The organism is Pseudoalteromonas shioyasakiensis (assembly GCF_024518675.1).
Lineage (GTDB): Bacteria > Pseudomonadota > Gammaproteobacteria > Enterobacterales > Alteromonadaceae > Pseudoalteromonas > Pseudoalteromonas shioyasakiensis_B.
Genome location: NZ_JANIGL010000009.1, coordinates 1 through 115,343, shown reverse-complemented (window position 1 = coordinate 115,343; position 115,343 = coordinate 1). Strand labels below are relative to the sequence as shown.

106 protein-coding genes, 1 rRNA gene and 1 other RNA gene (1 of these 108 running past the window's edge) are annotated in these 115,343 nt (G+C 41.0%); 37 read left to right on the top strand and 71 right to left on the bottom strand.

The features are described from left to right. On the bottom strand, window positions 1-842 hold the 5' portion of the coding sequence (gene recA, locus NQT69_RS18630) for a recombinase RecA (RefSeq protein WP_256829158.1). Its footprint begins 205 nt before the window's first position; the window shows 842 of its 1,047 coding nt (coding positions 1-842); its start codon is at window positions 840-842; its stop codon lies beyond the left edge, outside the window. 68 nt (window positions 843-910) lie between these two features. Next, window positions 911-1,399 carry a CinA family protein gene (locus NQT69_RS18625; protein WP_256829157.1) on the bottom strand — a complete coding sequence of 163 codons (489 nt, stop codon included), beginning with the start codon at window positions 1,397-1,399 and terminating at the stop codon, window positions 911-913. 21 nt (window positions 1,400-1,420) lie between these two features. Between NQT69_RS18625 and mutS the strand changes: the two genes are divergently transcribed. After that, window positions 1,421-3,991 carry a DNA mismatch repair protein MutS gene (mutS, locus tag NQT69_RS18620; protein ID WP_256829156.1) on the top strand — a complete coding sequence of 857 codons (2,571 nt, stop codon included), beginning with the start codon at window positions 1,421-1,423 and terminating at the stop codon, window positions 3,989-3,991. Between the two features lie 77 nt (window positions 3,992-4,068). On the opposite strand, the gene rpoS is transcribed toward mutS, so the two are convergent. The 11 genes from rpoS to NQT69_RS18565 form a co-directional block, all read right to left on the bottom strand. Further along, window positions 4,069-5,049 (bottom strand): RNA polymerase sigma factor RpoS, encoded by a 981-nt coding sequence (rpoS, locus tag NQT69_RS18615; protein WP_256829155.1) that lies wholly within the window; start codon window positions 5,047-5,049, stop codon window positions 4,069-4,071. A 56-nt stretch (window positions 5,050-5,105) separates the two neighbouring features. Next, entirely contained in the window at window positions 5,106-5,930 is an 825-nt protein-coding gene (locus NQT69_RS18610) for a peptidoglycan DD-metalloendopeptidase family protein (RefSeq protein ID WP_256829154.1), read from the bottom strand. Window positions 5,931-5,971: 41 nt separating this feature from the next. Next, the gene (locus NQT69_RS18605; protein WP_256829153.1) at window positions 5,972-6,550 is read right to left on the bottom strand and encodes a YqaA family protein; all 579 of its coding nucleotides are present in this window, start codon (window positions 6,548-6,550) and stop codon (window positions 5,972-5,974) included. A gap of 9 nt (window positions 6,551-6,559) precedes the next feature. Beyond that, window positions 6,560-7,198 carry a protein-L-isoaspartate(D-aspartate) O-methyltransferase gene (locus tag NQT69_RS18600; RefSeq protein ID WP_256829171.1) on the bottom strand — a complete coding sequence of 213 codons (639 nt, stop codon included), beginning with the start codon at window positions 7,196-7,198 and terminating at the stop codon, window positions 6,560-6,562. Next, window positions 7,188-7,952 (bottom strand): 5'/3'-nucleotidase SurE, encoded by a 765-nt coding sequence (surE, locus tag NQT69_RS18595; RefSeq protein WP_256829152.1) that lies wholly within the window; start codon window positions 7,950-7,952, stop codon window positions 7,188-7,190. Before surE ends, NQT69_RS18600 begins: the two co-directional genes overlap by 11 nt. Next, entirely contained in the window at window positions 7,953-8,981 is a 1,029-nt protein-coding gene (truD, locus tag NQT69_RS18590; protein ID WP_256829151.1) for a tRNA pseudouridine(13) synthase TruD, read from the bottom strand. Beyond that, window positions 8,978-9,460, bottom strand: coding sequence for a 2-C-methyl-D-erythritol 2,4-cyclodiphosphate synthase (gene ispF / locus NQT69_RS18585; RefSeq protein ID WP_256829150.1), 483 nt, complete (start codon window positions 9,458-9,460; stop codon window positions 8,978-8,980). The genes truD and ispF overlap by 4 nt, the downstream gene beginning before the upstream one ends. Then, window positions 9,457-10,158, bottom strand: coding sequence for a 2-C-methyl-D-erythritol 4-phosphate cytidylyltransferase (gene ispD, locus NQT69_RS18580; protein WP_256829149.1), 702 nt, complete (start codon window positions 10,156-10,158; stop codon window positions 9,457-9,459). The genes ispF and ispD overlap by 4 nt, the downstream gene beginning before the upstream one ends. Continuing rightward, a complete protein-coding gene (gene ftsB / locus NQT69_RS18575; protein ID WP_256829148.1) occupies window positions 10,148-10,438 on the bottom strand; it encodes a cell division protein FtsB in 291 nt (96 codons plus the stop codon). The genes ispD and ftsB overlap by 11 nt, the downstream gene beginning before the upstream one ends. Window positions 10,439-10,509: 71 nt before the next feature. After that, window positions 10,510-11,127 carry a hypothetical protein gene (locus tag NQT69_RS18570; RefSeq protein WP_256829147.1) on the bottom strand — a complete coding sequence of 206 codons (618 nt, stop codon included), beginning with the start codon at window positions 11,125-11,127 and terminating at the stop codon, window positions 10,510-10,512. A 63-nt stretch (window positions 11,128-11,190) separates the two neighbouring features. After that, a complete protein-coding gene (locus tag NQT69_RS18565; RefSeq protein ID WP_256829146.1) occupies window positions 11,191-11,667 on the bottom strand; it encodes a DUF2947 domain-containing protein in 477 nt (158 codons plus the stop codon). A gap of 59 nt (window positions 11,668-11,726) precedes the next feature. Between NQT69_RS18565 and NQT69_RS18560 the strand changes: the two genes are divergently transcribed. The 3 genes from NQT69_RS18560 to NQT69_RS18550 are packed head-to-tail and all read left to right on the top strand — an operon-like array spanning window position 11,727 to window position 14,056. After that, window positions 11,727-11,966, top strand: coding sequence for a DUF1653 domain-containing protein (locus NQT69_RS18560; protein WP_256829145.1), 240 nt, complete (start codon window positions 11,727-11,729; stop codon window positions 11,964-11,966). Between the two features lie 52 nt (window positions 11,967-12,018). Next, window positions 12,019-12,867 carry an AAA family ATPase gene (locus NQT69_RS18555; RefSeq protein WP_256829144.1) on the top strand — a complete coding sequence of 283 codons (849 nt, stop codon included), beginning with the start codon at window positions 12,019-12,021 and terminating at the stop codon, window positions 12,865-12,867. Between the two features lies 1 nt (window position 12,868). Then, complete coding sequence (locus NQT69_RS18550) at window positions 12,869-14,056, top strand: vWA domain-containing protein (RefSeq protein WP_256829143.1); 1,188 nt, start codon at window positions 12,869-12,871, stop codon at window positions 14,054-14,056. Between the two features lie 125 nt (window positions 14,057-14,181). On the opposite strand, the gene NQT69_RS18545 is transcribed toward NQT69_RS18550, so the two are convergent. From NQT69_RS18545 to ppnP, 3 genes are all read right to left on the bottom strand, one after another. Continuing rightward, on the bottom strand, window positions 14,182-15,429 hold the full coding sequence (locus NQT69_RS18545) for an NRAMP family divalent metal transporter (RefSeq protein ID WP_256829142.1): 1,248 nt from the start codon (window positions 15,427-15,429) through the stop codon (window positions 14,182-14,184). A gap of 133 nt (window positions 15,430-15,562) precedes the next feature. Then, window positions 15,563-15,919, bottom strand: coding sequence for a ribosome hibernation-promoting factor, HPF/YfiA family (hpf, locus tag NQT69_RS18540; RefSeq protein ID WP_256829141.1), 357 nt, complete (start codon window positions 15,917-15,919; stop codon window positions 15,563-15,565). 183 nt (window positions 15,920-16,102) lie between these two features. Continuing rightward, window positions 16,103-16,414, bottom strand: coding sequence for a pyrimidine/purine nucleoside phosphorylase (gene ppnP, locus NQT69_RS18535; protein WP_256829140.1), 312 nt, complete (start codon window positions 16,412-16,414; stop codon window positions 16,103-16,105). Between the two features lie 549 nt (window positions 16,415-16,963). On the opposite strand from ppnP, the gene NQT69_RS18530 reads away from it, so the two are divergent. The 3 genes from NQT69_RS18530 to NQT69_RS18520 all read left to right on the top strand — a co-directional run bounded on the left by NQT69_RS18530 (window position 16,964) and on the right by NQT69_RS18520 (window position 20,744). Next, on the top strand, window positions 16,964-17,314 hold the full coding sequence (locus NQT69_RS18530) for a DUF2750 domain-containing protein (RefSeq protein WP_256829139.1): 351 nt from the start codon (window positions 16,964-16,966) through the stop codon (window positions 17,312-17,314). A gap of 85 nt (window positions 17,315-17,399) precedes the next feature. Continuing rightward, the gene (locus NQT69_RS18525) at window positions 17,400-18,080 is read left to right on the top strand and encodes a hypothetical protein (protein WP_256829138.1); all 681 of its coding nucleotides are present in this window, start codon (window positions 17,400-17,402) and stop codon (window positions 18,078-18,080) included. A 93-nt stretch (window positions 18,081-18,173) separates the two neighbouring features. Continuing rightward, window positions 18,174-20,744, top strand: a complete 2,571-nt coding sequence (locus NQT69_RS18520) for a M1 family metallopeptidase (RefSeq protein ID WP_256829137.1) — start codon at window positions 18,174-18,176, stop codon at window positions 20,742-20,744. Window positions 20,745-20,812: 68 nt separating this feature from the next. On the opposite strand, the gene NQT69_RS18515 is transcribed toward NQT69_RS18520, so the two are convergent. The 3 genes from NQT69_RS18515 to NQT69_RS18505 all read right to left on the bottom strand — a co-directional run bounded on the left by NQT69_RS18515 (window position 20,813) and on the right by NQT69_RS18505 (window position 22,545). Beyond that, window positions 20,813-21,229, bottom strand: a complete 417-nt coding sequence (locus NQT69_RS18515; RefSeq protein ID WP_256829136.1) for a hypothetical protein — start codon at window positions 21,227-21,229, stop codon at window positions 20,813-20,815. A 67-nt stretch (window positions 21,230-21,296) separates the two neighbouring features. Continuing rightward, window positions 21,297-21,662 (bottom strand): hypothetical protein, encoded by a 366-nt coding sequence (locus tag NQT69_RS18510; protein WP_256829135.1) that lies wholly within the window; start codon window positions 21,660-21,662, stop codon window positions 21,297-21,299. Window positions 21,663-21,723: 61 nt separating this feature from the next. Further along, on the bottom strand, window positions 21,724-22,545 hold the full coding sequence (locus tag NQT69_RS18505; RefSeq protein WP_256829170.1) for a hypothetical protein: 822 nt from the start codon (window positions 22,543-22,545) through the stop codon (window positions 21,724-21,726). 221 nt (window positions 22,546-22,766) lie between these two features. Here NQT69_RS18505 and NQT69_RS18500 point away from each other — a divergent pair, with 221 nt between their 5' ends. From NQT69_RS18500 to yjjG, 3 genes are read left to right on the top strand one after another with little or no spacing between them, the layout of a single operon-like run. Continuing rightward, window positions 22,767-23,666: a phosphoribulokinase gene (locus tag NQT69_RS18500; RefSeq protein ID WP_256829134.1), complete on the top strand. Its 900-nt coding sequence runs from the start codon at window positions 22,767-22,769 to the stop codon at window positions 23,664-23,666. A gap of 59 nt (window positions 23,667-23,725) precedes the next feature. Next, window positions 23,726-24,280 carry an inosine/xanthosine triphosphatase gene (gene yjjX, locus NQT69_RS18495; protein ID WP_256829133.1) on the top strand — a complete coding sequence of 185 codons (555 nt, stop codon included), beginning with the start codon at window positions 23,726-23,728 and terminating at the stop codon, window positions 24,278-24,280. Then, a complete protein-coding gene (yjjG, locus tag NQT69_RS18490; protein WP_256829132.1) occupies window positions 24,281-24,955 on the top strand; it encodes a pyrimidine 5'-nucleotidase in 675 nt (224 codons plus the stop codon). Between the two features lie 172 nt (window positions 24,956-25,127). Here the strand turns inward: yjjG and lpxC are convergent, their stop codons facing one another. The 16 genes from lpxC to mraZ all read right to left on the bottom strand — a co-directional run bounded on the left by lpxC (window position 25,128) and on the right by mraZ (window position 42,867). Beyond that, window positions 25,128-26,039, bottom strand: coding sequence for a UDP-3-O-acyl-N-acetylglucosamine deacetylase (gene lpxC, locus NQT69_RS18485; protein WP_256829131.1), 912 nt, complete (start codon window positions 26,037-26,039; stop codon window positions 25,128-25,130). Between the two features lie 105 nt (window positions 26,040-26,144). After that, a complete protein-coding gene (gene ftsZ / locus NQT69_RS18480) occupies window positions 26,145-27,383 on the bottom strand; it encodes a cell division protein FtsZ (protein WP_256829130.1) in 1,239 nt (412 codons plus the stop codon). A 21-nt stretch (window positions 27,384-27,404) separates the two neighbouring features. Further along, complete coding sequence (gene ftsA / locus NQT69_RS18475; RefSeq protein ID WP_256829129.1) at window positions 27,405-28,637, bottom strand: cell division protein FtsA; 1,233 nt, start codon at window positions 28,635-28,637, stop codon at window positions 27,405-27,407. Continuing rightward, window positions 28,634-29,413: a cell division protein FtsQ/DivIB gene (locus tag NQT69_RS18470; RefSeq protein ID WP_256829128.1), complete on the bottom strand. Its 780-nt coding sequence runs from the start codon at window positions 29,411-29,413 to the stop codon at window positions 28,634-28,636. Before NQT69_RS18470 ends, ftsA begins: the two co-directional genes overlap by 4 nt. A gap of 1 nt (window position 29,414) precedes the next feature. Beyond that, complete coding sequence (locus tag NQT69_RS18465) at window positions 29,415-30,335, bottom strand: D-alanine--D-alanine ligase (protein WP_256829127.1); 921 nt, start codon at window positions 30,333-30,335, stop codon at window positions 29,415-29,417. Beyond that, on the bottom strand, window positions 30,332-31,741 hold the full coding sequence (gene murC, locus NQT69_RS18460; RefSeq protein WP_256829169.1) for a UDP-N-acetylmuramate--L-alanine ligase: 1,410 nt from the start codon (window positions 31,739-31,741) through the stop codon (window positions 30,332-30,334). The genes NQT69_RS18465 and murC overlap by 4 nt, the downstream gene beginning before the upstream one ends. 53 nt (window positions 31,742-31,794) lie before the next feature. Next, a complete protein-coding gene (gene murG / locus NQT69_RS18455; RefSeq protein WP_256829126.1) occupies window positions 31,795-32,877 on the bottom strand; it encodes an undecaprenyldiphospho-muramoylpentapeptide beta-N-acetylglucosaminyltransferase in 1,083 nt (360 codons plus the stop codon). Beyond that, on the bottom strand, window positions 32,874-34,049 hold the full coding sequence (ftsW, locus tag NQT69_RS18450) for a cell division protein FtsW (RefSeq protein WP_256829125.1): 1,176 nt from the start codon (window positions 34,047-34,049) through the stop codon (window positions 32,874-32,876). Before ftsW ends, murG begins: the two co-directional genes overlap by 4 nt. After that, window positions 34,049-35,371 (bottom strand): UDP-N-acetylmuramoyl-L-alanine--D-glutamate ligase, encoded by a 1,323-nt coding sequence (murD, locus tag NQT69_RS18445; protein WP_256829124.1) that lies wholly within the window; start codon window positions 35,369-35,371, stop codon window positions 34,049-34,051. The genes ftsW and murD overlap by 1 nt, the downstream gene beginning before the upstream one ends. Further along, window positions 35,372-36,454: a phospho-N-acetylmuramoyl-pentapeptide-transferase gene (gene mraY, locus NQT69_RS18440; RefSeq protein WP_256829123.1), complete on the bottom strand. Its 1,083-nt coding sequence runs from the start codon at window positions 36,452-36,454 to the stop codon at window positions 35,372-35,374. Then, window positions 36,448-37,836: a UDP-N-acetylmuramoyl-tripeptide--D-alanyl-D-alanine ligase gene (locus NQT69_RS18435; RefSeq protein WP_256829122.1), complete on the bottom strand. Its 1,389-nt coding sequence runs from the start codon at window positions 37,834-37,836 to the stop codon at window positions 36,448-36,450. Before NQT69_RS18435 ends, mraY begins: the two co-directional genes overlap by 7 nt. Beyond that, window positions 37,833-39,311, bottom strand: coding sequence for a UDP-N-acetylmuramoyl-L-alanyl-D-glutamate--2,6-diaminopimelate ligase (murE, locus tag NQT69_RS18430; RefSeq protein ID WP_256829168.1), 1,479 nt, complete (start codon window positions 39,309-39,311; stop codon window positions 37,833-37,835). The genes NQT69_RS18435 and murE overlap by 4 nt, the downstream gene beginning before the upstream one ends. Further along, window positions 39,304-41,121: a penicillin-binding transpeptidase domain-containing protein gene (locus NQT69_RS18425; RefSeq protein WP_256829121.1), complete on the bottom strand. Its 1,818-nt coding sequence runs from the start codon at window positions 41,119-41,121 to the stop codon at window positions 39,304-39,306. Before NQT69_RS18425 ends, murE begins: the two co-directional genes overlap by 8 nt. Beyond that, a complete protein-coding gene (gene ftsL / locus NQT69_RS18420; RefSeq protein ID WP_256829120.1) occupies window positions 41,118-41,444 on the bottom strand; it encodes a cell division protein FtsL in 327 nt (108 codons plus the stop codon). Before ftsL ends, NQT69_RS18425 begins: the two co-directional genes overlap by 4 nt. Beyond that, window positions 41,441-42,379 carry a 16S rRNA (cytosine(1402)-N(4))-methyltransferase RsmH gene (rsmH, locus tag NQT69_RS18415; RefSeq protein WP_256829119.1) on the bottom strand — a complete coding sequence of 313 codons (939 nt, stop codon included), beginning with the start codon at window positions 42,377-42,379 and terminating at the stop codon, window positions 41,441-41,443. Before rsmH ends, ftsL begins: the two co-directional genes overlap by 4 nt. A gap of 29 nt (window positions 42,380-42,408) precedes the next feature. Next, on the bottom strand, window positions 42,409-42,867 hold the full coding sequence (gene mraZ / locus NQT69_RS18410; protein ID WP_256829118.1) for a division/cell wall cluster transcriptional repressor MraZ: 459 nt from the start codon (window positions 42,865-42,867) through the stop codon (window positions 42,409-42,411). A 493-nt stretch (window positions 42,868-43,360) separates the two neighbouring features. Here mraZ and NQT69_RS18405 point away from each other — a divergent pair, with 493 nt between their 5' ends. The 4 genes from NQT69_RS18405 (at window position 43,361) to NQT69_RS18390 (ending at window position 47,812) form a co-directional block, all read left to right on the top strand. After that, window positions 43,361-43,696, top strand: coding sequence for a DUF883 domain-containing protein (locus NQT69_RS18405; protein WP_256829117.1), 336 nt, complete (start codon window positions 43,361-43,363; stop codon window positions 43,694-43,696). 5 nt (window positions 43,697-43,701) lie between these two features. Beyond that, the gene (locus tag NQT69_RS18400; RefSeq protein ID WP_256829116.1) at window positions 43,702-44,151 is read left to right on the top strand and encodes a hypothetical protein; all 450 of its coding nucleotides are present in this window, start codon (window positions 43,702-43,704) and stop codon (window positions 44,149-44,151) included. Between the two features lie 22 nt (window positions 44,152-44,173). Further along, window positions 44,174-44,431, top strand: a complete 258-nt coding sequence (locus NQT69_RS18395) for a hypothetical protein (protein WP_256829115.1) — start codon at window positions 44,174-44,176, stop codon at window positions 44,429-44,431. Between the two features lie 438 nt (window positions 44,432-44,869). After that, window positions 44,870-47,812 carry a bifunctional diguanylate cyclase/phosphodiesterase gene (locus tag NQT69_RS18390; protein ID WP_256829114.1) on the top strand — a complete coding sequence of 981 codons (2,943 nt, stop codon included), beginning with the start codon at window positions 44,870-44,872 and terminating at the stop codon, window positions 47,810-47,812. 4 nt (window positions 47,813-47,816) lie between these two features. Here NQT69_RS18390 and NQT69_RS18385 read toward each other — a convergent pair whose 3' ends face one another. After that, window positions 47,817-48,797 (bottom strand): YihY/virulence factor BrkB family protein, encoded by a 981-nt coding sequence (locus tag NQT69_RS18385; protein WP_256829113.1) that lies wholly within the window; start codon window positions 48,795-48,797, stop codon window positions 47,817-47,819. Between the two features lie 123 nt (window positions 48,798-48,920). Between NQT69_RS18385 and NQT69_RS18380 the strand changes: the two genes are divergently transcribed. Continuing rightward, complete coding sequence (locus NQT69_RS18380) at window positions 48,921-50,027, top strand: mechanosensitive ion channel family protein (RefSeq protein WP_256829112.1); 1,107 nt, start codon at window positions 48,921-48,923, stop codon at window positions 50,025-50,027. A 55-nt stretch (window positions 50,028-50,082) separates the two neighbouring features. Here NQT69_RS18380 and NQT69_RS18375 read toward each other — a convergent pair whose 3' ends face one another. Then, window positions 50,083-52,512: a zinc-dependent metalloprotease gene (locus NQT69_RS18375; protein ID WP_256829111.1), complete on the bottom strand. Its 2,430-nt coding sequence runs from the start codon at window positions 52,510-52,512 to the stop codon at window positions 50,083-50,085. Between the two features lie 162 nt (window positions 52,513-52,674). On the opposite strand from NQT69_RS18375, the gene NQT69_RS18370 reads away from it, so the two are divergent. Further along, entirely contained in the window at window positions 52,675-53,643 is a 969-nt protein-coding gene (locus tag NQT69_RS18370; protein ID WP_256829110.1) for a class 1 fructose-bisphosphatase, read from the top strand. 216 nt (window positions 53,644-53,859) lie between these two features. On the opposite strand, the gene NQT69_RS18365 is transcribed toward NQT69_RS18370, so the two are convergent. After that, complete coding sequence (locus NQT69_RS18365) at window positions 53,860-54,186, bottom strand: hypothetical protein (protein WP_256829109.1); 327 nt, start codon at window positions 54,184-54,186, stop codon at window positions 53,860-53,862. Between the two features lie 50 nt (window positions 54,187-54,236). Here NQT69_RS18365 and NQT69_RS18360 point away from each other — a divergent pair, with 50 nt between their 5' ends. The 3 genes from NQT69_RS18360 (at window position 54,237) to NQT69_RS18350 (ending at window position 58,784) form a co-directional block, all read left to right on the top strand. Further along, entirely contained in the window at window positions 54,237-54,584 is a 348-nt protein-coding gene (locus NQT69_RS18360; protein WP_256829108.1) for a DUF5522 domain-containing protein, read from the top strand. Between the two features lie 180 nt (window positions 54,585-54,764). After that, on the top strand, window positions 54,765-57,197 hold the full coding sequence (locus tag NQT69_RS18355) for a TonB-dependent receptor (RefSeq protein WP_256829107.1): 2,433 nt from the start codon (window positions 54,765-54,767) through the stop codon (window positions 57,195-57,197). A gap of 57 nt (window positions 57,198-57,254) precedes the next feature. Then, a complete protein-coding gene (locus NQT69_RS18350; protein ID WP_256829106.1) occupies window positions 57,255-58,784 on the top strand; it encodes a tetratricopeptide repeat-containing sulfotransferase family protein in 1,530 nt (509 codons plus the stop codon). Here NQT69_RS18350 and NQT69_RS18345 read toward each other — a convergent pair whose 3' ends face one another. Both NQT69_RS18345 and NQT69_RS18340 read right to left on the bottom strand, forming a co-directional pair. Then, the gene (locus NQT69_RS18345) at window positions 58,785-59,630 is read right to left on the bottom strand and encodes a sulfurtransferase (protein ID WP_256829105.1); all 846 of its coding nucleotides are present in this window, start codon (window positions 59,628-59,630) and stop codon (window positions 58,785-58,787) included. Next, the gene (locus NQT69_RS18340) at window positions 59,584-60,549 is read right to left on the bottom strand and encodes a capsular polysaccharide export protein, LipB/KpsS family (protein WP_256829104.1); all 966 of its coding nucleotides are present in this window, start codon (window positions 60,547-60,549) and stop codon (window positions 59,584-59,586) included. The genes NQT69_RS18345 and NQT69_RS18340 overlap by 47 nt, the downstream gene beginning before the upstream one ends. A gap of 491 nt (window positions 60,550-61,040) precedes the next feature. On the opposite strand from NQT69_RS18340, the gene NQT69_RS18335 reads away from it, so the two are divergent. Further along, window positions 61,041-62,045 (top strand): glycosyltransferase family 9 protein, encoded by a 1,005-nt coding sequence (locus tag NQT69_RS18335; RefSeq protein ID WP_256829103.1) that lies wholly within the window; start codon window positions 61,041-61,043, stop codon window positions 62,043-62,045. On the opposite strand, the gene NQT69_RS18330 is transcribed toward NQT69_RS18335, so the two are convergent. From NQT69_RS18330 to NQT69_RS18310, 5 genes are all read right to left on the bottom strand, one after another. Continuing rightward, complete coding sequence (locus NQT69_RS18330) at window positions 62,046-62,462, bottom strand: group I truncated hemoglobin (RefSeq protein ID WP_256829102.1); 417 nt, start codon at window positions 62,460-62,462, stop codon at window positions 62,046-62,048. Beyond that, the gene (locus NQT69_RS18325) at window positions 62,462-63,295 is read right to left on the bottom strand and encodes a DUF3034 family protein (protein ID WP_256829101.1); all 834 of its coding nucleotides are present in this window, start codon (window positions 63,293-63,295) and stop codon (window positions 62,462-62,464) included. The genes NQT69_RS18330 and NQT69_RS18325 overlap by 1 nt, the downstream gene beginning before the upstream one ends. After that, window positions 63,282-65,597 carry a bifunctional diguanylate cyclase/phosphodiesterase gene (locus NQT69_RS18320; RefSeq protein WP_256829100.1) on the bottom strand — a complete coding sequence of 772 codons (2,316 nt, stop codon included), beginning with the start codon at window positions 65,595-65,597 and terminating at the stop codon, window positions 63,282-63,284. The genes NQT69_RS18325 and NQT69_RS18320 overlap by 14 nt, the downstream gene beginning before the upstream one ends. Next, on the bottom strand, window positions 65,587-66,249 hold the full coding sequence (locus tag NQT69_RS18315) for a methylamine utilization protein (protein ID WP_256829099.1): 663 nt from the start codon (window positions 66,247-66,249) through the stop codon (window positions 65,587-65,589). The genes NQT69_RS18320 and NQT69_RS18315 overlap by 11 nt, the downstream gene beginning before the upstream one ends. A gap of 159 nt (window positions 66,250-66,408) precedes the next feature. Next, window positions 66,409-67,515, bottom strand: coding sequence for a phosphoribosylaminoimidazolesuccinocarboxamide synthase (locus NQT69_RS18310; RefSeq protein ID WP_256829098.1), 1,107 nt, complete (start codon window positions 67,513-67,515; stop codon window positions 66,409-66,411). A gap of 249 nt (window positions 67,516-67,764) precedes the next feature. On the opposite strand from NQT69_RS18310, the gene NQT69_RS18305 reads away from it, so the two are divergent. The 4 genes from NQT69_RS18305 to NQT69_RS18290 are packed head-to-tail and all read left to right on the top strand — an operon-like array spanning window position 67,765 to window position 71,312. After that, window positions 67,765-68,799, top strand: a complete 1,035-nt coding sequence (locus NQT69_RS18305) for a CDP-glycerol glycerophosphotransferase family protein (RefSeq protein WP_256829097.1) — start codon at window positions 67,765-67,767, stop codon at window positions 68,797-68,799. Window positions 68,800-68,819: 20 nt separating this feature from the next. Beyond that, window positions 68,820-69,509, top strand: coding sequence for an ABC transporter ATP-binding protein (locus NQT69_RS18300; RefSeq protein ID WP_256829096.1), 690 nt, complete (start codon window positions 68,820-68,822; stop codon window positions 69,507-69,509). Beyond that, window positions 69,506-70,801, top strand: a complete 1,296-nt coding sequence (locus NQT69_RS18295; protein WP_256829095.1) for an ABC transporter permease — start codon at window positions 69,506-69,508, stop codon at window positions 70,799-70,801. The genes NQT69_RS18300 and NQT69_RS18295 overlap by 4 nt, the downstream gene beginning before the upstream one ends. Before the next feature lie 10 nt (window positions 70,802-70,811). Next, window positions 70,812-71,312 (top strand): DUF3299 domain-containing protein, encoded by a 501-nt coding sequence (locus tag NQT69_RS18290; RefSeq protein WP_256829094.1) that lies wholly within the window; start codon window positions 70,812-70,814, stop codon window positions 71,310-71,312. Between the two features lie 54 nt (window positions 71,313-71,366). Here the strand turns inward: NQT69_RS18290 and rnpB are convergent. Both rnpB and rsmI read right to left on the bottom strand, forming a co-directional pair. Continuing rightward, window positions 71,367-71,744, bottom strand: an RNA gene (gene rnpB / locus NQT69_RS18285) — RNase P RNA component class A. 42 nt (window positions 71,745-71,786) lie between these two features. After that, complete coding sequence (gene rsmI, locus NQT69_RS18280; RefSeq protein WP_256829093.1) at window positions 71,787-72,644, bottom strand: 16S rRNA (cytidine(1402)-2'-O)-methyltransferase; 858 nt, start codon at window positions 72,642-72,644, stop codon at window positions 71,787-71,789. Between the two features lie 61 nt (window positions 72,645-72,705). Here rsmI and NQT69_RS18275 point away from each other — a divergent pair, with 61 nt between their 5' ends. From NQT69_RS18275 to dolP, 4 genes are read left to right on the top strand one after another with little or no spacing between them, the layout of a single operon-like run. Next, the gene (locus tag NQT69_RS18275; protein WP_256829092.1) at window positions 72,706-74,571 is read left to right on the top strand and encodes a penicillin-binding protein activator; all 1,866 of its coding nucleotides are present in this window, start codon (window positions 72,706-72,708) and stop codon (window positions 74,569-74,571) included. 24 nt (window positions 74,572-74,595) lie between these two features. Further along, window positions 74,596-74,967 (top strand): YraN family protein, encoded by a 372-nt coding sequence (locus NQT69_RS18270; RefSeq protein ID WP_256829091.1) that lies wholly within the window; start codon window positions 74,596-74,598, stop codon window positions 74,965-74,967. Window position 74,968: 1 nt separating this feature from the next. After that, on the top strand, window positions 74,969-75,556 hold the full coding sequence (locus NQT69_RS18265; RefSeq protein ID WP_256829090.1) for an SIS domain-containing protein: 588 nt from the start codon (window positions 74,969-74,971) through the stop codon (window positions 75,554-75,556). Beyond that, window positions 75,556-76,122 carry a division/outer membrane stress-associated lipid-binding lipoprotein gene (gene dolP, locus NQT69_RS18260; RefSeq protein ID WP_256829089.1) on the top strand — a complete coding sequence of 189 codons (567 nt, stop codon included), beginning with the start codon at window positions 75,556-75,558 and terminating at the stop codon, window positions 76,120-76,122. The genes NQT69_RS18265 and dolP overlap by 1 nt, the downstream gene beginning before the upstream one ends. 75 nt (window positions 76,123-76,197) lie before the next feature. Here the strand turns inward: dolP and NQT69_RS18255 are convergent, their stop codons facing one another. The 10 genes from NQT69_RS18255 to NQT69_RS18210 form a co-directional block, all read right to left on the bottom strand. Next, a complete protein-coding gene (locus NQT69_RS18255) occupies window positions 76,198-79,242 on the bottom strand; it encodes a TonB-dependent receptor (RefSeq protein WP_256829088.1) in 3,045 nt (1,014 codons plus the stop codon). A 71-nt stretch (window positions 79,243-79,313) separates the two neighbouring features. Next, complete coding sequence (locus NQT69_RS18250; protein WP_256829087.1) at window positions 79,314-82,052, bottom strand: poly(beta-D-mannuronate) lyase; 2,739 nt, start codon at window positions 82,050-82,052, stop codon at window positions 79,314-79,316. 500 nt (window positions 82,053-82,552) lie between these two features. Beyond that, on the bottom strand, window positions 82,553-83,485 hold the full coding sequence (locus NQT69_RS18245) for a sugar kinase (protein ID WP_256829086.1): 933 nt from the start codon (window positions 83,483-83,485) through the stop codon (window positions 82,553-82,555). A gap of 69 nt (window positions 83,486-83,554) precedes the next feature. Beyond that, complete coding sequence (locus NQT69_RS18240) at window positions 83,555-84,862, bottom strand: MFS transporter (protein ID WP_256829085.1); 1,308 nt, start codon at window positions 84,860-84,862, stop codon at window positions 83,555-83,557. Between the two features lie 267 nt (window positions 84,863-85,129). Further along, complete coding sequence (locus tag NQT69_RS18235; protein WP_256829084.1) at window positions 85,130-86,008, bottom strand: NAD(P)-dependent oxidoreductase; 879 nt, start codon at window positions 86,006-86,008, stop codon at window positions 85,130-85,132. Window positions 86,009-86,685: 677 nt separating this feature from the next. After that, entirely contained in the window at window positions 86,686-88,083 is a 1,398-nt protein-coding gene (locus NQT69_RS18230; protein ID WP_256829083.1) for an efflux transporter outer membrane subunit, read from the bottom strand. Beyond that, window positions 88,076-91,216 carry an efflux RND transporter permease subunit gene (locus NQT69_RS18225; RefSeq protein ID WP_256829082.1) on the bottom strand — a complete coding sequence of 1,047 codons (3,141 nt, stop codon included), beginning with the start codon at window positions 91,214-91,216 and terminating at the stop codon, window positions 88,076-88,078. The genes NQT69_RS18230 and NQT69_RS18225 overlap by 8 nt, the downstream gene beginning before the upstream one ends. Window position 91,217: 1 nt before the next feature. After that, the gene (locus NQT69_RS18220; RefSeq protein WP_256829081.1) at window positions 91,218-92,417 is read right to left on the bottom strand and encodes an efflux RND transporter periplasmic adaptor subunit; all 1,200 of its coding nucleotides are present in this window, start codon (window positions 92,415-92,417) and stop codon (window positions 91,218-91,220) included. 36 nt (window positions 92,418-92,453) lie between these two features. Next, window positions 92,454-93,263, bottom strand: coding sequence for a bifunctional DNA-formamidopyrimidine glycosylase/DNA-(apurinic or apyrimidinic site) lyase (gene mutM / locus NQT69_RS18215; protein WP_256829080.1), 810 nt, complete (start codon window positions 93,261-93,263; stop codon window positions 92,454-92,456). Then, window positions 93,264-93,776: a hypothetical protein gene (locus NQT69_RS18210; RefSeq protein WP_256829079.1), complete on the bottom strand. Its 513-nt coding sequence runs from the start codon at window positions 93,774-93,776 to the stop codon at window positions 93,264-93,266. Window positions 93,777-93,974: 198 nt separating this feature from the next. On the opposite strand from NQT69_RS18210, the gene NQT69_RS18205 reads away from it, so the two are divergent. After that, a complete protein-coding gene (locus NQT69_RS18205; RefSeq protein WP_256829078.1) occupies window positions 93,975-94,901 on the top strand; it encodes a manganese-dependent inorganic pyrophosphatase in 927 nt (308 codons plus the stop codon). 195 nt (window positions 94,902-95,096) lie between these two features. Here the strand turns inward: NQT69_RS18205 and rpmG are convergent, their stop codons facing one another. The 3 genes from rpmG to radC all read right to left on the bottom strand — a co-directional run bounded on the left by rpmG (window position 95,097) and on the right by radC (window position 96,448). Further along, window positions 95,097-95,252 carry a 50S ribosomal protein L33 gene (rpmG, locus tag NQT69_RS18200; RefSeq protein ID WP_004587947.1) on the bottom strand — a complete coding sequence of 52 codons (156 nt, stop codon included), beginning with the start codon at window positions 95,250-95,252 and terminating at the stop codon, window positions 95,097-95,099. Between the two features lie 11 nt (window positions 95,253-95,263). Then, the gene (gene rpmB, locus NQT69_RS18195; protein ID WP_006793236.1) at window positions 95,264-95,500 is read right to left on the bottom strand and encodes a 50S ribosomal protein L28; all 237 of its coding nucleotides are present in this window, start codon (window positions 95,498-95,500) and stop codon (window positions 95,264-95,266) included. A gap of 273 nt (window positions 95,501-95,773) precedes the next feature. Next, the gene (radC, locus tag NQT69_RS18190) at window positions 95,774-96,448 is read right to left on the bottom strand and encodes a RadC family protein (protein WP_256829077.1); all 675 of its coding nucleotides are present in this window, start codon (window positions 96,446-96,448) and stop codon (window positions 95,774-95,776) included. 164 nt (window positions 96,449-96,612) lie between these two features. Here radC and coaBC point away from each other — a divergent pair, with 164 nt between their 5' ends. The 3 genes from coaBC to NQT69_RS18175 all read left to right on the top strand — a co-directional run bounded on the left by coaBC (window position 96,613) and on the right by NQT69_RS18175 (window position 101,444). Then, window positions 96,613-97,806, top strand: coding sequence for a bifunctional phosphopantothenoylcysteine decarboxylase/phosphopantothenate--cysteine ligase CoaBC (coaBC, locus tag NQT69_RS18185; RefSeq protein ID WP_256829076.1), 1,194 nt, complete (start codon window positions 96,613-96,615; stop codon window positions 97,804-97,806). Window positions 97,807-97,918: 112 nt separating this feature from the next. Beyond that, entirely contained in the window at window positions 97,919-98,506 is a 588-nt protein-coding gene (gene slmA, locus NQT69_RS18180; protein WP_016708420.1) for a nucleoid occlusion factor SlmA, read from the top strand. Window positions 98,507-98,684: 178 nt separating this feature from the next. Next, the gene (locus NQT69_RS18175) at window positions 98,685-101,444 is read left to right on the top strand and encodes an alpha/beta hydrolase family protein (RefSeq protein ID WP_256829075.1); all 2,760 of its coding nucleotides are present in this window, start codon (window positions 98,685-98,687) and stop codon (window positions 101,442-101,444) included. 62 nt (window positions 101,445-101,506) lie between these two features. Here NQT69_RS18175 and NQT69_RS18170 read toward each other — a convergent pair whose 3' ends face one another. Next, window positions 101,507-103,681, bottom strand: a complete 2,175-nt coding sequence (locus tag NQT69_RS18170) for a YgiQ family radical SAM protein (RefSeq protein ID WP_256829074.1) — start codon at window positions 103,679-103,681, stop codon at window positions 101,507-101,509. A 103-nt stretch (window positions 103,682-103,784) separates the two neighbouring features. Then, window positions 103,785-105,980 (bottom strand): bifunctional diguanylate cyclase/phosphodiesterase, encoded by a 2,196-nt coding sequence (locus NQT69_RS18165; RefSeq protein WP_256829073.1) that lies wholly within the window; start codon window positions 105,978-105,980, stop codon window positions 103,785-103,787. A 181-nt stretch (window positions 105,981-106,161) separates the two neighbouring features. Between NQT69_RS18165 and NQT69_RS18160 the strand changes: the two genes are divergently transcribed. Together NQT69_RS18160 and NQT69_RS18155 are read left to right on the top strand one after the other, a co-directional pair. Continuing rightward, a complete protein-coding gene (locus NQT69_RS18160) occupies window positions 106,162-106,740 on the top strand; it encodes an SRPBCC family protein (RefSeq protein ID WP_256829072.1) in 579 nt (192 codons plus the stop codon). Beyond that, window positions 106,709-107,596, top strand: a complete 888-nt coding sequence (locus NQT69_RS18155) for a TIGR03899 family protein (RefSeq protein WP_256829071.1) — start codon at window positions 106,709-106,711, stop codon at window positions 107,594-107,596. The genes NQT69_RS18160 and NQT69_RS18155 overlap by 32 nt, the downstream gene beginning before the upstream one ends. 25 nt (window positions 107,597-107,621) lie before the next feature. On the opposite strand, the gene NQT69_RS18150 is transcribed toward NQT69_RS18155, so the two are convergent. The 8 genes from NQT69_RS18150 to NQT69_RS18115 form a co-directional block, all read right to left on the bottom strand. Continuing rightward, on the bottom strand, window positions 107,622-108,380 hold the full coding sequence (locus tag NQT69_RS18150; RefSeq protein ID WP_256829070.1) for a TIGR04219 family outer membrane beta-barrel protein: 759 nt from the start codon (window positions 108,378-108,380) through the stop codon (window positions 107,622-107,624). Window positions 108,381-108,383: 3 nt separating this feature from the next. Next, window positions 108,384-109,370, bottom strand: coding sequence for a DUF2333 family protein (locus NQT69_RS18145; RefSeq protein WP_256829069.1), 987 nt, complete (start codon window positions 109,368-109,370; stop codon window positions 108,384-108,386). An 8-nt stretch (window positions 109,371-109,378) separates the two neighbouring features. Continuing rightward, window positions 109,379-109,897 carry a copper chaperone PCu(A)C gene (locus NQT69_RS18140; RefSeq protein ID WP_256829068.1) on the bottom strand — a complete coding sequence of 173 codons (519 nt, stop codon included), beginning with the start codon at window positions 109,895-109,897 and terminating at the stop codon, window positions 109,379-109,381. 97 nt (window positions 109,898-109,994) lie between these two features. Further along, window positions 109,995-110,318 (bottom strand): hypothetical protein, encoded by a 324-nt coding sequence (locus NQT69_RS18135; protein ID WP_256829067.1) that lies wholly within the window; start codon window positions 110,316-110,318, stop codon window positions 109,995-109,997. Window positions 110,319-110,330: 12 nt separating this feature from the next. Then, the gene (locus NQT69_RS18130; RefSeq protein ID WP_256829066.1) at window positions 110,331-110,534 is read right to left on the bottom strand and encodes a PspC domain-containing protein; all 204 of its coding nucleotides are present in this window, start codon (window positions 110,532-110,534) and stop codon (window positions 110,331-110,333) included. A gap of 10 nt (window positions 110,535-110,544) precedes the next feature. Continuing rightward, window positions 110,545-111,213, bottom strand: coding sequence for a PspA/IM30 family protein (locus tag NQT69_RS18125; protein ID WP_256829065.1), 669 nt, complete (start codon window positions 111,211-111,213; stop codon window positions 110,545-110,547). Window positions 111,214-111,453: 240 nt separating this feature from the next. After that, window positions 111,454-112,386, bottom strand: coding sequence for a tRNA dihydrouridine(20/20a) synthase DusA (dusA, locus tag NQT69_RS18120; protein WP_256829167.1), 933 nt, complete (start codon window positions 112,384-112,386; stop codon window positions 111,454-111,456). A 146-nt stretch (window positions 112,387-112,532) separates the two neighbouring features. After that, window positions 112,533-113,006, bottom strand: coding sequence for a hypothetical protein (locus NQT69_RS18115; RefSeq protein ID WP_256829064.1), 474 nt, complete (start codon window positions 113,004-113,006; stop codon window positions 112,533-112,535). Between the two features lie 389 nt (window positions 113,007-113,395). Between NQT69_RS18115 and NQT69_RS18110 the strand changes: the two genes are divergently transcribed. The 3 genes from NQT69_RS18110 (at window position 113,396) to NQT69_RS18100 (ending at window position 114,800) form a co-directional block, all read left to right on the top strand. Further along, window positions 113,396-113,830, top strand: a complete 435-nt coding sequence (locus NQT69_RS18110; RefSeq protein ID WP_256829063.1) for a transcriptional repressor — start codon at window positions 113,396-113,398, stop codon at window positions 113,828-113,830. A gap of 80 nt (window positions 113,831-113,910) precedes the next feature. Continuing rightward, window positions 113,911-114,378 (top strand): chemotaxis protein CheX, encoded by a 468-nt coding sequence (locus NQT69_RS18105; RefSeq protein WP_256829062.1) that lies wholly within the window; start codon window positions 113,911-113,913, stop codon window positions 114,376-114,378. Continuing rightward, entirely contained in the window at window positions 114,375-114,800 is a 426-nt protein-coding gene (locus NQT69_RS18100) for a secondary thiamine-phosphate synthase enzyme YjbQ (RefSeq protein WP_256829061.1), read from the top strand. The genes NQT69_RS18105 and NQT69_RS18100 overlap by 4 nt, the downstream gene beginning before the upstream one ends. Window positions 114,801-115,224: 424 nt before the next feature. Here NQT69_RS18100 and rrf read toward each other — a convergent pair. Continuing rightward, window positions 115,225-115,339 (bottom strand): 5S ribosomal RNA (rrf, locus tag NQT69_RS18095). Between the last annotated feature and the right edge of the window lie 4 nt (window positions 115,340-115,343).

The window sequence follows — 115,343 nt, the reverse complement described above, 5'->3', positions numbered from 1 at the left end:
TTGTGTTTAACACCTAAATCAATAAGCTCGCCATGTTTAGAAATACCTTCACCATACATGATGATAAACTCAGCTTGCTTAAATGGTGGCGCTACTTTGTTTTTAACCACTTTTACGCGAGTTTCATTACCAACAACTTCATCGCCTTCTTTTACAGAGCCGATACGACGAATATCTAAGCGTACAGAAGCGTAAAACTTAAGAGCATTACCACCCGTTGTTGTTTCAGGGTTACCAAACATAACACCAATTTTCATACGTATTTGGTTAATGAAAATACATAATGTGTTTGAGCGCTTAATGTTACCCGTTAGCTTACGTAATGCTTGCGACATTAAGCGAGCTTGCAAGCCCATGTGTGAGTCACCCATGTCGCCTTCAATTTCAGCTTTTGGTGTTAGGGCCGCAACTGAATCGACAATCACAACATCAACAGCACTTGAACGTACTAACATGTCACAAATTTCTAACGCTTGCTCACCGGTATCTGGTTGAGATACAAGTAAATCATCAATGTTAACGCCTAGCTTTTGTGCGTAAACAGGGTCAAGTGCGTGCTCAGCATCTACGAATGCACAGGTTTTGCCTTCTTTTTGTGCTTGAGCGATAACTTGTAGTGTTAAAGTTGTTTTACCTGATGATTCAGGGCCATACACTTCAACAATACGCCCCATAGGTAAGCCACCTATGCCTAAAGCAATATCGATACCTAGTGAACCTGTAGATACAGCTTCAATGTCTAGTGCTTTATTGTCACCCAATTTCATGATTGAGCCTTTACCAAATTGACGCTCAATTTGTGATAAAGCGGCATCTAATGCTTTTTGTTTGTTATCGTTCATTTTGTTCTCCAAATCCGGCTAATGCAGACAAGTATACTGTATGAAATCACAGTATCAAGTTAATTTTTTTAATTTATCTTATCGATTACTTGTTTTAAAGCATAAACAATAGCTTGCGAACGTATTTCTGCTCTATTACCGGTAAATACTTGTTTGCTTGCATAGTGTTTATCTGCAATTTTTATACAAAACCATACTAAACCAACCGGCTTTTCACTACTTCCGCCACCAGGGCCGGCAATACCTGAGACCGCAATGGCAACATCTGCATTGGTCACGGTACACACCCCTTTCGTCATCTCTAAAACGGTTTGTTCACTCACTGCGCCATGTTCAATTAATGTTTGCTCATTAACACCCAACAAATCTTGCTTTGCTTGATTGCTATAAGTGACGAATGCACGGTCAATATAAGCAGAGCTTCCAGGGGTATCGGTGAGGGCATAACTCACACCGCCACCAGTACATGACTCAGCGGTAGTGATCCATAAGCATTTATCCGTTAAAATAGCGCCTAATTGCGCAGCAAGTGTTTTAATCTCTTGATGTAACTCCATATTCAGCCTTTGGGTAAATACATGTCGTTTGATCTTTATGCACCACACACAATAAGTCAACAAACTCCGATGATGCAGCAGTATCTAAAAATAAAATCTGAGCATCGTGATATTTTATTGTTCTATCGAATGGGTGATTTTTACGAGCTATTTTTTGATGACGCAAAACGTGCTGCGCAGCTATTAGATATTTCACAAACTCATCGCGGTAAAGCTGGCGGCGACCCAATACCCATGGCAGGCGTACCTTATCATGCTGTTGAAAACTATTTAGCGCGTTTAGTACAAATGGGGGAGTCTGTTGCGATTTGTGAGCAAGTGGGCGACCCCGCTACTAGTAAAGGGCCTGTAGAGCGCAAAGTTGTTCGTATTGTTACGCCAGGTACTATTTCTGATGAAGCCTTGCTACAAGAGCGCCAAGATAATTTACTTACCAGTGTGTGGCAAAGTAAAAAAGGACTGTATGGTATCGCCTACCTAGATATCAACTCAGGTCGGTTTAATGTTGTTGAAGTCAATACTGACGAGGCATTTAGCTCTACATTACAACGTTTAGCACCTGCTGAGTTACTTTACAGTGAAGACTTTGCAAATTTACACTTGATCGAGCATATTAAAGGTATTCGTCGCCGTCCTGAATGGGAATTTGATTTAGATACAGCTCAACACCTATTATGCGATCAATTTGGCACAAAAGATTTAATTGGCTTCGGTGTTGATAAAGCAAAAGCTGCATTAGTTGCTGCAGGTTGTTTGATGCAATACGTTAAAGACACTCAGCGTATTGCCCTACCTCATATTCGTGCGATCACTCTTGAACATAACGAACATGCCGTTATTCTTGATGCTGCGACTCGTAAAAATTTAGAGTTAACGGTTAATCTCGCTGGCGGATACGAAAATACCCTTGCACAAGTGCTAGATAAAACAGCAACAGCGATGGGGTCGCGGTTACTAAAACGTCGTATCCACACCCCTATTCGCTCAAAGCCCGAACTTAATGCCCGTCTTAATGCAATTAGTGCCATAATCGATGCGCAATTATGTGGTGAACTCCATGAATCATTAAAACAAATTGGCGATATAGAACGTGTTATAGCTCGCTTAGCACTTTGCACAGCAAGACCCCGTGATTTAACCCGCTTGCGCTGTGCATTACAAGCGTTGAGCCCATTACATGCGCTATTAAATGATGCCAATGATGCTCGCATCACACAAATTATTGCCGACTCACCCGTGTTACCTGAACTACAAGCGCTACTAGAGCGTGCCGTCATTGATAATCCACCCATACTTATTCGTGATGGTGGTGTTATTGCTCCTGGCTACAATAGTGAATTAGACGAATGGCGCGCACTTAGTCAAGGTGCCACAGATGTGCTAGAGCAGTTAGAGCAGCGCGAGCGTGAACGCACTGGTATTAGCACACTTAAAATTGGCTACAATAAAGTGCATGGCTTTTTTATCGAAGTAAGCCGTGCTAACTCACACTTGGTTCCCGCTGATTATATCCGCCGCCAAACACTTAAAAATAACGAACGCTATATCATTCCTGAGTTAAAAGAACACGAAGATAAAGTACTGGGTAGTCAGTCAAAAGCTCTAGCACTTGAAAAACAATTGTATGAGCAGCTTTTTGAGTTTATTGCGCCGCACATAGAACAGCTGCAAACAATGGCTGCTGCCCTTGCTGATTTAGACGTACTTAATAACCTTGCAGAGCGTGCAATCGCACTTAACTACGCCAAACCACAGCTGTGTGATAACGACGATATTAGTATCAAACAAGGGCGCCATCCTGTGGTTGAACAAGTAATGAAAGACCCATTCATTGCCAACCCCGTTGAGCTTAATAAGCAACGTAAAATGTTGATTATTACCGGGCCAAATATGGGCGGTAAATCAACCTATATGCGTCAAACGGCCTTGATTGTATTAATGGCGCATATTGGCAGCTATGTACCAGCTGATAGTGCAAAGATTGGTAATATTGACCGAATATTCACTCGCATCGGTGCCAGCGATGATTTAGCCTCTGGCCGCTCAACTTTTATGGTTGAGATGACCGAAACCGCAACAATTCTAAACAATGCAACCACGCAATCACTGGTATTAATGGATGAAATAGGCCGTGGTACGAGTACCTATGATGGCCTATCACTCGCCTATGCAACGGCAGATCATCTAGCATCAAAAATCTCAGCTAAAACACTGTTTGCTACCCATTACTTTGAACTAACAGAACTAGCAGAGCAACAAGCTGGGCTGGTGAATGTACATTTAGATGCGATAGAACACAATGACACCATTGCCTTTATGCATACCGTACTAGATGGCGCAGCAAGTAAAAGTTTCGGCTTGCAAGTCGCCGCGTTAGCAGGTGTACCAAAAGCCGTCATAAAACAAGCGAAGCAAAAGTTAAAAATGCTTGAAAACCACCAACCCGTTACAGCTGATCTTACTGTGCAACAAGCCTCATTATTTGAAGCTGAGCCAAGTGAAGTAGAAACCCAATTAACTGAGATTGATTTAGACAATTTAAGCCCGCGCCAAGCACAAGACTTACTGTATAAACTTAAAGCATTACTTTAATACTTATCCTAAAATCAAAAGAGCTGAAGAGATTACCTCTTCAGCTCATAGAGTTTTATATATCACTGTTTTTTGGTTTACGAAAACTGATCAAATAAGCTATCAGTACTTAATCCTTCATGTTGTAAAATATCTTTTAAGCGGCGTAGTGCTTCCACTTGAATTTGACGCACTCGCTCACGAGTTAAACCAATTTCACGACCTACATCTTCCAGCGTTGATGGCTCATAGCCAAGTAAGCCAAAGCGACGAGCTAATACTTCACGTTGTTTAGGGTTAAGCTCACCTAACCAATCTACAATGTGCTTATTGATATCATTGTTTTGTACTTCACCTTCAGGGCTAAAGCCTTTTTCATCAGCAATAATATCCAGTAGTGCTTTGTCGTTTTCACCACCAATCGGTGTATCGACTGACGTTATCTTTTCATTTAGGCGAAGCATTTTTGTGACGTCTTCAACCGGTCTATCTAAGCATTCGGCAATTTCTTCAGCGGTTGGTTCATGGTCAAGTTTTTGCGTGAGTTCTCTTGCGGTACGTAGGTATACATTTAACTCTTTCACAACATGAATTGGTAGGCGAATGGTTCGCGTTTGATTCATAATCGCACGCTCAATTGTTTGTCGTATCCACCAAGTTGCATAGGTTGAGAACCTAAAGCCTCGTTCTGGATCAAACTTCTCAACTGCACGAATAAGACCCAAGTTACCTTCTTCAATTAAGTCAAGGAGGGCAAGTCCACGGTTATTATAGCGACGGGCAATTTTTACAACTAAACGTAGGTTACTTTCAATCATGCGCTTGCGGGAGGCTTCACAGCCTTTCAACGCTTTACGAGCAAAAAACACTTCTTCTTCAGCACTCAATAGTGGAGAAAAGCCAATTTCACCTAAATATAATTGAGTGGCATCTAAATTTTTAGTTACTTCCTCTTTAGCGAATATTTCATCTTCTTTATCGACTTCTTCCAATAACGCTTCTGTTGGTTCATCAACAACATCATCAAATTTATCATCAATCGCGGACTTCGTTTTTTCTACTTTTGCTGTGTTACCCATTAGCGTACCCTCAAGCAAATAAGCGGTAATCAACCACCATTATCAATACCCGATAGCTAAGGCAAATATTTTTGCGGATTCACAGCCTTTCCTCTATAACGGATTTCAAAACGCAATGCCGTAACATCAGAATCTGTACTACCAATCTCTGCTATTTTTTGCCCTGCTTTCACATTCTGTTTTTCTTTAACTAACAGCTTCGAATTGTGTGCATAGGCACTAAGATAATCATCATTATGTTTCAAAATGATTAAATTGCCGTAACCCCGAAGTGCATTTCCCGCATAAACTACAGTCCCTTGTGCCGCAGCTAAAACAGACGAGCCTTTTTTGTTGGTAATTTGTATCCCTTTATACCCATTCTCCCTAGTCGAAAAGCGTTGTGTCACTTTACCTTTAGCAGGCCAAGACCAACGTACCTTTTTTGGGCTCAATTGGCTAGAATTACTAACTTTTTTACTGGCTTGTTTTTGAACATACTCTCGTTGTTTTGGCTGATCAAGCTCTTTTTTTAATTTTTTGTTATTTTTTTGTTTCGATTCTGTAGACTCTTTACTCGAATTCGTATATTTTTTCTGCTTTTTCTTTTTTGCTGTTACATCTGTAAAAGAAATCACTTGTCCTGGATGAATCACGTAAGGGGCTGGAATACCATTCTTTTTTGCTAATGTTCTAAAATCTTGGCGGGCACTAAAGGCTATTGAATATAGCGTATCGCCTTTTTTAACAGTGTATTTATCTCCATTTATATTTATTCTGCTGGTATAAGGTTTTACCGTTGTATTTAAACTACTAACAGGCGCAGGGCCTTGGCGAGAAGAGCAAGCACAGAGCAAAACACTCATAAATAAAGTAACATAGAACACATATTGTTTATTCATGGCGCTTTACCCTCAATTTCAAAAGCTGTCACTTTTAGCGGTTATCGTAATAAAAAATAAGCAACCACAACTAAAATAACTAACCCCCAGCCAAGTACTTCAACGTATTGACGTAATTTTTGCTCCATTTTCACACCACCCCACTTCATAAGTGAGGCAACTAAAAAGAACCGTGCACCGCGACCAACAGCAGACGCTAATAAAAATGGTAGAAATGCCATGTGTAATAACCCAGCACCGATAGTGAATACTTTATAGGGAATGGGTGAGAAACCTGCCAAAAATACCACCCATACGCCGTAGTTTTTAAACCACTCAAGGGCGATATTAAACTTGTCTTGCCAACCCATTTGACTGATAAGCGGTTCGACAACGGGCTCAAATAACCAAAAACCTAATAAATAACCTAAAACCCCGCCAATCACAGATGCAATAGTGGTAAAGCTAGCAAAGCGCCATGCTTTACTTGGCTGCGCTAACGACATTGGTGCTAACATTACATCTGGTGGAACCGGGAAAATAACAGACTCAGCAAAACTCATTGCAGCTAAATAACGTTCTGCATGGCGATGTTTTGCCCACACTAACGCCATATCGTATAACTTAGTAAACAATTTCAAAGTGACTTCCTATTCAATATCACCAGGGACAAGTGGAACAAATCTCACTGGTGCAATTACATGTTGGGTAAATTTATTATCTTTTCTAACAACCATTACCAGTTGTTGTTCTTCGTTGCCAATGGGTGCAATCATTACGCCACCGTCGGCGAGTTGGTCAAGTAATGCTTGTGGAACTTGTGATGCTGCAGCTGTAACAATAATTCCCTCAAATGGAGCTTGTGACTGCCAGCCTTGCCAGCCATCACCATGCTTCATTGCGACATTGTACAAATCTAGATTTTGCAAACGTCGCTTAGCTTGCCATTGCAGTGCCTTTATACGCTCTACCGAAAATACTTTGGTAAAGGTTTTAGCCAATATTGCAGTTTGGTAGCCTGAACCTGTACCAATTTCAAGAACTTTATCACGAACCCCAGCTAAACGCAGTAGCTCAGTCATACGAGCAACAATATAGGGCTGTGAAATTGTTTGCCCTTGCCCTATCGGTAATGCCGTATTTTGATAAGCTTTATGTTTAAGTACGTCATCTATAAAAACGTGCCTAGGAATTGTGCCGATAGCGCTCAGTACTTGTTTATCCTCAACCCCTTCGCGTGCTAATAAATCAGCTAATGCCTGAGCACTGCGAGTATAATTAGACAGCACCATTGATCTCCATTGTTTTTAACCAATCTCCAACTGCTTGGATGCTCTCTTTAGCCGTCATATCAACACTTAATGGAGTAACTGAGGCGTAACCATTATTGATGGCATAAAAGTCAGTTCCTGTTCCGGCATCGCTTTCAGCACCCAGCGTGCCATACCAGTATATATCTCTGCCCCAAGGATCTTGTTGCTTGGTCATGGTTTCAGCCTTGTGCCGCGCGCCTAAACGCGTCACTTGAACACCTTTGAGCTCAGTTAAAGGAATATCCGGTACATTGATATTGATGATCTGATCTTTTGGTAAAGGGTGCGAAGCAAGCTCTTTGATAATACTAACAGCCACCGCAGCCGCAGTTTCAAAATAATTGCCTTCCTTTGAACATAATGACACAGCTACTGCCGGTAAGCCTAAATGACGTCCTTCGGTGGCTGCGGCAACTGTGCCTGAATATAGCGTATCATCGCCTAAATTAGCGCCGTGGTTAATACCTGCAACGACGAGGTCTGGCTTTTCATCTAATAGTTCATTGACACCTAAATGCACGCAATCTGTAGGCGTGCCATTAACTGAAATGAAACCATTTTCCAGCTTGGTAGCGCGCAATGGGTTCATTAAGGTTAAAGAGTTACTTGCGCCACTACAGTTGCGATCAGGTGCAACCAAGGTCACATCTGCAATCTGAGTGAGTGCTTGATAAAGCACTGCTATTCCCTTCGCATTTACACCATCATCATTACTCAATAAAATTTTCATTTATGCGTCCTTTTCTTTGTGTACTTTTGGGCTCGCATCGGTGTAATCCACCAGCTCACGTAACAGCGCGGTTGCAAAAGTTCCTTTGGGCAAACCAAAGCTTAATTTTATGGTTTTATCATCAATCGTTTCTACGGCTAAATCTTGTGGTATTAAGCGTAGCATTCTGCGTTCATTTTTAAGACCAAGCTCACCCAGTCCTTCACACCATTGTTGATAAGGCACTAGCCATATTTTCTCTTGCTCTGTTAAGCCTTTTTCGCTCTTACCTACCATAGGTGCCGACATCATAATGTCGCCAGAGGCAAGTCGAGCAATGTTTTCGTCGCTGATTGCATCTTCAAAAAATGCGTTACTGCCGCTGAGCATAAACACTTCACGGTGCATGGTTTTAGCCAGGCCGTGCTCTGCCACTCGTAAGTTAACGATTTGATTAAATACATAAGAGCGCGCAGCGGAAATCACCAAGCCTCGTAATTTTTTATCACGAATGCGCTCACCAGCAAACATTCGTTTAGCCATTTCTAGATTATGCCCGCCATGACCAAAGCGCTGTTCACCAAAATAGTTAGGAACGCCTGCCCGCACAGCATTAATTCTACAAAGAATATCTAACGGCTGTGTGACATTGCGCAGGGTAATTGTAAATTTATTGCCCTTGTGGCAACCCGTTCGTAATTTACGGTTATGGCGTTGCTGAGCAATGATAAACACTGATTCGCTATTAAGCTCAGTAAAATCAATCTCTTTTTTTATTGGCACTGGCACGCTAAACCATTGGCTACATACGCCGTGGCGATCTTTCATACCAGCATAACTGACATCCCGAGGTGAAATCCCCGCTTTTTGCGCTAGTAACTTAACAACGTACTGAGTGTTTTCGCCTTTTTTTACCACCTGCAAACAAACATGTTCGCCACTGCCGGTAAACTCAATACCTAAGTCTTCATCAACCATAAAATCTTCGGCAAAGGTTTTAAAATCAGCTTGAGATAGTGGCTTTCCATACAAATAATTTAATTCACTCATGCTGTGAGCTTACTCATGATCACAACCGCATGGCTCGAAATGCCTTCTTTACGCCCCTCAAATCCTAACTTTTCAGTCGTAGTGGCTTTAACATTGACCTGACTGAGTTCGGCATTTAAATCGGCGGCTAAATTTTCTCGCATAGCTTGGATATGAGGCAACATTTTTGGCGCTTGAGCTACTATGGTCACGTCAGCGTTACCAAGTACGTACCCTTGCTGCTTGGCTAAATCAACCACATGGCGAAGTAAAATACGGCTGTCTATATTTTCATATTCGCTGGCTGTATCAGGAAAGTGTTTACCAATATCACCCATCGCAAGCGAACCTAAAATCGCATCACATAATGCATGAATTGCAACATCACCGTCCGAATGCGCTAAAAACCCTTGTGGGTAAGCTATTTTTTCACCACAAATAGTAAGTGGACCTTCGCCACCAAATTTATGAACATCAAAGCCATGGCCAATTCTAATCATGATGCATTCTCGCTGTGTTGTTTTTGGAGTAAAAAGTGGGCTAAATCTAAATCTTCTGGTGTGGTTATTTTTATATTATCGCTGCGCCCCGGCACCAACTTTACTGGTTTTTTCGCCCACTCAATGGCAGACGCTTCATCGGTGATTGCTACTTGCTGTGCCAATGCACCTTGTAGTGCGTTCGTTAAGTCCGTGTATTTAAAAAACTGCGGTGTTAACGCCTGCCATAAGTCATCTCTTGGCACCGTTTGTTCACTGTGGGTATTACCACGTTTTATTGTGTCTTTGACCTTAGTCGCTAAAATGCCACCTTCATCAGCGCTTAGGCATTGCTGTATTAAGTGCTCGATATCAGTTGTATTAACTAACGGTCTAGCAGCATCATGCACTAACACCCAATCAGGTGGATCAGCATGCAAGGTTAATAACCCATTTAGTACTGAATCAGCACGCTCTTTACCACCACTGGCTCGAACGATTCGCTTGTCTACTTGGGGTAGCTGTTCGTAAAAGGGGTCATCATCACTGACCACCACAATTATTTTATCGAGCTGTGAAAGCTTAGCCAACTTAGCTAATGTATGATCTAAAATAGTTTTCCCGGCCAGAGTTATGTATTGTTTTGGCGCGCTATGTTTCATCCGACTACCTACACCAGCGGCAGGGACAATAGCAGCAATTGTATGTTTATTTTTCATTGAGTTGTTGTCCAGGTAACACACGTATAAATGTCTCACCGGGTTTGATCATTCCTAATTCGTTGCGCGCACGTTCTTCAACCCCTTCTTGACCTAATTTTAAGTCTTCTATATCGGCTTTGAGCACTTTGTTACGCTTAATTAAATTGGCATTGGTTTCTTGATGGGAAATAACCGCTGATTTTAATCGACTATAATCTTGTACACCATTGTGACCAAACCACAATCGGTATTGTACAAACAGCGCTAAACACAGTAGCGCAAATTGAAACAGTCGCATTAAACACTCCTTGATTGTTGCTTTACCAGTTAAAATGACAATACATAGTAGAAGGCAACTGGCATTAAATTTTACTGAACATGAGGGCGCTTTAAGTTACGCCAGTTAATACTACTGGCTAGCAGCATTTCTCTTAGTGATAAAATACGCGGAGCGCATCGCTTATTAAAACGCCACTGGTGGCCACAACAAGCAGCGGTCATCGTTGCTTTTGTTGGTTTTAATAGTAACGCAGTGTGCCCTTCAAGCGACTTACCTTGGTAATCAAACCAACCATGTTCATTACAATGGAGTTTATTGTCGCTTACTTGGTCTATGCTGTCTATTGCAACCCGAGTTTGATTAGCATTATTAAGTAATAACGGCACAATTAAACCTGATTTTTTATAGCGGGAATAAAAATCGGCAACATCATCTTGGCTAGGTGGTTTGGCTTTTTGCTTATCTAACCAACTACCATTTTGAGGATCAAGAACAAAAGGAACCTGACCATTCACCACACGAGTCGCTGCACGTTCAATATAGTAAGGTAAACTTTTTAATATCGCGCGCAGGCGCTGTTCACTAGGTTCGCTAACTAATCGAGTTATTTCACGAGCATAAAACGCATTGCATAGTTGAGCATACAACACACGTTGTGCATCAGATTGCCAAATATCAACTTGTTGATCAGGGTTACTCGCAGTCAACGCTTCTACTCAATACTCCTAGGTGTCTATTTTATAGCATAGTATTGACTGCTTTTTAAGCGTCTAAGCAGGCTTATTACCCAGCTTTGCATCACCGTTTTCTAAAAACTGCACAACAGCATCACGTTTTTTACCAAGTAATAAACTGCCGTCTGCTAAAAACATAAAGTTCTGCCAGTTACGTTTAAATACCGCAAAGCTGGTTTCAATAATGTTATCTCGTGCCATACAAAAGTACACGGTGGTGTTAGCTTGCCAATCTAAGTGCGCTAAAATTTCTTCAGGTGGTAGCTCAGCCCCCTCTTCCCAGGCTGCTTCCCAGTGCACAGTTTGTGTAAAGCTTTCGTCTTTACCACACCAATCTGTTTTATCAAAAAAGTCTGGGTGGTCGTGCTCTCGGCTCACCATAGTGCTCCAAAGTACAGCGGCACGTTCATGGCTCATAGGCTTAATTAAAGCAAGATCTTGCTCTGAAACAGGCGCATCTTGGTGGCGAAAAACCCACGCTTTTTTGTAATCATCTAACGGTATATAGTTCATAATAGTGGCAAATTAGTTAGCATTAAAAGTGCAGCGCAAATTATACAAGAGATCAAAACATGACTACAGCAATAAAACCACTTTCCCTAAAATCAGGCTTATACCAACACTACAAAGGTCCGCAATATAAAGTGCTCCATGTTGCCACCCACAGCGAGACACAAGAGCAATTGGTTATTTACCAAGCCCTCTATGGCGAATTTGGCATCTGGGCACGCCCATTGAGTATGTTTTTAGAAACCGTAGAAAAAGACGGTAAAACTATCCCCCGCTTTGCTTACCTTGGCGATGCCGAATAGTTATGGCATCATGTTTAAAATCATTACTGCTCAGACCAGATAAGGTATTACCGTGCAATTTAATTCTACAGATAACTACATCGCAAGTAATTCGTTAAAACAAGCGGTTAATGCGGCAATTTTGCTTGAAAAGCCATTGCTAATAAAAGGCGAACCTGGCACAGGTAAAACCATGTTGGCCGAAGAGCTGGCGAAAAGTTTAGATACCACACTGATACAGTGGCATATCAAATCGACCACCAAAGCACAGCAAGGCTTATACGAGTACGATGCGGTGTCCCGCCTACGTGATAGCCAACTCGGTGATGAGCGTGTGCACGACATCGGCAATTACATTGTTAAAGGTAAGCTTTGGCAAGCCTTTACCTACGGCGAAGATAATAATAAACGCCCGGTATTGTTGATTGATGAAATCGACAAAGCCGACATCGAGTTCCCGAACGATTTATTACTTGAACTTGATAAAATGGAGTTTCATGTATATGAAACTGGCGAGCGCGTCATCGCAAAACAGCGCCCTATTGTGATCATCACCTCAAACAACGAAAAAGAACTGCCAGATGCATTTTTACGCCGCTGCTTTTTCCATTACATTGACTTTCCATCAAGTGACGAAATGCAGCAAATTGTCGACGTACATCACCCCGATGTAAAGCAAGATTTAGTGCGCCAAGCACTGGAAGTATTTTTTGGCCTACGCGAAGTTAACGGCATTAAGAAAAAACCTTCCACCAGCGAACTACTCGATTGGCTTAAACTATTAATGGCTGAAGACATCGACGCAAAAACGCTGCACGATAAAACGCAAAGAGGCGGCCTAATGCCGATGTTTGGTGCGCTTTTAAAAAATGAGCAAGACATCAGCCTAATTGAAAAACTAGCCTTTATGAGCCGCCGTTAACATGTTGATTGCGTTTTTCTTCAAATTACGTGAATACCGCTTACCTGTGAGCATGCGCGAGCTGCTTGATTTAATCAACGCACTAAAAAAAGGCGCGGTATTTGCCGATGTTGACGGCTTTTATTATTTAGCCCGTACCATTATGGTTAAAGACGAAACCCACTTCGACCGTTTTGATAAAGCCTTTGCTGATTACTTTAGCGGCATTGCCGATCTCGACTTACTTGAGAGCTTAAAACAGCAACATGACTTACCCAATGAGTGGCTACGCAAAGAGTTTGAAAAACACCTAAGCGATGAAGAAAAAGCCCAGCTTAAAGCCATGGGCGGCCTTGATGAACTAATGAAAACCCTGAAAGAGCGCCTAGAAGAACAACAAAAACGCCATGCTGGCGGCAATAAATGGGTTGGCACGGGTGGTACATCTCCTTTTGGTGCTTATGGCTACAACCCTGAGGGCGTGCGCATCGGTCAAGACGGTAACCGCAACCGCCGTGCGGTAAAAGTATGGGATAAACGTGAATACCGTAATTTAGATTCAGATCGTGAAATAGGCTCGCGTACCATAAAGCTTGCGCTTAAAAAGCTACGTAAATTTGCCCGCACTGGCGCAAGTGATACCCTTGATTTAAACGAGACCATTCGCGCGACCGCTAAACAAGGCGGCATGCTGGATGTAAAAATGGCTCCTGAGCGTCACAACGCGGTAAAAGTGTTAATGCTGTTTGATATTGGCGGCTCAATGGATGACTACATTCACACCTGCGAAGAGCTGTTTAGCGCCGCCCATAGCGAGTTTAAGCACTTAGAGTTTTACTACTTTCATAACTGCTTATACGAACATGTTTGGCAAGACAACCTACGCCGCCATTCAAACGTTATCGACACTATGACACTAATCAACAAATTCACCAGTGACTACAAAGTGATCTTTGTTGGCGACGCCACCATGGGCCCCTATGAAATCGCCTACCCCGGCGGCTCAGTAGAGCACTACAACGAAGAGCCCGGCAGTGCCTGGTTAAACCGCATCACCAATCACTTTGATAAAGTCGCGTGGCTCAACCCACAGCCGGTTGAACACTGGCGTTACTACCAATCAATTGATTTTATCAAACAGCTAATGAATAACCGCATGTACCCATTGAGCTTGGATGGGATTAGTAATGCGATAAAAGAATTGAGTTAAAGGAATTGGCGAGTTGGCGAGTTGGCGAGTTGGCGAGTTTTTCAGAAAATAATATCCAAGCATCAGTGTCAAATATTGACACTAGACTACTCGCTAACTTTACTCTCTCAAGCTCGCTAACTTAATTAAACCAACTTCCATCCCAAAAACACCAATGCAAAACCAACCAAATAAACCAAGCCAACCCAACTCAATGTTCGCACCAATTTAGAATGCTGAATACTGGGCTCTGAGCGCACTAGGCTGAAGTTTAGCCACGCAAATACCGGAGTGGTAATAAAGGCAAGTGTCATGGCAAAAGTAAGCATGGGGCCGAGGGCTGATTTAAAAAACAAGATCACTGCCATGCCAGCGAGTGATTGCAGTATTAACCAGATATTTAAGCTGTGTTTACTTTGCTTAAAGCCAAGCAGTTTGTGCGATTCATTAAGCGTTCGGGCGTAGCCGTCGAGCACAGTTAAAGTAGTACCAAACATACATGAAAAGGCGATAACTGATACTAATGGCCGTGCCCATTCGCCAATTGTGAGGGCGTACATATCAATTAATTGCTTAGCAAACGCCACGCCACCTAACGCAATTTCATTGCTTTGGCCGTATTGCACTAGCACACCCAAGGAGAAGAATACTAATGCTAATGCTGCGGTTAGCCAGTAGCCAACATTAAAGTCAAACAAGCCCTGCGCTCGTGTTACCGTTTGCTGGCTTTGTTTTTCTTTAAGCCACAGGGAGCTTAATGCTGAAATTTCAATAGGCGCTGGCATCCAGCCCATAAGTGCGACCATAAAACCTAGCATGGCAAGTTCATACGGTGACGGGCCAATATAATCAGCAGGTGCCATTGTTCCATGGTTCATAGCGCCGTTACTAAATGCAATCGCGAGGGCAATTACGGTTGCTAGTGTAAGTAGCCCCATAATAGCCTTTGCGACGTTATCGAGCGCTTTAAAGTGACCTAGCAATAAAATAACTAAACACACCGCTAATATTAACCAACATAATAAGGTCACGGAAATATTCACTGGCAACGCGTAATGCAGTAAGCTCGCCGTTAACAATAAAACCCCCGCGGTATTCACCACCGCAGCAATTATATTCAAACCAATAAAACTGTAAAAGAACCACAGCCCTTTACTTTGATACCCCTCTACTAAACTTTTTTTAGTAGCTAGCGTGTACTCAATACCAAAACGAAAAAATGGATATTTAAGAACATTTACCACCACAATTAGCCAAAATAACTGCCAGCCAAATATTGCCCCAGCTTGAGTTGATGCCACTAAATGAGAGCCGCCAATTGCCGCTGTAGCCATTAAAATACCAGGGCCAAGTGCGTTTAAACGGGTTTGCCAAGTTGATACTGCTGATTGCATGTGTGTGCTTATTATATTGCTTTTATTAATAAGCAAGTTACAGCGTTTTACTGAGGATTGAAAGTGAGAAAATTAGTGGAAGATTAAACGGTTCGCTAGATCCTAGTTACCTAGAACCTAGCGCCTTTATTTTTTAACGCAAGTCCATTTCTTGAACTTTTTCGTGAGCAATTTCAGGTGTGGTGCTCACTGGTTTTTCGTGTAGATTCGCTTTTATTTGTCCTTTTCGATGCTTTAGTGCCGCATCGAGCTTTTTAGCTGCGTTTGCAATTGCTGGGTAAAGAACTTCGTTCTCACCTTTTACTGATAAACGCGCGCCTTCATAAATGGTGCTAATTTCTGCTTGGAGCTTATGGTGCTCTTTTGAAAGAATAATATCGAGTGCGATCAGAGATGGAAAATGGCTCGCAATTTTTGAAAACTTTTCGTTGATGTGTTCTCTAATAGAGTCAGTAACGTCAACATGGTGACCAGAAAGATTAATTTTCATAGGGTATCCTTTTTTTTGTTACCTCATAACTAGTATTGGGGGCTATTTAGATTTACACAAGCAGAAAACTCAGAAATATGACATTTATTTGTTATTAAAGGTGACTCAGATCAATCTGAGGGCATTAAATATGCAAAACCCCGCATGATGCGGGGCTTTCAACATGACTCTTAATTTTGTATGTTAAGTGTACGAACAACAATAATCGGCAAAGTCAGTCACTTTTACTTGGAAAGTGACGTTAGCATCAACGTTAAATGACTCACCCGCTGACATCGTTTTCCACTCGCTCTCGCCTGGTAATAAAACTTGCCACTGACCACCATTGAGTTCCATTAATTCTTTTTTACTGGTTGCGAATTCAAATTCACCTGGCTGCATAAAGCCTAATGTTTTCGTGCTGCCATCTGCAAAAATTACCGTACGGCTTGAAACTTTACCGTCAAAGTACACGTTTGCTGTTTTAACAACACTTATATTATCAAACTGAGACATCCTCACTCCTGTTTATAGTATTTATAATTTAACTACAGCCACAGTGCCTTAACTACACAGAGCTTGCAAGTAATCAAGTGTGAAAAACGATCATGTTAATTTATATTTCTATAATTTAGCAAAATATTGTAAGTAGTAAATTCTTTTACAAAAATAACCAAACTTGAGTAAACCTACTTAGCGCTATAATACTTAGAATAAAAATCATAAAATTATTTTTAATCTACAAAACGAACGCATTGTTGAAACATTAAGCTATTTAAATAGTCATTTAACTGATGAGCGATTTATACTGCGTGATTGATTTTAACAATAGAACTACTATTTCTTGCAATCAATGTCTTGCCTAAATCGCGTTTAATACCAACGATCGCATCTTGAGGTGGTTTGGCTATGCACATCAGTTTATACTGTTTACTTGATTGGACACGCTTTCGCGAACTAACAGAGCTTACGCCTTTTACGGCTTTACTTGATTTTTATCAAAATTTTGCTCAACAAGAATGCTAAAGCACTCCGATCCTCGAACTTAACATAAAGGGTAAAACCATGAGCGAAATAGAAATTGAATCAGAACTTGTTAGCTTTGTTGAAAAAGCACGTCAAAGTGAACAAGTGTGGGCGCTAGGCGCGCAAGACGGTGGTTTTGTTGTTTGTGAATCAAACCAATTCGAAAACACTGATGTGTTGTTATTATGGGAAAGTGAAGCTGCAGCTAAAGCCCAATGTAAAGAAGAATGGGCAGAGTATAGCCCTACAGAAATAAACCTCGATGAATTTTTAGATGAGTGGATTGAAGACCTTAAAGAAGACGATGCACTGATTGGGCTAAATTGGAACGACGATCAAGTATGTGTTGAAATCGAACCAGTGGGACTTGCTCGTGCTTTAAGTGAATAAATTTAAGCACATAGTAAACACGCTAGTTTATTTCCCACAGGCTTGGGTATAAACTAGCGTAAATCTTTAGTTTCAAGGTAGCAGGTTGAAATCTCACCTAGGTCGACGCTCATTTTCAGCGATGGAATTGCATACACTCTTCCACGGTTATATTTATAGCGATCAACGTCTCCCCCGTGAACAAGCTAAACATTGGCATTTTTGGTTGCCATTAATAGCGTATTACACTGGCGCATACAGTGATGAAATTGGTCACTTACAATTAACTGACATAATTAACCGTGATGGCATAGCATGCTTTAATTTTCACACCCACGGTAAAATAAAACCGCGTATTATCCCCATTCACCAAGCTTTATTTGCTGCTGGACTGCGTGAATACCTTGATTTAGTAAAGCAGCAGAACCACTCCCGCCTACTGTTTGATTTACCTTCAAAGTCAGGTCGTTACAGTGAAAAAGTACGAATTTGGTTTTCCGGTGAAGGTGAACGTGCGGGGTATTTACAAAAATGTGATATACCCAATGTTGATCAGCTTGGTATGAAAACAGCCATCAGCAGCCTGAGGCTCAATTTTGAGCAGCAAGTGCGTATTTTTGCCATCCAAGCAAATAGCAAAGATGCCTTTAATTACTTAATGGGCTTTATTGACTACCCTGAGCAAGCCTTTGCAGACATTGCACTACTTAATCAGGTTATTCAACAGATACGCAATATAAACTCTCACATTCATTGGCACAGATTTACAGCTCGCCATAGCCCCTGACAAACTTTGTTACCAACAGGTTCATTACTCTGCTCTTAAAAACTGCTAGGATATAGTTGTATAAATTCTAACAAGAACAGTTCAGGGACTCTTATGTTTATAAAAAGCTTACTCACACTTAGTGTGGCTATTGCTGTGAATTCAGCTCATGCCAATGAATATGTCATTGAAAAACTAGCCAAACCAAGCTCTCAACAGGTTTCTCTCACCCTAGATCCTGCTCAGGATACCTTCAGTGGTGAAACAGAAATCGCACTAGAAGTACTTAAACCAACTAAGTACATTGAACTCAATGGCGTTGATTATGCAACGCAAATGGCACAACTTTTAGGCGCAGAAAATTGTGACTTAAGTACTGAAATGCTAAAAACAGGCAAGGTGAAGTTCGCCTGTGCAGAGCAAATTCAACCGGGTAAATATACGCTAAAAATTGATTTTACCGCACCATATAACCGCAACAGCGTAGGCTTGTACAAAACCATAGATCAAGGCACTCCCTATTTATTTACTCAATTTGAAATGAGTGATGCCCGCCGTGCGTTTCCAGTATTTGATGAGCCAAGTTATAAAATTCCGTTTCAGTTGACCATTACGGCACCAAGTTCACAAAAAGTGTATGCCAATACACCTGAACTAAAAACCACTATCAATGGCTATATGACGACTCACTTTTTTGATAAAACACCACCAATTCCATCGTACTTAGTGGCTATGGCTGTTGGCCCATTTGAAGAGCGTGAAGTCAAAGGCATGCCAATCCCTGGCCGTATCATTACCCCACAAGGTAAAATTCACCTAGGCGAGTATGCTGAACAAAATATGCCACGCGTGCTTGCAGCGCTAGAAGACTACTTTGGTAGCCCCTACGTTTATAAAAAACTGGATTCGGTTGCCGTTCCTGAGTTCCCGTTTGGTGCGATGGAAAATGCAGGTCTCGTTACTTACCGTGAAGATATTTTATTACTCGACCCTGCAACCGCAACACGCAGTAAAAAACAGCGTAATATATCTATTATTGCCCACGAACTTGCGCACCAATGGTATGGTAACCTAGTGACCATGAAGTGGTGGAATGATTTATGGCTAAATGAAGCATTTGCAAGTTGGATGGCGGCAAAGATCACCGCACAGTTAAACCCTGAATTTGAATCCCACTTAGATTTACCACAAAACCGAGTAATGGCCCTAGATGCTCGTTTAAGCACTAAACCAATTCGTAAACCAATCAAAACCGAAGCCGACATAATGGATGGCTTAGGCCTCGCTTACAGTAAAGGCAGCTCTGTACTTGCTATGGTTGAAAACTGGATTGGCGAGAAAGCTTTTCAACAAGGTATTCAGGCTTACTTAAAAAAATTCTCTTATAAAAATGCTGAAGCAGCCGATTTATGGCAAGCCTTAGGTGATGCATCTAACAAAGATGTTGCCGGTGTATTGAAATCATTTATTGAGCAATCATCCTTTCCACTTATTAAAGTAAATCAGCAGGGTAAAACAATTACCATCCACCAAAGCCGATTCAGCAATGCCGGCGTTGACGCACCAGCACAGTTATGGAATGTACCCGTTGCAATCAAATACGGCGCCGGTGATAAAGTAAGAACAGCCAATGTGTTATTGAATAAAGAAACACAAAAAATCCAGTTAGACTTTACGCCTGAATGGATTTACCCAGATCAAGGTGCGCTGGGCTATTATCGCTGGGTGATGGATGACAAACAATTTGCAGCCCTAATTGATAATGCAGCTGAAAAACTGACCGTGCGTGAGCGCTTAGCTCTCTTATCTGCGGCTGATGCATTACTAGATGCCGGTGTTATTTCAGCAGGCCACTTAATGCAAACCTTAGAAACATTTGTCAGCGATAAACACCCACGCGTTGCAAGTACCGCTCTGGGCTATTTAGCTGCTCAAAAACGTACTTTCGAAGATGAAAGCAACGAAGGTTTATGGCCTGCGTTTATTCGTAAGAGTATAACGCCCGCTGCTAAGCAATATGGGCTAACAGCACAAATGAATGAAGATGCTGCAATTGCTCAACTGCGCTCTCAAGTTGTTTCGCGCTTAGGTTTTGATGGCGAAGATCAAAGTGTGATCAACACGGCAAAAGCACAAGCCCAGTTATATTTAAATAATCCTGAAAAAGTAGACCCTTATTTAGCTTCGACCTATTTAAATTTAGCTGCATTTCATGGCGATAAACACCTTTTAGATGCGTATATTAATACCTTTAAAACAACCAAAGATCCACAAGTACGCACTAAAATGCTCGCTGGTATGAGCTACTTTGGCAAACCCGCATTGCAAACTAAGGTGCTTAATTACAGTTTAACTGATGATGTAACAGCTTCAGACATGCGCACTATTATGTCGGGTCAAATGTACACGAAGGCGCGGGAGGCATTATTCATCAACTGGGTTTATGCAAATTACGACCAAGTAGCAGCTAATTTGCCGCCATTTTTTGTACCAAACCTACCTTACTTTACAACCTCAGGCTGTAGTGCAAGTAGTTTAGCTAAGACCCAAGCTTTCTTTAACGATAAGATTGCAGAGGTACCTGGTTATGCACGAACATTGAGTAAGTTAGAAGAAAGTGTGAATAACTGTATTTCACTTAAACAACGTGAACTTGAATCAGTTAATAGCTTTTTAAAGCGTTAATTTACTAAGTTTAGGTTAACTAAAACGGCAAGCTCTTAGCTTGCCGTTTTTTATCAAAATTAAACTTTCTACCCTTGTCCACGTTTCACCACTGTTAATAATCGCTTTGTTTGACCATTTAATTGATAGTCAAAACTAGTAAACGCGACGACGATTTGCTCACATTTCTGCGCCTTGCAGACGTGTAAATTGTAATTATGATCAGGCAAAATCTTCGCAATACTGTAACTTGTATTATCTGTGATTGCTGACTGATTCATACAACTGGCAAGGTAGTTATCGTCAATAAAAACAGCCGCAGTACTATTGGGGCTCGCATCGCTCATCATCAATTTAGTAAAGCACTGCGCAGGGATTAGGCTCTGTTGATAAATAAACTTATCATTTTCTATTGCATAATTAGGTGCGTATTTATCAGCTTTCGCTTGCAAGCCACAGCCGGCTAAGCTCAAAGTAGCAATAAGTGTGAATATAGCGCCTTGCATTATTCAATTCCATTGTCTTAGTTGCCCCTATAATACTCCCTAAAGCTTAAAATAAAGTGAATGAAATTCAGCCGTTTATAATTTTTATGAGCTGACTAATAAACTCTTTTGCTGCTTTTTCTGTCGTTATTTTAAAACCAATGCCGTAATGGATTGGGTTAGCACTTTTAAAGATACGCGTTGGAAAACGTGTCATTTCACTGCTATGAAAAAAGCCTGAAATCCTACTCACACCATCAATAGCATTAAAGTCATCACTAAATACCTCTAATGCTGGGCGCAATACAAGTTTTGCTTGCCCACCTTCAATATGTAAATAGATCGCCTCCTTTGATTTAGGCAGCATATACTCTGAAATATTCTTTATTTTAAAATTACTGCGGCATGCAAATGCGACAAGTTGTTCGTTAATTTGCTCTGAGGTAGCTGTCATAAGATTACTTTTGCTCTTAGTAGGTTGTTAGCTGTAGTCTAATTACAGCTAAATAAATGGTCTATTTGCGACAAACAAATGCGAGTTGTTCATTGTTATAACTTAATCTTGTGATAGCCGTGCTACAGTAAGGAGTCAAATCAAGCCATTGTGACACTCGCTGTGGCTCAGATAAACTACGTTGGTAAATCCGATTATCCAATGCATAAATCACTGTGTTGTCATTCTTAAAGGCATAATCTTGAACAGTATCAGGTAAACGAAACAAATCCGTTACCATTTGTGAATTAGGGGCGAAACTAGCCAACCAATTTTGTTCGTTTTTCGTATAGGTAAATGTAAATGCAGCGAGTGTAGGATTAAACGTTAAGGTACGACCGATGTGTTTTGCCACGACCTGCCCTTTTGCTGCGACAACAGTAGTGTATTGCAAAGTATGCGGCTCACCTAAAATAAACATGACTAGGTCATTATCACGACCCCAAGCATGATAGCCAACAGGTTCAATCCACTCAAATATACGACTCGGTGATAACTCTGCGTTTAACGGGTACTGCCACAATTTTTGTTTACCATCGGCCTCTACCACAATCGCAGATAGTGCATCACCTGCTGGTTTTAATGTTGCTGAGTACTCGCTAACAGGGCTGTTTGTAAGATTATAAGTTTGCTGTTCATCAAAGCTATAAAAGGCTAAATCTGTTTGGCTTTGCCCTAACTCATTCACTTCTTGAGTAAAATAAATACCATTATCAGTCAATAAAGGTTGGTTATTATAACTATTCCCTTCTGTAATTCGGCTCACTTGTAAACCGTATTCCGTATTTGTTTTCGCTAATAATATTTCACTCTTAGGCATAGCAGCATGTGCTATAAGTGGCATTAATAAAACTGTACAGGCGAGTCCTTGTCGTAATAAAGTCACTGTAACTATCTCTTTGGTTATTATTATCTCTACATAATAGCGCTATTTTAAGAGGATTCACAAACATGTTAACCTTATGTCTGTATGAAACATTGATTTCACCATATTGAAGTAACTTCTCTTGACCTACCCCCACACTTCCCCTTATAAATAGTGTGCTACTTAAAACGAGAGTAACTATGTCAGCTAAACATCCAATTATTGCAATAACAGGTTCATCTGGTGCCGGCACAACCACGACTACAAACGCGGTAAAACATATTTTTCGCAGTTTAAATATTGAAGCTGCTTTTATCGAAGGCGATAGCTTTCACCGCTATACGCGTCCAGAAATGGATAAAAAAGTCCGCGAAGCCCAGCAAGAAGGTAAGCACATTAGCTACTTTGGTCGTGAAGCAAATGACTTTGGTGCACTAGAAGAGTTATTTAGTACTTATGGCGAGACCGGCACAGGCAAGTTACGCCGTTACTTACATACCTTCGATGAGGCTGTACCTTATAACCAATTACCTGGTACCTTTACGCCTTGGCAAGAGCTACAAAGCAGTACCGACATTCTCTTCTATGAAGGCCTTCATGGCGGCGCGGTTGATCAAGATCACGATGTAGCTAAACATGTTGATTTACTGATTGGCATGGTACCTATCATTAACCTGGAATGGATCCAAAAGCTCATTCGTGATACCTCTGAGCGTGGACACTCTCGTGAAGCGGTTATGGGCTCTATTGTACGCAGTATGGATGACTATATAAATCACATTACTCCGCAATTTTCCCGTACCCATATTAACTTTCAGCGCGTACCAACCGTTGATACTTCAAACCCGTTCAGCGCTAAAGACATTCCATCACTTGATGAAAGCTTTGTGGTTATTCGCTTTCGTGGAATTGACGATGTAGATTTCCCATATTATTTGCAAATGATTGAGGGCAGCTTTATGTCGCGGATCAATACCCTAGTTGTACCTGGAGGCAAGATGGGCTTAGCGATGGAGTTGGTTTTAACACCACTGATCAAAGATATTATTTTAAAGAAACGCGCCCTTGCAAACCTGTCTCCAGTTGACATTCCAATTTAGAATATACTTTTAATCTAATTACAGTACACTACCGATTTGCAGTCATTAAGGAGTAGTGTATGAAACCTCATACTCAAATACTAAACATTGTTGTTGGCTCAAAGAACCCCGTAAAAGTAAACGCAGCACAACAAGTCTTCACTGAGTTTTTCCTCCAACACGAAATAAAATGTGTTGGTATTGATGCTCCGTCTCAAGTGCCTGACCAACCGATTGGTGAAGAGCAAACCCGTATTGGTGCGCAAAACCGGGTTACGTATGCAAAACAACTGCAACAGGCTGATTTTTATGTAGCGATGGAAGGTGGGGCAGCTCAATTTAGTTATGGTCCAGCGACTTTTGCTTACGTTGTTATTGCCAATAGGAACCAACAAAGCGTTGGCCGCAGTAGTAATTTACCGTTACCACAGGTTCTATATAATGCACTTTTAAACGGTGAAGAACTTGGCGATGTAATGGACAATGCATTTAATACTCACAATATTAAGCAGCAAGGTGGCGCTATTGGCTTATTAACCAATGACCATGCCACACGTCAAAGTACATACACTCAAGCCCTCACCCTCGCTATGGCACCTTTCTTACACCCAGAACTTTATGCAAAGGAAGTTTGAATGAAGTATACCCACATCTTATTTGATGCTGATGAAACGTTATTTAGCTTTAATGCTTACGCAGGCTTACAACGTATGTTTGCCACTTATAATATTGATTTTACGCAGGCTGATTACGATCATTATCAGCTAACGAATAAATCATTATGGCTTGCCTACCAAGATAACAAAATTACCCCAAGTTACCTTCAAATAACCCGCTTCAGTGAGTGGGCAAATAAGCTTAATGTACCCGCGCAGCAGCTCAACGACGACTTTTTAACTGCCATGACAGAGATTTGTGTGCCCTTACCTGGTGCGATTGAGCTACTCACAAAGCTAAAAGCTCACGCTAAACTAGGTATTATCACTAATGGCTTTACTCAGCTGCAAGCCCGACGTTTAGAGCGTACTGGTTTACAAGAGATGTTTGACTGGTTGGTTATTTCAGAGCAAGTGGGGATTGCAAAACCTGCAGTAGAAATCTTTGAGCATACTTTTAAGTTAATGGGTTACCCCGAGAAAGAACACGTTTTGATGGTAGGCGACACTGCTAATAGTGATATTCTAGGTGGCATGAATGCAGGAATAGACACCTGTTGGTTACAACACCCAGGGTTTGAGCTACCGCAAGGTATTACGCCAACGTATAAAATTAATGAGTTAGTGCAATTACAACATTTATTGGGGTTATAGTATAGAAAGGTTCAAGGTTCAAGGTTCAAGGTTCAAGGTTCAAGGTTCAAGGTTCAAGGTTCAAGGTTCAAGGTTCAAGGTTCAAGGTTCACAATTAAAAACAAAACCGTAATATTTAAGCAAAAAAAATGACGCTAAAAGCGTCATTTTTTATAACTGTTTGGTGTTGCTATTAAGCAGTTGCCACTTCAAGCCCTGGTGCTGGCATCGTAACAGGGGTATCAAATGTAGCCCATTCCCATGCTGACTCAGTCGCCATAATTTTACGAAGTAACTTATTGTTTAAGTCATGGCCTGATTTGTAGGCAGTAATTTTACCTAAAATATTGTGGCCAGTCATAAACATATCACCAACACAATCTAGTATTTTATGCTTTACAAATTCATCGCTGTAACGTAAACCGTTTGGATTAAGTACTTTAAACTCATCCAATACAACTGCGTTATCCATGCTGCCACCGAGTGCTAGGTTATTCGCATGCATGTATTCAATGTCTTTCATAAAACCAAACGTACGTGCACGGCTGATCTCTTCAGTGAAGCTTTGCGCCGTAATATCTAAACCGATACGTTGGCGGCTTTCATTGATTGCCGGATGATCGAAAGCAATTTCAAAGTCGATATGAAAACCATCATATGGTTCAATCTCAGCCCATTTATCGCCTTCTTCAATACGTACTTTTTCTTTAATACGAATAAAGCGTTTAGCAACTTTTTGCTCTTCAATTCCGCCTTTTTGCAACAGGTAAATGAATGGTAATGCACTACCATCCATAATAGGCACTTCTGAGCTATCTAATTCAACGATTAGATTATCGATACCCATTGCTGCAACAGCAGCAATAAGGTGCTCAGTTGTAGATAAGCGAACGCCATCTTTATTTGTTAAACAGGTACACAATTGCGTATCACCAACGGCTTCAGGTGTTGTTTCAAAATCAACAACCGGATCAAGGTCGACACGACGAAATACAATCCCAGTATTTGCGCTCGCAGGTCGGAGAGTTATTGTGACCTTCTCACCTTTATGAAGTCCAATTCCTATGGCTTTGACTACTTCTGCAATCGTACGCTGTTTAATCATAGGTTCGCTCACTTATAGTTACAATCAGACGGCGGAGTATATCATAAATACTATCAGCTGCCAAATTTGTTTAATTTTCACACAAAAATATAATTATTTCGGTGATTAATCAGCCTGCTTTCTTAAAAATGCAGGAATGTCGAAATAATCGCCACCTTCCGATTTATCAGGTGTATTACTATTTTGCTCTGTTTTCGCACTATTACTTTGTGAATTCACAGTTGGCTCTTGCTTTTCAGTTGCCGGAGCTGTATCCACTTCTTGGCTACTACCTTGGCTGGCAAAGCTAGGTACGTACATGCTACTTGTTTGGTTCGACGTGCTTGTCACATCAGAGCCAGATGCTTTTTTAAAGCCGTTATCAACAATCCCAAATTGTGGACGACGATCACCACCAAGACCTGTAGCAACAACAGTAACACGTAACTCATCACTCATTTCTGGGTCAATTACGGCACCAACAACAACAGTTGCGTTTTCAGATGCCAGCGCTTTAACGTGGTTACCAACAATTTCAAATTCTTCAATCGCGATGTCCATACCCGCAGTGATATTAACTAAAATACCTTTCGCGCCAGTCAAATCAACATCTTCTAATAACGGGCTTGAGATAGCCGCTTCGGCTGCTTCTTGCGCACGATCTGGGCCTGATGCAGAGGCTGTGCCCATCATTGCCGTGCCCATTGCTGACATAACCGTTCGAACGTCGGCGAAATCCACGTTGATTAGACCTGAGCGGGTAATCAATTCAGCTATGCCTTGTACAGCGCCGAATAAAACATCGTTCGCTTTAGCGAAGGCATCTAACAGTGTAGTCCCTTTCCCTAAAACTTTAAGCAATTTATTGTTAGGAATTGTAATAAGTGAATCTACAATTTCTGACAATTCATTAATACCTTGCTCAGCTGCAGCTGCACGCTTTTTGCCTTCAAAGTCAAACGGGCGTGTTACTACAGCAACTGTTAAGATACCTAAATCTTTAGCAATCTTAGCAACTACAGGGGCTGCACCTGTTCCTGTACCACCCCCCATGCCAGCAGCGATAAAGACCATATCTGCGCCTTCTAGGCTATTGCGTATAGTCTCAGCATCTTCTTCAGCAGAATTACGGCCCACTTCAGGGTTTGCACCTGCACCTAGACCAGAGGTGATCTGAGTACCAAGCTGTACGGTGATATCCGCAGATGAATTACGCAATGCTTGTGCATCGGTATTCGCAGCGATAAAACGTACGCCTTCAATTTGTTGCTTCACCATGTGCTCAACAGCGTTACCGCCGCCACCGCCCACGCCGATTACTTTTATGACAGCTTCTTCGCTGTGTTGTTCCATCATATCAAACATTTTTACTCTCCGACTTGAGTATTAAAACTCGCCTTGGAACCACTTCGTAATACGGTTCCACCAATTGTTATCACCTTCAGGTTTCGACTTTTGTGCATTCATCGATTGCATTGTACGACCGTACTGTAATAAGCCCACCGCCGTTGCATATGAAGGATCATCTACATAATCCGTCAAACCAACCATCCCGATTGGTTTGCCTACTCTTACTGGCATTTGGAAGATATCTTCTGCTACTTCCATAGCACCAGCCATTTTAGCACTGCCGCCTGTTATGACGAGCCCTGCTGCAATTTGGTCTTCTAATCCTGAGCGACGAATCTCTTCCATCGCTAATTCAAATAGTTCTCTAAAACGTGGTTCAACCACTTCTGATAATGTATGGCGCGACATCAGTCTCGCTGGGCGTCCACCTACACTTGGCACCTCAATGGTATCTTCACTACTAGCCATCTGACTACTTGCACATGCGTATTGTACCTTGAGAGATTCAGCATGTGATATCGGTGTACGAAATATTTTTGCTATATCGCCAGTTACTTGGTTACCAGCTACAGGGATCACCGCTGAATGACGTAACGCACCATTGATATAAATAGTGATATCCATAGTACCACCACCGATATCAAGTACGGCAACACCGAGCTCTTTTTCGTCATCGGTTAATACTGAATAGCACGAAGCAAGTGCGGTGAATATAAGTTGGTCAACTTCTAAGCCGCAACGTTCAACGCATTTTTCAATATTTTTTGCCATGTCATTTGAGCAAGTAATGATATGTGCACGCGCTTCCATTCGCACACCACTCATACCTAATGGGTTTTTAATCCCCTCTTGCATGTCTATGCTGTACTCTTGTGGTAAAGCATGCAACATTTTGCGTTCAGCAGAAATTGGCACCGAGCGAGCTATATGAATAACATTTTCAATATCTTCGTCAGTGACTTCGGTATTATTAATCGCCACCACACCATTTTCGTTTTGACATTGGATGTGCTTACCCGAAATTCCCAGATAAACAGAGCTAATGCGACAATCCGCCATTAACTCGGCTTCATCAATCGCACGACGTATTGACTCTGATACTAAATTAAGGTCGTTTACACCACCTTTATCCATACCATAGGATACTTGGCTACCAACCCCAACAATGCTGAGTTTATTATCTGCGGTGATTTCACCAACCGTGGCCACCACTTTTGAGGTACCAACGTCCAATCCAATCACTAGGTTTCTTTCTGCTGACTTAGTCATGCCTTACTCTTATTTTGTAATTGCGCTTCTTCCAGGAGCTTCCAGCTCACCGCAAGGCCGGTATCATACCGTAAATCCACTACATCTACTTGTGCATCTGCACGTTTTTCCATTCGCGGGTAAACATCTATAAATCGCTGTACCCGTTTAGCTTTTTCTTTTCGGCCTAAATTTAGACGGATGCCATTATCAAGCCACAACTGCCAAGAAAATCGCTCAGATAAAGCTAAGCTAGTTAACTTTAAATCGTTCAAACCAAGCATTTCATCAAACTGTTTAAATGCGCTCCAAGCTTCCAATTCGCTGCCTTCAGGACCATATAACTGAGGTAGCATATCAATTAACTGCTGACTACTGGCTTGAAACACTTCACCATTTTGATTCAACAACAAATCGCTATTCCAAATAGCAACAGCTTGATGTTCAACAACATACACTTGTAATGTATCAGGCCATTGTTTACGCACTGATGCTGTGGCTACCCAAGGTAAATCTTGCACCACATTTTGTACATGTGTGACATCTAAATCAAAGAAGCTCGATAAATCTGCTTTTTTGATTGCATTAATTATTGCCTTTTCATCAGTATATTTGGGTTCGCCCAACACTGATAGGTGTTTTATTTGTGCATCTTTATTTTCTACCAGCCATTGTCTAACACCGCTAGTTATTTGCACTAAACTAAACACCACTAAAAGAAAAAAGCTCACACCAAAAATTAGCGACCAATTAAGTTGCTGCTTTAACTGCTGCGCTTTTTCCAAAAGGGGGTGCATATTAAAGTGTTTGCTCCAAAATGCGAACAACTAATTGCTCAAAGCTTGCACCATTGGCTTTTGCTGCCATTGGCACTAACGATTTTTCAGTCATACCGGGTACAGTGTTCACTTCTAATAAGTAAAAATTACCATGCTCATCTTGCATTGCATCTACTCTTCCCCAACCACTGGCACCAACTAAGTCAAATGCTTGCAGGGCCATATCTTGTAATTTTTTAGTGTCGTCCTGCGTTAAATCTGCAGGGCAATGATATTGGGTCGTGGTTGATTGATATTTAGCTTGATAATCATAAAAACCATTTGGTGTAGTCATTTCAATCACAGGCTGAACATCTTCTCCAAGCACTGTAATGGTAAACTCACGACCTGAAATCCACTGCTCAACTAACACTTGGCTATCAAATTTAAATGCAGCATTAAGTGCTTCACTTAATTCATCTGCATTATTTGCCTGCGCCATACCAATACTTGAACCTTCATGTGATGGTTTAACCATCACTTTTTTCAACTCACTCATAATTGCAGTTGCATCAAAACCACGTTTACTATCAACAACCGCGTAGGGTGCAGTACTCAAATCTGCTGATTTAAATAAATGCTTACAGCGAATTTTATCCATCGCCAATGCTGAGCCTAATACGTTACTCCCAGTATAAGGCAAGCCCATATATTCCAATGCGCCTTGAATTGTTCCATCTTCACCACCACGGCCATGTAGGGCAATAAACACACGCTCTACAGCAAGCTCTTTCAGCTGCCATAAAGGCTGTTCTTTTGGGTCAAAAGCAATGGCATCAACACCCGCATTTTGTAATGCATTTAGCACTGCCCGACCTGATTTTAGCGACACCTCACGCTCAGCTGAGTGACCACCCAATAACACGGCGACTTTACCAAATTGTGGAGTTAATTGAGTCATACTTCTACCTGCTTAAGTTGTTCAATTGACAACTCAGTTGCTGCTAATTTTTTAACTAATTGGCCTATATTACCAGCCCCTTGCGTTAAAACTAAGTCATTGTCTTGTAATATATTTGCCAATACCCCTGCGAGCTCTGAATTACTTGCAATATGCAATGGCTCTTTACCGCGTTGACGTAAACTACGGCATAAACTTTTGCTGTCAGCACCAATAATAGGGTCTTCACCTGCGCTGTAAACATCCAGCAATAATAGCTGGTCTACATCAGCAAGTACTTTAACAAAATCTTCGTATAAGTCCCGGGTACGAGTAAACCTGTGTGGCTGATAAATCATCACCAAACGCTTATCAGGCCAACCTTCTCGCACAGCTGCGATAGTGGCCGCGACTTCTGACGGGTGATGGCCATAATCATCAACTAACATCACGTCACCGCACTCATTTGCAAAATTACCATAATGTTGAAAACGACGACCTACGCCTTCAAACTTTTGTAATGCCTGTAAAATTGCCTGATCGGAAATATTCTGGTCTTTTGCAACAGCGATCGCGGCCGTTGCGTTAAGTGCATTATGTATCCCTGGCATATTCAGTTGAATATTTAACTCACTGCCTTGCTTAGTACATACTGTAAAGTCACAGGTATTGCCTTGCTGAGTAAAGTTCAACATACGGTAGTCGGCTTCAACAGACTGGCCATAGGTTATCACTGGACGGCCAAAACGTGGTATCAGTTCAGCGGCTACCTCTGAGTCGATACATACTACGGCTAAACCATAAAATGGTAAGTTGTGAATGAAGTCCACATAGGTGTCTTTCATTTTCTCTAAGCTGCCACCATAGGTTTCCATGTGATCTTCTTCGATATTAGTGATCACTGACACCATAGGCTGTAAATGCAAAAATGATGCATCGCTTTCATCGGCTTCAGCAATTAAAAAATCGCTTTTGCCTACTTTTGCATTGCTGCCGGCACTATTAAGTAAACCACCAATAATAAAGGTCGGATCAAGGCCAGCTTGAGCATAAATACTGGCAATTAAGCTGGTTGTTGTGGTTTTGCCATGAGTGCCCGCTATCGCAATACCGTGGCGAAAACGCATTAGCTCAGCCAGCATTTCAGCACGGCGTACAACAGGTATACGCGCCGCCTTTGCTGCAATAATCTCTGGATTTGTTTCATCAATCGCACTTGACACCACCACCACATTGGCATCTTTTACATTGCTTTGATGATGACCAATAAATACTTCTGCACCCGCTTGAATTAAACGTTCTGTCATCGCGCTATGAGCAATATCAGAACCGGTGATTCGATAACCCTCAAAGGCAAGTACTTCTGCAATACCGCCCATGCCTGCACCACCAATACCTATAAAGTGAATGGTGTCGATTCGTCTCATTGCTGGGCGTGTTGATCTTTGCTGACCAGCATTTACTTGTTTATTTAATTCGTTCACACGGCTCTCTTTTTATCTATTACTTGCTCACAGTGCTGTGCAACATGCGCTGTGGCATCCAGTATGGCGAGTGTTTTTGCACGCTTCGCCATCTGATCAATTAATTCAGGTTTTGCTAAAAATGGGCGCAACATATCTACAATCGCGTGTTGTTTAAATTGCCCTTGTGACATTAATAAAGCGGCTTCAGCGCTTACTAAGAATTGGGCATTGGCTGTTTGATGGTCGTCAACAGCATGAGGAAACGGCACAAATAATGCCATTTTTCCTGCAGCTGCAATTTCACTGACGGTTAATGCTCCAGCACGACAAATTACAATATCAGCCCAGCTATAAGCGGCATCCATATCATCAATAAATTCAGCTGCTTTTGCTTGCTCAGAATTAAAGTTTTGCTCTTGATAAGCCTGAGTAACCGCCCCTAAATGCCCTTTACCTGTTTGATGCCAAATATTTAATTCACATATTTGCGATAATTGCTTAAAGGTTGTAGGTAGTGTGTTATTTAGCACTTGAGCGCCCAAAGAGCCACCGACCACTAATATGTTAATTGGACTTTTTGCACTGCGTGCTACCACCTGCGTTACACTTTGACGTACAGGATTGCCGACGACTTCACTATTGCCAGCCGAAAATGCACTAGGAAATGCTGCCAGTACTTTATTTGCAAACTTTGCCAGCCATTTATTACTCATTCCAGCGACCGCATTCTGCTCATGGATAACCAAAGGAATGCCTAAACTTTTTGCTGCAATACCTGTTGGCCCAGTGACATAGCCGCCCATAGCAAGTACGACATCGGGGCGCTGTTGTTTAAGTACTTTACGCGCTTGTAAAATGGCATTAATAACCATTAAAGGCGCTTTAATTAAGCGCTTTAAGCCATTACCACGCACGCCTTTAACATTGATAAAGTCAATTTCAATATTGTGCTTAGGTACAACCTGCGCTTCCATTCTATCAGCGGTACCAATCCAGCTGACCTGCCAGCCTTGCTGTAATAAATACTGTGCTACAGCAATGCCTGGAAAAATATGTCCACCCGTACCACCGGCAACGACGACTAATTTTTTGCTCATCGCTTACCTCCTCGGGATGTTGCTTGTTTGGTTGCCATTTTGGTTTCAAAATCAACGCGAAATAATATTCCAGCAGCAATGGTCATGATCAATAAGCTGGAGCCGCCATAAGATACAAACGGTAAAGTTAACCCTTTAGTGGGTAAAATACCGGCACTGGCGCCAACATTTACCATGGTTTGAAAAGCAAACCAAATACCTATCGCTAGTGAAAAATAACCTTCATATTCTTTGCCACATTTAAGTGCCTGTTGCCCTATTAAAAGAGCACGAAAAACTAAAACGCAGAACACGGTTAAAATGCTCAAAACCCCCACAAAGCCGAGCTCTTCGCCTACAACGGCAAAAATAAAGTCATTATGAGCCTCTGGTAAATATTGTAATTTTTGTACGCTATTACCAAGTCCTTGGCCAAACCAGCCACCTTGGCCATAGGCCATAAGCGACTGCACTAATTGGTAGCCCTTACCAAATGGGTCATCCCATGGCTCTAAAAAGCCAACCACTCGCGCCATACGATATGGCTCAACAATAATGAGCAATACCACTAAACCAATACCCGTTAGAATCAATGCAAAGAACTGCCACAGTTTAGCGCCCGCTAAAAATAACAAACCAACGGTCGTGACAAACATAACCACCACAGTCCCTAAATCAGGCTGTAGCAAAATTAATAGCGCGTACACAGCAAATACCGCAATAGGCTTAGCAAAGCCTTTAATATTCTCTTGTACTTCAGCACGCTTACGTACAAGGTAACCGGCTATATAACTAAAAAAGAACAGTTTTGCAGCTTCAGCTACTTGAAAGCCAATAGGGCCTATGGGTATCCAACGCTTTGCACCGTTTACTTCGCGGCCAACGATTAATACGATAACTAACAGCACCATACCTAATAATAATAAATAGGGGTTTGAGCGCTTCCACCAGTCCATCGGCATACTGCAGGCTATCCAAAATAGTGCAAAGCTCATGGCTAAAAACATACTATGACGAATAGTGATATGGTACGGGTTATCAAACAGTCGCTCAGCGGTAGGCATCGAGGCGCTGGTTACCATGACAAAACCAACACCAATAAGCATGATCACGCAATAAAGCAAAGGCACATCATAAAGCTGAGCCGACTGCTTAGGTGTTAACGCTTCTCGAATGTCGCTCAGTGCCATCATTACACACCTGCCTTAACGCATTCGCTAAAATGATCGCCACGTTGCATGTAATTGTTATACATATCAATACTGGCACATGCGGGCGCTAACAACACATAATCACCGTCTTCAGCCAATTGCTTTGCAAGACTAACAGCCTGTGGCATATTTTCAGTTAAACGGCCTTTGTCAGTTAATGCTACAAGGGCTTGAGCATCTTTACCAAAGCAGATAAGTGCTTTCACTTTATCTTGCAAATAGGGTTTGAGCGCATCTAAATCAGCACCTTTGGCATCACCGCCTGCAATGACAATTAGCTGTTTGGCTTGATCTGCTAAGCTGTCGATAGCTGCGATTGTTGCACCTACATTCGTCGCTTTTGAGTCATTAAAATATTTAACGCCAGCTTGCTCAGCCACAAACTGACAACGATGAGCAAGGCCTTTAAACGCTGAAAACGCCTGAGATAATTGCTCAACAGCTATATCAAATGGCTGTAATAACGCCATAACCGATAATGCATTTAGTTGATTATGACTCCCCACAACGCCTAGACTACTAACCGGTAAGACTGCTTTACCGTGAGCAGTAAAGTAAGGCTCACCATTGTATGTAGATAAACAATAGTCCGCGTTAGATAAAGCAAAATTCACTTGCGGGTTAATATCACAATGAGTCGCTAGATCATTTTTGTTAACTACGGCTAGCGCCGCATGGGTATAAATAGTTTGTTTTGAGTCGATATAAGCTTGGTAATTAACATAACGGTCAAGGTGATCTTCTGATACGTTCAATACCGTGGCGCTTACAGGTTTTAAGCTTTTTGTGGTATCTAATTGAAAGCTCGAAAGCTCCAGTACAAACACATCAAAATCACCGGCAAGTAAATCTAGCACTGCGGTGCCAATATTGCCGCCTAAACCTACTTTAAATCCAGCCGTTTTGAGCACCTCAAAGGCAAGCGTCACCACGGTTGATTTACCATTTGAGCCTGTAACAGCAATCACTGGTTTATCATTAAGGCGGGCAAATAATTCAATATCACCTATTACTTCAACACCTGCTGCAATTGCTTCGACTACCGCAGGTGTAGATAAGCTAAGCCCAGGACTAATAATGATAATGTCCTCAGCGCTTAATGCTGCGCTATCCAAATCACCAAAATGCGTGCTTAGCTTTGGCGCATGCTCATTCAACCAATCAATACCCGGTGGGGTAACGCGGCTATCAGCAATTGTTGGCGCAATATTATGAGACAATAGAAAACGCACAATGCCCAGACCGGTTACACCGAGTCCGAGCACTGTTATACGTTTATTTTGTATCTCGTTTAAATAGCTCATTTACCTGATCTTTAATGTTACTAAGCCCGCAAGTACAAGGACGATTGAAATAATCCAAAAACGTACAATGACTCTGGGCTCTGGCCAACCTTTTAATTCGTAATGATGGTGAATAGGCGCCATTCGAAAAATTCGCTGGCCACGTAATTTGTATGAACCAACTTGTAAAATAACTGACAGAGCTTCCATAACAAACACGCCCCCCATAATCACAAGCACTAATTCTTGGCGCACCAATACAGCGATTATGCCCAATGCACCACCTAGCGCGAGCGAGCCCACATCCCCCATAAATACTTGCGCTGGATAGGTGTTAAACCATAAAAAACCAAGTCCAGCACCAACAATAGCGGTACAAACAACAACCAACTCACTGGCCAGTGGTAAATGTGGAATATGTAAGTATGCTGAGAAGTTAATGTTACCGGTTAAATAAGCAATAATTGCTAAGGCTGCTGCCACTAAAATAGTCGGCACGATTGCCAAACCATCGAGGCCATCTGTTAAGTTCACCGCGTTCGAAGTACCCACAATCACAAAGTAAGTCATTACAATGTAGAACAGACCTAACTGTGGTAATACATCTTTAAAAAATGGCACCACAAGTGAGGTTTCATCGGCATGATTTGCAGTAAAAAACAATGCACAAGCTACAATTAGCGCTATTACTGATTGCCAAAAGTACTTCCATTTAGCTATTAAACCTTTGGGATCTTTACGAATCACTTTGCGGTAATCATCCACAAAGCCAACAAGGCCTAATGAACCAATAACAAACAAAGTTGCCCATACATATTTATTTGCTAAATCAGCCCATAATAATGTGCTAGTAAAAATAGAAGCCAAAATAAGTAAGCCACCCATAGTCGGGGTGCCTTTTTTCGAGAGGTGAGATTCTGGTCCGTCATTACGTACCACTTGACCAATTTGCATTCTTTGCAGGCCACGTATTAGCTTAGGGCCGAAATACAAAGAGATTAATAGCGCCGTTAAAATACCAAACACGGCGCGAACTGTCAGATACGAAAATATATTAAATGCACTATAATATTGGGTTAAATATTCTGCCAACCAAACTAACATATAGGTACTCCATTACTGCCAACTTGCTGGCTGTTAACTAAATCTTGTACGAGTAATTCCATTCGAGAACTGCGCGATCCTTTCACGACTATGGTGGTTTTTTGTGAGTGTGCAGTTAACCCAGCAGCTAATTGCTGTAGCAATTGATCTCGACTAGAGAAGTGTCGATTTGGTTTTTCAAATTCATCACTGGCATACTTGCTAAGTACACCCAAGGTATAAAGTTCATCGATACCCTTTTGCTTGGCATATTCCCCCACTTGTTGGTGGTACATGCGAGCTTCTTCACCAAGCTCTCCCATATCACCAAACGCTAAAATACGCTGACCTTCAATATCACTGAGTAAGTCTATAGCTGCTTTAACAGATTCCACGTTGGCATTATACGTATCATCTATGACGGTAAGCTTGTCGTTTACCTTAATCATATTTACACGCCCTTGCACTTCCGCCATTGTTGCAAGTGCTTGTGCAGCACTTTCAATGCTTACACCAAACTCTGTCGTTAATGCCGTTGCAATGAGTGCATTCATAACATTATGCCGCCCTGGCAAAGCAAGTGTTACTTGCACGCGCTCGCTATTAGTACACATATAAAATGAAGCATGAGCTTGTTCGTCTAAGGTAATTTCCTCAGCCCATAGGTCTAGCTGTTGAGAACTTGATAAACACTTGACCTTACTGGTAGGAAGCTGCTTTAACCAACCTGAGCTAAATTCACTGTCGCAGTTAACAATAGCGACACCGTCTGGTTTTAAACCGTCGTATATTTCGCCTTTGGCAGTAGCTACGCCTTCGAGTGAACCAAAGCCTTCAATATGTGCAGCTGCAACGTTACATACCACTGCAACATCTGGTTTCGTCATCGCTGCAGTATAAGCGATTTCACCAATGTGGTTAGCACCCAGCTCAATCACCGCATATTGATGTTGTGGCTCTAATCTAAGCAATGTAAGTGGCACACCAATATCATTGTTAAAATTGCCTTTGGTAGCCAGTACCTCACCATGTGAGGAAAGTATAGCTGCGCACATTTCTTTAACTGTGGTTTTGCCTACACTGCCGGTAATAGCAATAGTTTTTGGTGCAACACTAGCTTTCACTGCGGCGCCAATTTCACCTAGCGCTAAACGAGTATCTGACACTAAAAACTGAGGAATATCTACATCAACTTTACGATGTACAATCGCCGCAATCGCACCTTTACTTTTTGCTTGTTCTACAAATTTATGGCCATCAAAGTTAGGCCCTTGTAGCGCTAAAAACACTTCACCATCGCATAAAGTGCGGGTATCCGTGTTGATATTTTTTATTGCTTGATTGCCATCAGGGCAATCGGTTGCTAACACAGCTGCTAACCAATCAAAATCCATAGGGATCATAACTGCGATCCTCTTATTTGTTCTTTTAAGTATTGCTGTACAAATTTACGGTCACAAAAGTCTACTTTTTCAGTGCCGATAATTTGATAGTCTTCATGGCCTTTTCCGGCAATTAAAACGACTTCATTTTCTTTTGCATTATCAATCGCATATGCAATTGCTTCAGCACGATCAGCCTGCAAATACGCAGCCTGAGGGTTATCTAGCCCTGCCGCTACATCAGCAATAATCTGGTGCGGATCTTCACTGCGTGGGTTATCGCTGGTTACTATGACTTTATCTGCATATTTTTCCGCGGCTTTGGCCATCATTGGGCGTTTGCCTTTATCACGGTCCCCACCACATCCGAAAACACAACTAACCCCGCCAGGCACATGCTGCTGCAGGGCTTGCAACGCTAATGCTAATGCATCAGGTGTATGAGCATAATCTACGATACAAGTTGCTTTGTTTGCAGCGCTAAAAGCCTGCATTCGACCAGCTACGGGTTGTAAACTAGTACATCCCGCCGCTAAGCTTTCTAGTGGATAACCTAAACCTAGCAAAGTTGCCATTGCAGCGGTTAAATTATATAAGTTAAATTCACCGAACAATGGGCTTTCTATTACGATATCACCCCAACTTGTGGTTAATTTCGCCGAAATACCTGACTTGTGATAGTTTACATCGGTAAAATAAACAAACCTAGCACCTTTTGGTACTAAATCTTTGCGACCATAACATATCAGGTTATTGAAGTCGTATTGTTCTAACCACTTTTGCGCTTGGTTATCATCTTGGTTCAAGACAACTAACTCGGGGTCAAAGTCGCGCATAAGCATCAGCTTAGCATCAGCATAACTTGCCATATCGCCATGGTAATCAAGGTGATCACGAGATAAATTTGTAAAAACCGCCGCTTTAAAATGACTGCCTGTGACTCTGTGCTGCACTAAGCCGTGGGATGATACTTCCATTGCCACTAGTTGCTTTTGCTGTGCGACTAATTCAGATAAAATGCGCTGTAAATCAACACATGAAGGCGTGGTATTTATCAGCGGGGTTAAGCTCTCTGGCGCCCCATAACCAAGTGTGCCAATAATTGCAGCAGGCTTTGCACAGTAACTTGCAAAATGAGCAATCATCGCCGTAGTTGTCGACTTTCCGTTAGTCCCAGTAACACCGATTAAATCAAGCTGTTTACTTGGTTTTTGGTAAAAGTGATTCGCTAAAGCAGGCAGCTTCTTATCTAAATTAGAAGCTAAGTATAACTGTTCAAAATCAGTATCGAATTCACATAAACGATCTGCCACAACCGCCACTGCGCCATTGCTAATGGCTTGTTCAATAAAGTGACCACCATCAAGTTGATGACCTTTAATAGCCACAAACACATCACCAGGCTTGACGTCTCGACTATCTAAACGCAACTCATTAACCACTAGGCTAGTCGCATCAATCTCAATATGTTTTAGTATTGTTTGTAAATCACGCACCATCATCTTCGCCCTTCACGTATGCCATTGCGTCTTTATCTGGCGCTACGTTTAAAATTCTTAGTGAATTAGAGATTATCTCAGCGAATGCAGGTCCTGCCGTCGCACCGCCATAATAAACATCTCCACCGGGCTCATTGATTAATACCACAACAGCTAAACGCGGATTACTCGCTGGTGCTAAGCCTGCAAAGTAGCCAACATACTCATCACCATAACCACCTACAGCGGCCTTTTTAGAAGTACCTGTTTTTCCTGCTGCACGATAGCCATCAACTTTTACACGTCTTGCAGTTCCGCCTTCTTCAAATACACTTTCCATCATATGTACAACGGCTTCAACGTCTTGCTGTTGAAATATTCGTTCACCTTCAGGAATGCCATCTTGTTTTAAGATAGTCAATGGACGATTCACACCACCGGCCCCCAGCATGGCATAAAAGCGGGCCATTTGAGCAGTACTGACGGCAAGGTTATAGCCAAACGATAAGGCGGCTATTTCATGATCAGACCAGCGACGGTTTGGGTAAAACAAGCCGCTACTTTCACCGACCATGCCGGTACCACTGTCACTACCGAAGCCAACTTTTTGGTACAAACCAACAAAGTAATCTTTTGGTACGGTTTGGCTGATTTTTGTAACCCCCATATTGCTTGAGTATTTTAAAATATCACGCAAGGTCATTTCGCCATGGTTACGTGTATCTTGTACTAAGCTGCCTCCTAAGCGCATCCAGCCGGGGTAGGTATCAACATTGTCATCCGGTTGGATTGTGCCGTAGTCTAAACCAGCTAAAATGGCTAGAGGCTTAACGGTTGAGCCCGGTTCAAACAAATCGGTAATCGCCCGATTACGACGTTTATGTGGCGCGGCATCGTTTAAGTTATTTGGATTAAATGAGGGGCTATTAACCATAGCTAATACTTCGCCAGTTTTAACATCAACGACCATCGCTGAGCCCGACGTAGCCTTATACGTTAATACTGCTGATTTAACGGCTTTATAAGCAATCGCTTGAATACGCTGATCGATACTTAATTGAATATTTTCAGGCTCTATTCGGTCACGCTCATCAAGTACTTCAACTTCACGCCCTTGCGCATCTTTACGAATTGTTCTGCGCCCTTCTTCACCAGTTAGCGCATTTTCATAAAGCTTTTCAATCCCTTCAATGCCTTTACCATCAATATTAGTAAATCCTAACACATGAGCTGTTACCTCACCTGCCGGGTAATAACGTTTTGATTCATCGAGTAAATGAATACCTGGCAGGCGTAAATCACCAATATAATTAGCGACCGCAGGTGTCACTTGACGTTTTAAATACACAAAACGTCGGCTAGCATCATCACGTAAGCGGCCGTCTATTTTTTTAGGATCAATACGTAAAACATCGGCAAGTTCACGCCAACGCAGATCATTTTGATAATATTGTGCCACACGCTGCTCAAGTAAGGGTGTGTTCTCTGCTAAAGATTTATAATCTTCACCATTCTTGCGAGCTTGCCTAATAACTTTAGCAACCAGAGATTTATGCAATGCTTTTGGATCAGCGTACACACTTACAACAGGAACACTCACCGCTAGCTCTTTGCCATGGCGGTCAAAAATCATTCCTCGCTGTACATGAAGCTTCTCTACCCTGACGGTACGTTTATTACTTTCGGAGCGCGCTTTATCTGGCTCAATAACTTGTAAGTATGCCGCCCGTGCTACCAGAGTCACAAAGACAAGCAGCACAACAGAGCACACCAGCATAAAGCGCCATGTGATCAAACTATTGACTGGTTTCTTCCCTTTACTTCTCATCGCAGTAATATTACCTGTTCGTCTTGGCTTGTCGGCCGTTTCATCTCTAGTTGCATGGTGGCTATTTCTTCAATGCGCGCATGCTGCGAATAAAACTCTTCTTCTACGAGTAAGTAGCGCCATTCAAGGTCTAGCTCATCTCGCTCTTGTAATAGTTGATCTTGCTCAATTAGCTCTTGGCGTGCCAAATGAGTTACTTGTACTACGCTCAAACTTGAGGCGAATATCACAACCAACAAGGCCGAGGTTAGCTTATTTGCTCCTAGGCCTTTGATAATCTCTAAAAATAAGTTGGGTTGTCGATGATTCGCTTTTGCTTTCATTCCAACCTCTGTGCAACCCTAAGTACTGAACTGCGCGAGCGCGGGTTGCGTTCAATTTCATCTTTACTTGGCTTGATAGCTTTACCCACTGCTTTTAACGTCAGATCTTTATTTATTTGTGCATCAGTTAAAGGCAGACCTCTGGGTAATGCCGCTCCCTTACTCTGTTTTTTAATAAACTGTTTAACAATACGGTCTTCAAGCGAGTGAAATGAAATGACAACCAAACGCCCACCGGGCTTTAACACATTAATCGCCGCTTGCAACGCGGTTTGAATCTCTTCTAGCTCACTATTGATATAAATTCGAATAGCTTGAAATGTGCGCGTGGCTGGATGCTTAAATTTATCCTTAACAGGCACTGCCTCATCAACTAAATCAGCTAGCTGCTTCGTTGTAGTAATTGGCGTATGCTCACGTACTTCTAAAACTTTATGGGCAATACGACGACCAAACTTTTCTTCGCCGTAGGTTTTAATAACATGGGTGATATCTTCCAGCTCAGCTTCTGCGAGCCACTGCGCCGCACTTCGCCCACTTGTAGGATCCATACGCATATCTAACGGGCCATCTTTCATAAAGCTAAAACCCCGTTCAGCATCATCAAGTTGCGGAGAAGACACACCTATATCTAATAAAATACCATCGACTTTACCAAGTAGATCGTTTTGCTGCGCTACCTCGTATATATTTGAAAAGCGAGTATGAGCAATAGCAAAACGGTTATCATCGGCAAATTTTTCTGCGGCCTTAATAGCCTGAGGATCTTGATCAATTGCTTGCAATCGACCTTGATCACCTAAGCGCGCTAGAATTTGTCCTGAGTGTCCGCCGCGGCCAAATGTTCCATCAATATAAATACCGTCAGGCTTAATAGCTAAGGCATCGATGGTTTCGTCCATTAACACGGAGATATGTTCAAATTGCGCAGTCATTAGTTAATATTTGCCTTTTATTTTGCTGATTAGAGTGAAAAGTTATCTAAATCTGGACTGGATTCAAATTCACCGAGTCGTTCTATCTCGGTATCTTGACGCATTTGTTCGTGCCAGCGCTCTTCATCCCAGATCTCAAATTTATTCATTAATCCGACCAACATTATTTTTTTGCCTAAATCTGCGTGTGCACGTAGTGAGGGTGCAAGTAAGATCCGGCCATTTTTGTCGAGTTGATATTCTGTCGCGTTACCTAACAACATACGCTGCATGCGTCTGGCACGTGGATTCATATTTGAAACTTTCGCTAAACGCTCTTCAATGTCTTGCCATTGCGCTAATGGATATAGCCACAGGCAAGGCTCATTCAAAGCAATAGTGCAAATCACTGTGCCCATATCTTCAGACAATAGAGTCTCCCGGTACTTGGTTGGTACCGCAAAGCGTCCTTTGTCATCCATACTGAGCGAACTCGCACCGCGAAACATAAAAACCTATTGTTAAGTTAGTTAAATAATCCTTTCAGATTATTTTTGATCCAATTTGATCCACTAAACACCACTTTTTACCACAGTGCTCCAGTTTAGGGCTTGACAAGCGGTTTTGTCAAGTCGGTAAAATCCTATAATTCGCTGTTCAAGCCAGAAAAAATAAGGGCTCGCGCAAAGCTACTGAATTACGTGGGAAAAAGTGGAAAACCTAGAAAAATATTTTTTAAAAAGGATTTTAACGATCGACGGAAGAAAAATTGCTTAATGAATAAACAATGAATAGTAACAAAATATAAGCGACCAATACGTTATCAATTCTAAAGGTGTAAAATTTACCTGATAAACCTGAAATAGTTACTTCAAATTACCTTACTGCATAGCCAAACCGGTCAGTAAAAACATTAACTATATGTTTTATTGCAACTTTTAATGTTGGTATAGAGGATGCAACAGTAACAACACATCTAGTAATTATTAAGGAAGGAATACTATGGCTACTGCAACAACGAATACCAACCCATCAACTAACAGTAAAGTTGATCCAAAAGCGCCAAATAGCGAGGCGCCATTAACAGATAAAGCGACTTCAGCTGCACACAATGCTGTTGATGCTTTATCTACACGCGCTGCAACAGCAGAACAAAGCATTCGTGAAGGTGCTAGCAGCTCTGCAGAAACGCTGTCAGAAAAACAGCAAGTTGCCCGTGAGAAGTTAAATCAATACAGTGGTAAAACTCGAAAATTTGCCGCAGAAAATCCATTGGCAACAGCGGGGATTGCGTTTGCTGCTGGTATGTTAGTTTCAGCACTTGTTCGCAATAAGTAATAGCAATGATGAAACAGCCTACCAACTCGGGCAATAATGATCATTCAGCCACTGAGACTGCATCGCAAGGTGCAGAACAGTGGCAAGATCACCTAGCAAAACTTGCTCAATATGGCGAACAAATCTATCAAGATTATCGCCAACAAGCAGGTATATGTAAGCAGGTTGCCGCTGCCGAATGGCGCTTATCTACCCGTTCACTTGCTCTTACGATCATATTACTGGTTAGTTTTGCCGGCGGACTCGTTTTACTATGGGCCGGTCTATTAGCAACAATTGGCCTTGCTATTTTTTCTGTAAGCCATTCTATTTGGCTAGCCGCAGTGTCACTGATAGTGATGCAACTGCTATGTTTAGCTTGGTTATGGAAAAATATTGGTCATATAAGTAGTAAAATCGGTTTTGATAAAACTTCGCGTAGCATCAAGCAACTACTCAATATTAACGACGAGTAAATCTCTGTATTTAGGATAAGTCATGTTAATTGATTATTTTATACATAAGCCTCAAAGCAAGGTTGATCATCTCAGTCATGAAATGGATACCTTAGATGAATTAAAACGCCAACATCACCAAGCGTTTAAATACAGGTTAAAACGCTTTGCCATTTCTAAAGCAGGTTTAGCCAGTGCTTTCACGGCAGGCGCAGGTTACCAAGCCTTAAAATCGAATAATGAATCAACGGGTGTGATTAATACTGTCGGTAAATTCACATGGCTGTTGCGCTTATTATGACTGTTTAAGATTAGCTAGCACAAAACTAATTACAGCTTATGAAATTAAGGCGCTCTGAGCTATCACTCCTAGCACGAGTTCAATTTTCCTCACCATAATTTAAAAATCCCAACGAGTAAAATTTTTACTAATATTCTCTTATACTTAAATAAAAATGTTCTATAATTTAAGCTCACCGCTAGAAAAGCCTAGTGCATAACAAAGTTTATAACATTCGGTTACATCAAAAGCGCTATAACCTTATTATAAACATGGTTTTTTAGTGCTTTTTTGACTACAATTTTGGTCCAAATATAGAGATTAAAGAGTTTCGTTATTTTATCATCGTCATTACAAAAACGTCTTTATCGTTTATTTATCTTATTAAGCCTACCGGGTATTGTCGTCATACTATTTAGCCTTTGGTATGCAAAAGAAAATGTGCTCAAAGAAAGCCGCATGCAAGCACTGGCACTTGCTGAGCAACTGGCTGCGCAACAAACTAATTTACTCGATGAAATTGAACATTTTACTATTGAGCTTGCTAAGTTAGATGCATTTTCTTCACCACTACAACTTGGCTGTCCAGACTATTTATCTGAAATTAGCTCGCTGAACCCAGAAATTGCAAATATTGGCATAATCAATTTACAGGGCGAACCTCAATGTTTATTAAGTGGAATGAACAAAGATATCAATATTTCAGACCGTCAATACTATATAAATGCTCTTAAAACCCACAGCTTTGCAATCGGTTTTTTTCAAAAAGACCGAAGTTTAGGCACACACACTGTTAATTTTGCCTACCCATTACTCGATGCGCAACAAGTACCTTATGGCGCTGTCGTAACCGTCATCACATTAGACTGGTGGAGTCAAAAGCTTGCCAACTTTCCCTTACCTGCAGGGGCAATAGCAATTATCACAGATAACCATAATCGTATTGTTGCCAACTCAACTCATGATATTGACATGTTTGGCAAAAATATTACTCAATTTGGTTTTAGTGATACTGCAGCTACAGTGAGTAATATTATTGATTTTGATAATAAAAGTTATGTAATTCACACACAGCAAATAGTTCAAGATAACATCAACAATACGCTTAATGTATATGTCGCTATCCCTTTTAATGTCCCCATAAGTAAAGCAAACCAACTGTTCATCAATACCTTAATTGCGTTTATTCTGATGATTGTGATTCTATGCATATTTGCTCGAATCCAATTAAAGCATGTGGTACTAACTCCTCTGGCACGCCTGACGACAGCAATACAAGAGCTTACTAAAGGTGATTTACCAAAACAGTTCAGCCTCAATAGTGATGAGCTAAACCACCTGTATAAACATTTTGCCCAAATGGCTCAAACGCGCCTAGCTGCTGAGGCTCATGTAAAACGTCAGCACGATGAATTAAATGGCTTGTTAAGTGCTTTACCTGATATTTATATCCGTATCAATATCCACGGTGACGTGCTTAATTTAGGGGGGCAAACCTCAGCACTAACTCTACCTTTAGATGGAAAATCAACGTTACATTTACGTGATCTACTCGGGGAGGAAAAAAGCAAGCAACTCTTAACGAACTTGCCAACAAAAAATGAAACAACTCAGTTTGAGCTAGTCGAAGGTAGTCCAAGTACTGAACATATATATGAAGCGAGGATTAGCGCTAAGCAAACAAGTAGCGAATATACGGTTGTACTGCAAGATATAAGCCAGAGAAAAAAAGCGGAACATGCTTCAAATTTGGCATCGCTTGTTTATGCTAATAGCAGCGAAGGCATGGTTATTACTGATCCTAACGCAGTTATACTCGATGTAAATCCTGCATTTTGTGATCTCACCTTGTATCGTAAAGATGAAGTATTAGGACAGCCTATCTCAATATTGAGCTCAGGAAATCATAAAAAAGCCTTTTACCGCACAATGTGGCAAGCAATTGAAGAAACAGGCCGCTGGCAGGGAGAAGTGCTTAACCGACGTAAAGACGGTGAGCTATTTACTGAGTGGCTAACCATAGATACTGTCTATGATGAGCACTATCAACCCTATCGTCGAGTCGCCATATTTACGGATATTACCGAGAAAAAAGCCGCTGATGAATTAATTTGGCATCAAACTCACTTTGACCATTTAACAAACCTCCCTAATAGGGTCGAGCTGAAAGAACGTCTGAATCAACGTTTAGATAACAAAGTAAATATCCATGAACCATTAGTTATAATGCTACTCGATCTTGATCATTTTAAAGATATTAATGACACGTTAGGTCACTTCTATGGTGACAAGCTATTAAAACTCATCTCTCAAAGATTACTGGAAAACATTACCGACATTGAGTTTATTGCCCGTATTGGTGGTGATGAATTTGTAATTGTCCATTCAAAATTAATCAGCGAAGAGCACATTAAAAAAGTCGCCCAAGATATACTCGATACCATGGCAGCCTCTTTTGAATTAGAAGGTGAAGAAGTCTATATTGCTGCCAGTATCGGCATTGCCATTGCGCCAAATGATGGCGATAATTGTGAGCAATTACTTAAAGCTGCGGATCAAGCTATGTTTCAAGCAAAACAAAGTGGCCGTAACTGCTATAAGTTTTTCAATGTAAATCTTCGCAAACAAGCGCAAGCAAGAATGGAGCTGTTAAAAGATATCCGTAACGGTATTGAGCAGCAAGAGTTCGCACTGTACTACCAACCGATTGTTAACCTTAATACCGGTAAAACACATAAAGCGGAAGCCCTTATACGCTGGCAACATCCGGTTAAAGGCCTAATAAGCCCGGTGCAATTCATTCCTCTTGCAGAAGAATCCCGATATATAAACCCATTAGGTCAATTTGTTTTTACTACCGCAATAGATACACTAAAAACATTAAGATCACACGTGGATGAGAATTTTCAATTAAGTATCAACGTATCCCCCGTACAATTTAGTTGCTTAGATAGTGGTATTGATCAATGGCCTGAACTATTAAAAGCTGCAAATTTACCGCTTAGCGCAATCGTTGCAGAAATTACAGAGGGATTAATGATCACCCCTGAGCCATTAACTCAAAAGCGGCTTAAAACATTAGAGCATTCAGGTATGGAGTTAGCCCTTGATGACTTTGGCACGGGCTATTCTTCTCTTGCTTACTTACAACAGATGGATGCAGACTACTTAAAAATAGATAAATGTTTTGTCGATAATATAAAAACTGGCAATCAAGAGCTCGCACTATGTAGGGCCATTATTACAATGGCTCACCAATTTAATTTAAAAGTTATTGCCGAAGGCATAGAAACTCAGGAGCAATATCAGTTATTGCTTGAGCTTGGCTGCGATTATGGTCAAGGCTATTTATTTTCTAAACCGTTACCAAAATCGGAGTTTATTTCCTTTTTACATAAGTAACTGATTACTCTTGCTTATGCTCTGCGTATTGTTGCCGTTGCTTACTTGTTAGTTCATCGGCAACGAATGCGCCCCGCTGTCCGCGTTTTTTTGCTTTACCCTTAGTGCTATCTTGCATTGTTTGTTGCTCAATGCCTGCGTTTAAAGCAGCACCAAAAATAATGATGTATGCACTCAGGTATAACCACATCAACATAATAACCACCCCACCTAATGAACCATAAGTTTCATTGTAAGAGGCAAACTGCGCAACATAGAATGAGAAGCCTAATGAAGCAACAATCCACAATACAGTAGCCAACAATGAACCCGGTGTTACCCAGCGCCATTTAGCTGCTCTTCGATGAGGGGCGTAACGGTATAGGCAAGCCAAAGCAAAGTTAAAAATAAACGCAAGCATTGGCCAAGATAATAATTGAATAATCAAATCAATGCTGTCGGTAAAACCCACTAAATTTAAAACAATCGGTAAAATACCAATAATAAGTAACGCTGCAACAGCAACAGTAATGGCACCAACTGAGAAGACAAAACGAAAAAGTAACGCAATAAAAAACTGCCGTTTATTATCTTCATGGTAGGTAATATTACATGCTGTAATGAGTGCTTGGCTGCCTTTACTACTACTCCAAATTGCTAATAATAAGGTACTTAATGCACTAAAACTTAAAGATGCTTGTGACCTTTGACTCACCTGCGTCACTTGCTCTAACACAATTTCACTGGTACTCGGTGGTAATAGCGTAATGAATTTACTCAATAAGTCAGAAATATCGGCCGGTGATGCAAAATATGCATAAACAGAAACTAACGCTGCAATTGCAGGAAAAATAGCAAGTAGCGCATAAAATGCAACTCCCGCGGCAACGAAGGATAAATTGTCTTGTGCAAGGCTGGTATAAACACGCTTACAAATACTCCACCAGCCCGATAAAGGTATTTCACTTGGCTTATCAGATTGAAATCCATATTTATTCTGCTGCATTTGAGTTCTCGAATTTATCGTTCTAATGCTTTAAATAAAGCAATACGCTTGCCATGTCAGTATGGCCTTCTACTTGCATTATATTATTGCTAAATAGAGCGTAGAACGCATCAGGAAGAAGCCATGTACACAATATTTAATAATATAAATCATACGATTAATGCTTTAACAAATAGCGAAAGCCTACCAACACAAGAGCAAACATGGCAATTTACCATTGCAAACATCAACACTCAGGTAATGCAGTTTTTACATGCCGCTGGGCAAATGCTACCCGCATTAATATTAGGTGTACTGGCGATAATTGGTTGCTACTTTCTTGCACGCCCACTTTCTTATTTACTTTTAAAGCCACTGGGCTATGTCAGCGAAAGTCGTTTATTACATGTCGTAACTAGGCGCTTTATCAGCATTTTAATTATCTTGTTTGGCATTTATTTATTTCTTCGTTTAGCTGGACTAACTCAGTTTGCTGTTGCAGTGATGAGCGGCACCGGTTTATTGGGTTTAATACTTGGCTTTGCATTTAGAGACATCGCCGAGAATTTTATTTCGAGCATGCTTTTAAGTGTACAAAGACCATTCAAAATAGATGATGTCATAGAAGTTAATGGGCATTTAGGTGTCGTGAAAAAAGTCACAGCACGTGCAACTACCTTGGTTGACTTTGATGGTAATCACATTCAAATACCTAATGCAAATGTATATAAAAATGTTATTAAAAACTTAACTGCCAACCCAAAAATGCGAGGCCATTTTACATTAGGTATTGGTTACGATAACGATATTAAATCAGCGCAGCGCCTCGCTTTAACACTATTGAACAAACAAGCACCAGTATTAAGCGAGCCTGCTCCGCAAGTATTGATAAACGATTTAGGCTCAGCGACTGTCAATTTCACTATATATTTTTGGGTTAACAGCGAACAGCACAGTGTCTTAAAAGTTGCATCACAGCTTATGCGAGAGCTAGTCAATAACTTTACTAAACAAGGTATTAGTATGCCAGATGATGCGCGAGAGCGCGTGCTCGTAAATAGCCAAGGCGACGATATTTACCCTATGATAGATGAAAAGTCAGCTCTCAAAATGCAACCAGAGAAAAGAGTCGACGCTGCAACTCATCAAGATGACGACACTAGTATTGATGATATCAGCAGTGATACGGATGAAATTAGAGAGCAGGCAGAGGAATCTCGCGATCCAGAACAGGGAAGCAACATTATTTAATATAAAAATAAGGGAGCATTTATTCGCTCCCTTTATATGAGTTTAATACCCCACTTTAAATCGGCGAACCTGGTGGTATTGGCAACGCTTTAAAGTTATCTGGCCACTGGCCGGTTGCTAAAAATAGCTTAACCTGCTCCGCTAAGTATTGCTTAAAGGCACTTTCACCAATGCTGACGCTACTAAGCAACGAGCCTTGCTGGAAGTCTTTACTAAGCTTAACTAGATAATAACGCAGCTGTGCTTGCACTTCTGGAGCAACACTATCGCTGGCTACTAAGTCAGCAAACTGTTTAGCCGTTAATAGTTGTACGCGCTGGTTAATTTTATCAGCCATTGGCGTTTCACTACTCGTTGTAAATACTTGCTGATAAACTTGTGCGAGCATTTCATCAAGACTGAAAAACGCATTACTGCGTGCTTGCTGTTGCGCTAATCGGTTTAACCTTTGACTGTTCAGCAGAAGAGATAAACTATGCTGAGCTGCGACTTCAGGTAATGCCATAGCATCGAGTGTTAACCCAGTGCGCCCAACGATGCTTTCACGGCTTTTCGACTCGCCATACGCCTTAGGAGGGATCAAGGCTAAAATACTTTCGGGTAGCTTCAGGTTGCTGGCTTTTAAAGTAGCTAACATTGCCGTAAGCGCTGCTTGCTGCACTTCTTTACTAACAACTTGCGCGCCTTTTACTGCTTTATCACTGCGTACTTCATAGTCATAATCCACGCCTGCAATTAACTTAACGGCTGATTCAACTTGGTAGCGGTGAAATAGATACAAAGGTACCAGCATTTCTTCTAGTTGAGATAATGCAGTGCCGGTTTTAATATTATTAATACCAAAGTTTGCCAATGCATGTTTACGCACTTCAAGCACCCGCACCAATTCATCGCTTGGAGAAGTGCCGTTATCCCATAAATGCGCAGTGGGATGTGCTCCGCCTTTTGCTCGAGCGTCGCTGTCTGAAATAAACTCCAGCCCTGTTGCTTTGTTCTCAGCTAAAATAGTTGCAAGCTCTTCACTTTCATCAAAACCTGTAAAGTCACTATAACCATACTTGATAACTTGCGTATCCCACTGCCCCATGCCATGAGCATAACCACGACTCACATCAAGCTCCCCCTTATCGTTAAAGCTGAGCAGTGGATGCGGATAATCCATCACCGAAGCTCTATCAGCCACCGATGCAGAGAAGTTATGCGCAATACCTAAAGTATGACCTATCTCATGTGCACTTAACTGACGAATGCGATCAAGCGCCATTGCTTGCAGCGTTTTAGCAACTTCATTGCCCTTTAAATAAGGAGCTGCAAGTGCCTCAGCGATTAAAATATCTTGGCGTACACGTAGTGATCCCAAGGTAACATGGCCTTTCAAAATTTCACCTGTACGAGGATCGATTACTGAGCTGCCATACGACCAACCACGCGTAGCACGATGCACCCACTGAATGACGTTATAACGGATATCCATAGGATCTGCGTTATCTGGTAATACTTTCACGATAAAGGCATTTTTATAGCCAGCCGCTGCAAAAGCATCATTCCACCACTTACCACCTTCTAATAAAGCCGTTTTAACGGGCTCTGGTACACCGGGATCTAAGTAATAAATAATTGGCTCAACCGGCTCACTAATAGGTAAAGAAGGATCTTTTTTCGCAAGACGATGGCGTGGAATATAACGCACTAACATAGATTCATTTAACGGCGCAGCATAATCTTTGTGCTCGATGCTCCAATAGCCTGATTGTGGATGAAACACACGTGGTGTGTAATTATCATCGGGTAATTCAATTAACGAGTGGTGCATATGTACCGTTAGCGCATATGGGTCGGCACTGACTTGGCGAATATATTGCCCCGGCTTGCTACCTTTGAAGGTAAGCACCGCTTCAAGCTCAGTATTTTTCATAAATGCTTTTGAGCGTGGCATAAATACAGCACTGCGGTTTTCATCCAAACTAAAACTGCCTTGCTTACGAGCGGCTAGCTTACGGCTAACACCATGCACATCACTTAATAAATATGGCGTGTAATCAATTAATACTGCCGATGAACTTTGCGCTACCACCTTAAAGCCAGCCAAAATACTAGAAGCAAAAGCTTCTTTAATACTTTTTTGTTCCGCTTTGTTGGTGGTATTTGCACGATAATAGGTATTAATAGCTCGCAACATCACTTTGTCACCAAAGCGTTCAAACTGAACTAAATGCGTGTTACCTAATTGACCACGATCAAGGCCTATATCATTAGAGCCGACACCATAAGGTAAGCTTTGTTGCAGTAAAAATTGCTGCTCTAATTTATCTACTTCTAAATACACTTTGCCGCTTTGTGTATCGTAAAAGAATGAAAAATAGCCAGGAAAATGATTCATTTGTGCAGTAAAATCATTTATAGACTTAATTGCTGCGTGCGCTTGGGTTATCATAGTTAGCAACACAGTAAAGAGTATGTAACGTATCAGTGGTTTTTTTTGCATAATCTTATCTTTGTTATTCGCGTTTTAAATAAGTTTAAAGGTGATTCCAGTATAATGTATCCACTTTAAAATACAGCTATTTAAGACGAAATTCAGCGCTAGCTTTGATGATCCCTCTCACCCTATGATTATCATGGCCCTTAACGTTATCAGGAAAATAGAATGCGTAGACTACCCCCTGTATTACTTGAAGACGGTTGCCCAAGAGATTTAATTTCGTTGATCAGAACAGTTTTAGCGGCATGTAAAGAAATTTCATTCCGTGTCGGTCAAGGTGCACTCTCAGGTGCACTTGGTTCAACTCTTGACGAAAACATTCAAGGTGAAACACAAAAGAAACTTGATGTATTAACCAACCAGCTACTAAAAGACATATTACTGGAATCAGGTTACGTTAAAGCCATAGCCTCAGAAGAAGAAGACTACACGGTGGCTGGTAACCCGGATGCAAACTACATCGTTGCCTTTGATCCACTCGATGGTTCATCCAATACCGATATCAATTCGTTAGTGGGCACTATTTTTTCGATAATGAAAGCGCCTGAAGGTTCAGACCCAGCAGATCAAAGCATCTTTATGCAACCAGGTAAAAACCAAGTTGCAGCGGGCTATGTACTTTACGGTCCGTCAACGGTTCTCGCTTTAACCACAGGTAAAGGCACTCGCTTTTTCACTTTAGATAAAACTCACGGCACCTTTTTATTAACTGAAGATTTTGCCAAAGTGCCTGAAGATACCAATGAATACGCTATAAATGCATCAAACCAACGCCATTGGCAACCTGCTATGCAAAATTATATTAACGATTTAATTGCAGGTGAAACAGGCCCTCGAGCGCGTAATTTCAACATGCGCTGGATTGCTGCCATGGTGGGTGATGTACATCGCGTCTTATGTCGTGGTGGTATATTTACCTACCCTACCGACACAAAAGATCCAAACAAACCAAACAAACTGCGCTTACTTTACGAAGCAAACCCAATGGCAATGCTAATCGAACAAGCCGGCGGTATCGCATCAACTGGCACTGAGCGTATTATGGATATTCAACCAGACGCCATTCACCAGCGTGTAGCAGTGATTTTAGGTTCGAAAAACGAAGTTGAAACCTGTTTAAACTACCACAAGTAAAAGCTGTAAGCGGTAAGTTTTAAGCTGTAAAGTTTAATTCGCGCTTGTTAAATCAAGCGCGTTTTTTGTAGGTAGATAGCTCTTTTCTAGCTAACAAAGTAGCTTTAAGTGGAATACTCTAAAATGGCGTTATTCTACTTAGATAAAAAACCTAGTAATGAATAAAGCTGTATTTAAGTACAGAGCCGCTTATGACTTAGCACTTAAAGCTGACAGCTAAAACTTCAATAACTCAACTAATCTCTCAACTTTACTAATATCTAGCTCGCCCATTTGTTCGCTGTTACTTAAGGCATAAATTGCACCTTCCACCGCGCTATGATCGATGTCGGTTCTTGATTCTATAACATTGGCCCACAGCTCTAGGTCGTCTAAATCTATTTCGCCTGCCAAGCAGCGAGTGAACACATCAAGTGCCGTTGCGAGCGTTAATGTGTAAGCAGGACTTTGCTCATCACTCGTTGCTGAAACAATAATACTGATGGCTTCGTCTTTTTGTTTACCAAAACTGGTAAATTCTGCTAACGCTTCTGCTCTGTTCATCGCTGCTTATCTGTTATTCTATGGATTATTGAAAATTAAACGTATCTCAAATGACTATTTTAGCCTGCTCACAATGCCAAACAACGCTTATCTGTAATGTTGATAATATCAACGCCTGTTGGTGCAATGAGCTGCCAGCTATTTTACCCGTAGATAACACAACCACCAGCTGTTTATGTCGAAGTTGCACCTTGGCAAAAATTAATCAATTTCTAAATACCCTCTATCTACGCCCCCTCAAAGAGCAACTTGCTTTTGCAAAACCCTTCTACACTAACGCCAATTTAGTCGAAAAGCTCGATTACGAAATGCAAAATGGTTACATGGTATTCACCCGCTGGTTTTTCTTAAAGCGCGGAAGCTGCTGTAAAAACAATTGTAAAAACTGCCCTTATTGAAACCGCTAGAGTATTTATTCAAAAAAATTACATAATGTTGCAAATAGTGCATGACTGAAAGAATAAAAATACACTATAATTAGATATAAATTCACTAAATAACTCGTGCATTCAGCTTAAAGAATCACTTTATATTGATTTATAAGCATAAAATCACTGTAACTTACTCGGAATATAAACATGAATACCTTAAAGCCTGCACTTATTGCATCAGCGGTTTCTGCTATTTTATTTAATAGCCAACACCTTGCAGCAGCAGAATCAACAACCCAAGCTGACAAAGCAATTGAAACTATTCAAATTACCGCTACTCGTCGCGCCGGTTCTGTGCAGGAAGCACCGCTTAACATTACAGCACTTGATAACGATGTTATTAGCGATCAAAACATCGGTGATCTCGAAGATGTAGCGCGCTGGGTGCCAGGCCTAACTATTTCTGATCAAGGTGGTCGTGAAGGCTCTCCTATTATTGTTCGTGGTTTGAATACCAATACTTCTGATCGTATTTCTGATGGTGGTACTGTTGCGACTTATGTCGGGGAGATCCCACTAAATATTAATTTACGTTTGACAGATATCGATCGTATGGAAGTTTTAATTGGTCCACAAGGTACACTATATGGAGCAGGAACACTTGGCGGCGCTATTCGTTATTTGCTAAAGCAACCTCAGCTTGATATTACCGAGGGCAGTGTTTCTGGCGATATATTCGCAATGAATGAAAGTGATGACACCGGCGGTGAATTTGGCGTGGTATTTAATACCCCGTTAATTGAAGACGTATTAGCGGTTCGCGCCAGCCTTAATTATTACAATAAACCAGGATATATAGATTACAGTTATGTCGTGCAAGAGCCCGGTGTATCAAATCCAAATCCTGACTTTACGAATCCAAGCGATGTAGATGCAAATTTACGCAGCGTGAATGATGTAAATGATGAGCAAATTACTACGGGCCGCTTGTCTGTACGCTGGCAAGCCAATGACGCAGTAGATGCAACACTTAACTACTTTTACCAAAAACAAGAAAATGGCGGTAATTCAACATCGCAGTATAATTCACTAAGCGATAGCAGCGCTTTACAAGGCATGGTTGGGCAATATGAGAATGCCGCCCGAGTACTTGAGCCGGGTGAAGAAGAAAACGATTTATTAAGCTTAGAAATTAAGGCTGACCTAGGCTTTGCTGAGCTTGTTTCTGCTTCTGGTTGGTCAAGCTACGAGCAATCTGGGCAACGTGACCAAACCGATTTACTTTACGATATTTGGAGTGGTTATGCGGATTTTCCTGCATTTGTAGGACAAACTCTAGATACATCTGAACGTGATAGCTTTACTCAAGAACTTCGTTTAGTGTCAAATTCAGACAGCGCATTTAACTGGATTGTCGGTGGTTACTACAACAAGCTTGAAAGCCACTCAGACGATAGAGAGTACACACCTGGTTTAACTGAGTTTTGGGGTGGTGGTATTCCAAATGTGCAAGACGACCTAGAGTATATTTTAATTAGTGACTCTGAAACCACTGAAAAAGCCCTCTTTGGTGAAGTCGGCTATGCCTTTACCGATCAATTCAACGTAACGCTAGGGGCGCGTTTTTATGAGTACGATGTATCAACTACATCAGGCTCTGCTACCCCGTTATACTCCGGCGACTTTTCATCTCTTGATGATTTAGCTATGGAGAATGTCAGCGCTAGCGACAACGGTAATTTATTTAAATTTAATGCAAATTACACCTTTGATTCTGGTGTACTCGCTTATTTTACAGTCAGTGAAGGCTTTAGAATCGGTGGTGGTAACGGAATTGCACCTTGCCCAGATGTACTACCTGAGCAGCAGATTGTATGCGCTTTACCAAGTGAAGAAGACTATAAACCAGATACTACAGTAAACTATGAACTTGGCTTTAAATCCAGTTGGTTTAGAAACCGTCTTCATTTTAACGCGGCATTATTTAATGTTGACTGGAAAGATGCACAAGTCGGTACAGCCACTGTGAATGGCCAAGAACTTATCACCTCAAATGCAGGTGCCGCAAACTCTAAAGGCGTTGAGATCTCATCTCGTGCAATGATTGCTGATAACTGGACTGCCTACGCCACTTATGCCTATGCAAAAGCACAGCTGACTGAAGATGCACCGGGCTTACTGGGTATTTTAGGAGATGATTATGCCGAGTATCAAGCATACTACGATGGCGCTGATGGCGATCGCTTACCGGGTGCTCCTGAGCATCAATTTTCATTCGGCCTTCGTTACGAGCAAGATGTACTCGATGATAAATTGCTGAGCATTAACTACGGTATGACCGCACAAAGTGATGTGATCACTAAAGTTGGCTTAAAAGCCGATGGCGAGACACTTTCAGGTTATGCACTAAGTAACTTATCAGCCAAGTTAACCGGTGATATATGGTCAGCTACTCTCTATGTTGATAACTTATTCGATAAGTATGCGTTTACTTCGGTACGCCGTGATAAATCATGGGCAGGCATGGCAAAATACTCAGAGCTGAATAAGGAGCTTCCTGAACTACAACGTGTCTATGGTCACTACACTACCACACCACGTGTTATTGGGATGAAGTTTACTTACAACTTTGAATTATAATACTTAAATAGATTAAAAGCCTTGGTGTTTTACACCAAGGCTTTTATGATTATCGTTATGCAACTAACTTCAGCGCAAATCCAGCTACAACAACAAATCAATCAAGCGATTAGTCATGGCAAATTAAATGATGCCCACCATTTGCTTGTCAGAAATATTAAAAACGTACCTAATGATCACTTTAGCTACTTTCTATTAGCGCAAGTAAACCTAGCTGCGGGTGATAAAGTCAAAGCACAAAAGCTACTAGAAAAATCACTCAGTATTTCAAAACACCCTTTATATATTGCTCACTTAGCAAAGCTTGCGACATTAACCGGTCAGCTAATTAGCGCGCAAACCTATATTAACCAAATTTTAAATAACGAATTTAAAGATGCTGCTTTCTTCGACCTTATAGCCAATGTACTTACCCGACTAGGCCACTTCCAAACAGCGCTAAACTGGCAACAAAAAGCCTTTGCACTTGAGCCGTATAATCCGCAAATAACATATAATTTAGCTGTGGGTTATAAAGTAATGGGAGAGTTTGAAAAAGCCCGTGACTTATTAGAGCATTTAATTATTAAGCAACCTACGTACTTTCAAGCCCATTACTCTTTAGCAGAGCTAAACAATGTAACCTCAGCGAAAGTACACTTGACGCAACTTCTTGAATTAGTAAAAAGCAACTTATCAACGCAAGATAATCACTACGCGCAACACGCTATCGCACTTAACTATGAACACTTAAACGAGTTTAAAAAGGCATATAAGGCTTTTTATGCCAGCAAAAAAACGATAAACCAAGTTGTCAAATACAGTCCTCAACAACATAGTCAATTTTGCCAGCATCTTATAAACCTCAGTCAGCAATTCATTCGTCCAGCAAATAATAATAACTTTGCTCCAATTTTTATTGTCGGCATGCCACGTTCAGGTACTACCTTGATGGAAAAAATCATCAACCAGTCGGCAACGGTACAAGGGATCGGTGAACTTAACGATATAGCGCAACTGTGCCAAGGGAATAACAAACAGGTTTTAAACAATGATGTACTAAACATCGCCTATCAGACAAAACAAAGCATCGAGCAATTAAATCATTACCAACAAAGAGTTGAGCAACTTGTTCCAAAAAAACTACGAAGCTGCGATAAGCAACCCTTTAATTTTTACTATATTGATTTCATTTTAGCGACATATCCAAATGCCAAAATAGTCTGCATGCAGCGAGAACAGCATGCGTCATGTATTGCAAATTTCCGTCAGCTGTATAACCCTGCCAGCGCTTTTCACCACTACAGTTACGACTTAGCTAATATTAATCGCTTTTATCAAGATTACTGCTTACTGATCAATCACTTTGCTAGAAAATATAAAAACAATGTCATGATCATGCAGTATGAAGAATTAGTATCAGAACCTATTAACAGCACACAAAAAGTATATGACTTTTGCCACTTAGATTGGCAAGTTGATTGTCTCGACTTTTATAAACAGCAAACTCCTTCAGCTACCGCTAGTAAAGTGCAAGTGCGCCAACCGCTTAACTGTAAAACAATTAATTATTGGCGTCACTATGAGTTTGCACTAAGCGCACTATAGTTATACGCGCTTAGGACAATGGCCAGTTTCTATAGGGAGTTCATCACGCGCTCCCCACTCACTCCAAGAGCCATCGTAAACATGTAGATTTTGATAACCGCATTCAAAGGCAAATAACGCTAAAATACACGCTGTAACACCTGATCCACAGCTAAATTGTAAGGTGGTTTCTCTATCTATAACTTGCTCAAAAGCGGCTTTGATTTGCTCTAGAGGTTTAGCTTCACCATCATTAAGCAGTTCACTATATGGCATGGCACAGCTATTAGGGATATGCCCGCTACGCATACCTTCTCGCGGTTCAGGCATTTCCCCGGTAAAGCGTTGATAGCTGCGTGCATCCAGTAATAATACATCATCGTTATCGATACCATTAAATACAGCGGCAGCATCTATAAAGTAGTCAGCACGAGCTCTTGCTGTAAAGTTGCCTTTATGCTGATTATGACTGTATTCAATTTGAGTGAGATAGCCTAAAGATTGCCATTTAGCTAATCCGCCACTGAGTACTTTAACATTATCAAAGCCCATTGATTTGAACATCCACCATGCTCGTGCAGAGCTAAATAACCCTTTATCTTCATAAATCACGATTAAAGAGTCACTATCAACTCCTAGCAACTGCATTTGCTCAGTAAATTGGGTAGGGCTGCACATAGTATGAGATAAGCCACTTGATAAATCGGCTAACTGCTTTTTAAAATCAAAGCGCAGGGCATTGGGTAACTTAGCTTGTGGTTGGTACTTTCCAGACGCACCAGGGCGTACCATTCCCGCATCAAAGATTACGAGCTTTGAATCATTTATGCGCTCGTGCAGCCATTGGCAAGTTACTATATTGTCCATTATTTTCCTTCTGACTTTGAGAAAAAGCATCCACTTCTAGCAGACGATCTTCAACAGATTTTGCATGCACTTTTGAACAATCTTGCCACCTTCCTTCAATACTGTAAACATGCTTTAAGTAACTAAAAAATTTATCTCTGAGATGTAAATCTAACTCCCATCCCTGTTGAATATCAACTAAGCACTGTAAAAGTTCTGCTTGTTCTGAGGCATGAAGCACTAACTTATCTAGGTTATAGCAAGACTGTCCTACAGTGATGACTTTTTTTGATAACAATAAAGACTCCAAGCCAACGGTTGAGTTGACCGTTACCACAGCTTTAGCATTCTGAATCAACTCTTGCGTTTCATTACAATTTGCAAAAACCCCCAAGTTATTCTTATTATACAGAGATGTATAGTGCACATGCCATGATGGATGTTCTTTAAAAACTACTTTTAAATCTGGATCTCCCAATGCCTCAACGGCTTGTATGACACTGTCATAAAGCATTTCCATTGACTTTATCCAAGGTGAAAAACTAGCCATCTGGGTATCATGAGGGACTTGAAATGGTACAAAGATATAATGTTCAGGTAATTTTACTGCGCCAAATTCAGCGCGCTTTTTATGCTGCTCTCTTGGTATTAATTCTGGTGTAACAAAGGAGTGTTTGTCCAGTGGGTCAAAATTTAGATAAAAATTAGGCTCTCTAGTGAAAGAAGCTGCATAATTAATCCCCTGAGGGTCTAAACTTGTCGTACCAGGAAGCAAGCCATTTTCAAAATAAAAGACCTTTATTTTTAAGCTTTTAGCAGCAATAACGACGGTTTTGTTTGGCAACTTATTTCCATTCCAAATCACCACTGCATCAGGAGTTTTTACTGTAAATAAATCAACATATTTCGCGTATCGACAACGCTCTACTATATGAAGCAAACAAGTGTACAAAAAAACAACAAATGGGTTATACCATAATCTACTTCTCGCCTGCTTTCGTCTTAATTGACACTCAATTAGATCTTTAAGGTCTAGCTTAAAAGATCTAAACACGTACCTAAGAGCCCTAAACCTAGGCGCTCCCATTATATGTATTTTACTCTCGATTCCCATAAGTGAAGTAAGGGTCTTGTAGTAACGAAGATGCACATTTTTGCGGGAAATGAATAAATATAACATTGAACAAGCAGTAAAACTTAAAGTACTATAAAGGATAAATTGCAATTACTCATTTCGCAACAGGTTAAGTACAGCCGCTTTTACTAACAATGATAAAAACGCCTAGTTTAGTTTACAGTACCTTTATTCATAGAGCGCTTTCATATTTAAAACTGATTATTAATTTAAATGAAGCAATATCTCTAAATAGACTTAACAAACAGGCATTGCTACAATCAAACTTTGTTTTACGAAAACATCTTGCCTAAGTAATGAAAACTAACCAACCAAAAATTAGAAAACCAATTACTGGCAATATCCTTGTAGTACTTCCCAAATTTATTGGAGATGCAGTTAACTGTACTCCCGCCCTTCAGTTAATTCAAAAACAGTACCCAAATTATAAAATATTATTACTTGTTCGCCCATATTTAGCAGAGCTATTTGGAAGAGAAACACGCTACTCAATCATAATTGATGAGCGCTTTCATGAGTCACAGCCCATTTCAATGTTAAGCCAAGCAAAAAAGCTAAAATCTGAACATATTGAGTTAGCCATTATTATGCGTAGCTCTTTATCTGAGGCTGTTTTATGCTTTTTAGCACGTATAAAGTACCGTATAGGTTATGCTAAAAATGGCCGAACACCACTGTTAACACACAGCTTAAAACTTAACCCTAATCATCACTATATATACCGCTATTGTAGACTAATAAATGAACCTCATGGCGACCCTTTTTCAACTATACCGAAAACCCATCTAGTCAAAAAACATAGTGATTTAATCAAGCAAAAAAATAACAAGGCTATCGGAGTATATTTTGGCGGTAAAAATAAAAAGCTACGCCATTACCCTCATGATTTTGCCCTTGAAAGCCTTAAGATAATCATTAAAAATACTAACTGCTGTTTTTATCTGTTTGGTGATCCTACGGAAGTTGAAGATGTAAAACAACTACATGAACAGCTTATGAAGCAAAATATAGATTCTATAATGCTGGCTGGAAAAACATCAATTGCAACAATGGTAGATGCTATTGGCGCTTTAGATTTAATGATAAGTATTGATTCAGGTCCCATGCATATTGCTGCAGCACTCAATATACCTATAATACCAATCGTTGGTCTAGGTACGTCACCATGGAGTATAGTGGCACCCAAGACCTTGAATCAATTAGCATTAGTAGCAAATGGTTCTCAGCTAATTGAAGATGAAATAATTAAGGCGATAAAACCGATAGACATAGCAAACTCCGTGCAAAAGCTTTTACGTTAATTAGATCTTAATAATCTGAGCTCTTAATGGTGCCATCTTCGCTAAAATTTGATTTTGTACCGAATGACTTATCTGCTGTTCATTCATAGCATTAATAAGTAAATCGACCACGCGGTTAAAATCAGCTTCTGTGATATGCATCCCAGTATGAATATCCACCATGCTATCGCCTTTATATTCACATGAGCCATTGGTCAAAGCACACAGATGAGAGATAAATCCCGCTCGAAAGTGCGCAACATTAGCATGACTAAAGTAAGGTAAGATAATTTCATCGTTACCTATTTGATTAATGAAACTATCAACTAGACGTGTAATTCCCGCTTTACCATCTAACTGTTGGTATAAGGTTAATTTTGATGCAGAAGTGCATGCCGCTAATGTGCATATAAATAGTAAAACTAGAACGGCTTTCATTACCAATAACCTGTGACAGATAAATACCAACCGGCTTGATCTTTTGCACCTGCAATACTACCTAACCCCAGCCAAGCCGCAGTAACACTAACATGCTTGTTAGGCATCCACGCAACAAATAAGTCTTGCCAATCTTGTTCTCCTAAACCAAGGTTATTAGACTTTTGCCGGTATTCAATACCCACTGCAATATCACGACTTAAAAAAACGGCGGTGCTGCCTTCAAATAAAAGCTCTTTATTTGCATCTTTACCACCAAAACCTAACAGACCCAGCTGATTGGCATCACTGTAACGCGTAGTTATATTCCAAAACCAGTTGTAACCGGCAATAGCGCCTAAGTGTAGCTTACTTGCAGCAAGGTAAATATCTGTTCCTGAAGTCTCTTGAGCGCCCACAAGGGTTGCAACAGTGCCGTCATCAAGTGATTTATATTGTACACCCAAACTTAGCTGCGGCCATTGGCTGTAAACAATGTCACCATATAGCCGAACTTTGGCTGCAGTTATTGATTGCTCTATTTGCGTATCAAGAGCGGGCACATCAAAGTTTTGCTGTGCATAACTGAGTTCAACACGGTTAAATAAATTTACTTGCGCGCCGCACACGTCTAACTGGTAATCGGTCACATCGGCACGACTACAAAAACCGTTTATTGCAAATTCTTCATCACTGGCATAACCTGCCAATTGTGCCCAAGGCACTATACCTCCCCCGGCGCTTCCTTCAATCTGAGAGACTCCCGGCGTGGCAAGTAACTTTCCCTGTGCAGCAACAAGGTTAAATGAGTATACGCAAAAGAGTAAACCCACTACCGTTTTAAGCCAATTCATTGTATTGCTCCAACCAGTGCTCGAATAACTCAGCCTTAAGTGGACGGCTCAAGTAATAGCCCTGAACATGGTCACATTGCATGTCCGTTAATAACGCTAATGAGCCTTGAGTTTCAACCCCTTCCGCCACAACGGAAAAGCCTAATTGATGGCCCAGAGTGATCGTTGATTTTACAATGAACTGATCTTTTTCTGATTCATCTAGTTTTAAGATAAAACACTTATCGAGTTTTAGCTCATCAATTGGCAACATTTTTAATCGCCCTAAAGATGTTTGCCCAACCCCGTAATCATCTAACGAGATTTTTACTCCAATAGCTTTTAGGCTCTCTAATGCTTGAATGCCTTTTTCTTCGTTTTCAATCATATCGCGCTCGGTCAGTTCGATTGTGATCAATGCTGGTGCCACTGAGTAACTCTTTAATGTTTTAACTAAATTTGCATGAAAACCTGGATAAGCAATATCTTGAGCCGAAACATTAATAGCAGCTTGCATTAAAATACCCTTTTGTTTCCACAAACCCACTTGCTTTACAACAGTACTTATAACCCACTCAGTCAGCTCAACGATCAGTCCAGATTGCTCAGCAAGATCGATAAATAGCTCAGGTGAAACCCAACTGCCGTCTTTTCGCTGCCAACGGATCAAGGATTCCACTTTATCAATTTGTTGAGTGGTAATATTTAACTTAGGTTGATAGGTCATAAATAATTGACCGTCATCATCACTGATAGCCTGTTTCAGTTCATCTATCATGCGTAAACTTTCAAGATGCTCTTCATCTTCACCATCTTGATAGTAATGAATACTTTCGTGATCATTCGAGGCACTATCAACCGCGATAAGAACCCGACGTATCAAATCATCTGCTTGCAGCCCCTGCTCTGGGTAATTAACCACCCCGGCACTAAAGCGTAAATTGATATTTAATTTTTGAATGGTATAGCAAGCTTGTAACTGCTCCATTAAGCCAGGTATCCCCGACTTTATATTTTGGCTGGTCAAGGTCGGAAATACGGTTAAAAACTCATCCCCACCAATTCGTGCATGAAAACCGCCTAACTCATCCGAGAACTCAGCAATGCGACAGGCCACCGCTTTTAAACAATCATCCCCTACTCGTGGCCCAAGTTTATCATTAATATGGCGTAGCCCCCGAATATCAATAGCCACTAAGGTGTATGCTTGCGCCTCATAGAGAGAGTCACTGAGCACTTCGAGCATCGCCGAACGGTTATAAAAGCCAGTTAATGAATCATGTTTTGCCGCAAAACTAATTTGCTGCTCACGTTCGTTGATGTCGTTACCCATGTTTTTAAACGCATCAATCAAGGTTTTTATTTCGCTACTTTGTTTGATACTCATTGCCTCAACACTGTAATTACCGCGCGCAAACTGGCGTGCTAAACTGGCTAATTGCGACAATGGCATTGTTAAGTTTTTTGCTAACAAACTACTGGTGATGATGCCTATCACTATCGTTAATGCAGCTAACGAGATCAGCGTAAAAAATAGCTTTTCAAACTCGGTATAACTTTGTGATAGGTCAGCACTGAGTAAAACGCTGACGGGGTGTTCTTTTAATGAGGCTAAATGCAAATCACGATTGCGATAAATCGGTTGTTCACCAAAAATACGTGAGGTCGTTGCTTGGTGAAAATAACTATTTGGCACAAAAGGCGTTGGCCGTGATACCAGCGAACTGCGAACAACACCATCATTTTGCGCGATAAAGCTAACGTCCATTCCTGTTAGGTTTTTCAGTTCACCAGCAACTTCATCACTGATTTTAAACCCGACTAAACTATAAGCCACCGTTCTCGGCGCTCGCACAGGCAATAATATAACTTGATATAATTGGCCATCGAGTACCACAAAGCTTGATTGCTCTGAGTTAGTTAATAACTCATTCATTAATTGCTTAAGGTCATTGCCAAAGTTTTGATCTGGCTTATTTGATGAAATTAATTTACCTGACAAATCTAGTAACAGCATTATATCTGCATTTATACGCTGACTATGATTATATAAAACACTACTGATCGTATCTGCGTCTCGAGTAGCCACAGCGCCTTTGAAACCAAAATCCGATGTCAAAACTTTTGCAGCCGTTAATAACAAACTCTCTTTTGCTGTTAAGTACTGCTTGTAGACCCCTTCGGCCACATCAATATCTCGGGTAACCTTTTTCTCATTGAACTGACTTGTAGACCACCAAAAACTAGCCAAACTCACTATGGTAGTTAATAAAACCAACCCCACACAGAGAATAATAATGCGGTTTTTTAAACTATTGGTCATTATTGGCCTTAAACTTATTACCAAATGTATTTCGTGGCGCTGGAGGGTCTATATTAATGATAATAGCTAAACTACCAACTGTATTTTCTGTTATCGCTAATGATGCCTTCTCTTCTAGAGACATTGACTGGAGTGGATGCCAAAAGCTCAGTTCAACAGGTAACGAAACATTATTTAAGCGCACTAGGCCAGTGTCATCACTTTGATATGTTTGCGCGCTATTTGTGACATAGATATAACCCACCATAGAATCATGAATGTTACAACCAAGGACCACAACGCCTTCATTATCAAACAATACAGGTTGCTCAGGCTGCCCTGAGTAAAGCTTTAATTGAAATGGTTTTGCTTTAGAGAATGAATATACATGATGACGTATATTATCACTATTTGGAAAGTTAACCTGTTGCCCCTGCTGGGCTATCAGTAAAGTGGGCGAAAAATGTTTATCCACCTGATCCATAGTTAAAACGGGTAAATCAGCCACTATAGGCGGCTTTACAGATCCGGTTACTTCAACCACAGAATTGGCAAGCGGCGCACCAAACTGATCCGTTATCTTTAGCGTTAATTCAGCAGCAAGCGTAACGGCTGAGAATAATAAGATACTCAACATCGCTATGCCTTGAGTTACCACTCCTTGCCAGATCATTTTTACTACCTTTGTCAGTGAGTAATCACATAAACATTATTATTAGAATATGTTTACGTTAATTGAAGAGTGGCTTTGATTGCAAGAATAAAAGCCCTGTTACACTAAATAATAGTAAAACATTGGGCTTTTGGAAGTCGCTTGATAAGTAGCTAATAATTAAGACTGAGTGATAAGGCCGTATTGCTCATCAAGAATCGCAATAACTTCACCACGAGGGTCAACGGGTATCATGATATCTTGGCCAACTATTTTACTCGCTATGCCCACATAAGTGTCAGACACTGCAAGCATTACAGACTCAGGTAGTACGTATTCTTGTGCTAACTGCTCACGTTCATCCATGCGATCTTTATTTAACAATATATCGCTATCTGGCACATTATTAATTAATAACTGACGGAAGCCCTCTTTTGAGTTTTCAACGATTTTGCCATCGCGATAAGCTGTTCCATCCCAAATACGTGATGAATCAGGTGTACCCACTTCATCGATATAAATCAGTTTGTTTGTTCCATCTACATCTTCTACATAACCAAACTCAAATTTGGTATCGACAAAAATTTGGTCAAGCTTCGCAAGCTCTGCGCTTATTAAGCCAAAGCCTTCTGTTAATAGTTTTTCGTACTGAGCAACATCATCTTCAGACTTGAAGTTAAACACGGCCAAATTATTCGTGATGTTTTCACGTGTGATATTTACATCATCCACTTCTGGGATTTCAGCAACACCGGTAATAATCCCTTTTGTAGAAGGAGTGATTAACACGTTATCTAACTTTTGGTTAGCCGTTAACCCTTCTGGTAGCTCTAAGCCACAAAAATTACGTACACCCTTACTGTAATCACGCCACATGCTGCCTGTAATGTATTGACGCGCTATCGCTTCAACTTTGACAGTACTTGCTTTGCGCACAATCCACACATATGGGTGAGGAATATCAACAATGTGATTACCCGCCAGACCAGCTTGATCAAATAATTTAAACCAATGTGATGCCACTGTGTTTAATGCAATACCTTTTCCTGGCACACCATTTAATCCATTTTCACCTTGCCAAATGCAATCAAACGCAGAGATACGATCAGAAATTACCATAATGGCAAGTTCTGTTCCTTCAGGTACTTTGTAGCCTTTTTCACTAATTAAACGAGCACTGTCTTCGTCAGTTAACCAATAAACTGAACGTACTTTACCACTGTGAACAGGGCCTTTTGTACGAATGGGTAAGTCATCGTTTACGTCTAAAACTTTATAGCTAGTCATGCTATCTCCGGATAATGGCATGCCCATAATGAGCACAAGTATGGTATTGGGGTTATAAGGTGCTAATAATAATCGAGACGAGCTAAAAGCTCAATCTCTGCTCTTTTATACATTACACAGAATTAAGATATAAAGCGTAACTTAACTGTAATTTTGCTGTCACAAACAATATAACGTTATAATGTAAATCTTATCATTGGAGGACAGTACTTGGACTATTTAGCTGCTACTAAAAATAAGAAATATTTAATGTATATTTCACAAAATTATTCTTATGCTATCTTGCGACCTTTACAACAAAAAATACTGGCCCAAGGGGGAGAAGTATGTTGGTTTTTGGAAGGAAATGAAGTTACACCCAATTTCTTAAAGGCTAACGAGCAACGACTAGTAACCATTGATGAAGTCATTAGGTGGTCCCCAGATGTCTCATTCATCCCAGGCAATGTTATACCCTCTTTCATACCCGGCATAAAGGTAGGTCTATTTCATGGGTTCAATTCAGGTAAACGCAACCGAAGAGGCTTTGAAGATCACTTTAATATCAGAGGATGTTTTGACCTTTACTGCACCCAAGGCCCTAACACCACCACTAAATTTGAACAACTCTCAAAACAGCATAAACACTTTGCGGTAAAAGAAACAGGTTGGCCAACATTAGATCCACTTTTTAGTCCAAACAGTAAAAGTAGCTATTCGCAGCCAAATGATAAAAGAAAAACACTATTAATTTGCTCAACTTTTTCCCGCAATTTGTCGCTCGCTCCGAAACTTTATCAAGCAATAAAAATGTTTAGTGAGCAAGGTAAATGGCGAATCTTAGTGCAATTTCATCCAAAAATGCCTTCAGAGCTAGTCACTAAATATCAAGCACTTGAGAATACTAACCTAACTTTTATTGAAACAGATAACGTGTTGCCACTTTTGAAAGCTGCAGATGTCATGTTGTGTGATACTTCATCTATTTTATTAATGTTTATTCTACAGCGTAAGCCCGTTGTTACATTTTGCAACCAAGCACCTGGTAACCATCTAATTAATGTTACTGATCCTAATAAGGTAGAAGCAGCAATTGAGTTTGCCCTAACCCACCCGCCTCAACTGATGGATAACATAGAGTCTTTCTGTCAACAGCTTCATCCATACCAAGATGGCTTATCTAGTGAGCGTGTACTTGCAGCAAGCAATGAATTACTATTAACTCCTCCACCACTAAAGCCAAAACCACTAAACTTAATTCGAAACCTGAAAATGCGTAAAAAATTAAAATATTGGCGTTGGTAATAAATACTGGGTAGATTTTTATGATCACACTTAATAATGTGCTGTTTAAATGGCACAAGCAACAAGCAAAGCCCACGCTTAGTATCCAAACATTAAAGATTGCCGATGGTGAACATGTATTTTTACATGGGCCGAGCGGCTCTGGTAAATCAACTTTATTGTCATTGCTTGCTGGAATCAATATTGCCGACTCAGGCTCAATTAAACTATTAAATACAAATTTAACGGCTTTGAGTAACCGTAAACGTGATGTTTTTCGCTCTGATCATATAGGTTATATTTTTCAAAATTTTAATTTACTTCCTTATCTATCCCCGCTTGAAAATGTGATGTTGGGTTGCCAGTTTTCAAAAAACCGTCAACGCAAAGCACTACAACAAAGTGCTTCTTTAGAACAAGAAGCTACACGACTGTTAAATGCGCTTGGCCTTACCAACGAACACCACCAGCAAAGCGTGGCTGATTTAAGTATTGGCCAACAACAACGTGTTGCTGCTGCTCGCGCTTTCATAGGTAGCCCCGAATTAATCATAGCCGATGAACCGACATCTGCACTCGATGCAAATAACCGAACTGCATTTATCGAATTGCTATTTGCGCAAGCCAACATTGCAGGTAGCACTTTAGTGTTTGTCAGTCATGACACAAGCTTACAATCTCTGTTTAACCGCACAATTAGTTTAACTGCGCTCACGGAGCAAGCAGCATGATATTAATTAAGCTTGCATATAAGAGCCTACTAAACCGCCGTGGCAGTGCTTTTTTAACCCTGTTTACCATTGCCATTAGCGTGATGCTATTGCTAAGCATAGAGCGAGTGCGGGTTGATGCTAAAAGCAGTTTTAGTAATACAATCTCGGGCACGGATCTCATTGTTGGCGCGCGCACTGGTGATATTCAGTTATTACTGTCGTCAGTATTTCGCATTGGCCACGCCAATAACGGAGTCAGCTGGCAGAGTTACCAATATATTAAGCAGCAACGGGGCGTAGCATGGACCATTCCACTGTCTCTTGGTGACAGTCATAAAGGTCAAGCCGTACTAGGTACCACTCTAGATTATTTTACACATTACAAATACGGTAAAAAACAACCGCTAAACTTTAGCCAAGGCGCTGCATTTAGCCATTTAAATGAAGTGGTGATAGGCAGTGAAATCGCCAATAAACTAAACTACCAACTTGGCGATAAAGTGGTTATTTCCCATGGCATGGGCAATACCAGCTTTCACCACCACGACGATAACCCATTTACCGTAGTCGGTATTTTAAAAGCCACAGGCACGCCAGTTGATAAAACCTTGCACATTCCGCTTGCTGCCATCGAGCTAATTCACGGCGGGGGTCACTCTGCTGAGTCAGAGCATGACCATGACCATGACCATGACCATGACCATGACCATGACCATGACCATGACCATGACCAGCATGAAGACCTAACCGGAGAGCCGAAACAAATTACAGCGTTTTTAATGGGCTTTGACTCGCCTTTATACACGTTACAAGTGCGTCGTAATATTAACCAATATAAACCTGAAGCACTGTTGGCAATTATGCCTGGCGTAACATTACGTGAGCTGTGGGAAATGCTCTCAATAGTCGAAAAAATCTTACTGTTATTTTCATCAATTGTGGTGCTGGTAAGTCTGCTTGGAATGTTAACAACACTTTTAGCTAGCTTAAACCAACGCCGCCGTGAACTGGCAATATTACGCTCTGTAGGTGCCAGACCTTGGCACTTGTTCTCACTTATTAGTATAGAATCTCTGCTAATCACCTTACTCGGTTGCTTATTAGGCTGTGGCTTATTTTATACGCTAATGAGCGTAACTGCAGGCTTGTTACAAAGTCATGGCGGTATCTCAGTCACAATCAACATGCTTTCACACTATGAACTGATGTTGATCGGCGCTATTATGGCAGCCGGTTTTATCGTCGGCCTTATTCCTGCGACCCGTGCTTATTTCTACTCCCTTGCCGATGGCATGAGCATCAAAATTTAAGAGGAACACCATGCAGTATATTCAAAAACTTAGCTTTGTGAGCTTGGTTATTATTAGCTTAGCAGTGAGCTTTTTCGCTCGCGCTAATGCACCAAAAGAAATATTTTGGGAAGACCTAATCCCTCAAGGCCATGTGCAAATTGATACCCAAGACCAAGCAAACCATGAAGGCAGTGAGCAAAACTGGGTGCAACCCGATCTTGATGCGCCGGTCGTAAAAGAGCTCGACGGACAATCAGTGAGTTTACCGGGTTTTGTGGTACCACTTGAAGGTGACAGCGAAGTCATCACCGAGTTTTTACTGGTGCCATATTTTGGTGCCTGTATTCACGTACCACCACCGCCACCTAATCAGATTGTTCACGTCACTATTAAAGGCGGCGTACCAATCGAAAGTTTATATGATGCTATTGTTGTCACCGGCATTATCAGCACCGAAACATGGAGCGGCGACATCGCCCAAGTTGGCTATAAAATAAAAGCCGTTGGCGTCGCTCCGTTTGAACTTTAAAAAAGCTACAAACACAAAAAAGCCCGCAGTGTTAACTGCGGGCTTTTTTTAGAATGAGTGAGTCAGCCTATAAGCCGGGTTCTGTTCTTTCCGAAGAAAGCGATAATCATTCGTCTAGGCCATAAATCGCTCTATGGCTCAAGCAACCTACCCGGTTCTCACGTGGGCCACGCGTTCATTATTTAAAATGATAGAACCCTATTTGGTCTTGCTCCGAGTGGAGTTTACCTTGCAACCGACTATTACTAGCGGCCCGGTGCGCTCTTACCGCACCCTTTCACCCTTACCAACCGAAGTTGGCGGTCTCCTCTCTGCTGCACTTGTCGTGGGCTCACGCCCCCCAGCCGTTAGCTGGCACTCTGCCCTGTGGAGCCCGGACTTTCCTCCCCCTGCGCATTTTCGTTGCAGGCAGCGATTATCTTGGCTGACTCGGCGCGCAGTATACCTGAGCTTGATGCTGTGTGCAGTAAAGAATTAGCCTTTTTCGTCAATTATCGTCTTATACAGGGCGTTTTTCTTCATACCAAAGTAATCGGCCACAATACCGCAGGCTTTTTTCATCGGCATTTCACTTTCAAGTAAGGCTAGCATTTTACGTGCTTCAGGTGGAATATCTGTGGCGAGCTTAGGCTTGCCCGGTAGCATCAAAACAATTTCACCACGCTGTTTAGTGGGGTCATCAGTTAGAAACTGCTTTAGCTCAGTAACCGTGCCAGTAAAAAAGGTTTCAAAGGTTTTAGTTAGCTCTTTAGCAAACACTACCTGCTGTTCACTACCAAGGGCGCTCTCTAAATCATCAAGACTGGCCATAATACGGTGCGTGCTTTCGTACATTATACTGGTAATGCCTGAATTTACGGCTTCGATGAAGAAGTCTTGGCGGGCTTTACTTTTTGCCGGAGTAAAACCAATAAATTGAAAACGATCTGTCGGTAATCCAGAGCAACATACCGCGGTAATTGCTGCGCAGGCCCCTGGCACTGGTGTTACATGGGCACCTTGCTCACGACATAAATTAACTACCGCATAACCTGGGTCACTAATTAAAGGTGTACCAGCGTCTGAAACCAGTGCGATATTTAACCCTTGGTTTAACTGATCTATTATTTGCTGCGCTTTTTGCTTTTCATTATGGTCATGTAAAGCAAACGTTTTTGCTTTAATACCAAAGTGACTGAGCAACTTACCTGTATGGCGAGTGTCTTCAGCAGCGATTAAGTCAACCTGCGATAAGGTCGCGATTGCACGCTGACTTAAGTCGTCAAAATTGCCAATTGGGGTGGCAACGATGTAAAGAGTGCCGATTTTATCTGAATTCTCCTCATTTAACATTGAGGTCTCCTGCGTCAGTCAGTAATATAAGCAAATCGCGTTAACGTATTGGGAAATCATTGTGCGACTTAAACTTGTTAGTCTATTAATTATATTGTCAGGGTTATCGGCCTGTAGTACAACCGAAAAACCGACTAAAACCACTGAAAATCTCAGTTCAGCTAATAGTACGGCACAAATTCAAGCGACTGATGCACAATCAATGTACCAACTTGCGTTAAATCGCCAAGGTGCAGATAAAATTCAGTTACTTTACAGTGCGCGTGATGCAGCTATAGAAGAGCAACGTTGGCCACTACTGGAACAAATATGTACTGAGCTTGAACAAACGCCATCGGTTGATCAAGTGCAAAATAAACTCTATACCGCGTTTGCACAAAAGCAGCAGAGTAAAAATACCTTAGCGCTGGAAATGCTTGCCAGTTTAAATAACCAATTAACACAACCTGAGCATTTTGCTTGGCATCAGTATTTAACCGCAAGTATCTATGCTTCACAAAATTTACCCAAACAAGCCGCTCCTTACTTTTTTAGAGCATCAGAGACCGCTAGTAAAAATGGCTTAACCATCCCTGATCTCAATAAAGCCCTTTGGCAAAACTTACAACAACTTTCATCTTATGCATTAGAGCGCTTTAATCGTGGCTCGGTGGTACAGCAAGGCTGGGTCAATCTAGCTTTATACCACCAAGTTTATTTAGGTGCACCAGTTGAATTAGACCAAGCCATAAATAATTGGCAACGTCGTTACCCAACTCATCCGGCGATGGCAGTCCTGCCAAAAAGAGCCGCTGAGCTTATCGCTATTGAACCAATAAATATTGAACGCTTAGTTGTACTGTTACCACAATCAGGTGCGAATGAACGCTTAGGCGATGCCATAAAAGCAGGGGTTATGGCTGCTCTAGACAGAAGCAACATCGCCGAGACAGTTTTCCTAGATGAAATGCTAACAACCACTGAGTTAGAAGCCAAGCTTGCAGAGCTAAAACCTAACTTTGTTATTGGCCCTTTGCTCAAAGCAAATATTGATAAGCTAGCCACAGAGCAAACTTTAATCGATTACCCTGCGCTACATTTAAATTCATTTGAAGGACAGCGCACTTCTGGGCAACATTTCTTTTTTGCTCTAAAGCCAGAACATGAAGTGCAACAAGCTCTTGAGCATTTTTTAGCTCAAGGCTACCAAAAGCCCATGCTACTTGCGCCAAACAGTAGTGCTGGCCAACGTTTAGTTGATTATTTTAATATGCAGTGGCAACGTTACAGTGAAACCAAGCCTCAAATAGGCTTATATACCAGTAAAAAAGACATGCCTACAACTATTGCAGGTTTGCTTGAAGTTGATAAGTCAAAAGAGCGTATTGCAACCGTTAAATCACTATTTAAGCAAGAAGTGGAAAGTGAGACTCGCTCACGCCGTGATGTAGATGTTATTTACATTTTGGGTGATGCCATAGAGACTCGTTTAATCAAACCTTATTTAGACGTCAATGTGAGTACTTTTGCAGAGCGTATTCCACTGTATGCCAGCTCTAAAAGCCATAGTAAGCAAATCGATAGAACCGATAAAGGTGACTTAGATGGTTTATATTTCACTGAGTTACCTTGGATGCTAAGTGCACAAGTGGCAAACCAAACCTTACGCCAGCAATATAATTCGCTTTGGCCAGAGCAAGTAGATATTAGCCAACGGTTATTTGCTATGGCGTATGACTCTGTTGCTATGCTCAATGATATTACTCAGCTCAGTATGATCCCAGGTAGGCAATATACGGGTTTAACGGGTCAATTAAGTATTACCAGTGATGGCCAGATAAACCGTCAGCTGAATTGGGCGCAGTATAAAAATAAACAAATTAAACCCGTACAGCTAAAAACTCAGGCTCCGGTACCATTATTTATGCAAACCGCTGCGGCTGAATAATTAACAATAAGACAAGGATGTGTCATGTCGTGGTTCAAACAACTGTGGCAAAATAGCCGAGAAAAAGGGCAGTACTATGAGCTGCAAGCGCAGAAGTATTTGCAGCAACAAGGGTTAATCCCGCTAGAGCGCAACTATAACTGCCCCTATGGTGAGCTTGATGTGATAATGCGTGACGGCGATACGCTGGTATTTGTTGAAGTTAAATTTCGCGCGAGCAATGCCAAAGGTGGTGCAATGCATGCCCTAGGCAAACAAAAGCAACAGCGCTTAAAGCGTACAATATATCATTATTTGGCAGCAAAGAAGCTAACAAATCAAGCGCTAAGAATCGACTTTGTTGCTATAACAGGCGACAGCGCACAACAACTTAATTGGATAAAAAACGTATTCTAATATGCAAGATACTATAAAAGAGATTTTTACAGAAAGCATTCAAGTGCAAATTGCCGCTGGCGAAGTATTACCAAGCGCTTTAGAAGCTGCGGCTTTTACCATTGCACAGAGCCTTATTAACGGTAATAAGCTAATTTGCTGCGGTACGGCAAGCTGTCATATGCTTGCACAACACATGGCTGGCGTACTGATCAACTTTTACGAAACTGAGCGCCCTTGCCTGCCTGCAATTGCTTTATCGCAAGAGAACATAAATTTAGGGCAAAGCAACCAAAGTGATGATCACGAAACATTTGCACGACAAATTCGTGCCTTTGCGCAGCAGGGTGATTTACTACTGGTATTAGCCAGCAACGGCAACGAAAAAAACATCATTTCAGCAGTGGAAGCTGCACTGACCAAAGACATGAAAGTCATAGTAATGGTGGGTGATGATGGTGGCGAACTCGTTGGCCTGTTAGGCGCCAATGACGTAGAGATACGCGTTCCTTCTAAACGCCCTAGTCGTATTATTGAGTCTCACTTAGTCAATCTTCACTGCTTAAGTGAACTTATCGATTTAACCCTATTTCCACAGGAAGAAAGTTAATGTTCAAGCAGTCTCTTATAGTTATGGGTACAGTTTTATTATTACAAGGCTGTGCCGCTGCTGTTGTAGCAGGTACCGCAGGTGCTGTTACAGCTGCAAACGATCGCCGTACTTTAGGCTCGCAAATAGACGATAATAACATTGAAATTAAAAGCGGTATCGCTATCAATGAGGTAGAGCGCTTAAAAGAGCATGCTAACCTAAATGCGATTAGTGTGAATGGTATTGTGTTGTTAATTGGTCAAGTTGCCAATCAAGAAATGAAAGACGAAGCGCAAAATGCCATAGCGGATATTGACGGCATTCGCAAAATTCATAACCAAATTCGTATTGGCTCTAATATCAGTATGAGCACTAAAACTCATGACTCTTGGCTAACCTCTAAAGTAAAAACCCAATTACTGACCACTAATAATATAAGCAGTAATAATATTAAAGTCATTACCGAAAATGGCGAAGTATTTTTAATGGGCTTAGTAACAGATGCCGAGGCTAACAAAGCGGTTGAGGTTGCTCGTAATGTGTCTGGTGTTGAGCGGGTTATAAAAGTATTCGAGTATTTATAAGGTTATTTATTAGAGCGCTGAGCTTTAAAACTAAAAAGGCGGGAATGAATCCCGCCTTTTGTGTTCCAGCTAAGCTTAGAACTTAAACGATACACCAGCGAATAAACGCGGGCCGTAGCTGTTCACTTCACCTAAGTTACCATCGGTGTAGTAATCTTGTGATTTAGGCTCGCTAAATAAGTTAATTGCTTCCAATTTAACTTTAACGTGGCTATTCACTTTATAAGACGCTCTCATTTCCCATACACCTACCGCATCAACATAACGTAAACGGGTACCATTGCTTGTGTATGGTTGGAAATATTCACTACGGTACTTATAAATAACCGCGGTATCAAAATCACCAATTTGATAATAAAGCTGACCACTAAATACATGCTCAGAGAACCCTGGTACAGAGCCTGGCTCAACAATCCCTTCAGTTAACTGAGTTGTGTTACCATCAACATCAGTAATGAAGGTATCACCATAGTTACTATCTTCAAACTCGTAATCAGTATCAGCATAGTTATAACCAAATTTTACACCAATACCTGTATCCCAACGGTAAGCAACCGAGGTTTCAAGACCAAAAATATCGCTTTTTTTATCCGTTGTTACCGAGTTAGTGATTGGTAACAAGTAGCTATCACCATCAATAATAAACTCTTCAAGCACGGTTTGCTGCTGGAAACCACCTTGGAATTGCTTGTAGTAAAAGCCGAGTGACACGATTGAATCTTCATTCGGGTACCATTCAGCCGCAATATCATAGTTCCATGACATTAGTGGTTTTGTATCTGGGTTACCAGAGCCGTTAACACCAACAAATAAATCTTCTATCGTAGTAGGCGCTGCATTATCATCGGTTTGGAATGTGCGGCTATAGCTCATATCACTTGGATCGGCGCGTGACATACCGCGGAAAATACCACCGCGCAGTAGAATATCTTCACTATAATCTACCACTAGGTTGAAGCTTGGCAGCACTTCCGTGTAACCACCACCGCCTTCAATTTGCTCTAATGAGTCACCAGGCACAACGCTCAGCACACCTAACTCATCAGCAACAACTTCAAAGGTATTTCTAAAGCCGATAGATGTAACATCGGTATCAACAACACGTACACCAAAGTTACCGCGAATAAACTTACCAAACATCTCGGTATCGTAATTCGCCATTAAATAAACTGAGGTTGTTTCTTCAGTGACATCTTTAGTACCCGCATTAGCATACTCAAGCTCTGGGTATGCAAACTCACCACCGTTAGAAGCAGCAAGCGCTTGTGAGAAACAAACATTGTCGTAAGTTGCCCAAGATGAACCCGTACCGCTGTCAACAACATTACCATTGCTATCTACTTGGGTAATAATGTCGCCATCTGATACGCTCGATAAAAACCCTGATTCAGGGAACTCAATTTGACACCCTTGTAACACGTCTAGTGCCGCGGTTGTCGTTTCATCAAGTGTGTACTCAGTACGAGAGCCATTACCTTGTGAACCACCGTACTGAATAAATGAAAGCTCAGACATTCTCACACCACCTTGAATGCTGGTGAATACATCGCCTTCTAATTTATAGTCAAAGTCTACACGTGCGCCAATAACTTCGTTATCACGCGTGTTTTCACGGTCTATACGCGTGCGTAAACTATCGGTGTAATTCGAAATATCAGTCACATCAAAATCAGTTAGTGTGAAATGAGGAATGCTTTCCCCCATATCCCAGCTAAAGAAAGGACGATCGGCGGTTCTACCACGGTTAGAAATTTGAATTTCTTCACGCTTAGTTTGTGAGTAAGAAACATCAAAATCTAATGTTAGTCTGTCTGTTGCATGGTACTCAACGTTTAAACCGTAACCTTTGTAGTTTTCTTCTCGAGAGAATTGCTCGCCAGCAGACTCTATGCGCTCTTCACCTTCCCAGTGTAAAATTCCGCCTGCTTGGTTAGTAACCAGCGTCGGGCCCGTTACACCTGGAGTAGCACGTTTTTGTAAAAAGATTAAATCATGGCGTGCTTCTTGTTGAATACGGTCTGATAATTGGATATCTAAGTTAATATCCCAGGCGTCAGATGGCTGATATTGGAACGCCATAAATAATGCATCACGCTCATCAGAGGTTTCATTTTGACGGAAGCTTCGGCTACTCCCGGTCCAAGCGTAAGGTGTGCCATCACTAATTGCTTTACCTGTATCGGGATCGATTTCGGTATTGTAACCTTGGTTACTGCTGCCATTTACTTGGTCTTCACAGTCACCCGCACTACTACGGTAAAAGCCTTCATTAGTGTTAGTCGGATCATTCAAACAAGCCCACAGTGAAGAACCAGTAGGGCTAGAGCTACGATATTCGCCTTCTGGTTGGCTAATATCTTGACGTTGCACACCAAACGACACACCTAAAGCTTGACCATTATCAAACTCAAATTGGTCTAAATAACTAAATGTGCCTCGAAAACCAACATCACTTTGTAGTGAGTTATTAACATTACTTTCGTCAGGGTTGTAGTTTACTTTAACTTCACCTTGAATACGTTGCTTGCCATAATCAAGCGGCTGTACCGTTTCAAGTGCTATAACACCCGCAACACCACCCTCAATCATTGATGCATCTTGGGTTTTATAAATCGCAATCTTTTTAACTAACTCAGATGGAAACTGAGAGAAGTTAACTGAGCGGTCACCACTACCGTTAGTCGCTTCACGACCATTAATATGAGTGGCACTTAAAAATGGGCCTAAGCCACGAATGGTAATTTCTGTGGCACCACCATTTTCACGGTGCGAAGCAGCACCCGTAATAGACTCAAGCGCTTCACCAATTGATAGCGCTGGTAAATCACCAATATCTTCCGCAGATAAACCATCCACAACGGTTGTTGCTTCACGCTTAATAGCAATCTGATCTTGAATAGTTCTACGCGAGCCTGTCACGCTGATGATTTCAATATTATCATCTTCAGCAGCTTGCGCATTTTCTGGCGCTTCTTGTGCGTGCGCAGTTAAAGCCAGTGAACCAGCCATACCTGCAAAAATAGTTGCTTTAACTAACTTAGCAACTGGACGAAGAGCAAATTGATTTCGCGCTTCTGCTTGCGCTCCATTTGCTATTGTGTGCTGTGTTGTCAACGACATGTCGAAATCTCCGTTGTTATTATAAAGGTAGCGTTCGCTACCTATTTAGTAATACAAAATTATTTATGAGGTTACTCTTGCTCAGCAGTCCAAGTAGAGCCAGCGCCCACTTCTGAAGCTTGGATATAGTGCAACCCTTTTGCCCCTGCAACAGCTTGAGCACCTTCTGGATCTGTTTCAGTTAAGCCGTTAGCTGCCGTAATTAGAAATGGAACTTCTTTATCATTTGCAGCTGGATTTTGGTCAATAGCACCGTCAGAATCAAATTCACCGTTGCCATTCATTTTTCTAAAATCAACCCAATAATCATCTTCAACATCCCCTGATGCATAGCTATCAGTAAAGCCATAGTTATTTGAGAACACTGAAACCTCGTGATTAATCAAATCACAGTCATACTCAAACGCGTGAGCACTGGGTGAGCTTGTATAATCGTGATTTAAGAAATAACCTTGGGTAAGCGCGAGCTCTTCGTTATCTTGCTCACCTACACCATTAGCAATTAGGTTTGCATCAAAGCTAATTTTGAAAAAGTTTTTAGTTAACCCATACAATACCGGATCATCTGTCGCTGTTAGTTCGTCACAGTCGCCAACACGTGCTCTTGAGCCTATTTCAGTACTGAATACGATAGGTTGAATAGAGTTTAAAACAGTGTTGTTACTAACATTTAAAGTAAAGTCACCCGCCGCGTCTAACACCGCTTGGTTACCACCATTTGGTAAACCACCATCAGCCTGTGAGAAAGGGTTAGCAGAGAAAACAATACCACCAGCCTCTTTATTACTTGCGCGAGTCCCTGCGATGTAGTTATTGGTTACTGTATGGCCCAGTGGAGTCATGATGACACCACTTGGTCGATCGCTCGTATTATTAATATCCGTGGTACGAATAATGATGTTATCGCTCACGGTATTAAAGCCACCATCTTCCAATGAAATACCACCATTGGCATTAATAATCGTATTGCCTTGAATCGTTGCACTTGAAGTTTGTACACGCATCAAACGACGGCCTGTAACAAAATTATCTATACGGTTATATTGAATTTTAAAATTCGAATTATCTGCAGCATCAGTACCTGTCGTGCTACCAACATTTAATAATAGTAAGCTCGATTCGCCAAAATTCGGGTTATCGCTGTTGCTAAATAAATTATACTGCACAGTGTGGTCGGTACTTGAAGAAGCCATTTTAATCACTGAGCCTTCGACAGCATTATTTCGGTTAGAAAAAGTATTCCGCTCAACTAAAGCGCCTTTACCTTTAAGCACTATCCAGTGATGGGTTTCTTCGTGTAGCTCACTTACATCAACGTCCCCGTCCATTGTATTGTGAGAAAAAACAAAGTTATCGCCTTCTGAGTACACTATCGCTTCTTCTTCATTTTCACAAAAAGAGTCGGCTTTAGTATTTAAGTTTTTAAATGTAATGCCTGAAATAGCGGCACCATCAACACCACTTGCCACATGAATACATGATTCGCCCGAGAATATCGGCGACTCACCTTCTACCGCGCGTATTGTTAGGGCGCTGGTGATTAAGATTTCTGGTAGGTCACTGTATACAGCTGAGTTCAATCCTAATACTGAACCTTCAACCAAACCACTTGAAAGCGCATTAGAAAGCTCTGTAGTGTCGCTGATGATTTGTGAGTAAACCACACTATCAAGTTCACCAATAACTGTTTCACTAAAGCCATCGTTATCGGTATAAATAGCTTTAACAGAAATAGCAGCACCCGCATAATCTGTAGGCGTAAAAGTTTTACTATTCGTACCTGCAATTTCAACACCATCAGCTAACCAAGTGTAAGTAATGCTGGTTTCATCAACACCATTTTGCTCATCAAGCTCTGCGGTTAGCTCACCTGTATTTAGGTGGGGGGTAACCCCAGTAATGCTAATACTGCCTTCAATATTAACTACCTCATCTGCTACTGCTTGAGTCGGCTCTGATAGGTTATCTTCTGCAAAGCCATTATCATCAGTGTAAGTAACTTGTACTGTGATTACTTGACCAAGCTGTGCTTGCTTAACAACAAACTCACTCGCAGTTTCACCGGCCAAAGCGGCTGCATCAGCAAACCATTGATAGTTAATTGTGCCTGTTGCGCCATCGACATCTTCGATCACCGCCGTTAGTGTTTTGCCAACGGCAGGTGCACCACTAATACTCACCATTCCTTCTGAGTTGGCACGATCGACTACTGAAGTTGCTGCTGAAGTCGGTGACTCAGTGAAGCCTCTTGCATCTTCAAAAAGTGCTTTTACTGTGATCATAGTACCAAACTGTGCTTCTGTAAGCACGAGTTCCGATTGTACTTCACCTTCAATTAATGTGTTATCTGCATACCATTCATATACAACTGTTTCACTATCAAAGCCATTTTCATCGCTTACATTCGCTGTCAACGTAGAGCCAACTAAAGCCTCACCTGAAATTAACACTGTAGCATCAAAAGGCACGGCTGCTACATCATCTGTAGGGTCAGTAACATGAGATTCATTAATCCCGCCATCATCGGTATAGCTAGCTTGTGCAGTAATGCTCATACCAACTTGAGTATCAGTTAACGTGAACGAAGCACTATTCGCCCCCACGATGACTTCGTTGTCAGCATACCAATAATATTTAACATCACCCGAGATACCATCAGGATCACTAACACTTACATTTAGTGTTTCACCCATTACTGCCGTTCCTGACAGAGCAATAGAGCCCAGTGTGTTGTCTTCGTTCTTTGAGTCACTATTACAACCCACTATCGCAGCTGCTATAGCGCATAATGCAAAATGTTTTAATTTCATAACGGCTCTACTCTCCACAGTCATGGTTTTGGTATCTTTCATTATAATGTGTGTGATTATTACCAAAACTCGTTAATTTGTTATTACCAAAATATTTGCTTAAAAAGACAAATTGTTAACCAGAGCGGTAATATAAGCACAATAAAATTATTATTACCAGTATAATCGCTCAAAAAACATAACATTTCATTCACACTATTGGGTGATATCAGTAACCAAGCGGCCTGAAGGCATGTCACTAAATTCAATACTTTTTACTTAAGAATAATTTACTTTTAACTTGACCAACATTACCAATTGGTAACACCTTTAACTTTTGGCTAATGCGAATGCTGTCATGTAGCTATTGAGTAAAAATAGCAACGAAATATCACCTGCCTTTGGCTGGCCGGACTGAGTAAAAAGGAGGAAAAAGGTAATTATTAGGGGGGCTATCAATCTAATGAGGTAAATATAAAGTGGCAAGAATGGGGAGCTCTCACCACTTCATATTGATAAAATTAAAGCCCAGCAACACGCATTGCTTGTTGGAAAATATCTTTTGGTGCTATAGCACCAGGTTGTTGAATCACAGTGCCTGCCGCTTTAGCAGCTAAATTAACGGCATCATCAATTGCACGTCCTGATAATCGAGCACCTAAATAAACACCATTAAAAGCATCTCCAGCTGATGTCGTATCAACAACATGTGTTACCGGAGTAATATTATGACTAAGTTGTTCTTCGCCGATCATCGTGACCACTGATTTAGGACCATTTTTAACAACAACCTCATGGATATCATAAGGTTTGCAAAAATCGATAACAGCTTGCACTGTATTGAGTCCATACAGCATTTCAAAATCTTCAACACCGGGTAATACGACATCAGATACGTTAAATGCATGATGGTACTGTTCTTTTGTTTCATCCGGGCTTTGCCATAAGCGGGCTCTGTAGTTAGGATCAAAAACAATTGATACTCCAGCCTGCTTAAGCTGTTCAACTTTTTGCCAAAATTGCGCTCGTGTATTCGGATCAATCACAGCAAGTGAGATACCTGAAAAGAAAAACATATCACCAGCGGATAACTGCTCAACAACATCGGCAGTTAAAAACTCAACCACTTTTTTTGCCGCTGAGTCATTACGCCAATAAGAAAAGCTTCGCTCACCCGCTTCATCTGTTTCAATGTAATACATGCCAGGTACTTTAGTGTCATGGGCAAAAACAAAGTCAGTATCTAAGCTTTCACTATTAAAGCGCTCTAGCATTTGCGTACTCAGTTTATCTTGCCCAATTGCTGTTACAACGGCTGCGTTTATTTCAGGGAAACAACGTTTTAAATACACTGCAGAGTTATATACATCACCCGCAAATGATTGGTGAAGAGCAGATTCATTCATTGCTCTGAGCTCGACCATACATTCGCCTAGAAAGTAAATATTTTTCATTTATCACACTTACCATATGTCACTAACAATTAAGCCACTGAATAAAGCGGCTTAATTGTTACGAGTTAATTATTGCTGCTTTTTTAAAGGTTCTATTTTTGGAATTAAAATCCAAACTGCAGCCATAGCAATAATTGCTAACGATGCACCGATAATAAAGGCAGGGGTATAATTACCACCAGCAGTTAGAATTGGCACCAATGAGGTTAAGCCAACAGCACCCAGTTTAGCGGCCATACCAGAGAAACCAGATAACGTACCTACCGCTTTTTTACCTAATAAGTCACTTGGTAGCGTTTGCACATTACCGATTGCAGTTTGGAAGCCAAATAAAATCACAGCCATTATCATGACAGCTATCGCTGGTGCGCCAGGATTTGCCATCGCAAGTAACGCCGGTAACATGATTAAACAACCTAAAGTAATGGTTAGCTTACGCGTTTTATTAGTGCTCCAACCTGCTTTAAGTCTATTTTGTGCGAGTAAACCACCGAACCAAGCACCAAACATAGCACCTACATAAGGCACCCAGCCATATATGCCAATAGCTTTAACGTCCATTCCATATACTTCATTTAAGTAAATAGGGATCCAGAAAACGAACAACCACCAGATAGGGTCAATCGCAGCAGAGGCAATAATGACACCCCAGCTTTCTTTACGAGAAAGTAACTCACCTGTAGAAGGATTGTACTCTTCTTCTTCAGCAGAAGAGGCATCATCAGGGTCAACAGTGCGGCGTTGGCCTGTTAATATATATTCACGCTCTTCTTCAGTGATCCAAGGATGAGAGCCAGGTGGCGCTTTTACTAAGATTAACCAAGGTACAAGCCATAAAAAGCCCATAGCACCCACAATCACAAACACCATCTGCCAGCTAAAATAAATTGTTAAATAAGCGATAAGTGGAATCGCTATAATGCCACCAATTGCAGCACCCGAGTTAAATATACCTTGCGCTAATGCACGTTCTTTCGTCGGAAACCATTCAGCATTACCTTTCGCAGCACCTGGCCAGTTACCTGCTTCAGCCACACCTAAGATAGCGCGGAAAATACTAAAGCTTAAAACACCTTGTGCAAATGCATGAGCAATTGTTGCCAGCGACCATACACCGATTGAAAGCACAAAACCAAAACGCGTTCCTACCCAGTCAAAGATCTTACCAAAGATGGCTTGACCAAATGCGTAAGCAAATACGAACACGATAGAAATATTGGCGTATATTTGCTTTCGCTCTAACGCAGATTTATCAGGAAATAAGTCTTCAACAATATCAGGCCAAAGTACACTTAGCGCCTGACGGTCGATGTAGTTAATTATGGTAGCAAGCGCAATAAGTGCGATAACCCACCAGCGTAAACCTTTAAGTTTCATAGTTAATCCTTAAGAAAAGTCTTCACGTAAAATGAGTTAATTTTGCTTTTTAGCCATCACTCTACGAACAAAGCCCCATTAAGTTAACATTAATTAAATGTTTGGTTAACCAGCTCATATTATGACAAAAGTTGTTTTAGACAATTTTAATACGGTCATAAAATGCAGTAGGTTAAATTTAGCTAACTAATATCAAATGTGTGTATAGCGCTTAACGACCTTATGAATCATAAAAAGGAGCGTTAAGCGCCGAGCTGTCTTATCTACTTACTTTTCTAGCTTTTTAAAGTAATCGAAGATTTCAGGTACGTTACCTTGGCCCATACCAGCATCAAATGCAGCTTGTAGGTTAGCTGAAGAACCTTCGGCAATCTTTGACTCAGTGCCTAGGTCAGCAACCATTTGTAGGAAGTAGCCTAAATCTTTATTCGCATTAGCAATTGAGAAACCAAGATCACTCACATTGTCTACAGCGTAGTTTTTGCAAAATTGCATAAACGGAGAGTTTGATGGACCCGTCGACATGATATCGAATAACTGCTGTCTATCTACACCTGCACGTTCAGCTACTGCAAATGCTTGTGACATAGCACATACCGTTGTCATACCCATAAAGTTATTGATTAATTTAGTGGTATGGCCTGCACCAAGCTCACCTAAATGGAAAACATTCTCGCCTTGTTCTTCAAGCACTGGCTTTACTTTATTAAAGGTTTCAAGTGAACCTGAAGCCATAATGTTTAATAAGCCATCTTTAGCGTGCGCTGGAGTTCTACCTAAAGGAGCATCGATCATGCCGACACCTTTATTTGCTAAATCTGCACCAATTTTCTTAGTAGAAGAAGGAATTGAAGTACCAAAGTCCACAAGTACTGAGCCTTCTTTAATACCGGCTAAAATACCTTCATCGCCATATACAACTTTTTCTACAATTTCAGACGTTGTAAGACATAGCATTACGATATCAGAGACTGCTGCAAGCTCTTTTGCACTCTCTGTTGTTTTAGCACCTCTGGCAACACACGCCGCCACAGCATCTTTATTAAGGTCCATTACAATTAGCTCGTAGCCTTTATTTTGTAAATTTTCGACCATATTGCCGCCCATTAAACCTAGGCCGATGAAACCGATGACTGGTTTAGACATGAATAACTCCTAATCTGTTGGCGTAAGTCTATTGGTAAGCACAAATAATGCTTACGGTATAAACAAACGCAGTGTCGCTGTTTGAAATTTGAAAAATCCCCTGAGACTCACGCTACATAAACTTTGCACTTACCAGTACTGAGCAGTTTTAATGATGGCAATGTTCGAGCCCTGAGTAATTTTGGTTATATACTGATAACGCTCTAGCAACCAAAAGCAAGAGCTTACCAATCGGTATGTAAAAACATTATTACTATATATCCAATTTGTCAACCAATAAGCTACATTTGTAAAACAAGTGTTTTCTTGATTACGTCCCTAATTTTACCTTTAAGGCTGGCTGGATAATGAAAAAAATCTTTACTTTACGAGACTTAGAAATAAACAGTGAATAAATTAATTGGTAAAAAGAAGTGTTTATAAATGCTGAGTAATATGTATTACCAAAATAAAATGCGAGTAAGGCAGTAACTGTGTGATCTTTTAACAGGCATTGATAACAAAGCGAGTTTACGCGTCAATAGCTGGCCTATTGCAAGTAAATTCAACGCTGTTGAGGTGAAAAGTAGTCGCTGGAGATAGATCTATTATCCAGAACGCAGGTTCATTAGCTATGCGCCACACTCAAAACAGTACGGGGAAATCTTAGTCATCTGAAGGTAGGTTTAGCTTTAGCGTTATTCGGTGACTTTTTCTGTATTGATTTCATTTTGATTAGTTTCGTACCAACCACCGCCCAGTGCTTTGTATAGGCGTGCCATGCTTTGCAATCGGTTATTTTTAGCTTGCGCTAAAGCTATTTCTGCAGAAAACAATTGCCGTTGCGCATCAAGTAAGTCCAACGAGCTAGCCACACCATTGTTATAACGTAAACTTGCTAAACGGTAGTAGTCTTTACTACTTAACACTAAGCTATGTTGGGCGTCATAAATTTGTTCAGAACTTTGAAAACTAGAAATCTGATCGCTAACTTCTTGCAGCGCAACCAATACAGCTTTTTCGTAATGCACACTGGCTTGATAAGCTCGCTCTTGTGCAGCGGATAAGTTATCTAGGTTTTTTCCCATGTTAAAAATAGGCATAAGTAACTCACCACCTAATAACCACACTAATGAGTTTGCCGATAAAATATTATCGAGGCTGTCATTTTCGCGACCAAACTCAGCGTATAAGTTAAACTTAGGGAATAAATCAGCTTTCGCTACGCCAATTTCTGCCATCGCACTGTGCCAATTTAACATCGCTTGTTGCACGTCTGGGCGACGTTTTAATAACTCACTAGGTAATCCGGTTGGTAATGCTTTGGGCATGACTTGTGATGATAACTCTCCTCCGCCCGAGACATCCGCTGTACTATCTGCAATTAAAAACCGTAATTGGTTAATCATTACATGTTCTTGGTGACGCAATTTAGGCACATTCACTTTTGCAGACTCTAGCTCGACTTCAGCTTGGCGCTGCTCTAATCCTGAAATAATTCCACCCGCTTTGCGAATACGGGCAATTTTAAGCTCTTTCTCTCTCAGCTCTATCGTATTTTGGCTAATTAATAACTCTTCTTGAATTTCTTTAAGGGCAAAAAACTGCTCCGCGATATCAGCAATAAGAGCCAGCTGAATGGCATTTTTTCCTTGCTCAGTCGCGTAATAGCTTGCTAAAGCAGCTTCGCTAACACGGCGATTAGCGCCAAACAAATCAACTTCCCAGCTTAGATAGCCTTTTAAGTCATGGGTATTTGCAGGACTACTGCCGTTTTCTTTTTCCCGCTCTGAGGTTAAGCCAATATTGGCATTAGGCCATAGATTTGCATCCGAAATATTACTATTTAAACGAGCCTCTATAATCCGAGAGCGTGCAACTAACATGTCGTGATTATTTTCCAGCGCTAATTGGATCAACTTTTGTAAATGCGGATCTTGATAAACTTGCTGCCAACCTAGTAAAGCTTCATTGCTCACTGTCGCCTCACTGCTCATAAATGTAGTTATATCATCATGTTCTGGTGCTTCGAAATCAGGCCCAACAGCACAACCACTAAGCCATATCGCAGAAACTAGTAAGGTATGCTTATACATGATTTTGCTCCTGAGTTAACGCAACTTCAGGTTTTTTAACCACATGTTGTTTTACAAACCGTGCTGCGGTTATAAAAAACAACGGCACTAAAATGATTCCTAGAGAGCTTGCCAGTAACATACCACCTAATATAGGCATTGATACAGATTGACGACCAACAGCCCCTGGTCCCGTTGCTAATACTAGTGGTAACACACCTAATACAAACGAAGAAGCCGTCATTAAAATCGGTCTAAATCGAGAGCGCGCCGCTTCAATTGCAGCCGCTTTCGCATCCATGCCATCACGATATAATTGAGTTGCAACTTCAACAATTAAAATAGAGTTTTTTGCAGCTAAACCAATAAGCGCAATAAACGCGACTTGGAAAAACAAGTTGTTTTCAAGCCCTCCGACTAAGGTCAATAAAGACGCACCAAGCATTGCTATTGGGCTTATTAGCAATACCGCAAATGGCAAAGACCAACTTTCGTAAAGTGCAGCTAAAAATAAAAATACAAACACCACAGCCAAACTAATGGCAATACCTAGCTGCCCTGACGAGCGTATTTCTTGAAACGTTAACCCGGTCCATTCATGGCCTATATTAGGCGGCAGCTTGGCGACCTCTTCTTCAATAGCGCGAATAACATCTCCTGATGCAAACCCTGGTGCCGCCGATGCATTGACCGCAGCACTAGTAAACATATTATAACGATTAATCGCAGAAGGGCCTGTTGTAAGCTTTAATTCAGACAACACATTGGCCGGTACCATGGCACCATTATTACTGCGAACATAAAATTCATCTAAATCTTCAGGGCGCTCACGAAACTCCCCTTCAGCTTGTACTTTGACGCGGTAAACACGACCAAATAAATTAAAATCATTTATTGTTGATGAGCCGGTCAGTACTTTCATCGTGCTATAAATATCTTCTATTGGCACCTCAAGTGCCATGGCTTTTTCACGATCCAGTTCTAAAAATAACTGGGGGACTGAGCCCTTAAGAGAACTTGTGGCCTTACTTATTTCCGGGCGGCTATTTAAGTTTGCCAATAACACATCGAGAGATTCTACTAAACTTGCTAAATTTCCCCCCGTTTTTTCTTGTAACGCGAACTCCACACCAGATCCAGAACCTAAGCCTGCAACAGCGGAAGGTTGATACACACTAAATGAAGCATCAGGAATGTTATAAAGCTGCTGTCGAATATCATTCATCACACTTTCAACCGTGTAGTTTTTATCTGCCCGGTATGCCCATGGCTTTAAAATAATTTCGAACTGGCCGTTTGATTGTGCGCCACCCGCTCTGCGGTTCTCCCCCGCTAAAGAAAACGAATAAGCAATGCCATCATGCGCCATAATATACTTATTCGCCTTAGTAATAACTTTATTAGTACGAGATACCGTAGCGGCATCGGGCAAGGTTATATCAATAAAAAAGCGCCCTTGATCTTCTTGCGGCATAAAACTACTTGGCAGTTGAGTAAACACAACATAACAGCCGCCAACAACAATGATAAAAAGCAAATAACTACGCTTGGCTTTATGACAACTTGCTTTTACTATCCAAGTGTATTTGTCGCCAAAGTTAGCCAATAGCTGATTAAACCAAACAAAAAATTTATTCTGAGAAGGCGTACTTGGGCGTAAAAATAACGCACACATGGCAGGGCTTAGAGTTAATGCAACCAAGGTTGAAATGAGCACCGCAACGGTGATGGCGATGGCAAATTCACGGTACATAATCCCCGTGATGCCAGCCAAAAAAGACACTGGCACAAACACCGCAGCCAGCACCAAAGAAGTCGCAACAATCGCACCAGATAGTTCAGTCATTGCTTGCTTGGTGGCGCTGACAACATCCATCTTCTCTTCATTTATTAAGCGTTCGACATTCTCAACCACCACGATAGCATCATCAACAACAATCCCAATTGCCAATACCATCGCGAGCAAACTAACATTATTGATAGTAAAGCCAAATGCAGCAAGGGCAATAAAAGTACCAATGATAGACACCGGCACAGCCAACGCGGGGATCAGTGTCGTCCGCCAATTTTGTAGAAATAGATACACCACTAAAATAACTAAAATCAGCGCTTGGATAAGGGTATTGATAACCTCATCAATAGACAGCTTTATAAACTCCGAGGCATCATAAAATAGCTGCCATTTAATCCCCTGGGGGAACGCCGCACTCAAGCGAGCCATTTCATCTTTCACTCGCTCTGTGACCTCAAGGGCATTGGAACCGGGTAACATGTACACTTGCAATATAGTGGCAGATTGCTCATTTAACTTTGAGTTTAGCGTATACGCAGAAGATGCCAGCTCAATACGTGCAACATCTCGTAGCCGGATCATAGAGCCATCACTATTTACCCGTAGCATAATATTATTAAACTCAGCGACCTTATTTAAACGACCTTGAGCACGTACAGGAAAGTTCAATTTGATATGCTCGCGGCTAGGTTGTGCACCAATTTCACCTGCTGCAGCTTCTTTATTTTGTGCTTTTATCGCATTTGTAACATCATTTACTGTTAATTCATAACCAGCTAATACATCTGGTTTTATCCATACCCGCATTGAATATGAGCGAGAGCCAGTATTACGTACTCTACCAACTCCAGGAACACGCTTTAGCGCAGCTTCAATATTAATACTGGCGTAGTTACTTAAATAGACTTCATCATAACGTTCATCATCTGATGTCAGTGCTAGTTTCAATAATTCTACTGAGCTTTCATTTGATACATTGACCCCTTCGGTTTGCACATCAACAGGTAAGTTACTGCCCGCTTGGCTTGCTGTGTTTTGAACATCCACAAGGGCTAAATCAGGATCCGTTCCAACATCAAATGTTAAAGTGATATTAGCACTTCCAGAGTTGGTTGCTTTAGATTCCATATAAAGCATATTTGGTGTGCCATTCAGTTCTTGCTCTAGCGGAATAGCGACAGATTCAGAGGCTGTTTCTGCCGTAGCCCCCGGAAATGATGCAGAGATTTTAACTGACGGTGGCGCAATATCCGGGTATTGATCGATTGGTAAAGTAAATAGCGAGACAACCCCAGTTAATAAAATAACTAACGAAATCACCGATGCAAAAACAGGTCGTTGAATAAAAAAATGAGAAAACACGTTATTCTCCCAGCTTTTTAGACGGTGCTAATAACTCGGTGTCTTGTTGCTTTTGCCGCTGTTCAAATTCACTTTCGCTAAAAGCAGTAACTGTTTGGCCATGGCGAATACGATGCAACCCTTTTACTACCACCTTTTCATTTGCACGTAACCCACCACTTACAACGATACCTTCTTCACCATAATGATCCACCACCACAAAGCGGCGCTCTATTGTATTATCATCAAGCACAACCATCACATAAATGCCGCCTTGTTCAACTTGTGTGGCTTCCTCGGGCACCACTACAGCACCGGTCACTTCATCTAATTTGATACGTGCTTTGGTATATTGACCTGGTAATAACTCACTTTCTGGATTAGGCAGCACAGCACGTACTTTAAACGTGCCCGTTTTGGGGCTTATTTTTGGATCAGTAAAACTAACATCCCCCCAATAACGATACTCGCTGCCATCGGGTAGAGAAATACGAACAAACCCTTGTAAAGCTTTCCCTTTTTGCTCCGCTTCTAATTTATCTATAATGGTTGTCATGCGCCGCTTTGCATTGAGATAATCAAGTGCAGACATATTAAAATTGACATAAATAGGATCGATTTGCTGAATCGTCGTTAATAACGATATGCCGCTACTCCCCACCAGCGCTCCTAAATCGGCTTCGGAGCTACCAACCATACCACTAATTGGTGCGACTATACGGGTATAAGCGAGCTCTAGTTTAGCTTCGTCTAACTCAGCTTGAGTTGCGGCTAAACTCGCTTGTGCTTGCTCTTGAGTGGAAATTGCATTGTCGTAATCAAGCTGGCTTGCCGCATCTTGTTCATATAACGGTTTTAAACGTACAACATCTCGTTTTGCCTTTGCCAAAGCAGCGCTATCTTTTTCCAGTGCAGCCTGAACCCGATTTAATTTAGCTTTATAAGGCCTATCATCTATTTTATAAAGTAAATCACCTTCATTGACCCAGCTTCCCTCGACAAACTCAACACTCTCAACAAAACCGGTGATCCTTGCCCGCACTTCAACATCGAGTGACGCATCGGTTCTGGCTACATAATTACCATAAATTGGCACATCCATTTTTTTAACTTGAGCCGTTACTACTTCCTCAGCACGTTGTTCTGCTACTTCTTCGCTGCATGCAGATAACACAAACAGTAAAATTAACGCAGTGAATAAACGACCCAGAATTAAATACATTAGATTCCCTTTTATTTAAATTTTATATTCGTAATATTAACGTTGGCATTGCGAACAAAATACGGTACTACGTTGCCCTAAACGAATTTCTGTTAATTGTTTTTTGCAAGTAAAGCAAGGCTCACCTTTGCGACCGTATACCAGTAGCTGTTGTGCAAAGTAGCCGGGCTTACCATCACTTTGTGCAAAATCTTTCAATGTTGTACCGCCTTGAGTGATCGCCCTCGCTAACGTATCTTTAATAATAGGCACTAATTTTTCATAACGCGCTAAAGACACTTTCCCCGCTTCGCGCTTAGGATGAATACCTGCTTTAAACAATGATTCATTAGCGTAGATATTCCCCACCCCAACAACGACTGCGTTATCCATTATAAATTGCTTCACTGGCGTCTTTTTATTGCGCGATTGTTGATACACGCGTTTAGCAGTAAACGCTTCTGTCAGTGGCTCAGGCCCTAATTTACTCAATAAAGTATGGCACTCATTAGGCGCTTGCCATAAACAACAACCAAAACGCCTTGGATCATTTAATCTAAGCGCTTTATTATTATCAAAAATAAACTCGATATGATCATGCTTTTTCAGTGGTTCTGCTTTATCCACAACACGTAAACTGCCAGACATACCCAAATGTAAAATAACACTGCCAAGCTCACAGCTTAGTAGCAAATATTTAGCTCTGCGCTCAACAGCAATTACGGGCAGGTTAGTTATTTGATAAACGTCATCTGGCACAGGCCAGCGCATATTAGGGTTATGAATATTCACCTTAACCACTGTTTTGTGCAAAATATGCGGGGTTATCCCCATACGGCTTACTTCAACCTCTGGTAATTCAGGCATTTATGGCTCACTCGGTAAAAATTTAAAACTTACAAATAATTGTTGGGCAGTGGGTCGATCTATTAAAAACACTCGCTGAGTACTTTTATCTAATAAATAATAACCCTGCTTAGCTTTATATAACTGATAAAGCCAAGGTAATTGTTCACCAGCTAGCCACACTGTCGCCACACTGATGGGCTGAGTTAAGCTTGATGGCAATACATCAGTTATCGCTAGTTCAGCACTTTGCCAATGGTTTATTAGTGTAACAATATTCTCTTGATTTGCAGTCCAGTGACTATTTGGCAATTCATCAACTAATAATTGATTACGCCATGATGTGCCGATTCTTTCAATTTTTTGTTCAGGAAAGCGAAGGGCAAGAATAAAACTTTGCGCAGGCAACACCGTTTGTATGCTGGGTTGCTCCGGTACACTATTGAGTTTTTTATGAAGGCCGTTAAAGAAGAAAATCATCAACAACATAGAAAAAATTAACACGTTATTCCATGCTTTACGACTAAGCTGCATCTTGTACACTTTTAAAAAGATTCAAGTAATTAAAGTGTAACTAAAAAAATAAAAAATAACACAACAAAATTAACCCATTGTGGACTTTTCAGGGAAGTTCGACTCGGTGATGAAATATTATAAAAATTCACGAATGTGAAATGTGCCAAAGCACAATTACTTTGCTAGAATATCTGCAAAATTTAAGGAGCTCCGTCAATGTCAATGTATGTAGTGGGTCACAAAATCCCAGATTCTGATTCTATTTGTGGTGCAATTGCACTTGCTTATTTAAAAAACCAAATCGATGAGCCAGCAATTCCAACTCGTCTTGGTGACGTTTCACCTGAAACGCAATTTATTCTTGAGCGTTTTGGCTTTGAGGCACCTGAGCTTAAACTAAGCTACGCTGGTGAAGATGTTTACATCGTTGATCACACAGAAAAAACACAAGCCCCAGACGATATCGATGAAGCACGTGTTGTTGGTGTAGTTGATCACCATAAACTAGGCGACTTAACTTCATCAACGCCGCTCGAATGCTGGATTCGCCCTGTAGGTTGTTCAAATACCATCATTAAAATGATGTATGATTTCTACAATGTTGAAATCCCAAAAGATATTGCAGGGATCATGCTATGTGCAATTTTAAGTGATACGGTTATTTTTAAATCACCTACTTGCACGACTGCAGATATAAAATGTGTAGAGGCACTCGCTGAAATTGCAGGTATTGAAGACTATAAAGAGTTAGGCATGGACATGTTCCGTGTGAAATCTGCGGTTGAAGACACGCCTGCACGTGACTTAGTAATGCGCGACTTTAAAGACTTTAACATGAATGGCAAATTAGTCGGCATTGGCCAGCTAGAAGTTATTGATCTTGCAGTATTTGATGATATTAAAGCTGAACTTGAAGCAGACATCGCAGCACTCAAAGAAGAAGGTGGTCGTCACTCAGTATTTTTATTGCTAACCGACATCATGAAAGAAGGTTCACAAATGCTAATTGCATCTGACGATGCAACACTTGTTGAAACGGCTTACGGTGAAACACCGAAAGACGGTAAAGTATGGTTAGATGGCGTACTAAGTCGTAAAAAGCAAGTCGTTCCACCGCTACAAGATGCGTTTGCAAAGCTGTAAGGTGCTAGGTGCTAGGTGCTAGGTGCTAGGTGCTAGGTGCTAGGTGCTAAAAATATTAACCTTGTGAGCTTTGCTTGCAAGGTTTTTTTATAACTGAAACTTGAAACTGACGGCTGACGGCTGACGGCTGACGGCTAGATAAAAACAAAAAACCCAGCATAAGCTGGGTTTTTAATATTCTGAAGAGAACTAAAATTACTTGATTTTAGCTTCTTTGAAAATCACGTGTTTACGAGCCTTAGGATCGAACTTTTTGATTTCCATTTTTTCAGGCATGTTACGCTTGTTTTTGTCGGTAGTGTAGAAAAAACCAGTACCAGCAGTTGAAACTAAACGGATTTTATCGCGCATGATTCAGTTCCTTAAACTTTTTCGCCGCGAGCACGGATTTCTGTAAGAACCGCGTCGATGCCTTTTTTATCGATAATACGCATACCTTTAGTAGTAGTGCGTAATGTTACAAAACGTTTTTCACTTTCAACCCAAAAACGGTGTGTTTGTAGGTTAGGTAGGAAACGACGTCTAGTCGCGTTTCTCGCGTGTGAACGGTGATTACCAACCGCAGGACGCTTACCTGTAACTTGACATACTTTAGACATGTCTATATATCTCCAATAACTTCGCTCGAGCTTAATTTAACCTAAGGCCATGTATTTCTGCCCTAGAGAATAAATCGAAGGGCGCTCTTTATACAGCTTTTACAGGCAAAGATCAAACAATGATCTATCCAATCAGCTCATATGTAAATTTGATAGCGGCTAATTATAAAGATCGAATGCCCTTAGGGAAAGTAAAAACTGCATTTAAATTAAACTAATTTGTCAAAAAAGCTTAAACAGCTTATTTTTAGCACACTTATCTAGCAAACAAAGCTAAATAAGGCCCCGCTCAGCAAACGAAATACAATTATCAGCCCCTACTATGATGTGATCTAAGATACTTATATCGACTAATTGCAGTGCTTGTTGCAATTTATTTGTGATAATTTTGTCTGCTTGGCTCGGTTCTGCGATACCCGATGGATGATTGTGCGCCAAAATAAGTGCTCCTGCATTATTTTTAAGTGCAGCTTTTACGACTTCACGTGGGTAGACGGATGCACTGTTGATAGTGCCATAAAAAAGCGTTTCTTCTTTTATTAAACGATTTTGACTATCAAGGTACAGCACCATAAACACTTCTTGCTGTAAGCCTCTTAGTTCCAGAGTCAAGTAATCGTATACAGATTGCGGGGAATTAAATATCGCTTTACGCTGGCATTGCTCCATCATATAACGTCGACTTAACTCAAGCACAGCTTGTAACTGCACAAACTTAGCAGTACCTAGCCCCTTTTGGGCACAAAATTCGTCAATCGATGCATTAAACAAATTATGTAAGGTTTCGTTCTGCGTCATTAAATGCTGCGCAAGCTCAACCACATTCATACCCGGTAAGCCCGTTCGTAAAAAAATAGCTAACAACTCAGCATCCGTTAACGCTTTAGCCCCTTTACTTAATAATTTCTCCCGTGGTCGCTGCTCAGCTGGCAAAGAACTTAATTGCATTTTTTGTCCCTAAAAAACATTATTAATATAACTGTAATCTAAAAACCAAATTATGCCTGCTAATTTGCAAATAAAATTCGAATTAAAAACTTCGTGCCAAAGGCAAAGATTTGCTATCGTTACCGCATATCTACAAAGGGTTTTATCAGCACATGGCAGAGTTAATGACAAAGTTAGAAAATAAAAAAATTGTACTTGGGATCACTGGTGGTATCGCAGCTTATAAATGCGCAGAATTAGTTCGACGTTTAAAAGAGCACGGCTGCGATATAAAAGTGGTGATGACCGAATCTGCCAAACATTTTATAACGCCATTAACCATGCAAGCCGTCAGTGGTGAAATAGTGTCGGATTCATTACTAGATCCATCGGCAGAAGCGGCCATGGGCCATATTGAATTCGCTAAATGGGCTGATTTAATTTTAGTTGCTCCCGCCACCAGCAATATCATTGCCAAAATGGCCGCAGGTATTGCAGATGACTTACTCACCACCTTGTTATTAGCAACTCCAGCCAAAGTAGCTGTAGCGCCTGCAATGAATCAACAAATGTATGCTCACCCAGCTACCCAAGCCAACTTAAGCACTCTTAAGCAACGTGGTATTGAAATTTGGGGCCCAGGTAAAGGAGAGCAAGCATGTGGCGACGTAGGTGCCGGTAGAATGCTTGAGCCTAGTGAATTAGTTACTTTATGCACCCAACCCTCGCCGCCGCAGTTACTCACAGGAAAAACGATTACTATTACTGCAGGACCCACACGTGAAGCACTCGACCCTGTACGCTTTATATCAAATCATAGTTCAGGAAAAATGGGGTATGCACTTGCCCAAGCTGCACTGGATCTAGGTGCGAAGGTTAATCTTATTTCAGGTCCTGTTACGATTACAGCACCTAAAGATGCAGCACTGATAAATATAGAAAGCGCTGAACAGTTACTACAAGAGTCGCTCACGCTTGCTGTTCAATCAGATGCCTTTATTGGCTGCGCAGCCGTAGCTGATTATCGCGCAGCAAATGTTGCCGAGCAAAAAATGAAAAAACAAGGTGATGAACTTACCATCAACTTAGTAAAGAACCCTGATGTGATTGCTGCTGTCGCTAACCTCAATAAAAACCGCCCTTATACCGTAGGCTTTGCTGCAGAAACTCAAGATGTGGCTAATTACGCTAAAGGTAAGCTTAAAAACAAAAACCTCGATATGATCTGTGCAAACGATGTCTCGCAGTCAGGCTTAGGCTTTAACTCAGATCATAATGCTTTAACACTGTACTGGCATACTGAGCAAAAAGAATTAGCTATCGACACAAAAAATGCGCTGGCATTGAGTGTAATGACCGAGCTTGCTAAACGATTGTAAAAAGGCTGGAAAGAAGCTGAATAAAACATTAACATAGCCCCACTCATTAGCTCAAAAAGTGAGTGGCCAACACTGGCAATGCTCAATAAATAATTAAAAGAAAGGAATGTTCATGCCTGCGACAAAAAGAAGTAATCGCAAAGAGCAAATACTACAAGCACTCGCACAGATGCTAGAAACCAGCCCAGGACAACGTATTACAACTGCAAAGTTAGCAGCTGAAGTTGGTGTATCTGAAGCTGCGCTTTATCGTCATTTTCCGAGTAAAGCACGGATGTTTGAAGGCTTAATTGAGTTTATTGAAGACACACTACTTTCGCGTATTAACCTTATTTTAGAAAACGAAAAAGAAACCCAAAGTCGCATCTACAATATTTTATTACTACTATTGGCCTTTGCGGAGAAGAATCCAGGTATTACGCGAATTTTAACGGGTGATGCACTGCAAGGCGAACAAGAGCGTTTACGTGATCGTGTACAAGGATTGTTTGAAAAATTAGAAACCCAATTAAAGCAAGTGCTACGTGAGCGCAAATTGCGTGAAGGCAAAACCTTTCAAAGTGATGAATTAACAATCGCTAACTTTTTACTGGCGTATATCGAAGGTAAAATGAATCAATTTGTCCGTAGTGACTTTAAAGCCAAACCCAGCGCTCAATTTGAAAAGCAGTGGCTAGAGCTGCAAAAAATTTGGCTATAGCTCCTAGCTCCTAGCTCCTAGCTCCTAGCTCCTAGCTCCTAAGAGTATTAACCTTGTGGGTTTTCTCACAAGGTTTAAGTTTACATTTAACCTCGTTTTTCGTCCGCTTATCGTATCTACTCGAATTGTTTAACAAACCCGTTATGATAAGGGTGATAAAACAAAACGAGAACTAATAATGAACGCTCAACTCTCTATACTCAGTCTTGCTTTAGTGGCAAGCTTAGGTAGTGCTACGGCTAGCGCCAAAGACGCATTACAATTCAAAGATGTATTTGATTTTAAATCGGCTAAAGGTACACAACTGTCTGAAGATGGTCATATCCTTAGCTTTAGTGCTGCGCCATATCGTGGTGATGCTACAGGCCAAGTATATAACCTCACTAGTAATAAGCTTATTGCAGAAGTCCCCCGTGGCACAAAACCAACCATTAATAAAGCAGCTAACTGGGTAGTATTTACCCAAGTCCCGACCCTGCTTGAAAAAGAAACCACAAAAAAGAAAGACACGCTTAAAAATAACCTCATACTAGTCAATACACTCAGTGGTGAGCAACAGCAATTTGATGATGTAAAAGACTATAAGCTTTCAGATGATGGTAATTGGCTTGCTTATCGATTAAACAAAAAAGCAGATAAAGAAGATGACTTAAGTAGCGCTGATAGCGACAAAAAAAGCGAGATCAAACCAGATAAAAAAGATAAAGCGTTTGATTTAGTCGTTGTTAACTTAAACAATAAAACCAGCCATACTATTTCACAAGTATTAAGCTACGCAATAAGCAGTGATGCAACTCAACTGCTGGCAAGCCAAATAGACAACGATGGCACAGATAATCAAGTTACATTATTAGAGCTTAACAATGACTTCACCAGCAGTGCGCTCATCGATGAGCCAGGTGTTGTGGTTAATAAAATAGCGTGGCACCCAACGCAAAACATTGCAGCCTTTACTCTAGGTAACTATGTAAATGATGACGTGCGCCGTCGTGACTATCAGCTTAAATTGTATAAAAACGAGCAATTAACTGATATCCCTTCAGCCAATAAGAACTGGCAGATAGGTAAAACAGCTAAGCTTGAATGGTCAGAAGATGGTGAACGCCTTTACTTTGATAATAGACCAAAGCTTGCAGCGAAAGTTAAAGCCAAAGAGTATAGCGATGAAGCATCGCTTTATGACTATGACACTATTCGCGACCAAAAAGGGCTGAATGTTTGGCATAATAATGATGCCGAAATTAAGCCTCGTGAAGAACAACAGTGGAATAAAGCCAATAAAAACCGTCACTACAAAAGTGTGTACTTCCTCAGTACGAACAAATCGGTGCAATTAACGACACCAGAAGTGCCAGAGGTTGCACTCAATACAAAACGTGACGCTTTATTAGGCTATTCAAACCAAGCTTATTTAGAACGTATTATGTATGGCGGCTTCTTTGCTGACTACTATGCTGTTGATGTAAAAACTGGTGCACATAAAGCCATTATTAAAGATTACCCATTTAGACCAAGCCTTTCGCCAAACGGTGCATTTGCCGCTTATTTTAATGACAGCCATGTCCAGCTTAAAGACTTAGCTAATAACAAAGTCAGCACTTTAACTAAAGCCATTCAAGCCACTTTTGCCGATGACAAGCACGACTACCCATCAGCACAACCAGGTTATGGCTTTGCAGGCTGGCTTAACGATAGCAGCCAAGTATTGGTGTATAGCAAATACGATATTTGGGCGTTTGATGTAACCACTCAGCAAGGCACACGTTTAACAAATGGTAAGCCTAGCAACACCCAATATCGCGCAATCAAACTTGATAAAGACCAAGTTGGTTTTAATAAAGGCCAAACATTACTCGTCAGTGCAACAAATTTAAAAGATAAGCAAACCGAAGTTGCCAAATTAAACTTAGCTGATAACGCAATAACTAAAGTATTAACAGGTAACAAGCGCTTTGATGTTATTAAAAAAGCAAAACACGCCAATAAATACTTGTTTACGGAGCAAACGTATCAGCAGTTCCCTGATATTTACCAAACTGACTTTAGTTTTAATAAACCAGTAAAGGTCACTAATTTAAACCCACAAGTTGCTAACTTTGCATGGGGTCAAGAGCCAGAACTTATCAGCTATAAAGGATTTGATGGCGAAGACTTACAAGGTGTACTCATTAAACCTGCGGGCTATAAAAAAGGCGATAAAGTGCCAGTTGTGGTGTATTTTTATCGCTACATGAGTCAGCGCATGTATGACTTTCCTAAAATGGAATTAAACCATCGCCCTAACTTCCCGATGTTCACTTCAAACGGCTACGCAATCTTTTTGCCAGATATTCGCTTTGAAATAGGCCACCCGGGTAAATCATCAACCCAAACTATGGTCAACGCGACGCAAAAACTGATTGATTTAGGTATTGCCGACCCAGATAAAATTGGTCTGCAAGGCCACTCATGGGCAGGCTATCAAAGTGCTTTTATGATCACCCAAACTGATATGTTTAAAGCCGTAGTATCGGGTGCACCTGTGTCTAATATGACCAGTGCCTACAGTGGTATTCGCTTAAAATCAGGGCTTGCCCGTCAGTTCCAATATGAGACAGGGCAAAGTCGCATCGGTAAAACCTTATTTGAAGCGCCAGAGCTGTATATTGAAAATTCACCGGTGTTTTTTGCTGACAAAGTAAATACCCCTATCTTGATTATGTTTGGAGATAAAGATGACGCTGTGCCATGGCACGAAGGTGTACAGTACTACTTAGCGCTGCGCCGTGCAGGTAAAGACGCTACATTCTTGCAGTACGAAGGTGAACCGCATCACTTAAAGAAATTCCCTAACCAAGTGGATTTCTCAATTCGTATGATGCAGTACTTTGATCATTACTTAAAAGGCAAACCAGCCGCTAAGTGGATGACTGAAGGTGAAGCATTTATTGAAGAGTAATGTACTCAAAAAATAAACAAAAACGCCCAGCAATTGCTGGGCGTTTTTATGAGCGCATTAAGTTACCTTGCGCGTTGACGGTTACCGCCTACTCTTGGCTTGGTATTGGCCTTTTTAAATTGGCTAAAGCCCGTATGGCGGCTAAGTGCAGGACGCCCACCTTTACTTGCTTTTGCAGACTTTTCATCGCGGCTTTCTTCTGGTACTAGGCAGTTAGGGCCTTTACCAATGAGCTTTGCTTTACCCATTTTACGTAGTGCTTCACGGATCATTGGCCAACCTGCTGGATCATGATAGCGTAAAATAGCTTTATGTAAGCGACGTTGGCGTGCACCTTTTGGTACCGCTACTTGCTCAGTGTTATTTTTAATATTACGTAACGAATTCATCTCGGTATGATAAATCGTAGTCGCATTGGCCATTGGCGACGGATAAAAGTTTTGCACTTGGTCGAGCTTAAAGTCATTTGATTTCAGCCAAAGCGCCATGTTGACCATGTCTTCATCTTTTGTCCCTGGGTGTGCAGAGATAAAATACGGGATCAAATACTGCTTTTTACCGGCTTCTTTAGAGTACTTATCGAACAGCTCTTTAAACTGATCATAAGCTCCCATACCCGGCTTCATCATTTTAGACAGTGGCCCGTCTTCGGTATGCTCAGGTGCTATTTTTAAGTAGCCACCTACATGGTGTGTTACCAACTCTTTTACATAGCGAGGGTCTTGTACTGCTAAGTCGTAACGTACACCAGAAGCAATCAGGATTTTTTTCACCCCTTTTACTTCACGGGCTTTTTTATATAGATCAATGGTTGGAGTATGATCGGTGTCCATGTGCTTACAAATATCAGGGTAAACACACGATAAACGACGACACGTACTCTCAGCTTTTTTACTCTTACAACGCAGCTTATACATGTTCGCTGTCGGGCCACCTAAGTCTGAGATCACCCCAGTAAAACCGGGTACTTTATCGCGGATTTGTTCAATCTCATCAATAATCGACTCTTGCGAACGACTTTGAATAATTCGCCCTTCATGCTCTGTGATTGAACAGAACGAGCAACCACCAAAACACCCTCGCATAATATTCACCGAGGTTTTGATCATATCGTAAGCTGGAATTTTTGCATCCCCATAACTTGGATGCGGAATACGCTGATACGGCAAACCAAATACCGCATCCATCTCATGCGTCTCAAGTGGATAGGCCGGCGGGTTTACCCAAATAGAGCGATCGCCATGGCGTTGAAACAATGCACGTGCACAACCTGGGTTTGTCTCTTGGTGTAAAATACGCGAGGCATGGGCATACAGCGGTTTATTCACGCTTACTTGCTCAAACGCTGGTAACTTTACGTAGGTTTTTTCCCATGGCTTAGGACGAGCAGGTTGAATGGTAATTGGCTTTGCAGCTTCAGCTTGTAAATCAATACCCGCTTTTTTAAACTCACTTTTACTACAGCCTACGTCATCGGCGCCATACGGATTGGGGATAGGATCAATTTTGCCAATTTTATCGATAGCGGTAGAGTCACTGCCCCGCCAGCCTGGTAGCGGTTCTTTACGAATAACCGCAGTACCACGTATATCTTGAATGCTACTCATGGTTTCACCAGCAGCGATACGATGAGCCACTTCCACCAGCGGACGCTCAGCGTTACCATAGATAAGAATATCGGCTTTAGAGTCAAACAATATACTGCGGCGAACTTTTTCTTGCCAGTAATCATAATGTGCAATTCGGCGCAGGCTCGCTTCAATACCACCAATAACAATAGGTACCCCTTTGTATGCTTCGCGACATTTTTGTGAGTAAATCATCACTGCGCGATCTGGGCGTTTACCACCTACGTTACCTGGCGTATAAGCGTCATCATGACGCATACGCTTTTCCGCGGTATAGCGGTTGATCATCGAATCCATATTGCCGGCCGTCACACCAAAAAACAGGTTTGGTCGGCCAAGTTCCATAAAGGCATCTTTCGATTGCCAATCTGGTTGGGCAATAATCCCCACCCTAAAACCTTGCGCTTCTAATACGCGCCCAATAACCGCCATGCCAAAACTGGGATGATCAACATAGGCATCGCCACTAATTATAATGATATCGCAGCTATCCCAACCAAGCGCATCCATCTCTTGACGAGTTGTAGGTAAAAATGGTGCAGTGCCATAACACTCAGCCCAATATTTTGGGTATGAGAATAAGGCTCGTTTGGCTTTCAGTGCGCTCATAATTAATGACCAATTGCTGTAAAAAAGGTCGCAAAGTATACCCGAATAAATCCCTAAACGATATTAACGATTACCCTAAATACCTCAATAGTGATTTATGTGGCTACTTACGCTGTTCAATAAATTGGATTAACTCACGCTCAGGCATGGGTTTAGCATACATAAAACCCTGTACTTCATTACAACCCAGCTTTTTCAGATGATCAGCTTGCGCTTGAGTCTCAATGCCTTCAGCAATTGTTTGTAAGCCTAATTGTGCACCTAATGCGATAACCAATGCAGCAATGGCACCGGAGTCGTTATCTGGAATATCTTTAATAAAATCACGATCAATTTTCAATCTATTTACCGGTAATTTTTGCAGGTAACTTAGTGAAGAAAACCCTGTACCAAAATCATCAATGGCAACTTCAACACCAAAATCTTTTAATTCTTGTAAAGTATCAATCACCATTGCCAGTTCATCCATCACAACGCTTTCAGTGACTTCCAGCTCAATATACTTTGGCGATACTTGATATTTTAATAGCGTCTCTTTTACTTGCTGGGCATAGCCGCTCACTTTAAATTGCGGTACTGATACATTTACTGCAACCCGTATAAAGACTCCCATCGCTTCCAGCCGTTTTTGTTGCTGACACGCTTGCTCTAACACCCACTGACCTATATCAACAATGAGACCTGCATTTTCTGCAAGAGGAACAAAAATGGCGGGCGAAATATAATTTCCCTGACCTGAAGGCCAACGTAATAAAGCTTCACAACCGATTAAAGATAAATCATCCAAAGAAAATTGAGGTTGGTACCATACTTCTAATTTATTGCTTTCAAAATCTTGCCGCAATTGGCGGATAATACCTAACCGCCATGTCATCTGCTCTTCCATGTCTGGCGTGTAATACACTGCCGAATTGGTTTTTTGTTGTTTCGCTTGATTCAGTGCGATATAGGCAAGTTTGAGTGTTTGCATACCACTAGGTTGAAAATCTTTTTGTTCACAAACCGCAACTTTAAATTTAATCGGTAGTAAATGCTCTGCCGCAACAAAAGGTAAGTTTAAGTTTTCAAGCAGTTCTTCAACATCAAAACGAGTGCGCTCAATTAAAAAGCCAAATACATCAGCACCAATACGAGATAACAATTTAGCTGTTGGGTAGTCCTGCTTAAGTCGTTCAACAATCGCAAGAAGTAAGTAATTACCAACCTCTTGACCTAAGCCATTATTAATATCCGAAAAATGAGCAATATCGATAATAACAAATACATGTTCGTTATTATTAACTCTGTGGTATTTTTCAATTTGTTCAATAAAGTCAGTACGGTTAGAAAGGCCGGTCAACGCATCTTTAAACGCAGCTTCTCTGAGCCGGTTAAATAACCTTACGTTATCTAAGCCTACACTTACGTTCGTTAAAAATATTTCTGCAAACTGCAGCTGATCTAAACTGGGCTGTTTGCCATAATCTAAAAATAAGGCGGCCTGACGATTTTTACTTTTTAATAAAAATGTTGTGTCATGCTCTGTGTATTGGTGCTCGCCATGCTCTAAACATTTTTGCACCTGTAAAATAATGCGTCCATCATCAAGCTGCTCAACCCCTTGACCAAAAAACTCACTAAACTCACTACAACCACCCAACACCAAGACTCGACTGCTTTCTTCTAAAGTACCGCAAACCAAGCCTCTAGGTTCACAATCAAAAATCACCGACAGCTGTTTTATTACTGCCATTGTAAACGCTTTGATATCTGTAAAACCTAAAATCGCTTTTGAGGCACATAAAATATTATTCAGTGCTTTGCTTTGATAGTCTAATTTACACACTTGCTCATACGAGCGAATAGCCGTTACTAAAGCAGTAACAAGTTTGCTTCTTGTTAGCTCAGTTTTAGTTTTATAATCATTGATGTCATAGTCTCGAATAACCTGCTCTTGAGGTGCATAACCAGGCTGGCCCGTACGCAAAATTATTCTTACATTATGATTTTGTAGCGTATCTCTAACTTCCTTTACCACTTTCAAACCGGCATCATCAGACTCCATTACCACATCAAGTAATAGAACAGAGATATCTTTTGTATCACGAAGTAACTCAACAGCTTCGCTTCCAGAGTAAGCATGATGAAAACGTAATGCCTTCCCCCAAAATTCGACTCCAGATAACGCAAGCTTAGTCACCGAATGGATTTCTGGGTCGTCATCCACAATCAAAATATCCCAATACCCATTAGGGACAGGTTCAATTAAAGATTCTTCTTCATGATCAGCAAATAAAAAATCATTGTGCTCTGACGACATTATAAACCCTTCAATTATAAATACTGCGCACTACACCTAAACCATGTCCAGTGACATTTACAACTTATCATTATTTGGCAAATGGTACAGTATTAATGTTTAATATAGGTGAATGACTCATTAAGTATTATAGTCAATGATTAATGCCTTGTTATACTTGAAATCAATTATATTTTAAGGAATGAATATTAAGATTTTACATAAACTTATACGATTTATTTTCGTTATTGGCCTCGTAATTGTCGTTGCCGGACTGCTATTACCACAGCAATATCAAGTTAGTAAAAGTGTCAAAATACACGCTAATAGAGCCGAAATAACACCTTATGTCAGTGATTTTGCGAAATGGCAGCTATGGTCGCCGTGGGAAAAGCTCGATCCTAGTATTAAGTTTGATATCGCCAAACCAAGCTCCGGAGTAGGCGCTCACCAATTTTGGCAAGGCCAATGGGGTTCCGGTGAAATGACAATCACCAATATCAATAAGTCAGCCATCAGCTTTAATATCTTATTTAATAATGAACATATTGTCAGTGGGATCATGCACTTTTCACAGCAAGAAACACAAACTCTTGTATCTTGTGAGCTGATCGGAGAAATAACTACCCCGCTTGTTGGTGGTTATCTCGCCCTTTTGAACCAATATATTTTAACAAACACAGTTGAGCTTGGTCTTAATAATTTAAAAACCACCGTACAATTGCAACGTGAAGCTAACGAGAGCCAACATGACAGTGAAAGCAGCCCAGGCCAAAATTAACCTTGCCCATATAATAGAATCAAAACTGGGCTATGCGATGCTAAAGAGTAGCTCAGTTCGTATAACCCCTGATAGTGATGATAGTTATGACGCACAGGGACAGCATCAATCGCCTTATGAAATAAGTAGTGATAATACCGTACTGACTCGGGCACAAAACCGTCAACAGTTGCGCTTAGTTAATCAGCAGCAAAATATAGAAGCTATCATGGCCATGGCGATGAGCTTTTGCCCTGACGTTACCAGTAATGGTCAACCTGACAGCGATTGGGTGGAGCGCTTTATAGCACTGTGCGAAGACACATCTAACGAGTCTATGCAAAAGTTGTGGGCTAAAATTTTAGCTGGCGAAACAGTATCACCCGGTACTTTTTCTATTAAGAGCTTACAAACTCTAAAACAAATGACTCAACGAGAAGCGGATGCATTACAAAAGTGCACTGCAATTTGTGGTTTTAATGAGAAAGATCACAGCCATCTTATATTGCTAGGGTTTTATAAAAAACCCTCAATTTTTGACTTGCTACGTAAAGGCAATAAAGTATCACTTAATTTAGGTAAAGCGGGTATCAGCTTTCCAGATGTACTCACCTTAATGGATATAGGTTTGATTTACCGTAAAGAAATAGAGTCTGGTGTACTTAAAAGCGAACAAGAGCTCAATCTCGCCTTTTTAAATCAACGCGTAACACTTAAATCTAAGAACAACGATTTAGTATTAAGTTACTATAAATTTACGCAAACGGGCGATGAGCTACGAAAACTGATAAACACCCCAATTAACAAGGGGTATAAACAACTGTTAAGTACAGCGTTAGAAGAAGAATTTGAAGTCACGTGGCACACTAACAAGTAATGCCACGATAAACATCTAAAGTGATTTAGAAATGAATTTGCACGCCTGCAAATGGGCCTGATGCATCAATGTTAGTATACAAATCATCAATATCATCCAGCTCTAAGGTCATTTGGCGATAACCCGCTTTAATATCTAAATCAATAGCTAAATTATCAAGTAACGCCCACGCAATTCCTAACTGATAGTCTTGTACTTTGCTATCATCGATTGCCAATAAGCTGCCTTCAAAGAAGACGCTAAAGCCACTAAGTGGAAGGCCGATTTCACCACGCCCATACACTAATGGCACCAAGCCAGAAAAATCGACAGTTTCAGTATTACTTGAATCATTTTCATCAGTTACAACAATTTCACCATCAAACTGCTTAGCATTCACACCTAAATCAATTGATACTAGATCGTTGTCAAAAATTTCATAATAGAGAATATAATCAACGTGTGATAAATCACTTAAAGTGTTCACTTCTGAGCCAACAGCAAAGTCGCTACCACCAAATTCAAATGATTCATCTAATTTAGCATAACCATTAAGCTCCAAATCAGTATATTTAAGCTTTATATTTGGCACCAATGGGATCGGGTGCTCAAGAGCGGCATAGTAACTTGTAAATGTTTCATCTTCAAAATCGAAGCTTTGCATATTACCTCGATCTGCAAAGCTACCTGAGTTTTCAGATTGCCAAGCATCAACACCGACATATAGACCTAATAGTGTGTCTGCGTGAGCTACTGGAGCTAAAGATGCCATTGAAAGGGCAGCAGCTAAACAGTACTTTTTCATGTTTTATCCTTGCGCTAAAAGTTCGCTAAGTTCAATAAGAGCCGCATTGGCTCGTGAAATATAATTTGCCATTACTAATGAGTGATTTGCAACAAGCCCAAAACCACTCCCGTTTAAAATCATCGGACTCCAAACTGTTTCTTGGGTTGCCTCTAACTCACGAATAATCTGTTGTAAGCTAACACGGGCATTCTTTTTTTCTAATACATCAGCAAAATCATATTCTACAGCTTGCAAAAAATGTAATAAAGCCCAAGTTGCTCCTCGTGATTCATAAAAGACATCATCAATCTCCCACCATGAGGTTTTAACTTGATTTTGTAATGGTGTATATGTTGCCTGATGCGCTTCTTTATCACCTGCTAAATCAGTATTTAATCTATCTTGGCCTACACTTGCGCTTAAACGTTGGCTCAAACTACCCAGACGCTTTTCAGCTTCTTTTAGCCAGCTTCGTAGGTTGTCAGCACGTGCATAAAATTGACTCTCGCGATCATTTTGATCTGCAATTTGCGAGCGGTAAACAATTAAAAAATCAATCCCTTTTTGGTATTCACTCTCAGCGCTAGGCCAAGCCCAAGCTTCAGAGCTAATATTAAATTGCGGCTGCGCTTTTTTTAGAGCGACATGCTCGGTTGACTGAGATTGAGAGCGGCTAAAGTCTTTTCTCATCGACAAGGCCAAATCACGAGACATTTCTAACGCCCCATATTCCCAAGCAGGCATGTTATCCATAAATACACTTGGTGGCATCATATCGTTAGATAAATAGCCGCCCGGCTTATTTAATAAAGTGCTAGTAACATTAATGAGTGCAGAAGTTGTAGTGTAACCTGTTACGAGCTTTTCACCTCGTTGTTGCGCTTCTTGTTTAGCATGAGCTAATACATTGACTCGCTCAGGCTCAGCACTCCAATAAACAGCAATTGCGTAAAACAAAATAAACATCAGTACAATAGCACCGATTATTTTCCCTTTATGTTGTGACATTCAACCTCCTAATGATGTGTGTGATGCTGCTCAGGTTGCGCTGTTTGCTCTACCTGACTTTCCAATGACACCACTTGAGCTTGAGTAAAAACTCGGTTTCCATCACTAAAATATAGCGTGAGTTTTAATTCTTGCCCGACTTTTATTAGTTCGCTTGGCTCAAAAGCCATCAAATGGTAACCCCCGGGTTTGAAGTCAAGCTGCTGGTGAGCTTTTATCAACAATGAATCAACCTTTTGCATCTTCATCATACCGTTTACATGAGCATGCTCGTGGATCTCGACACGACCTAAACTGTCAATTTCCGCTTTTGTTAGTGTTACATCAGCTTCACCATGATTAACAATGCTTAAATAACCCACTGTCGACTTGCTCGCTGGTAGAAAAACTCTTACCTGTGCATTACTTACAATAACCTCACTATCACCATCATGATGATGTTCAGCGTGTGCAAATACCGCTGATGAATAAAAGCCCATTACTAAAAGAGCAGATGAAAGCAATGTAATTAGTGGTTTGAATGTCATTTCGATCCTTGTTGCTAAATCATTTTATTGCCTAAATTTAGCATATTTGCGAAAAAATAGTCATTAAAATTAGCCAGACAAATACGCTTAGTAAAAATTAAGCTGCTTTTTTGTTATCTGTAATAAGCCAACATAAACAGGCTATCAGTACTAGAGGCCAGATGATCATTACCGAACCAAACAACAGAGCTAACACAACGCCAACCCCTATAATTACGCCTGCGCCCAATAAGCCAACACTTAGCAATGCAACGACAGCTATAACAGCGACGACAGCAAGTAGTGCACCAAATAACTCCATCCCCACCCAGCTTAAATCCGCAATAATCAAAGGAAGTTGCCATGAATCAAATTGCACCATTTGAAAAGGGCTATACATTATAAAAGCGATAACAAGTAAGCAAATAGCAATAAATTTCATGACCTTCTCCTACTATGCCTTATTATCTAAGCAAAAATGTGCAGCTAAATAACCACCACCAATAAACAATGGAAATTGTATAAACAGTAAAATTGTAACTAACCGTGTTGCCCATATTGGAAAATCAAATCGGCGCGCAAAACCACTACATACACCTGAGATTTTTTTGTTTAAAGTATCTTTATACCAATTTTTTTCATTGTTATAAGTATTCATAATATTTCCCCTAAGCAGTTTGTTTAACTTTTGTTTTTAATGCAGCAAGCTCTTGCTCTAGTGCTTCGTCTTTAACCAGCATGTCAATTTGCTCAGCAGTCGTGTTTGTTGCTTTAGTTATATCGTACGCATCAACTTGCGATTCTATCGACTCAACGCGACGCTCTATCACATCAAAGCGAGATAACGCATGGGCAACTTTGTCACTATTTAATTGATGATTTACACGAACTCGTGCGTCAAGCACGTTATGGACTTGCTCTAAGCTAGCCTGTTTGGCTTTTGCTTCCGTAAGCTTTGTTTGTAAACGCTGTGCATCATCTTGCAGTTTAGTAAGCGAATCCGATAACTTACTGAGCTCAGGGGTGATAGCAGTCAACTCAATGGCTACTCGCTGCTTTTCTTTTAATGCCGCAGCAGCAAGGTCGTCTCTGCCTTTACTAACCGCAATTTCAGCTTTAGTTTGCCAATTATCGATACAGGCTTGTTTTTGTGTTTGCTCACGTTTTAAAGCTTTTTCTTCACATAAAATAACAGCGGCCGTTGCGCGGCACTCATCAAGTGCTTGTTGCATCTGCTGGATTAGTAAGTTTAATAATTTTTGCGGATTTTCTGCTTTATCTAATGCAGATACTAAATTCGCTTGAATAAGATCGGTTACGCGATTAACTATACCCATGATTGTCTCCTGTTGATTATGGGGAATTACAACAAGAGGAGTCCAAGACTTATGCCAAGTACACTAAATAAATTTTTATTCCCATTAAATCAGTCAATTAAAAACAAAAACCGATTATAAAACTGACTTTAAGCTGAATATAAAAGTGCTTATTTGACTAAAAAAGTATGTATTTGACTAAGTTTTAGGATCAAAAAAAGCTACTTTAAAAGCAGCTCTTTATAGTCAATAGTATGATGATTACTCAGGAACGAAACTTAATGCTTTATCCATAACGGATAAATCAGCTTGTTTACCATGACCATTTTCCGATAAGTGACGGCGAAAGCCTCGTGCGCCTGGTTGGCCTTGAAAAATACCCAGCATATGACGCGCGATATGCCAAAAATTAGCACCCTGCTGCATCTCAGTTTCAATATAATCATACATGGAGCGTACAACATCATGGCGAGATAAGGTAAACGCCTCGGTGTTGTAGATAGCCTCATCAACTTCACTTAAAATAAATGGGTTACTATACGCCTCGCGGCCAATCATTATGCCATCTACATATTCCAGGTGAGCTTGACTATCAGCAATGGTTTTAACTCCCCCATTTAAACTTAAATGAAGTTGAGGGTAATCTTTCTTCAGCTGATAAACACGTGGATAGTCAAGGGGTGGAACTTCACGATTTTCTTTAGGGCTTAAACCATTTAACCATGCTTTGCGAGCATGAATAATAAAATCATCACAGCCAACATTATGACTTGCCTCAATCAATGCACATAAAAATTCGTATGAGTCCTGCTCGTCGATACCAATACGTGTTTTTACTGTAATGGGTATATTCACTTCAGCCTTCATAGCTGCAACACATTCAGCTACAAGTTGCGGCTCTCCCATTAAGCATGCACCAAATCGCCCGTTTTGAACACGATCCGATGGACAACCTACATTCAAGTTAATTTCGTCATAGCCACGCTCAGCAGCAAGCTTTGCGCATTTCGCTAACGCTTGCGGATCAGAGCCTCCTAGCTGGAGAGCAACGGGGCCTTCATGCTGATTGAAATGCAAATAATCACCACGGCCAAACAAAATCGCTCCCGTGGTAACCATTTCTGTATAGAGAACCGCGTGCTTTGTCATTTTACGATGAAAAGTACGGCAGTGACGATCTGTCCAATCAAGCATGGGGGCAACAGAAAAGCGTCTATTCAAAGTAAAATCCTCAGGAGTTCGCTGCTAAAGCAGCATCTTAAAAGCGCTGCATTTTACACAAATAGCCCTATCCCTTCAATAATAAGCTCTTCTGTTGTATAAGGGGCTGTTTATATAACTTAAGGATGTTCTTTAACTAAATTTTCGAAATTAACCCCAGTTAACTCAACAACTGTAATCTCCAATTCTTTAAAATCTTTAAGGTTTGGATCATATAACTTAGCCCCAACAGCGAGCTTTGCAGTCTTAGCTTGCTTATCTAGCTCCAATACTTGCAATGAAGCTGAAGTGCCTTGTTCCATAGATTGCTTATAATACTTAGCCCCAACACTTGCACTTACCTTGAGGTTGTCAGCGCTTCCTGAAATTGATTGAATTAACGTGCCTTTTTTCAGGTCGCTTTTTAAAATAGTAAAGCCAAACTCCGGAGAGTCGCGATGACCAATAAAAACGGTTACAGCGTCTTCACCATTTAACTTAAATGCATGATCCGTCACTTCAATCACTTTTAATGTATTATCTGACTCTGGTTCTACACAACCTACAACCCCTACAAGAAGCATGGCTGATAACAAGATACTTTTAAGCTTCATTTCCATTCCTTAAATTTAAAAACTTTCTTACTACAATTTAGATAAAATTTGAGCATATTTCAAAGAATAAATCATTGAAATGTAATTTATTTTCATTTACAGCAATATTTAATGTAAATAGTATGGCATGGTATTTAAAATAATATTGCACACGAGCACACATAAAGTTTATCTCCTGACTTTATTAAATATAATTCACTGTTATTTCATCAATGTGAGTTACAAATAAATAGTAAAAGTAGAAGCTGCCATCATTAGTATTGAAGTTTAGCGCTTTCTCCACTCTAATGGGGCATTGATAGACTTTCTAGAATAAAACTGTCTAATAAAAACGCTGCAACTACAATACAATATGTTAGTATGTCGCGGTAGCGTAAGGATAAGAGAAGATGAATATAGAATCACTCGTTAGTAAAGCCAAACAAGTGTGTGACAATCGTGGTGCACGATTCACTCCAATCCGTGAAAAAGTATTTCGCCTTCTTGCAAGTGCGCAAGGTGGGGTTGGTGCTTATGATTTATTAGAGCAATTAAAACTTACTGAATCAGGCGCAAAGCCAGCAACTATTTACCGAGCTTTAGACTTTTTAGCTGAATTAGGCTTCATTCACAAAATAGAAAGTACTAATGCATTTATGTTGTGCCACCATTTTGATCATATCCATCCCGTACAACTTTTAATATGTGATAGTTGTGGTTTTGTGAAAGAGCTACACTCAACGGTAATATCTCATGAGCTTAATAGCTTAGCGGCAGAAAGTGGCTTTATCGTTTCAGGACAAACAATTGAAGCACACGGAAAATGTGCAACTTGTAAAGAATAGTTTTGTGCAGCACTAAAAATAGTCGCTACACTTAAATGTATAACAGCAGTAAAACTGTAAACTTAAGGGATAAGTAAAATATGAATGTAGAGTTCATCAATCCTTTTCTAGCGTCATTATTAAATGTATTGAGCACCATGGCACAAACAGAGTTAAAGCCAGGCAAGCCTAGAATTAAAAAAGATGAAATTGCCTGCGGTGATGTATCAGGTTTAATTGGAATGGTTGGCCCACAAACCCGCGGCTCATTCTCTATAACCTTTGATGAAAGCCTCGCTTTGACTATTATGGAACGTATGCTCGGTGAACGCCCTGACTCAGTCAATGAAGAAGTAACTGACATGGTCGGTGAAATTACCAATATGGTCACCGGTGGCGCAAAAAATTTACTCGGTGAAAAAGGCTATGACTTCGATATGGCAACACCGATAGTTGTTTCTGGTGCAGAGCATACCATCACCCATAAAAGTGAAGGCGCTAAAATATTAATTCCTTTCACATCTGACTCTGGTAATGCAAACATAGAAGTCAGCTTTGACAAATTATGAGTTGGTTACAAAAAAGCATTAGTTTGAAGCCTCGTACGCGAGGTTTTCATATCATTGATGACGAAATCCTTTCACAGCTTCCCGAGCTATCCAACTATAAAATAGGCCTGCTTCACCTTTTTATACAACACACTTCAGCTAGTTTAACAATAAACGAAAATGCTGATCCAACAGTTCGTATGGACATGGAAAGCCATTTCAATCAATTCGTGCCTGAAAGACAGCCCTACTACCGTCATGATTATGAAGGCGACGATGATATGCCAGCTCATATCAAGGCTAGCACCTTAGGTTGTGAACTATCCATTCCCATTCATAACGGTCGCTTACTACTCGGCACTTGGCAGGGTATCTACTTAGGTGAGCACAGAGATCATGGGGGCAGTAGACGTATTATAGCGACGCTGCAAGGGCAAACTTAAAATAGTATCGTTTATTTATAGCATTTCCTATCAACAGCTCGCGCTCTCATTGACTTCCTTTTTGTGTAATGAGAAGTAAGTGATATGATAAACAATGCAAAAATGATCCAGCAACCTCCCCGACCGACCTCCCCCCACTGAGCAAGTATGGCAACTATGTAGGACATGGAATATATTTCACTCATACATTACTAGCGTTCAGTTATTCGTGAGTTTCGTGGTACTCAACCCATGCTACGGTGCTCAGGTTAACGCTGTGCAGCTCGCGAGCTATTTTTACCCGTGGGTTTCATGATATTCAACCCACACTACGGTGCTCAGGTTGACGCAGTGCGGCTCGCTAGCTTTATGCTCGCTTACTATTTCACTTTCCTGTAAACGTAAAAAAGCCCGACTCTTTCGAATCGGGCTTTCTCTATTTGGAGCCTGGCGATGACCTACTTTCACATAACAAATGCTACACTATCATCGGCGCTGTTTCGTTTCACTACTGAGTTCGGCATGGGATCAGGTGGGTCCAAAACGCTATTGTCACCAAGCAAA

Coding starts and splice junctions, on each gene's coding strand:
- NQT69_RS18625 (WP_256829157.1), bottom strand. CDS start 1,399: ATGGAGTTACATCAAGAGATTAAAACACTTGCTGCGCAATTAGGCGCT.
- mutS (WP_256829156.1), top strand. CDS start 1,421: ATGTCGTTTGATCTTTATGCACCACACACAATAAGTCAACAAACTCCG.
- rpoS (WP_256829155.1), bottom strand. CDS start 5,049: ATGGGTAACACAGCAAAAGTAGAAAAAACGAAGTCCGCGATTGATGAT.
- NQT69_RS18610 (WP_256829154.1), bottom strand. CDS start 5,930: ATGAATAAACAATATGTGTTCTATGTTACTTTATTTATGAGTGTTTTG.
- surE (WP_256829152.1), bottom strand. CDS start 7,952: ATGAAAATTTTATTGAGTAATGATGATGGTGTAAATGCGAAGGGAATA.
- truD (WP_256829151.1), bottom strand. CDS start 8,981: ATGAGTGAATTAAATTATTTGTATGGAAAGCCACTATCTCAAGCTGAT.
- ispF (WP_256829150.1), bottom strand. CDS start 9,460: ATGATTAGAATTGGCCATGGCTTTGATGTTCATAAATTTGGTGGCGAA.
- ispD (WP_256829149.1), bottom strand. CDS start 10,158: ATGAAAAATAAACATACAATTGCTGCTATTGTCCCTGCCGCTGGTGTA.
- ftsB (WP_256829148.1), bottom strand. CDS start 10,438: ATGCGACTGTTTCAATTTGCGCTACTGTGTTTAGCGCTGTTTGTACAA.
- NQT69_RS18565 (WP_256829146.1), bottom strand. CDS start 11,667: ATGAACTATATACCGTTAGATGATTACAAAAAAGCGTGGGTTTTTCGC.
- NQT69_RS18560 (WP_256829145.1), top strand. CDS start 11,727: ATGACTACAGCAATAAAACCACTTTCCCTAAAATCAGGCTTATACCAA.
- NQT69_RS18550 (WP_256829143.1), top strand. CDS start 12,869: ATGTTGATTGCGTTTTTCTTCAAATTACGTGAATACCGCTTACCTGTG.
- NQT69_RS18545 (WP_256829142.1), bottom strand. CDS start 15,429: ATGCAATCAGCAGTATCAACTTGGCAAACCCGTTTAAACGCACTTGGC.
- hpf (WP_256829141.1), bottom strand. CDS start 15,919: ATGAAAATTAATCTTTCTGGTCACCATGTTGACGTTACTGACTCTATT.
- ppnP (WP_256829140.1), bottom strand. CDS start 16,414: ATGTCTCAGTTTGATAATATAAGTGTTGTTAAAACAGCAAACGTGTAC.
- NQT69_RS18530 (WP_256829139.1), top strand. CDS start 16,964: ATGAGCGAAATAGAAATTGAATCAGAACTTGTTAGCTTTGTTGAAAAA.
- NQT69_RS18520 (WP_256829137.1), top strand. CDS start 18,174: ATGTTTATAAAAAGCTTACTCACACTTAGTGTGGCTATTGCTGTGAAT.
- NQT69_RS18515 (WP_256829136.1), bottom strand. CDS start 21,229: ATGCAAGGCGCTATATTCACACTTATTGCTACTTTGAGCTTAGCCGGC.
- NQT69_RS18510 (WP_256829135.1), bottom strand. CDS start 21,662: ATGACAGCTACCTCAGAGCAAATTAACGAACAACTTGTCGCATTTGCA.
- NQT69_RS18505 (WP_256829170.1), bottom strand. CDS start 22,545: ATGCCACTTATAGCACATGCTGCTATGCCTAAGAGTGAAATATTATTA.
- NQT69_RS18500 (WP_256829134.1), top strand. CDS start 22,767: ATGTCAGCTAAACATCCAATTATTGCAATAACAGGTTCATCTGGTGCC.
- yjjX (WP_256829133.1), top strand. CDS start 23,726: ATGAAACCTCATACTCAAATACTAAACATTGTTGTTGGCTCAAAGAAC.
- yjjG (WP_256829132.1), top strand. CDS start 24,281: ATGAAGTATACCCACATCTTATTTGATGCTGATGAAACGTTATTTAGC.
- lpxC (WP_256829131.1), bottom strand. CDS start 26,039: ATGATTAAACAGCGTACGATTGCAGAAGTAGTCAAAGCCATAGGAATT.
- ftsZ (WP_256829130.1), bottom strand. CDS start 27,383: ATGTTTGATATGATGGAACAACACAGCGAAGAAGCTGTCATAAAAGTA.
- ftsA (WP_256829129.1), bottom strand. CDS start 28,637: ATGACTAAGTCAGCAGAAAGAAACCTAGTGATTGGATTGGACGTTGGT.
- NQT69_RS18470 (WP_256829128.1), bottom strand. CDS start 29,413: ATGCACCCCCTTTTGGAAAAAGCGCAGCAGTTAAAGCAGCAACTTAAT.
- NQT69_RS18465 (WP_256829127.1), bottom strand. CDS start 30,335: ATGACTCAATTAACTCCACAATTTGGTAAAGTCGCCGTGTTATTGGGT.
- murC (WP_256829169.1), bottom strand. CDS start 31,741: ATGAGACGAATCGACACCATTCACTTTATAGGTATTGGTGGTGCAGGC.
- murG (WP_256829126.1), bottom strand. CDS start 32,877: ATGAGCAAAAAATTAGTCGTCGTTGCCGGTGGTACGGGTGGACATATT.
- ftsW (WP_256829125.1), bottom strand. CDS start 34,049: ATGATGGCACTGAGCGACATTCGAGAAGCGTTAACACCTAAGCAGTCG.
- murD (WP_256829124.1), bottom strand. CDS start 35,371: ATGAGCTATTTAAACGAGATACAAAATAAACGTATAACAGTGCTCGGA.
- mraY (WP_256829123.1), bottom strand. CDS start 36,454: ATGTTAGTTTGGTTGGCAGAATATTTAACCCAATATTATAGTGCATTT.
- NQT69_RS18435 (WP_256829122.1), bottom strand. CDS start 37,836: ATGATCCCTATGGATTTTGATTGGTTAGCAGCTGTGTTAGCAACCGAT.
- NQT69_RS18425 (WP_256829121.1), bottom strand. CDS start 41,121: ATGAGAAGTAAAGGGAAGAAACCAGTCAATAGTTTGATCACATGGCGC.
- ftsL (WP_256829120.1), bottom strand. CDS start 41,444: ATGAAAGCAAAAGCGAATCATCGACAACCCAACTTATTTTTAGAGATT.
- rsmH (WP_256829119.1), bottom strand. CDS start 42,379: ATGACTGCGCAATTTGAACATATCTCCGTGTTAATGGACGAAACCATC.
- mraZ (WP_256829118.1), bottom strand. CDS start 42,867: ATGTTTCGCGGTGCGAGTTCGCTCAGTATGGATGACAAAGGACGCTTT.
- NQT69_RS18405 (WP_256829117.1), top strand. CDS start 43,361: ATGGCTACTGCAACAACGAATACCAACCCATCAACTAACAGTAAAGTT.
- NQT69_RS18400 (WP_256829116.1), top strand. CDS start 43,702: ATGATGAAACAGCCTACCAACTCGGGCAATAATGATCATTCAGCCACT.
- NQT69_RS18395 (WP_256829115.1), top strand. CDS start 44,174: ATGTTAATTGATTATTTTATACATAAGCCTCAAAGCAAGGTTGATCAT.
- NQT69_RS18390 (WP_256829114.1), top strand. CDS start 44,870: ATGCAAGCACTGGCACTTGCTGAGCAACTGGCTGCGCAACAAACTAAT.
- NQT69_RS18385 (WP_256829113.1), bottom strand. CDS start 48,797: ATGCAGCAGAATAAATATGGATTTCAATCTGATAAGCCAAGTGAAATA.
- NQT69_RS18380 (WP_256829112.1), top strand. CDS start 48,921: ATGTACACAATATTTAATAATATAAATCATACGATTAATGCTTTAACA.
- NQT69_RS18375 (WP_256829111.1), bottom strand. CDS start 52,512: ATGCAAAAAAAACCACTGATACGTTACATACTCTTTACTGTGTTGCTA.
- NQT69_RS18370 (WP_256829110.1), top strand. CDS start 52,675: ATGCGTAGACTACCCCCTGTATTACTTGAAGACGGTTGCCCAAGAGAT.
- NQT69_RS18365 (WP_256829109.1), bottom strand. CDS start 54,186: ATGAACAGAGCAGAAGCGTTAGCAGAATTTACCAGTTTTGGTAAACAA.
- NQT69_RS18360 (WP_256829108.1), top strand. CDS start 54,237: ATGACTATTTTAGCCTGCTCACAATGCCAAACAACGCTTATCTGTAAT.
- NQT69_RS18355 (WP_256829107.1), top strand. CDS start 54,765: ATGAATACCTTAAAGCCTGCACTTATTGCATCAGCGGTTTCTGCTATT.
- NQT69_RS18350 (WP_256829106.1), top strand. CDS start 57,255: ATGCAACTAACTTCAGCGCAAATCCAGCTACAACAACAAATCAATCAA.
- NQT69_RS18345 (WP_256829105.1), bottom strand. CDS start 59,630: ATGGACAATATAGTAACTTGCCAATGGCTGCACGAGCGCATAAATGAT.
- NQT69_RS18335 (WP_256829103.1), top strand. CDS start 61,041: ATGAAAACTAACCAACCAAAAATTAGAAAACCAATTACTGGCAATATC.
- NQT69_RS18330 (WP_256829102.1), bottom strand. CDS start 62,462: ATGAAAGCCGTTCTAGTTTTACTATTTATATGCACATTAGCGGCATGC.
- NQT69_RS18325 (WP_256829101.1), bottom strand. CDS start 63,295: ATGAATTGGCTTAAAACGGTAGTGGGTTTACTCTTTTGCGTATACTCA.
- NQT69_RS18320 (WP_256829100.1), bottom strand. CDS start 65,597: ATGACCAATAGTTTAAAAAACCGCATTATTATTCTCTGTGTGGGGTTG.
- NQT69_RS18315 (WP_256829099.1), bottom strand. CDS start 66,249: ATGATCTGGCAAGGAGTGGTAACTCAAGGCATAGCGATGTTGAGTATC.
- NQT69_RS18310 (WP_256829098.1), bottom strand. CDS start 67,515: ATGACTAGCTATAAAGTTTTAGACGTAAACGATGACTTACCCATTCGT.
- NQT69_RS18305 (WP_256829097.1), top strand. CDS start 67,765: ATGTATATTTCACAAAATTATTCTTATGCTATCTTGCGACCTTTACAA.
- NQT69_RS18300 (WP_256829096.1), top strand. CDS start 68,820: ATGATCACACTTAATAATGTGCTGTTTAAATGGCACAAGCAACAAGCA.
- NQT69_RS18295 (WP_256829095.1), top strand. CDS start 69,506: ATGATATTAATTAAGCTTGCATATAAGAGCCTACTAAACCGCCGTGGC.
- NQT69_RS18290 (WP_256829094.1), top strand. CDS start 70,812: ATGCAGTATATTCAAAAACTTAGCTTTGTGAGCTTGGTTATTATTAGC.
- rsmI (WP_256829093.1), bottom strand. CDS start 72,644: ATGTTAAATGAGGAGAATTCAGATAAAATCGGCACTCTTTACATCGTT.
- NQT69_RS18270 (WP_256829091.1), top strand. CDS start 74,596: ATGTCGTGGTTCAAACAACTGTGGCAAAATAGCCGAGAAAAAGGGCAG.
- NQT69_RS18265 (WP_256829090.1), top strand. CDS start 74,969: ATGCAAGATACTATAAAAGAGATTTTTACAGAAAGCATTCAAGTGCAA.
- dolP (WP_256829089.1), top strand. CDS start 75,556: ATGTTCAAGCAGTCTCTTATAGTTATGGGTACAGTTTTATTATTACAA.
- NQT69_RS18255 (WP_256829088.1), bottom strand. CDS start 79,242: ATGTCGTTGACAACACAGCACACAATAGCAAATGGAGCGCAAGCAGAA.
- NQT69_RS18250 (WP_256829087.1), bottom strand. CDS start 82,052: ATGAAATTAAAACATTTTGCATTATGCGCTATAGCAGCTGCGATAGTG.
- NQT69_RS18245 (WP_256829086.1), bottom strand. CDS start 83,485: ATGAAAAATATTTACTTTCTAGGCGAATGTATGGTCGAGCTCAGAGCA.
- NQT69_RS18240 (WP_256829085.1), bottom strand. CDS start 84,862: ATGAAACTTAAAGGTTTACGCTGGTGGGTTATCGCACTTATTGCGCTT.
- NQT69_RS18235 (WP_256829084.1), bottom strand. CDS start 86,008: ATGTCTAAACCAGTCATCGGTTTCATCGGCCTAGGTTTAATGGGCGGC.
- NQT69_RS18230 (WP_256829083.1), bottom strand. CDS start 88,083: ATGTATAAGCATACCTTACTAGTTTCTGCGATATGGCTTAGTGGTTGT.
- NQT69_RS18220 (WP_256829081.1), bottom strand. CDS start 92,417: ATGTATTTAATTCTGGGTCGTTTATTCACTGCGTTAATTTTACTGTTT.
- mutM (WP_256829080.1), bottom strand. CDS start 93,263: ATGCCTGAATTACCAGAGGTTGAAGTAAGCCGTATGGGGATAACCCCG.
- NQT69_RS18210 (WP_256829079.1), bottom strand. CDS start 93,776: ATGCAGCTTAGTCGTAAAGCATGGAATAACGTGTTAATTTTTTCTATG.
- NQT69_RS18205 (WP_256829078.1), top strand. CDS start 93,975: ATGTCAATGTATGTAGTGGGTCACAAAATCCCAGATTCTGATTCTATT.
- rpmG (WP_004587947.1), bottom strand. CDS start 95,252: ATGCGCGATAAAATCCGTTTAGTTTCAACTGCTGGTACTGGTTTTTTC.
- rpmB (WP_006793236.1), bottom strand. CDS start 95,500: ATGTCTAAAGTATGTCAAGTTACAGGTAAGCGTCCTGCGGTTGGTAAT.
- radC (WP_256829077.1), bottom strand. CDS start 96,448: ATGCAATTAAGTTCTTTGCCAGCTGAGCAGCGACCACGGGAGAAATTA.
- coaBC (WP_256829076.1), top strand. CDS start 96,613: ATGACAAAGTTAGAAAATAAAAAAATTGTACTTGGGATCACTGGTGGT.
- slmA (WP_016708420.1), top strand. CDS start 97,919: ATGCCTGCGACAAAAAGAAGTAATCGCAAAGAGCAAATACTACAAGCA.
- NQT69_RS18175 (WP_256829075.1), top strand. CDS start 98,685: ATGAACGCTCAACTCTCTATACTCAGTCTTGCTTTAGTGGCAAGCTTA.
- NQT69_RS18170 (WP_256829074.1), bottom strand. CDS start 103,681: ATGAGCGCACTGAAAGCCAAACGAGCCTTATTCTCATACCCAAAATAT.
- NQT69_RS18165 (WP_256829073.1), bottom strand. CDS start 105,980: ATGTCGTCAGAGCACAATGATTTTTTATTTGCTGATCATGAAGAAGAA.
- NQT69_RS18160 (WP_256829072.1), top strand. CDS start 106,162: ATGAATATTAAGATTTTACATAAACTTATACGATTTATTTTCGTTATT.
- NQT69_RS18155 (WP_256829071.1), top strand. CDS start 106,709: ATGACAGTGAAAGCAGCCCAGGCCAAAATTAACCTTGCCCATATAATA.
- NQT69_RS18150 (WP_256829070.1), bottom strand. CDS start 108,380: ATGAAAAAGTACTGTTTAGCTGCTGCCCTTTCAATGGCATCTTTAGCT.
- NQT69_RS18145 (WP_256829069.1), bottom strand. CDS start 109,370: ATGTCACAACATAAAGGGAAAATAATCGGTGCTATTGTACTGATGTTT.
- NQT69_RS18140 (WP_256829068.1), bottom strand. CDS start 109,897: ATGACATTCAAACCACTAATTACATTGCTTTCATCTGCTCTTTTAGTA.
- NQT69_RS18135 (WP_256829067.1), bottom strand. CDS start 110,318: ATGAAATTTATTGCTATTTGCTTACTTGTTATCGCTTTTATAATGTAT.
- NQT69_RS18130 (WP_256829066.1), bottom strand. CDS start 110,534: ATGAATACTTATAACAATGAAAAAAATTGGTATAAAGATACTTTAAAC.
- NQT69_RS18125 (WP_256829065.1), bottom strand. CDS start 111,213: ATGGGTATAGTTAATCGCGTAACCGATCTTATTCAAGCGAATTTAGTA.
- dusA (WP_256829167.1), bottom strand. CDS start 112,386: ATGCTTGATTGGACAGATCGTCACTGCCGTACTTTTCATCGTAAAATG.
- NQT69_RS18115 (WP_256829064.1), bottom strand. CDS start 113,006: ATGAAGCTTAAAAGTATCTTGTTATCAGCCATGCTTCTTGTAGGGGTT.
- NQT69_RS18110 (WP_256829063.1), top strand. CDS start 113,396: ATGAATATAGAATCACTCGTTAGTAAAGCCAAACAAGTGTGTGACAAT.
- NQT69_RS18105 (WP_256829062.1), top strand. CDS start 113,911: ATGAATGTAGAGTTCATCAATCCTTTTCTAGCGTCATTATTAAATGTA.
- NQT69_RS18100 (WP_256829061.1), top strand. CDS start 114,375: ATGAGTTGGTTACAAAAAAGCATTAGTTTGAAGCCTCGTACGCGAGGT.